This is a genomic window from Paenibacillus hubeiensis, assembly GCF_032334105.1.
Taxonomy (GTDB): Bacteria; Bacillota; Bacilli; order Paenibacillales; family Paenibacillaceae; genus Paenibacillus; species Paenibacillus hubeiensis.
This window is the reverse complement of sequence record NZ_JAVYAE020000002.1, coordinates 519,045-634,387: the sequence shown is the minus strand read 5'-3', so window position 1 is coordinate 634,387 and position 115,343 is coordinate 519,045. Positions and strand designations below refer to the sequence as shown.

Annotated in this window: 93 protein-coding genes and 4 pseudogenes (2 of these 97 cut by a window edge); 22 read left to right on the top strand and 75 right to left on the bottom strand. The window is 47.1% G+C overall.

Annotated features, from left to right (window positions below):
* A protein-coding gene (locus RSX24_RS09395; RefSeq protein WP_343260382.1) for a PIG-L deacetylase family protein crosses the window boundary here: on the top strand, positions 1 to 677 show its 3' portion. The gene continues 172 nt to the left of window position 1, outside the view; the window shows 677 of its 849 coding nt (coding positions 173-849); the start codon falls outside the window, past its left edge; it ends in the stop codon at positions 675 to 677.
* On the opposite strand, the gene RSX24_RS09390 is transcribed toward RSX24_RS09395, so the two are convergent.
* The 18 genes and pseudogenes from RSX24_RS09390 to RSX24_RS09305 all read right to left on the bottom strand — a co-directional run bounded on the left by RSX24_RS09390 (position 649) and on the right by RSX24_RS09305 (position 24,735).
* Complete coding sequence (locus tag RSX24_RS09390; protein WP_236412965.1) at positions 649 to 897, bottom strand: acyl carrier protein; 249 nt, start codon at positions 895 to 897, stop codon at positions 649 to 651. The two genes, RSX24_RS09395 and RSX24_RS09390, sit on opposite strands and share 29 nt — an antisense overlap.
* A gap of 20 nt (positions 898 to 917) precedes the next feature.
* The gene (locus RSX24_RS09385; RefSeq protein ID WP_236412724.1) at positions 918 to 1,958 is read right to left on the bottom strand and encodes a hypothetical protein; all 1,041 of its coding nucleotides are present in this window, start codon (positions 1,956 to 1,958) and stop codon (positions 918 to 920) included.
* Between the two features lie 25 nt (positions 1,959 to 1,983).
* A complete protein-coding gene (locus tag RSX24_RS09380) occupies positions 1,984 to 3,561 on the bottom strand; it encodes a glycoside hydrolase family 32 protein (RefSeq protein WP_236412723.1) in 1,578 nt (525 codons plus the stop codon).
* A 740-nt stretch (positions 3,562 to 4,301) separates the two neighbouring features.
* Positions 4,302 to 4,652 (bottom strand): VOC family protein, encoded by a 351-nt coding sequence (locus RSX24_RS09375; RefSeq protein ID WP_236412722.1) that lies wholly within the window; start codon positions 4,650 to 4,652, stop codon positions 4,302 to 4,304.
* A 623-nt stretch (positions 4,653 to 5,275) separates the two neighbouring features.
* Positions 5,276 to 6,336 (bottom strand): annotated as a pseudogene (locus RSX24_RS09370) (GerAB/ArcD/ProY family transporter).
* A 59-nt stretch (positions 6,337 to 6,395) separates the two neighbouring features.
* Positions 6,396 to 7,619 carry a Ger(x)C family spore germination protein gene (locus tag RSX24_RS09365; RefSeq protein WP_343260381.1) on the bottom strand — a complete coding sequence of 408 codons (1,224 nt, stop codon included), beginning with the start codon at positions 7,617 to 7,619 and terminating at the stop codon, positions 6,396 to 6,398.
* 10 nt (positions 7,620 to 7,629) lie between these two features.
* The gene (locus RSX24_RS09360; RefSeq protein ID WP_343260380.1) at positions 7,630 to 9,249 is read right to left on the bottom strand and encodes a spore germination protein; all 1,620 of its coding nucleotides are present in this window, start codon (positions 9,247 to 9,249) and stop codon (positions 7,630 to 7,632) included.
* Positions 9,250 to 9,892: 643 nt separating this feature from the next.
* Positions 9,893 to 13,147 (bottom strand): hypothetical protein, encoded by a 3,255-nt coding sequence (locus RSX24_RS09355; RefSeq protein ID WP_343260379.1) that lies wholly within the window; start codon positions 13,145 to 13,147, stop codon positions 9,893 to 9,895.
* Positions 13,148 to 13,172: 25 nt separating this feature from the next.
* The gene (locus RSX24_RS09350; RefSeq protein ID WP_343260378.1) at positions 13,173 to 14,180 is read right to left on the bottom strand and encodes a zinc-dependent alcohol dehydrogenase; all 1,008 of its coding nucleotides are present in this window, start codon (positions 14,178 to 14,180) and stop codon (positions 13,173 to 13,175) included.
* Positions 14,181 to 14,206: 26 nt separating this feature from the next.
* Positions 14,207 to 15,070 carry a carbohydrate ABC transporter permease gene (locus tag RSX24_RS09345; protein WP_236412716.1) on the bottom strand — a complete coding sequence of 288 codons (864 nt, stop codon included), beginning with the start codon at positions 15,068 to 15,070 and terminating at the stop codon, positions 14,207 to 14,209.
* The gene (locus RSX24_RS09340; RefSeq protein WP_343260510.1) at positions 15,064 to 16,032 is read right to left on the bottom strand and encodes an ABC transporter permease; all 969 of its coding nucleotides are present in this window, start codon (positions 16,030 to 16,032) and stop codon (positions 15,064 to 15,066) included. The genes RSX24_RS09345 and RSX24_RS09340 overlap by 7 nt, the downstream gene beginning before the upstream one ends.
* A gap of 96 nt (positions 16,033 to 16,128) precedes the next feature.
* On the bottom strand, positions 16,129 to 17,718 hold the full coding sequence (locus RSX24_RS09335) for an extracellular solute-binding protein (protein ID WP_339272332.1): 1,590 nt from the start codon (positions 17,716 to 17,718) through the stop codon (positions 16,129 to 16,131).
* A gap of 69 nt (positions 17,719 to 17,787) precedes the next feature.
* A complete protein-coding gene (locus RSX24_RS09330; RefSeq protein WP_343260377.1) occupies positions 17,788 to 18,660 on the bottom strand; it encodes a Gfo/Idh/MocA family oxidoreductase in 873 nt (290 codons plus the stop codon).
* On the bottom strand, positions 18,657 to 19,754 hold the full coding sequence (locus RSX24_RS09325; protein ID WP_343260376.1) for a dihydrodipicolinate synthase family protein: 1,098 nt from the start codon (positions 19,752 to 19,754) through the stop codon (positions 18,657 to 18,659). Before RSX24_RS09325 ends, RSX24_RS09330 begins: the two co-directional genes overlap by 4 nt.
* Positions 19,754 to 20,770 (bottom strand): NAD-dependent epimerase/dehydratase family protein, encoded by a 1,017-nt coding sequence (locus RSX24_RS09320; protein ID WP_236412710.1) that lies wholly within the window; start codon positions 20,768 to 20,770, stop codon positions 19,754 to 19,756. The genes RSX24_RS09325 and RSX24_RS09320 overlap by 1 nt, the downstream gene beginning before the upstream one ends.
* A 175-nt stretch (positions 20,771 to 20,945) precedes the next feature.
* Positions 20,946 to 22,319, bottom strand: a complete 1,374-nt coding sequence (locus RSX24_RS09315) for an extracellular solute-binding protein (protein WP_343260375.1) — start codon at positions 22,317 to 22,319, stop codon at positions 20,946 to 20,948.
* A gap of 680 nt (positions 22,320 to 22,999) precedes the next feature.
* The gene (locus tag RSX24_RS09310) at positions 23,000 to 23,527 is read right to left on the bottom strand and encodes a GNAT family N-acetyltransferase (protein WP_343260374.1); all 528 of its coding nucleotides are present in this window, start codon (positions 23,525 to 23,527) and stop codon (positions 23,000 to 23,002) included.
* Between the two features lie 422 nt (positions 23,528 to 23,949).
* Entirely contained in the window at positions 23,950 to 24,735 is a 786-nt protein-coding gene (locus tag RSX24_RS09305; RefSeq protein WP_343260373.1) for a glucose-1-dehydrogenase, read from the bottom strand.
* Positions 24,736 to 25,043: 308 nt separating this feature from the next.
* Between RSX24_RS09305 and RSX24_RS09300 the strand changes: the two genes are divergently transcribed.
* Positions 25,044 to 25,583, top strand: coding sequence for a hypothetical protein (locus RSX24_RS09300; RefSeq protein ID WP_343260372.1), 540 nt, complete (start codon positions 25,044 to 25,046; stop codon positions 25,581 to 25,583).
* Between the two features lie 92 nt (positions 25,584 to 25,675).
* On the opposite strand, the gene RSX24_RS09295 is transcribed toward RSX24_RS09300, so the two are convergent.
* The 3 genes from RSX24_RS09295 to RSX24_RS09285 all read right to left on the bottom strand — a co-directional run bounded on the left by RSX24_RS09295 (position 25,676) and on the right by RSX24_RS09285 (position 28,544).
* On the bottom strand, positions 25,676 to 26,662 hold the full coding sequence (locus tag RSX24_RS09295) for a BtrH N-terminal domain-containing protein (protein WP_343260371.1): 987 nt from the start codon (positions 26,660 to 26,662) through the stop codon (positions 25,676 to 25,678).
* Complete coding sequence (locus RSX24_RS09290; RefSeq protein WP_343260370.1) at positions 26,655 to 27,218, bottom strand: PadR family transcriptional regulator; 564 nt, start codon at positions 27,216 to 27,218, stop codon at positions 26,655 to 26,657. Before RSX24_RS09290 ends, RSX24_RS09295 begins: the two co-directional genes overlap by 8 nt.
* A 405-nt stretch (positions 27,219 to 27,623) precedes the next feature.
* Complete coding sequence (locus RSX24_RS09285) at positions 27,624 to 28,544, bottom strand: ketopantoate reductase family protein (RefSeq protein ID WP_343260369.1); 921 nt, start codon at positions 28,542 to 28,544, stop codon at positions 27,624 to 27,626.
* A gap of 148 nt (positions 28,545 to 28,692) precedes the next feature.
* Here RSX24_RS09285 and RSX24_RS09280 point away from each other — a divergent pair, with 148 nt between their 5' ends.
* Positions 28,693 to 29,244, top strand: coding sequence for a TetR/AcrR family transcriptional regulator (locus RSX24_RS09280; RefSeq protein ID WP_343260368.1), 552 nt, complete (start codon positions 28,693 to 28,695; stop codon positions 29,242 to 29,244).
* 293 nt (positions 29,245 to 29,537) lie between these two features.
* Here RSX24_RS09280 and RSX24_RS09275 read toward each other — a convergent pair.
* The 8 genes and pseudogenes from RSX24_RS09275 to RSX24_RS09235 all read right to left on the bottom strand — a co-directional run.
* A pseudogene (locus RSX24_RS09275) lies at positions 29,538 to 30,086 on the bottom strand (MFS transporter); the annotation flags it as partial.
* Positions 30,031 to 30,861, bottom strand: a complete 831-nt coding sequence (locus tag RSX24_RS09270) for an amidohydrolase family protein (protein WP_343260367.1) — start codon at positions 30,859 to 30,861, stop codon at positions 30,031 to 30,033. The pseudogene RSX24_RS09275 and the gene RSX24_RS09270, both read right to left, overlap by 56 nt.
* Before the next feature lie 145 nt (positions 30,862 to 31,006).
* Positions 31,007 to 33,248: pseudogene (locus RSX24_RS09260) on the bottom strand (glycoside hydrolase family 95 protein).
* 98 nt (positions 33,249 to 33,346) lie between these two features.
* Positions 33,347 to 34,057: a response regulator transcription factor gene (locus RSX24_RS09255; protein WP_236412693.1), complete on the bottom strand. Its 711-nt coding sequence runs from the start codon at positions 34,055 to 34,057 to the stop codon at positions 33,347 to 33,349.
* 108 nt (positions 34,058 to 34,165) lie between these two features.
* Positions 34,166 to 35,740, bottom strand: coding sequence for an extracellular solute-binding protein (locus tag RSX24_RS09250; protein ID WP_343260364.1), 1,575 nt, complete (start codon positions 35,738 to 35,740; stop codon positions 34,166 to 34,168).
* Positions 35,741 to 35,971: 231 nt separating this feature from the next.
* Positions 35,972 to 37,720: a sensor histidine kinase gene (locus RSX24_RS09245; protein ID WP_343260363.1), complete on the bottom strand. Its 1,749-nt coding sequence runs from the start codon at positions 37,718 to 37,720 to the stop codon at positions 35,972 to 35,974.
* Between the two features lie 76 nt (positions 37,721 to 37,796).
* Positions 37,797 to 38,678, bottom strand: a complete 882-nt coding sequence (locus RSX24_RS09240) for a carbohydrate ABC transporter permease (RefSeq protein ID WP_236412690.1) — start codon at positions 38,676 to 38,678, stop codon at positions 37,797 to 37,799.
* Positions 38,679 to 38,693: 15 nt separating this feature from the next.
* Complete coding sequence (locus RSX24_RS09235) at positions 38,694 to 39,680, bottom strand: ABC transporter permease (protein ID WP_236412964.1); 987 nt, start codon at positions 39,678 to 39,680, stop codon at positions 38,694 to 38,696.
* Between the two features lie 215 nt (positions 39,681 to 39,895).
* Between RSX24_RS09235 and RSX24_RS09230 the strand changes: the two genes are divergently transcribed.
* Both RSX24_RS09230 and RSX24_RS09225 read left to right on the top strand, forming a co-directional pair.
* Positions 39,896 to 41,059, top strand: coding sequence for a glycoside hydrolase family 27 protein (locus RSX24_RS09230; protein ID WP_343260362.1), 1,164 nt, complete (start codon positions 39,896 to 39,898; stop codon positions 41,057 to 41,059).
* On the top strand, positions 41,060 to 41,263 hold the full coding sequence (locus tag RSX24_RS09225) for a hypothetical protein (RefSeq protein ID WP_236412685.1): 204 nt from the start codon (positions 41,060 to 41,062) through the stop codon (positions 41,261 to 41,263). It begins immediately after the preceding gene.
* A gap of 78 nt (positions 41,264 to 41,341) precedes the next feature.
* On the opposite strand, the gene RSX24_RS09220 is transcribed toward RSX24_RS09225, so the two are convergent.
* Positions 41,342 to 42,148, bottom strand: coding sequence for an AraC family transcriptional regulator (locus RSX24_RS09220; protein ID WP_290371412.1), 807 nt, complete (start codon positions 42,146 to 42,148; stop codon positions 41,342 to 41,344).
* 203 nt (positions 42,149 to 42,351) lie between these two features.
* Here RSX24_RS09220 and RSX24_RS09215 point away from each other — a divergent pair, with 203 nt between their 5' ends.
* On the top strand, positions 42,352 to 43,887 hold the full coding sequence (locus RSX24_RS09215; RefSeq protein WP_343260361.1) for a carboxylesterase/lipase family protein: 1,536 nt from the start codon (positions 42,352 to 42,354) through the stop codon (positions 43,885 to 43,887).
* Positions 43,888 to 44,034: 147 nt separating this feature from the next.
* On the opposite strand, the gene RSX24_RS09210 is transcribed toward RSX24_RS09215, so the two are convergent.
* From RSX24_RS09210 to RSX24_RS09185, 6 genes are all read right to left on the bottom strand, one after another.
* Positions 44,035 to 45,621, bottom strand: coding sequence for a helix-turn-helix domain-containing protein (locus RSX24_RS09210; RefSeq protein ID WP_236412679.1), 1,587 nt, complete (start codon positions 45,619 to 45,621; stop codon positions 44,035 to 44,037).
* Complete coding sequence (locus RSX24_RS09205; protein ID WP_236412677.1) at positions 45,618 to 47,375, bottom strand: cache domain-containing sensor histidine kinase; 1,758 nt, start codon at positions 47,373 to 47,375, stop codon at positions 45,618 to 45,620. The genes RSX24_RS09210 and RSX24_RS09205 overlap by 4 nt, the downstream gene beginning before the upstream one ends.
* A gap of 24 nt (positions 47,376 to 47,399) precedes the next feature.
* Positions 47,400 to 48,254 carry a carbohydrate ABC transporter permease gene (locus RSX24_RS09200; RefSeq protein WP_236412962.1) on the bottom strand — a complete coding sequence of 285 codons (855 nt, stop codon included), beginning with the start codon at positions 48,252 to 48,254 and terminating at the stop codon, positions 47,400 to 47,402.
* Between the two features lie 39 nt (positions 48,255 to 48,293).
* Positions 48,294 to 49,172 (bottom strand): carbohydrate ABC transporter permease, encoded by an 879-nt coding sequence (locus RSX24_RS09195; protein ID WP_236412675.1) that lies wholly within the window; start codon positions 49,170 to 49,172, stop codon positions 48,294 to 48,296.
* 208 nt (positions 49,173 to 49,380) lie between these two features.
* Complete coding sequence (locus RSX24_RS09190; RefSeq protein WP_236412674.1) at positions 49,381 to 50,694, bottom strand: extracellular solute-binding protein; 1,314 nt, start codon at positions 50,692 to 50,694, stop codon at positions 49,381 to 49,383.
* 346 nt (positions 50,695 to 51,040) lie between these two features.
* Entirely contained in the window at positions 51,041 to 51,463 is a 423-nt protein-coding gene (locus RSX24_RS09185) for a hypothetical protein (RefSeq protein ID WP_236412672.1), read from the bottom strand.
* Positions 51,464 to 51,897: 434 nt separating this feature from the next.
* On the opposite strand from RSX24_RS09185, the gene RSX24_RS09180 reads away from it, so the two are divergent.
* Both RSX24_RS09180 and RSX24_RS09175 read left to right on the top strand, forming a co-directional pair.
* Positions 51,898 to 52,032: a hypothetical protein gene (locus tag RSX24_RS09180; protein WP_290371408.1), complete on the top strand. Its 135-nt coding sequence runs from the start codon at positions 51,898 to 51,900 to the stop codon at positions 52,030 to 52,032.
* Positions 52,033 to 52,212: 180 nt separating this feature from the next.
* Positions 52,213 to 52,494 carry an alpha/beta hydrolase family protein gene (locus RSX24_RS09175; protein ID WP_236412670.1) on the top strand — a complete coding sequence of 94 codons (282 nt, stop codon included), beginning with the start codon at positions 52,213 to 52,215 and terminating at the stop codon, positions 52,492 to 52,494.
* A gap of 157 nt (positions 52,495 to 52,651) precedes the next feature.
* On the opposite strand, the gene RSX24_RS09170 is transcribed toward RSX24_RS09175, so the two are convergent.
* The 21 genes from RSX24_RS09170 to RSX24_RS09060 form a co-directional block, all read right to left on the bottom strand.
* Positions 52,652 to 53,584 carry a glycoside hydrolase family 5 protein gene (locus tag RSX24_RS09170; protein ID WP_438286797.1) on the bottom strand — a complete coding sequence of 311 codons (933 nt, stop codon included), beginning with the start codon at positions 53,582 to 53,584 and terminating at the stop codon, positions 52,652 to 52,654.
* 624 nt (positions 53,585 to 54,208) lie between these two features.
* On the bottom strand, positions 54,209 to 54,751 hold the full coding sequence (locus RSX24_RS09165) for a DUF6609 family protein (protein WP_343260360.1): 543 nt from the start codon (positions 54,749 to 54,751) through the stop codon (positions 54,209 to 54,211).
* 213 nt (positions 54,752 to 54,964) lie between these two features.
* The gene (locus RSX24_RS09160; RefSeq protein ID WP_236412664.1) at positions 54,965 to 55,723 is read right to left on the bottom strand and encodes an SDR family NAD(P)-dependent oxidoreductase; all 759 of its coding nucleotides are present in this window, start codon (positions 55,721 to 55,723) and stop codon (positions 54,965 to 54,967) included.
* A gap of 67 nt (positions 55,724 to 55,790) precedes the next feature.
* Entirely contained in the window at positions 55,791 to 56,753 is a 963-nt protein-coding gene (locus RSX24_RS09155) for a transketolase family protein (protein WP_236412960.1), read from the bottom strand.
* On the bottom strand, positions 56,753 to 57,586 hold the full coding sequence (locus tag RSX24_RS09150; RefSeq protein WP_236412662.1) for a transketolase: 834 nt from the start codon (positions 57,584 to 57,586) through the stop codon (positions 56,753 to 56,755). The genes RSX24_RS09155 and RSX24_RS09150 overlap by 1 nt, the downstream gene beginning before the upstream one ends.
* Positions 57,587 to 57,703: 117 nt before the next feature.
* Positions 57,704 to 59,050 (bottom strand): MFS transporter, encoded by a 1,347-nt coding sequence (locus RSX24_RS09145; RefSeq protein ID WP_236412660.1) that lies wholly within the window; start codon positions 59,048 to 59,050, stop codon positions 57,704 to 57,706.
* A 275-nt stretch (positions 59,051 to 59,325) separates the two neighbouring features.
* Positions 59,326 to 60,036, bottom strand: a complete 711-nt coding sequence (locus RSX24_RS09140) for a FadR/GntR family transcriptional regulator (RefSeq protein ID WP_236412658.1) — start codon at positions 60,034 to 60,036, stop codon at positions 59,326 to 59,328.
* A 193-nt stretch (positions 60,037 to 60,229) separates the two neighbouring features.
* A complete protein-coding gene (locus RSX24_RS09135; RefSeq protein ID WP_438286796.1) occupies positions 60,230 to 61,516 on the bottom strand; it encodes a carbohydrate-binding protein in 1,287 nt (428 codons plus the stop codon).
* 431 nt (positions 61,517 to 61,947) lie between these two features.
* Positions 61,948 to 62,868 (bottom strand): carbohydrate ABC transporter permease, encoded by a 921-nt coding sequence (locus tag RSX24_RS09120; RefSeq protein ID WP_343260359.1) that lies wholly within the window; start codon positions 62,866 to 62,868, stop codon positions 61,948 to 61,950.
* Positions 62,869 to 62,883: 15 nt separating this feature from the next.
* A complete protein-coding gene (locus RSX24_RS09115) occupies positions 62,884 to 63,825 on the bottom strand; it encodes an ABC transporter permease (protein ID WP_236412959.1) in 942 nt (313 codons plus the stop codon).
* A gap of 137 nt (positions 63,826 to 63,962) precedes the next feature.
* The gene (locus RSX24_RS09110) at positions 63,963 to 65,639 is read right to left on the bottom strand and encodes an ABC transporter substrate-binding protein (RefSeq protein ID WP_343260358.1); all 1,677 of its coding nucleotides are present in this window, start codon (positions 65,637 to 65,639) and stop codon (positions 63,963 to 63,965) included.
* Positions 65,640 to 65,679: 40 nt separating this feature from the next.
* On the bottom strand, positions 65,680 to 67,341 hold the full coding sequence (locus tag RSX24_RS09105) for an ABC transporter substrate-binding protein (protein WP_343260357.1): 1,662 nt from the start codon (positions 67,339 to 67,341) through the stop codon (positions 65,680 to 65,682).
* A 119-nt stretch (positions 67,342 to 67,460) separates the two neighbouring features.
* Positions 67,461 to 69,200, bottom strand: a complete 1,740-nt coding sequence (locus RSX24_RS09100; RefSeq protein WP_343260356.1) for a sensor histidine kinase — start codon at positions 69,198 to 69,200, stop codon at positions 67,461 to 67,463.
* A complete protein-coding gene (locus RSX24_RS09095) occupies positions 69,197 to 70,765 on the bottom strand; it encodes a response regulator (protein ID WP_343260355.1) in 1,569 nt (522 codons plus the stop codon). Before RSX24_RS09095 ends, RSX24_RS09100 begins: the two co-directional genes overlap by 4 nt.
* Before the next feature lie 503 nt (positions 70,766 to 71,268).
* Complete coding sequence (locus tag RSX24_RS09090) at positions 71,269 to 71,664, bottom strand: hypothetical protein (RefSeq protein ID WP_343260354.1); 396 nt, start codon at positions 71,662 to 71,664, stop codon at positions 71,269 to 71,271.
* A 168-nt stretch (positions 71,665 to 71,832) separates the two neighbouring features.
* The gene (locus tag RSX24_RS09085; RefSeq protein WP_339272405.1) at positions 71,833 to 72,153 is read right to left on the bottom strand and encodes a hypothetical protein; all 321 of its coding nucleotides are present in this window, start codon (positions 72,151 to 72,153) and stop codon (positions 71,833 to 71,835) included.
* Between the two features lie 290 nt (positions 72,154 to 72,443).
* The gene (locus RSX24_RS09080) at positions 72,444 to 73,286 is read right to left on the bottom strand and encodes a carbohydrate ABC transporter permease (RefSeq protein WP_343260353.1); all 843 of its coding nucleotides are present in this window, start codon (positions 73,284 to 73,286) and stop codon (positions 72,444 to 72,446) included.
* Positions 73,287 to 73,323: 37 nt separating this feature from the next.
* Positions 73,324 to 74,202, bottom strand: coding sequence for a carbohydrate ABC transporter permease (locus RSX24_RS09075; RefSeq protein WP_339272407.1), 879 nt, complete (start codon positions 74,200 to 74,202; stop codon positions 73,324 to 73,326).
* A gap of 69 nt (positions 74,203 to 74,271) precedes the next feature.
* Entirely contained in the window at positions 74,272 to 75,582 is a 1,311-nt protein-coding gene (locus RSX24_RS09070; RefSeq protein WP_343260352.1) for an ABC transporter substrate-binding protein, read from the bottom strand.
* A gap of 264 nt (positions 75,583 to 75,846) precedes the next feature.
* Entirely contained in the window at positions 75,847 to 76,953 is a 1,107-nt protein-coding gene (locus tag RSX24_RS09065; RefSeq protein WP_343260351.1) for a response regulator transcription factor, read from the bottom strand.
* 1 nt (position 76,954) lies between these two features.
* Positions 76,955 to 78,757 carry a sensor histidine kinase gene (locus RSX24_RS09060; RefSeq protein ID WP_343260350.1) on the bottom strand — a complete coding sequence of 601 codons (1,803 nt, stop codon included), beginning with the start codon at positions 78,755 to 78,757 and terminating at the stop codon, positions 76,955 to 76,957.
* 179 nt (positions 78,758 to 78,936) lie between these two features.
* Between RSX24_RS09060 and RSX24_RS09055 the strand changes: the two genes are divergently transcribed.
* On the top strand, positions 78,937 to 79,941 hold the full coding sequence (locus RSX24_RS09055; RefSeq protein WP_343260349.1) for a LacI family DNA-binding transcriptional regulator: 1,005 nt from the start codon (positions 78,937 to 78,939) through the stop codon (positions 79,939 to 79,941).
* A gap of 126 nt (positions 79,942 to 80,067) precedes the next feature.
* Entirely contained in the window at positions 80,068 to 82,311 is a 2,244-nt protein-coding gene (locus tag RSX24_RS09050; protein WP_343260348.1) for an alpha-galactosidase, read from the top strand.
* Between the two features lie 167 nt (positions 82,312 to 82,478).
* On the opposite strand, the gene RSX24_RS09045 is transcribed toward RSX24_RS09050, so the two are convergent.
* The 3 genes from RSX24_RS09045 to RSX24_RS09035 form a co-directional block, all read right to left on the bottom strand.
* On the bottom strand, positions 82,479 to 83,690 hold the full coding sequence (locus tag RSX24_RS09045; protein WP_343260347.1) for a macrolide family glycosyltransferase: 1,212 nt from the start codon (positions 83,688 to 83,690) through the stop codon (positions 82,479 to 82,481).
* 73 nt (positions 83,691 to 83,763) lie between these two features.
* Complete coding sequence (locus RSX24_RS09040; protein ID WP_343260346.1) at positions 83,764 to 83,910, bottom strand: hypothetical protein; 147 nt, start codon at positions 83,908 to 83,910, stop codon at positions 83,764 to 83,766.
* 93 nt (positions 83,911 to 84,003) lie between these two features.
* Complete coding sequence (locus RSX24_RS09035) at positions 84,004 to 84,609, bottom strand: GNAT family N-acetyltransferase (RefSeq protein ID WP_343260345.1); 606 nt, start codon at positions 84,607 to 84,609, stop codon at positions 84,004 to 84,006.
* An 843-nt stretch (positions 84,610 to 85,452) separates the two neighbouring features.
* On the opposite strand from RSX24_RS09035, the gene RSX24_RS09030 reads away from it, so the two are divergent.
* Positions 85,453 to 86,055: an MFS transporter gene (locus RSX24_RS09030; RefSeq protein WP_343260344.1), complete on the top strand. Its 603-nt coding sequence runs from the start codon at positions 85,453 to 85,455 to the stop codon at positions 86,053 to 86,055.
* Positions 86,056 to 86,319: 264 nt separating this feature from the next.
* Here the strand turns inward: RSX24_RS09030 and RSX24_RS09025 are convergent, their stop codons facing one another.
* A complete protein-coding gene (locus tag RSX24_RS09025) occupies positions 86,320 to 88,335 on the bottom strand; it encodes a hypothetical protein (protein WP_343260343.1) in 2,016 nt (671 codons plus the stop codon).
* A gap of 157 nt (positions 88,336 to 88,492) precedes the next feature.
* On the opposite strand from RSX24_RS09025, the gene RSX24_RS09020 reads away from it, so the two are divergent.
* A complete protein-coding gene (locus RSX24_RS09020) occupies positions 88,493 to 89,350 on the top strand; it encodes an AraC family transcriptional regulator (RefSeq protein WP_236412630.1) in 858 nt (285 codons plus the stop codon).
* An 823-nt stretch (positions 89,351 to 90,173) separates the two neighbouring features.
* On the opposite strand, the pseudogene RSX24_RS09015 reads toward RSX24_RS09020, so the two are convergent.
* From RSX24_RS09015 to RSX24_RS09000, 4 genes and pseudogenes are all read right to left on the bottom strand, one after another.
* A pseudogene (locus RSX24_RS09015) lies at positions 90,174 to 90,435 on the bottom strand (tRNA-binding protein); the annotation flags it as partial.
* Positions 90,419 to 91,303 (bottom strand): ergot alkaloid biosynthesis protein, encoded by an 885-nt coding sequence (locus RSX24_RS09010; RefSeq protein WP_343260342.1) that lies wholly within the window; start codon positions 91,301 to 91,303, stop codon positions 90,419 to 90,421. The gene RSX24_RS09010 and the pseudogene RSX24_RS09015, both read right to left, overlap by 17 nt.
* 37 nt (positions 91,304 to 91,340) lie before the next feature.
* On the bottom strand, positions 91,341 to 91,754 hold the full coding sequence (locus RSX24_RS09005) for a nuclear transport factor 2 family protein (protein WP_339272426.1): 414 nt from the start codon (positions 91,752 to 91,754) through the stop codon (positions 91,341 to 91,343).
* A 117-nt stretch (positions 91,755 to 91,871) separates the two neighbouring features.
* Positions 91,872 to 92,456 (bottom strand): TetR/AcrR family transcriptional regulator, encoded by a 585-nt coding sequence (locus RSX24_RS09000; RefSeq protein WP_236412625.1) that lies wholly within the window; start codon positions 92,454 to 92,456, stop codon positions 91,872 to 91,874.
* A 635-nt stretch (positions 92,457 to 93,091) separates the two neighbouring features.
* Between RSX24_RS09000 and RSX24_RS08995 the strand changes: the two genes are divergently transcribed.
* Complete coding sequence (locus RSX24_RS08995) at positions 93,092 to 93,466, top strand: hypothetical protein (RefSeq protein WP_236412624.1); 375 nt, start codon at positions 93,092 to 93,094, stop codon at positions 93,464 to 93,466.
* A gap of 482 nt (positions 93,467 to 93,948) precedes the next feature.
* Here the strand turns inward: RSX24_RS08995 and RSX24_RS08990 are convergent, their stop codons facing one another.
* Positions 93,949 to 94,806, bottom strand: a complete 858-nt coding sequence (locus tag RSX24_RS08990) for a hypothetical protein (RefSeq protein WP_343260341.1) — start codon at positions 94,804 to 94,806, stop codon at positions 93,949 to 93,951.
* 271 nt (positions 94,807 to 95,077) lie between these two features.
* Here RSX24_RS08990 and RSX24_RS08985 point away from each other — a divergent pair, with 271 nt between their 5' ends.
* Positions 95,078 to 95,932 (top strand): cupredoxin domain-containing protein, encoded by an 855-nt coding sequence (locus tag RSX24_RS08985; RefSeq protein WP_343260340.1) that lies wholly within the window; start codon positions 95,078 to 95,080, stop codon positions 95,930 to 95,932.
* Between the two features lie 220 nt (positions 95,933 to 96,152).
* Here RSX24_RS08985 and RSX24_RS08980 read toward each other — a convergent pair whose 3' ends face one another.
* The 3 genes from RSX24_RS08980 to arr form a co-directional block, all read right to left on the bottom strand.
* Positions 96,153 to 97,655, bottom strand: coding sequence for an alpha/beta hydrolase family protein (locus RSX24_RS08980; RefSeq protein WP_343260339.1), 1,503 nt, complete (start codon positions 97,653 to 97,655; stop codon positions 96,153 to 96,155).
* A 93-nt stretch (positions 97,656 to 97,748) separates the two neighbouring features.
* Positions 97,749 to 98,639 (bottom strand): Vgb family protein, encoded by an 891-nt coding sequence (locus tag RSX24_RS08975; RefSeq protein ID WP_343260509.1) that lies wholly within the window; start codon positions 98,637 to 98,639, stop codon positions 97,749 to 97,751.
* Between the two features lie 263 nt (positions 98,640 to 98,902).
* A complete protein-coding gene (gene arr, locus RSX24_RS08970) occupies positions 98,903 to 99,319 on the bottom strand; it encodes an NAD(+)--rifampin ADP-ribosyltransferase (protein WP_236412618.1) in 417 nt (138 codons plus the stop codon).
* 211 nt (positions 99,320 to 99,530) lie between these two features.
* Between arr and RSX24_RS08965 the strand changes: the two genes are divergently transcribed.
* Positions 99,531 to 99,773 (top strand): (4Fe-4S)-binding protein, encoded by a 243-nt coding sequence (locus RSX24_RS08965; RefSeq protein ID WP_290371407.1) that lies wholly within the window; start codon positions 99,531 to 99,533, stop codon positions 99,771 to 99,773.
* Entirely contained in the window at positions 99,770 to 100,057 is a 288-nt protein-coding gene (locus RSX24_RS08960) for a GNAT family N-acetyltransferase (protein ID WP_438286784.1), read from the top strand. Before RSX24_RS08965 ends, RSX24_RS08960 begins: the two co-directional genes overlap by 4 nt.
* Positions 100,058 to 100,534: 477 nt before the next feature.
* Here RSX24_RS08960 and RSX24_RS08955 read toward each other — a convergent pair whose 3' ends face one another.
* A complete protein-coding gene (locus RSX24_RS08955; RefSeq protein ID WP_339272435.1) occupies positions 100,535 to 100,939 on the bottom strand; it encodes a hypothetical protein in 405 nt (134 codons plus the stop codon).
* A gap of 721 nt (positions 100,940 to 101,660) precedes the next feature.
* On the opposite strand from RSX24_RS08955, the gene RSX24_RS08950 reads away from it, so the two are divergent.
* Complete coding sequence (locus tag RSX24_RS08950) at positions 101,661 to 103,136, top strand: sensor histidine kinase (RefSeq protein WP_343260338.1); 1,476 nt, start codon at positions 101,661 to 101,663, stop codon at positions 103,134 to 103,136.
* Here RSX24_RS08950 and RSX24_RS08945 read toward each other — a convergent pair.
* On the bottom strand, positions 103,123 to 103,710 hold the full coding sequence (locus RSX24_RS08945) for a response regulator transcription factor (RefSeq protein WP_343260337.1): 588 nt from the start codon (positions 103,708 to 103,710) through the stop codon (positions 103,123 to 103,125). The genes RSX24_RS08950 and RSX24_RS08945 overlap by 14 nt on opposite strands.
* A 256-nt stretch (positions 103,711 to 103,966) precedes the next feature.
* Here RSX24_RS08945 and RSX24_RS08940 point away from each other — a divergent pair, with 256 nt between their 5' ends.
* The 3 genes from RSX24_RS08940 (at position 103,967) to RSX24_RS08930 (ending at position 107,904) form a co-directional block, all read left to right on the top strand.
* Complete coding sequence (locus RSX24_RS08940; RefSeq protein WP_339272440.1) at positions 103,967 to 106,570, top strand: Ig-like domain-containing protein; 2,604 nt, start codon at positions 103,967 to 103,969, stop codon at positions 106,568 to 106,570.
* 12 nt (positions 106,571 to 106,582) lie between these two features.
* Positions 106,583 to 107,287, top strand: a complete 705-nt coding sequence (locus RSX24_RS08935; protein ID WP_343260336.1) for a hypothetical protein — start codon at positions 106,583 to 106,585, stop codon at positions 107,285 to 107,287.
* 116 nt (positions 107,288 to 107,403) lie between these two features.
* Positions 107,404 to 107,904, top strand: coding sequence for a pyridoxamine 5'-phosphate oxidase family protein (locus tag RSX24_RS08930; RefSeq protein WP_236412611.1), 501 nt, complete (start codon positions 107,404 to 107,406; stop codon positions 107,902 to 107,904).
* Between the two features lie 152 nt (positions 107,905 to 108,056).
* Here RSX24_RS08930 and RSX24_RS08925 read toward each other — a convergent pair whose 3' ends face one another.
* The 3 genes from RSX24_RS08925 to RSX24_RS08915 form a co-directional block, all read right to left on the bottom strand.
* On the bottom strand, positions 108,057 to 108,839 hold the full coding sequence (locus tag RSX24_RS08925; protein ID WP_343260335.1) for a MerR family transcriptional regulator: 783 nt from the start codon (positions 108,837 to 108,839) through the stop codon (positions 108,057 to 108,059).
* A gap of 466 nt (positions 108,840 to 109,305) precedes the next feature.
* Positions 109,306 to 111,003, bottom strand: coding sequence for a cellulase family glycosylhydrolase (locus tag RSX24_RS08920; RefSeq protein WP_343260334.1), 1,698 nt, complete (start codon positions 111,001 to 111,003; stop codon positions 109,306 to 109,308).
* A 235-nt stretch (positions 111,004 to 111,238) separates the two neighbouring features.
* Positions 111,239 to 112,525, bottom strand: a complete 1,287-nt coding sequence (locus RSX24_RS08915; protein WP_438286783.1) for a DUF418 domain-containing protein — start codon at positions 112,523 to 112,525, stop codon at positions 111,239 to 111,241.
* Between the two features lie 143 nt (positions 112,526 to 112,668).
* Here RSX24_RS08915 and RSX24_RS08910 point away from each other — a divergent pair, with 143 nt between their 5' ends.
* Positions 112,669 to 113,397 (top strand): response regulator transcription factor, encoded by a 729-nt coding sequence (locus tag RSX24_RS08910; RefSeq protein ID WP_236412602.1) that lies wholly within the window; start codon positions 112,669 to 112,671, stop codon positions 113,395 to 113,397.
* Positions 113,394 to 115,193, top strand: coding sequence for a sensor histidine kinase (locus tag RSX24_RS08905; RefSeq protein WP_343260333.1), 1,800 nt, complete (start codon positions 113,394 to 113,396; stop codon positions 115,191 to 115,193). The genes RSX24_RS08910 and RSX24_RS08905 overlap by 4 nt, the downstream gene beginning before the upstream one ends.
* A gap of 101 nt (positions 115,194 to 115,294) precedes the next feature.
* Here the strand turns inward: RSX24_RS08905 and RSX24_RS08900 are convergent, their stop codons facing one another.
* Positions 115,295 to 115,343 carry the end of a response regulator transcription factor gene (locus RSX24_RS08900; protein WP_343260332.1) on the bottom strand. It continues 719 nt past the right edge of the window, so the window shows 49 of its 768 coding nt (coding positions 720-768); its start codon lies off the right edge, out of view; the stop codon is at positions 115,295 to 115,297.

The window sequence follows — 115,343 nt, the reverse complement described above, 5'->3', positions numbered from 1 at the left end:
GGCTCAGCTCCGACGTGATGAAAGTACGCCGGGAAGAGGACGTTAGTGCATGCGACCTACTCGGTGTAGACACGATTCATTTGGACCTGCAGGAATGTATCTATCGCAAGGATACCAGCGGAGCCCCCTCATATAAAAAGCTGGACGATTTGTTCCATAGTGACTACGAGACTGAGCAGGACGTGATTTCTGAGGCAACAAAGGTGCTTTCAACGCGCCTCTGTCTTACAGACTACGACCATATTTATATTCCGCTTGCAATCGGAAGACATGTGGATCACGGCATCGTGCGGATTGCGGCCGAACAAGCTGTACGACGTATTAGTGATTCGGAAGTCTCTGCCCGTTTGATTTACTACGAAGATCTGCCGTATTTAAACTATGGTCAAGATATGCAATGGGAAATTGATTTAGCGCAGAACTTACATCCGGTCTACATTTCGCTCCCCAAATGCAGTTTGAAGCAGAAGACGGCCGCTATTCTGGCATACCGCTCCCAGATCCGTCTATTATGGCACTCCCGGCGGGGGATGCTTAAACAAGTGATTCAACATGCCCGTTCGTGCCGCCCGCCAGGGCTTCAGCTCGATCCAAACACATACTGCTTCCGTCTGCATGCTATGAGTGTACCTGACCAAGTACCGCTTGCTACACGCGTTCCTGGGAACTTTGTATAAGCTCAGCCAGATCGCCAACTGTTAGATGACTGTCTGTCATGTTCCCTACCAGTTCGTCCGGCAGCTCGAGCCCGAATTCGGTTTCGAGCTCCACGACGAATGTAATCAACTGCATAGAATCCATTTGGATCCATACCTCTTTAAGTAGCGTATTATCGTTTATTCGTTGTTTGTCGTAGTCAGATAGTTTCTGATGAATAAGGTTTTGGATGCGTTCCACACATGGTTGATTTTCCAATTTCAGACCACCCCCTCTTTGCCCGTTGGATTCATGTTTGACACGAGGCTCAAGTTGCGGATCATAAGTTCCATTGCCTCACGCTCACAGGCTTGAATACGCCTAATTAGCACTTCCACTTTCATGAGGTTATCCTTGTTTTTCGTTAGAGAATATTTGATGATCAAGTTTCGCGCCATAAGAGCATCGTCGGCAATCGACTGATAGCAAACCTTGAGCTGCTTACCTTCCTCTAGAAGACCAGCTTGATCCATGAAGTCAATTCGCTCCAACATCAAGATTTTGTGATCATAGATGACCTGAAACGGGCGTCTATCTTCCGCATTTTGTCCAGTGCGTATGCGGTTCGTCTCCAAAATCAGCTCCTCATAAACATTAATCCCCCACACACATGGATTTGTCATATAACCCAACTCCCTGTATTTGTCGGAGGGACTTCCACCATTCAAAAAGTCCTCAAGTTGCTCGATAACATAGTTTAGATTAAAGTCATACGCAGCTCGGTCGTTGTACTGTAACAGAGAAAGACCTCCCTTCCCCGCATACAGCCAATCTCCATCGTTATCGATTCCCTCGTAGGCGCGCTTCATTTGCTCAAATGTGATTTCTGCAAACGAGTATTTACTATTAAACGTAAAGTCGGCGATATGAAATATCCCCCGCTCCTCGTCATAACCAAAAATAAATGAATCATGTGAGAAAAAATCTTTAGTATCCAAAAACTGTGATTGATCTAGAAGCACATAAATATAGTTATTCATGTCAATACAGTCCATCAAAAAAGTGCATATATCCTTGTTGAAGTGCCGGATCAACTGACGACTTAAATGTTGGCGAAGAAACCAAGGACAAAATTCAAAGGAGGGAGTGCGGTAGAAGTCCACGTAAGTGCTTCCCTTATTCAAGGTGAGTTGGAGCGGAATGAAATGTGTCATAATCCATGGTTTAGCCTGTGAGTAATTGGCTAAGACGGCAAACATATTTGCCTGCCACTGCCACGAGGTTATAGCCGGATACTTCATCGGTAATATATTGGATCGCAATTAGGCACCCCCTTGGGTAAAGAATTTAATTTTCCCAAATGCTTGCCAGATCATTGATTTGAAGTGACACGACCTTTAGTTCTCCGCCAAGAGCATAGAGTTCTAGCCCCCTACTTTCCAAGTCGGGGAAAATCATGTCTGAAACGATTGTTTTTCCTTTATTGCCGAAGACCTCTACACTAGACCAATCCACGTAAATGCTCAACTGTATCTGTTCATGCTCTGACTTCATAAAGGCCTTGTGTTTTGCAGCAAAATCGGGATGAAAATCAATAGCGTTCGACTTCGTCCGATCGACAAACAACTCCTCATTCAAGACATTATATCCAATGATCGTCTCCTGATTGGAAGACTTTCGCACCTTGAACCCAAATTCTACGGCAGTACCGATTTCAAATTCCGCAATAATTTCTGCCTTTACAGCAGAAATATCTGACAAGACGTTGCTGCCTGGCTTAATCGTCAAGTCTTTCAGTGATAAAATCGGTTTCCTTAGTTGGCTTAACTCACTTATAGGTGCTTGAATTAAACGGAGCCCCTCCGAACAACTCTTAAGTTGTATCTCCCGGGGAATGGACATGTTGCCACGCCATTCCTTTGAAGGAAGAGTGGAAGCATACCGCCAATTGTTCATCCATCCAATCCATATCTTTCGTCCGTCCTCGTTCGGAATGCCATCCCAGGTCACGGCCGCGTAAAAGTCAGATCCGTAATCGATCCATCTGATAGCATCCAAAGATTCCAATGTTTCATCTGGTGTGAATGACTTACCGTCAAAGCTCCCTATGAAATACATCATGCCAGAACCGCCAGCCGGTGGCTCTGGATCCTTTGGATTCACACCATTTCGATCCCCGACACTTAGCGTCAGAATCCACTTCGTAATACTGGGATCCTCAGCTACTTGGATTCGAAATACATCGGGACACTCAAATACCCCACGGTGAATACCCGGAATATCGGAACCGAACTCGCTTGCAAAAGACCATTCCTTAAGATTTGAGGACGTGTAAAATTCGACACGGTCTCTTACAGCAAGAACCATTATCCACATTGAGGATTCATCATGCCAGAATACCTTCGGATCACGAAAATCTAGCGTTTTCATTGGGAATAAAACCGGGTTGCCTTCATATTTTGTCCAGGTTCGACCTTTATCCCTGCTGTAAGCGATGCTTTGTACCTGCGGTTTTCCTGGCTGAGCACTGTTGCCATCATTAGTATAGATAGCAACTAATCCTGATCCATCCTTGTTGAAAAATCCACTTGTATTGTTTTTGTCCACCACCGCACTCCCCGAGAAGATCGCTCCATCTTCTTCAGGAAAAATAGCCGGTGGAAGTTCCTCCCAATGCACTAAATCCTTGCTTACCGCATGCCCCCAATGCATTTTGCCAAAGTCAGGCTGGGTATCATGAGGTGTATGTTGGTAGAAAAGGTGATATTCTCCTTCATAGTAAACCATGCCGTTAGGATCGTTCATCCAATTTTCCTTCGGCGAATAATGTAATTGGGGCCTGTATTTATTTTCGCAAAAACTATTCTCTGGTTCTTTTCTGCCACTCATCTCACCCGATAAATGAATTTTCTTAATGTTATTCACTCTCCTTTTAGGTTATTTAGGATCTTATTGGAATGCGTGCTGGTAACTTCTTAGTGTACCTGAAATATGCATCCCTTATTAACAAAATAATCCATCTTCGTGCATTTGTCAAAATATTTTTTTACTTAAATATATATATTTTTGGTTATATGATTCATTTTATTTTTACATTTGCACAAAATTCTATCAATCCACTCGAAAATGACCAGTTTTATTTAAGATGAGCTAATTACCCTTCTTTATTTTGTAAACCAAATGTTCATCCCAGATGTTCATTAAAGCGCTGTCAAATTACATTTTTTATTGAATTTTATTTGATTCATCAAATTATGTTGTTAAAATTATTATTTCTAAGCTATTAGCATACCGTTTGGAGTGGTTATATAAATTCAGGCGGAGTCTATCCAACGTTTTATTGAACCAAAACGAGACATTTCATTCAGAGGCTTTAACTTCACCGGTTTTTATTTAGATCCCCACCTAATCGGCAATCAGACTATGTTCTTGTTCTTTCCGGCAATAGAACTTGTACCGATAACATAAATAAGCCGCTAAAATAGCGACTTTAATGGGAATATGTTCTTGTACCTCGACATCTTTGGTCGAGATACCTGCTAATCTCATTTCAATAGTCTGCATCTACACTTCTACCGGGTAGTCAGTTCCCAGCAGCTTTCAATGGGCAATCTTTTTGTCATCCGACACGTTTATATCATGCAACTATTTTCTCAATTTATTATTTAAAGATGGATAAGAATATTGATAAGTTTCCCGAATGGGTCTCTAACAAAAAAACGCCGAACTCCCCATGGCTCCTCAGTTGGTCCATACTCAATTGGAATTCCTGCTTCTTTTATACGACTTAACGCATCATCAAGATCATCAACCTCAATTGACAGATCAGGCACAGGTGTTCCAGAGCCTCCTTCTAATAGAAAACTAACCTGAGTGTCCATTTTCTCGTTCGAACCGTATGTTGTAATAAATCCCATATCCATTAATTGATGAAGTCCAAGGATTTCCCCGTAAAAATACGAGGCTTTGGAAATGTCTTGCGCTTCAACATTTGCAACAATTCGTTTGACCTTCATTTTTCATCCTCCTAAAGTTTTGATATCTAATCATAAAGGCGATTGAAAAACTGAAATATATACGTAACACCAACTGGGGACAATTTCAGTTTGGGGCGAGCTAAGCGGTAATGTTTAAATTTAAACATATTCTGCAGCAACAGTCCAAGAAAGCGGCATAGGGATTATCGGCAAGTTCAAAAGGTAGCAAACACCGCTGACAACATGCCTTTTAAAAGGTTCATTATTGGGCCCGAACGGGCCATATTTTTGAGTGGATTTAAATAAGACCTACATTTTGTTGTTATTATGTAAAATACAATGGGTTCATAGATTGATTTTTCACAAAAAAGCTAGCCAATGTATATCATCGGCCAGCCTCTCTTTCATTGAACCATTAATATTATGAGACACAGGTACACTGTAACCCGAACCTCTTTTTCCTTTTACGATAATGGTATATGTTCCCGATAGATTTGTCTTTACACTAAGGCAGCTGAATTCAATCCGATGCCAACTCGTTTCCCGGCTGAATAATTCAGTCGTTTACCGCTCGCGTTATGGAGCTTCCTGATCGCTCTCTAAAAGACAACGTATAACGTAAACTCCGGACACCTAATTCATTGTGGAGTACATTGACCGCATTAGCCGGAAGTCTTTTTCTTGTTCTTGCGGAGCAGCATCGTCAAGAACAGGAGGAGCGGAAGCGCAACCTGGAAGATCGGCCAGATTCTATTCAAGGCCACATGGAGACCGAACCATACAAATTCGGTAAATCGGGGTGAAATAAACGTCAGACCGTATATGATAATGCTCAGGAAAAGGAGGGCAGGCTTGTATCTGAAAGGGGTGACCGTTTGCATGCCGATGACGGCACCGAACAAAAACCCCGCCGTTTTGATCCCGATTCCAATAAACAATATCATGGTAAACAGGACGTCTGCCCGTTCAAACACCTTGGGCACCTGTATAAGCTGCGTTACCTCGAATAACGGATAGGTGCTGGATGCAGCCAACTCCGGGCCCAGCACAAGGATGGAAAGCTCATTAACGACTATAAGGAAAATGGCCGTAATCCAGTATACGATAACGATCCACCGCTTCAGCTTACGTTTATCCGCAATAAGTTTAAACAGAGTTAAGAAAAGTACCGTCTGCCCGAAGGGAAAGGACATAATTTCGGGTATGGCTGCCTTCACTACGGGCATGAAGCCGTTCTCCAACACGGGAAAAAAAATTCAAAATGCAAAAGCCCCGTAAAAGGAATCAGCAGCATAATACTGCCATAACCCAAAACCATGAGCAGCACCCATATATGGCAAAGAAGAAACCAGACTCTTGGACCGAACCGCACCACATCGGCGCAGACGATTAACGCAATTAAAGTAACGATCCCGGTTGGGGTTCTGTTCAGCAATGTCAAGGTTCCGAGCTCCCCCATATCCCTGATCGTTCGGGATGACTCATATGTAAAGTAACCGATGAACCCGAGTCCCGCCAGACTTCCCATCCATCTTCCCCAATAATGGCGGAACATCTCGAATAAATCCAGCTCCGGTTCAAGGCGGTGAATGGTCAGGTACATCAGCAGCAGAATGAAGCCGGCGATGGCCCCGATCATCATGGCCAGCCACGCATCCTGCTTTGCATCGCCTCCCAATAGGAATAGTGTTGTACTGCCAACCTGAAACAAAGAGAAGGCCATGACCAATCCGGATACACGGGTAACGGTTTTACTCATCCTTTTTCGCTCCTCCAACAAGGTTAGGATTTGCTCCCGATATGCTTCTGCAGAAGCCCCGGGCGCCGAATTTGCGCATCCACCCGAACATCCAATTCCATCTTTTTAAATTCCCGCCCCCACTCGCTTTTCACTGTTTTCCACTCCTTCGGGTATTTGCGATGAATCCGGTCAGCGAATCCCGCTGCGTCCACGCCAAGCTCTTGAAGCCTGGTCCAGCCTTCTTGAATCGTCCGTTCAACTTCTTTTTCGATCTCCGTTTCCATCTCATGGATGGTCTTCATTTTGGAGATATCTTTGTCGCATGTGGTTTCGATCAGTCCCCCGGTAAGTTTGACCGCAATCTCCATCGTGTAATGGAATCCGGTTTTGCGGGGGGTTAATTTGACTTTGGCGTTGTCTGCCCTGAACGACGTGTACATCTCGGACTGGTCGCCGCAAGGGAAACTAATTTGGGTATTCTTCACCTTTTGCGCCAAATAAGATAAGCCCAAACTTTCATCCCTGTTCAGGAATCCTTTGAGTTTTCCTTCATGAAACAACGCCAATTTGGTTAGAGTCAGCCTGAGCGGAGTTGAGGTCTTTTTGAAGACATCCATATTTTCGGCTTCCTCTTCGTTTTTGCGGGTTACCTCCCCGGTCAATTCGGCAACCGGCACTCCAATGGACTTGGAATCGGAATTCATGCTTAAAGCGAAATCATAAATCCTTGTTTTAGGAAAGACGGACAGGATATCGCTTTCCTTATCGATCAAATCAGCCATCCCGGCACCAGGGAGCTTTTCGGGCGGCATGAGTTTTTTCAAAGTATCTGAAGCAGACCCCTCCGTCACGACCAAAGCTACCATTTCCCTAGCCTCGGTATTGCGCAGGTAAAAATCGATCAGACGGTCCATGCCTGCCTCCGCCGCTCTTTTTCCAACATACACCACGCGATTATGCGAAATGTAGATCCGTCGCGATGTCTCCAGATTGCTGTTCGACAAAGCCTGATTATAGGTTTTTCCTTTTACCGAAATGACATGTGATGCGAGTTGGGAAGGTCCTCCAGATCCTCCTCCGGTTCCGCTTGCAATGGCCGACGGGATAATGACCTGATAGGATACCATCCACGAGCCATCCTCCATCATATCAAGTCCCGTTGCTGAAGTTACCCACAGCTCGTTGAGCTCGATCCGGTTCCAACAGCCCGTTAAACCGAACAAGGCAGCCAGGACCATAATAAACCTGCCGAATTGATGCAACATCCGTTCCTCCTTATGCCATTGGGTCCCGACCGTGTTCCCCCGCCTGTTCCGCATAGGATTCCTGTTCCGTGGCCTGCCTTACCGGATTGACGTCGCCAATCATCACCGGCCGTTTTTTCATCTTCCACCAAGGCGCTCGTACAAACAGGTCTTTCATGTTGCTCCTATTGAACGGTGCGAGCGGCATCATGTAAGGAACGCCGAACGACTCCAACGCTACCAAACGAACGAGAATAGGTACAAGCCCTGCCAATACGCCATATAATCCAAAAGAGCCGGCCAACAGCATCAGCACAAATCGGAGCAAGCGGATGGAGCCGGCCATGTTGATGGCAGGCAGCACAAAGTTCGAGATGGCGGTGAATGATACCACGATAACCATGGCAGCGGACACCAGCCCTGCCTGGACAGCGGCTTGTCCAAGCACCAACGCCCCAACGATGGAGATGGCCGGCCCGATCGCCCGCGGCATTCGGACTCCGGCTTCGCGGATGACCTCGAAAGTCAGCTCCATAATGATGGCTTCGAACAGTGTCGGCAGAGGCGTGGCCTCGCGCTGCGCGGCCAAACTGATCAGCAGCGTGGTCGGCAGCATCTCCTGGTGAAACGTCGTGGTTGCAATGTAAACCGAAGGCAGCAGCAAGGCCAGGAAAAAGGCAGCCATCCGAATCACTCGAAGAAAGCTTGCGAGATCGTACCGCTGGTAATAGTCCTCGCTTGATACGATAAATCGAAAAAAGGTAATAGGGGCTATGAGCACAAATGGAGTCCCGTCAACCATTATGGCGACCTGGCCTTCAAGCAAGCCGCCCGCTACGGCATCGGGACGTTCGGTGTTATTCAGGGTGGGAAACGGTGTCCACACCCCATCCTGGATGAACTCCTCGATATATCCACTCTCAAGGATGCTGTCGGTATCGATGGAATCCAATCGTTTGGAAATTTCCTGAACCACATCCGGATCCGCGATTCCCTGAATATATACGACCGATACCCTTGTCTGCGTATAGGCACCCAAGCTGCGGGATTCAATACGGAGCTCGGTCGATTTGATCTTTCTTCGAAGGAGCGCGATATTGGTAGAAATATCTTCGGTAAATCCCTCTTTGGGTCCCCTCAGCACCGTCTGGGACGTCGGCTCCTCGACCGACCTTTTAGATCCTCCGCTGATCGAGACGGCAAAAGCCCTGGAGCTTCCTTCGATGATGAAGGCCACCTCTCCGTTCAGAATGGCATCAATCAAGCCTTGATCGTTGTTGATGCAGGTTACACTCCCTATGGTGATATGATCCTTCAGCCACGTTACGTCATGCAGGTCGGAGATGGCTTCATTTCGGATATCATTAGCGAGATCTTCCACTATTCTCGTAAGAAGCTGCTGATCGATCAGGCCTTCGATGTAACCTACGGCCAAGGACGGGTTGCCATGGCGGTTATTCCAGCTGCGAAGAACAAAATCAGAGCTATGTCCCATTCGCTGATTCAGCATGGTCATATTGTCTTTAAGTGCACAGCTTAGCGGCTTCGATACGTCCGGCGTTTGCCGTCGATCGTTCGAACCACGCTTTCCACCACTGCTATGGGGGCGTTCCGGCTGTTTAAACAGCCATTTTTTCAACTTCTGAATCACGGAATACGCCTCCTTCTGGCTGGCGGTTAGGATGTAGTATGCAAAAATGTACATCTTTGTATACAAAGTACATGCAGAACAATCTCTTTCAGCATTGCTGAAGATGCGCCAAAGGCAGCAAAAGCCAAAAAGCCACCCTGAGGGCGGCTTTGATCCATGCTGCTTAAATAATCGGTTGCATAACGGAATCCAATGTCATCTCGACAACCTTTTGGATTGCAGGAGACTGAGGAGTAGGAGCGTAGCCATTCTGCATGAGCTGCATGTCCTGCTGTGAAAGCTGCGGCACTTGATAGGAGACTTTTTGTTTTGGTAGAGGATGATCGGGTCAAGAGCATCATGTTTTGTGACATGGACTTGGTCCATTCCAAAGAAGCTGCAAGCGGATCGCTCCTTGTCCGAGGTTATTATTCATCCGGGAAGCCCAAGCTCGGCCCATGAGGTGTCATAGGTGATTATAAATTTACAGATATCGGACTTGTTCAAAAAGACACTACAAAAAATCAGATTTTGGTGGAGGTCCAAGGTGAATTAGCAAGAGAAACAGCAATTGATTCTGCTGCACTCACCTATTATTTTGCTTCGGATCCTGATGGGAATTGGTCTTTGGTTGCAATTGATTAATCTTTTCATTCAATTCGAGTTAAATTTGAGACCCCAACTGTACCAAGAGCTCAGCGTGCTCTTGAGCTAATCCCTTACCACTTTTGGCTTGCACTTGATGGATAAATCCGTTCAATGCGCCATTTTTTGCTCCCGCATTACCCGATTCATCGGCTCGTTGCACTTTGATCCATTGTTCTTTCAGTCTCTCAGCCAGCCCTTGATCATCAGGGAGGAACTCGTCAATAAGTCCTGCCATGCCTTGATAGGTAAGGATCACTTCATAAGAAAAAGAGGACTTTGCAGCATTCCCAGCGATATCATACACGGATGCATCGACCAGATGCGCTCCAATACCCGTCAAATAAGCGGGGCGATCTGCAAGCACAGCATCGCAATCACTTTTGGCTATACCTGATAATGCATCCTGAGCGGAGCATTCGATCCGGATGACATCATCGACTTCATAGACGGGTTTTCCGGAAAATTCAATGATAGGGGCCGTTTTGTCGATCTTGACCTCGGTAGTAGAGGGCACCCCGAACACGCCATAAGCCGATTCTGCCCAATACGTTACTGACGTTACGCCTTCTGCGCTTACTGTAAACTCTGTGGTACTACCTGGGGTCTCACGCTGCTCGATTCTCTCAGCCCCTGTAGTTTCGTAGAAGAGGGAAGCTGCTCCTTCCGAGTTCAACGTTATGGAAACATCTTCATGGTGCCAGCCCTGCTCATTTGCCTGCGGATTAAAGGCAACCTCAGTCAAGGGAGCCGTATGATCCTTAACCGTTACGGCAAAATCGTCGTAGTAAGCTGTTGAGATATTATAACGGCTGGTTACTGCGATCAATCTGCCATAAGCCGTTCCTTCCGGTGCCGTACCGCGTAGGGTTGCTTTTTGCCATTGGTGAAGTCGAGATTCATCCAGATGCGTTTCAAGCGTGGACAAACTCTGCCCTTCCGCATTATAAAATCGGAACATGAACCCCGGCTGGCCTGATTCAATATAAATTTGAGTGCTTGCGGTATACTCTCTCCCAGGCACTAATGCGATTGGATCGCTTTGCACCGCGACGGAGGCTGTACGGACAAGATCCGTTGTTTTCAGGCTGTAATCACCCGCATAACTCTTGTCGCCGCTTCGCTTAAAATGTGCATCCCCGCTGGTCGCAAACATTGAAGTCCAGCCCGGCAGCTTTCCGTTCTCTTCCGGCTGCTCCAGTCCGGCATTGTTCACCGGCAAAGGTGGTCCCGGCGGTTCGGGTACAATCTCTCCATCGATTTTGATTCTATACAGAACCGTATTCGTTGCGAGATCGGTGAAATACAGGTTCCCATCCATCCCGAGATCAAATCTCGAAGCATCCGCTAATGTTCTGAAATCCAGCGTTTCCGGATCAATGACCGTCAGCTTGTTGTTAAACAGAACATACAATAGTCCGTCTTCCGACCAACGCATCGGATGATGGTGCCACTGGGTGTAATAAAGCTTCGGATATATTTTTTTATATTTAACAAGTTTGTACGTGTCCGGATCGATCGCAAAAATATATTCATAGGATGCTCCCCAGATGAGTCCATCCGGCCCGAGAGACAGGTCCCCAATGAAAACAGGATCGATAAGTTCGGGAATATCCAGGGTAAACTCCGTCATTTTTTGCTCATTCTGAACATCCCATACAAAAATTTTGGCCTCCTGCTCGCTTGGCGTGGAGCCCAGTCCTCCCCTAATGGTCGTTGATCCAAAAATCTTTCCGTCTACATAGGCAGTACTAAGCACACTCTGATTCTGGACCACGTTGCGATGGACTTTGGTTTCACCTGTCGCTGTATCATGGACCGTCAGCGATCCTCCCAACGTCCCGTATCCGGAAATGGTCGAAATAAACAGTTTACCGTCCCCTTCAGACATATGCACAAGCCGTTCCTGATCGTTCCCGAGTACAGCGAGACGCTGCGGATTCGTGCTTCCCGGTTCTTGATTCAGATCATAAACGTACAAGCCACCTTCCGGGTAGACTCCCATATAGACTTTGTTTCCAATCGGGTATACACTGTCCGCTTGACCGATGCTGAAAGGTTGTGCCGTCATGGTCTCTAAATCAACCAACGAAGATCTCGCTTGTGAACCTGTTGTTATCAGCTGTGTCTCTGATACGCTTTGAAGACGATTGACGACTCCCGGCAAACCCGGAATAATCGGCGGTTTTACGATGACTTTTTGGGTATCGATATTTAGCATGGCTACCCCGCCGTCATATCGGACCGTAACGAGTGTTTTTCCCGGCAGCTCGGGATTGTTCTGAAACTCTACCCAATCTGCGCCTCTGAATCCACTCTCATAAGTCATGCCGGTTTCCGCCACCTGATGCGTCTTCAGGTCAAAGGTTTTCAGTTTTTTCTCTGACATATAATACAGCTTTCCATCGACCGAGTCGGTCGCATGAAGACCGGTTACCTGCTGGAGCTCCGCATCAAGCCATGATCCTGTTGTTGTATCGTAGATGTAACCCTCACCCGGTATACCACTTCCATCCGTATAACGGGCGAACAAATAACGATTATCGATCGTACTCAAATCGTATACTGTATCGTTTTTGACGGTAAGCGAAGATGCAATATTTGTTTTTTCACCTGTAGCCAAATCCACTCTCACGATCTGTTCATGGGCCGTACCGGCATAAATATATCCTCCCTGGTAAGCAATGGAACGGACATACTCCTGATCAAGCGCGCCAATAACGCGGCCGTAATCCCTTACTTGCTTGGTAGCAGGGTCATACTGCCAAACCTTGCCGCCCGGATAAGTCCCGACGTACACTCTCCCCTGTTCATCCGTCGTGATGCTGTTGGAGACAGACTGTCCTTCAAATTGGGCTACTTGAACGGCCTCATGGGTGACAGGCGAATACTCCCATAACCGTGCACCCGATCCTTCGGCCGCCACATATAGCGTACCGTTCGGCGCAACGGTATGCGCCCAGGAGCTTTCCGACGGCGCAAGAGAAACGGTCCGAAGCAGTTTGTACTCTTCGAGATCGATCACATTCAGGAAGCCTGGCTTTCCTTTGCTTGTGGCATACATCACGGGTTTTCCATCCTCGTAGCCTACGGTTCCGTTAAAGACAGCTACCGTGTAGTTGTTGGGAACAAGCAATTCTTCGGGTTCGCTGAAGTTTTTTTGATTAAGTCTGGATTCCTCTGCTCGGACAGGAGCAGGCTGCACGGGAAACATCACAACAACAAGCAAACAACTCATGAACATGGTGATCAGGTTGAAAAAAGGCTTTTTCATCACGTATCTCCCCTTCTTCATGTCATCAAAAATACTTGATCAACGTGGCCAGAGCCCCTTGAGCCGAGTCGGATTGATAATTTCCATAGGCTTGAAACGCTTCGTCCAACGCAAACATATGCGTGATAGCAGGACTTACCGTAATTCGCTGATCAGCAAGCAGCCTGACGTACTCGTCCATATTTCTTCCTTCCGTCCAACGCACGAAACCGATCGGATAATCCTGATTGTCCATCTCGTACTGCATATCGTACCTTCCCGGCCCGCCCGCTCTCGAGATCAGGATCTGGGCTTCTTTGCGAAACATCAAATCTCTTGAAAACTCCATGGACAAATCACCGACGATCACGACTTTTCCCCGATCACGAAGCCACTCAAGTGACTTGTTGATCAGCATTTCTCCAGGTCCGCCAGCACATAAGAGGATGGAATCAAATCCGTGTCCCCCCGTTTCGTTCACTACAAAACGTTCCACTTCCTCTTCGCTTGAAAAGCTCGCTTGAATTCCCATCTGCTCCTGAAGCAGCTGAACCCGTGCTTCGCTCAGATCGTATGCAGCAGTGTGACATGCACCAGCAGCGGCAATTTGGGCCACAAGATTTCCGAGAATACCCAATCCAACGACAAGCACCTTGTCCCCGAACCTCACATCGGCTGTACGCAGTGCATGTATGGCAATGGCCCCGAGCCCTGTAAATGCGGCCTCCTCAGGTTTGACATGTTGAGGCACTTTGGTTACCAGATTGGTCGGTACCGAAATCACTTCTGCATGTCTTACGTAAGGCACACCGTAACAAGCCACTCGATCTCCCGGCAGAATATCCCTGACTTCACTCCCCGTTTTTTCCACAATCCCGACGGCACTATAGCCAAGATATACGGGAGATTCGCCTGATTTCTTAATCGCGCTCATCTCCGTACCGGGACTAATGCCCGAATATTCGGTTCTCACTTGCACATGTCGTTTGTTCAATTCGGGGATATTCGCTTGCAGTATCGTAACTTTTCCTTCCTTCGCAGCAACGATTTTCATTAGACAGAGCTCCTCCTTATGTCTGTTTAGCCCTTTTCCGAACCGAGCATCACACCTTTAGCGAAATACTTCTGGGCAAACGGATAGATCAGCAGAACGGGGATCATGGAAAGCACGATGGTTGCATTTTTGATCGACTGAGGGGCAAGAGCCGAACGATCCACAAGTCCTGCGTCGTTTTCCGCGCTGTAGATTAGCATATCCCGCAGCACGACCTGCAAAGGATATTTATCCGGATCGTTCAAGTAAATCAGCGGCAGGAAAAAGCTGTTCCAATGACCCATGAAATAAAAAAGACCGATGGAAGCAAGCGCAGGCTTGGATAAGGGAATGACAATGTTGAACAGAATCCGGTATTCGGAAGCTCCGTCGATCAGGGCCGCTTCGCGTATTTGGGAAGACATGTTTTCGTAAAAGCTTTTTAAAATAATCAGTTCCATGGTCCAGATGGCATTGGGAAGTACGAGTGCCCAAACCGAATCCGTTAACCCCAGCTGCTGCACGACCACATAAGTGGGAATAATGCCGGGATTCAGGAACATGGTTAGAACAATGGCCATCATAAAAAACCTGCGTCCGAAAAATCCTTTTTGGGACAAGGGATACGCGGCAACCGCCGTAAAAAGTAAATTCACAAACGTGCCGAATGCCGTATAAAAGATAGAATTCAGATAGGCTCTGGGAATCGTATCATTTTTAAGCACCTCGACATAAGCCTCAAGGTTCAAACCTTTCGGGAAAAGAAACACCTTGCCTTGAACGACTGCTGCTGTATCGCTCAAAGAAACGGCTGTAATGTACACGATGGGATAGAGTGTCGCTACAGCAACAAGACAGAGTATCAGCGTGTTTATGACACCAAAAACAGAAATTTTGCGCTCTCCTACCATAAGCCGTTTCCTCCCAGCCTTTTGCTGATCGCATTGGCGGACAGCAGCATCACCATGGCCACAAGCGCTTCGAATAGCCCAACTGCCGCTGCATAACTGTAATTCGATTCAAGCAGTCCTTTACGGTATACATACGTTGAAAAAACGTCGGCAACGTCATAAGTCATCGGATTGTAGAGCAGCAGTACTTTTTCATAACCGACGCGGATCATGGATCCGGTTTTCAATATAAACATGATGAGCATCGTGGGAAATAATCCGGGAAGCGTAACATGGCGGATCATATGGAAACGACTGGCACCGTCCACTTTAGCCGCTTCATAGAGCGTAGGACTGATTCCCGCGATCGCCGCCAGATAAATGATCGATTCGTATCCTGCGTTCGCCCATATTTCCGAAATGACATAGATCGGACGGAACCAACCCGGGTCAACGAGAAAATATTTTTTCTCGAAACCGAATGCAGCCAGCATTTGATTCAAAATACCATGGTTCGGAGAGAGGAAATCGATAATCATGCTGCTGATAATGACCACGGACAAAAATGCCGGCAAATAACTGAAGGTTTGAACGGATTTTTTAAACCATTTGGTTCTGACTTCGTTCAGCAAAAGGGCCAGCAAGATCGGAAAAGGAAAGCCAAAAATGAGTGTATACAATCCAAGGAGGAGTGTGTTCCGGAACAGCAGCCAGAAGTCTTGGTTCGTAAAAAACGTGATGAAATGCTCGAATCCCACCCATTCGCTGCCAAGCACTCCTGTAAATACGCTGTAGTCTTTGAAGGCAATAATCAGTCCATATAGCGGCCCGTAACGAAAAATGACGTAGAATAGGATGCAAGGAAGAAACAGCAGAAGCAGCTGCCTGTCGCGCTTGATATGATTCCATGTTTTTCCAAGTCGGCTTCTGAAGCTCTTCTTTGGCACTCCTTTATGGTAAACTGCCGAATGTTCCGTGCCCATGTCTGCCATAAGATTTTCGCCTCCAATCCTTTTTCCCACAAGGAGGGAAACGTTCCATCCATCGTCCCTCCAGTGGAATCACGGCCTTAAGGCCGTTTATTTGGACTCATCGTATCTTTTTTGAGCTTCATTATAGATCGTCATCAGTTCCTCCACGCCGCCTTTGCTGATTTGGCCTTTGAAATTCTCCCACTCGGCATCTCCGTAGCTGGCGTCAAGGATATATTTCGCGTTAAATTCTTCAGCCGATTTTTGCAGCGATGTCTGCAGCTCGGCGATCTTGGAGGTTTCTTCGTCCGTAAAATTAAGAATCGGATCAAGTGGTTCGAAACGATCCTCGTTCACGATTTTATCCTGCGCCTCCTGCTCTTTCTCCGAGAAACGATAGTAGATGCTTCGATGGTCCGGTCTTAGGTAAGCTCCTTCCAGCCACATGGCATAACGATCCTCCAGCACGGTGATATCGACAAGTGGAAGCTCCTTCAGTTCCGGGTATACCGGATATCCGTCCTCGCCCCATTCGAAGTTAACCCCTTCCACTCCGATGGTCATCAGTTCACTTCCGGATGGGCTGGTCAGATAGTCGAGCAGCTTGAGCGAGGTTTCTGTATTTTTGTTCTTGGCTACGGCAACGCTGAAATCCGAAACTTCTGGCAGTGTTCTGACATTGCCGGTCGGTCCCACGGGATTGGCATATCTGAGGTCATAGTCCGGATTTTGCCCTTTGATCTGGTTGTAAAAGAGATCAAGGCGTCCAATCCAGTCAAACGTAACAAACGATTTGTCCGTCGTCATCTTGGTCGTCCAGGAATCCTGCGTGTCCGTCAAAAATTCCGGATCAAGCAGCTTTTCGTTGTACAGCTTCTTCATGAAATCGAGCATGTCCCTATGCTCTTGCTGGATTGCGGCGTACTTCCAGGTGCCATCTTTCTCATCGTAATAGGCGGGGTACTGATCCGTATTGCCGAGCCCCCAGCCGAAGGCCCAATCTCTGAAGATATTGGCCAAGCTTTTCGATGCATATGGGTAAGAATCAGGATAAGCTTCTTTTACTTTTTTCAAAGCCTCGTAAAACTCGTTCGTGTTCGTCCATTCCTTAATGCCAAGCTCATCAAAGATATCTTTCCTGTACATGAATCCGTGATTTACTTTGCGATTGAGGTTATAAATAGGCCAGGTATATACATTGCCGGCTTCATCGCCGAAGGATTTGATGACCCAGTCGTTTTCTTCCATATATAGCTTTTTGAAATTAGGGAGCTGATCGGCGTATTCATTGATGGCAGCTACACCGTTTTGTTTGCCGATTTTTTTGAGTTCGGCCGGTTTTAGCCCTGTAAAGATGTCCGGCAGCTTTCCGGATGCCACAATGACTTTTAATTTATCCTGGTAGGTTTGTGGGGAATAGGTTTGGAAGTTCACTTTAATACCGGTCCGTTTTTCAAGCTCCTGGACAACCAGTTTGCTCGGACCGAGATCTTTCGCGTTGCTTGGCAGCATGTACGTGATGGTGGTCGGTTCATCTACAAGAGGCAAAGTGAGGCCGCCTGTATCACCGTACTGTCCGGGCTCCTGGGGCGGCAAAGCGGCAGAACCGCCTTTGTCCGTACCGCTGCTGCAGGCGGCGAGGATTGAGGTGAACAGAGTCATCGCAAGTAACATGGAAATCCTCTTTTTCAGCTTCATCAAACATTCCTCCTTCAGATAGGTGGATCTGATTCACTAGAGCAAGGGGGCATTCCGTATAAGGCTTGATCACATTTCCATGAGGACGGTGCGTTTTTGTAGACGGCTTTGCTCTGCGCACTCCAAAAATCGGATGACTTCCAGCGTTTCAGAGGGATGCACCGTGCACACGCCGTTTTTGAACCAATTCATGACAGACTTTAAAAGCTCTTTGTAGCTCGGTTCAAGCGGGACATGCCGGGTAGCGTTTCTGGTGTGCAGGCTTATTCCAAAAGTCTCTGGGCCACTTCGGATTCCGCGGATCGTTCCCATTCTCCCCTCTTTCCAGATTCCAGTAATGAAATCATCGTGGTCAGTGGAAAAGGCGGTCACTTCCCTGCACCCTGGGCCCATGATTCGAAACAACAGTTCTGCCGTATGGATGCCGTACCAAAAATAATGCCCCTGCGTCGATTCGATGTGCATCGGGCCATACACGTCCGCACCCAAGATGTCTTCTCTTGTACATTCAGGCAGGGCTTCGGCATAACGTAAGCTTGAAGCACTCATTAAAGGGAGTTGAAACTCTTCTGCGAGTCTGATGATTTCACTAGCGTCTGCTGTAGACAAAGCAAAAGGTTTATCGATAAATACGGGCTTCCGGTAAGGGCAGATCACCTTGAACTGATTCAGATGTATCCTTCCGTCGGCACTCAAGATAAGGATGGCATCGGTGCTTTCTGCAACCTGCTGCATCGTGGGCATCAACCTCACCCCGTATTCTTTCGTCATCCGGCCGGCAAACGTGTGTACACGGCTGATGCTGAGCGGAAAATCCGGAGATCCGCCCGCATATGCGGCCGTCACGGTCACATCTGAAAAAAGAGTCTCCCGGCTTTCGTGAAGAATACGGGTGAATGCCAGGGCATGCGAGCTGTCAAGCCCGATGATTCCAATATTCATGACTGGGAAGGAGAAGCAAGCCTAAGCCACTCATCCAGATGCTGCTTCACAAAATCGTCATCATTCAGGTGAGGATACTGGCGGTATACACGATCGATTTCCTCTTTTTGCCCTTCGGATAAGGTCTCCTGCGGATTCAAGCACCAAATCCCTCTCATGAGACCCTGCCTTCGAAGAACCTCGTGTATCCCCGGTATACAGCCGGCAAACTGATGGGCGGGATCAAAAAAAGCGGCGTTGGCATCTGTAATCTCCACGCTGCGCGTGAGCCAATCCGGTGACAACGGCGATCCCTCTTGCTTGCGGAGGCGTTTCACTTCTTCCAGCAGCTGGACCGCTTTATGTGTCCAGACAGCGAAGTGACCCAGCAGCCCACCAACGATTTCTTTCTCCACGGTGCCTTTTTCTGTTTCGAACCGGAAGGTTGTGAGCAGATCGATCAGGATGTTGTCATCGTTGCCTGTGTACAGTGCAATTTCATCCCGCCGGCTTGAACAGCAAACCGCTCGGACAACATCGATGGTTTGATATCGGTTGAAAGGAGCTATTTTAATGGCGATGACCTGATCGATTTCGGCAAAAGCCTGCCAAAAACCGAAGCTCAGCATACGGCCCCCGACGGAAGGTTGAAGATAAAATCCGATGACCGGCATGATTTCGGCTATCCTTTCCGTATGCCGAAGCAGGTCTTTCTCGCTCCATCCATCAAGTCCACCCATACTCAGCAGCACCGCATCATATCCGAGGGCTTTACTAATCCGGGCTTCTTCCGTCGCCTGTTCAGTATCCCCGCAAACGCCCGCCACTTTGATGAAGGGCCGCTGCAGGCGGGCTTGCTCCGTTTCCTCTGCGGCCAAGCGGAGCACCCGTTCATAGAGGTTAACCTTGGGATCCCGAATCTCGAATTGGGTCGAATGCACACCAACCGCAATTCCGCCCGCTCCTGAAGCGATGTAGTATTTGGTCAGCACCCGCTGATAGACTTCATCCAGCTCTCTGCGTTCATTCAAGGCAAGCGGATGAGCAGGAATGACCAGGCCTTCATGGAATGCGGCTGCCTGTTCCGGCGTAAGTGATGCTTGTTTTTGGTGCATCAGAACCTCCCCTTCCTTTCTGAAAAATGGGTTGGTTTGTTCCACGTATGTCCGCCGGATGCAACCCACTCTGCAATGAGATCAATCATTTCCAGCAAGCCTACTCTCGGATAACCGAATTCGCGAAAAGCCTTAGCTGCATTGCTGAGCAGAGCCGTTTCGGATTCGCTTCCCTCAAACGATGCAGCAAGACCGAACCTTTGGGCAAACTGCTGCGCTGCCCAGCGAACTGACATGGTTTCAGGTCCGGTCACATTCAAAATTTCGGGAGGGCTTTGGCACTTGAGCAGACTCCTTAAGGCAATCTCATTGGCATCTCCCTGCCAGATCACGTTGGCATGCCCCATCGCAAGCGGCACCGATTTGCCTTCGTGGACTTTTCTGGCAATTTCAAGCAGCACCCCATAGCGCAAATCAATGGCATAGTTCAAGCGGTACAGCAGCATCGGCGTGCCATACTTGTGAGAGAAGTATTCGAATATCCGCTCTCTGCCCAGTGTGGATTGTGCATATTCACCGAGAGGCTCAGGGGTTACCGATTCATCGACTCCTCCGAGACCTACCGGGGAAAAGGGATACACGTTACCGGAAGAAAAAACGACGATACGCGAATCTTTATACTTTGTTGCCACTCTTCCGGGCAAGTAAGCATTCATTGCCCATGTATAATGCTCCCTGCCCGTTGTGCCAAACTTGTTGCCTGCCATGTATATGACGTTATCCGCTGAAGGCAGCTGCATGAGCTCTTGATCGTCTAAAAGATCGCAGGAAATCGTCTTTACTCCAGCGCTTTCAAGATCGTTCTTCACCTCCTGATCCTGAAATCGGGATACAGCAGTCACCTTCTTGTTCATTCCTCCCGCCTTGATGGCTTGAGCGGCTAATTTCGCAAGACTTGGACCCATCTTCCCGCCTGCGCCTAATATCAGAAGATCCCCGTCCACTTTATGTAAGTCGCTGATTAGCCGGTCTGATGCCTCCGAAAGCTTTGCTTCCAATTCAGCCACGGTCTTCATCCGAATAAGGTCCCCTCTCCTTGTTAAGCCCTTGTAATTGGATCATATGTGGTACTTATTTTCAATAAGAAATTAGCATATGCCATGTTGTCTGTCAACTGGTTCTTTTGTAGTTCATATAAAATCAAAAAAGCACTTGCTCATGGCAGTGCTTTTTTAGGCTTCTTTTCGTTTTTTAAAGATTGAGACTTTCTGACGGAAGCAGCACTTCAGCGAGTCCCTCTTCATCGATTAAATAAGACATGTACTGCTTCAAGCTTTCTCCGAAACGAATCTGGGTTTGCATGGAAATCGACAGATCGCGATACGTCATGTATTTCGAACTATAGTCTCGATGAAGCTCCAACCTGGACGGTTTGTTTTGAAGCTCTACTGAAACCGATTCTGTAATATATCTGCTTGCAGGTAAACTGTATGTGTACTGCCTGATATAGGTCTGTGCCTCATCTGAAGTGAGATAATTCACAAAGCAGGCTGCCGTGTCCTTTCGGCTCGATTCTGCACTGAGAGCAATGGCTGTAGAGAGAAGGAGTGTCCGATCATTCTTAAAATGTGGTAGCGGAGCGATATCAAAGGAAAAATCCGCATTCTTTAGCTCATTCAGCATGTAATATGTGGTTAACATGACGGAGATCTTCTGCTCCTTAAACAATTTCTCGGCTTCGAATTCACCCTGTGCCAAGGCAAGCGGAAATATGCCTTCCTCTGTCACAAGCTCCCTGAGCCATCGTAATCCTTCTGTGGGAAAGCCAGTTCCGTTCTGAGTTGGACTGGAATCGATCGAAGATGGATCGTCTTCATTTTGCATCCAGAAAATGGGCCACCGATTCATGGAAAATAACTGAAAAGCGATGCTGTAACGATGAGGCGCCTTGAGCTCCCTGAGCAGTGCTGCCAGTTCATTCCAGCTCCAGCTGCTGTTTGGTTCACCCAGCCTTTTCTCCCTCAGATGCTCCTTGTTGTAACACAAAATAACAGGTGAGTAAACGAAAGGCTGTGCTGCCAGAACACCCGATTCTTTCTCAAAATAAGGTGTAAGAAAAGGGTATATCGTATCGTCTCGATCCTGGTCGACAAACAAATCAAGATAATTTCTCTCTTGGAATTGGTACATATCCTGCAAGTTGATGGTTAACGCATCGATAATTCCTAGCTTGATCAGATTGGCGATATTGTCTGAATTCATATAAGGAAGCTCAATCGTTTCCACATGAATATGCGGATGTTTCTCGTGGAATCGCTTAATCAGCTCCTCCATCCCCGCTTCTTTATACAATGAGGGATAGACGCCAAAACGAATGGTTTCCTTGGAAGCAGGCTTTGTCACCTGCGTGCCCACCCTGGGAATTTTAATGATCAATCCCTCTTGTACAAGCTCATCCAGAACGTATCTCACCGAGTTTTTGCTTAGTTTGTACTGTTCTGTCAGCGCCAACTCGGAAGGCAGAAATTCTCCCGGACTGTATGCTCCGGAGTTAATTTTTTGCTTCAGATCGGCAGACATATGTCTGGTTCTGGTCTGAAAAGTATGACGATCTATTTTCGCCATTGGCCGTTCCACCTATCCTCTTCATCTTTTTATGTTCTATATAAACCGCACTAAACAATCACACAAGGCACTGCGAGTGCAGTACCATCTTCCGATCGCTGTTATCCCCCAGATTTTTTCAAATCCCTTTTTCAAAGGGAAAATCCGGTGATAAGCCTATGCTTCCGACGCAGCTTTCTTTCAGAAAGCTTTAAGACCGGTTCGCTTCTCCAGATTGGTTCTGCCTCTCCGTTAACGTGTGTATCTTTTTTGCGGTTTATATACCTATATTTCATTGTACTTCCTGATTATTATTTATTATACCAGATATGAACCAGTTGCACACGCTGTGAGTAAATTATTTCACCTGAAATAAAGATTGAAATTGTTCATGCCTCTTTGGATGTAGTGGATGTTAACACGGGGGTTCTGAACCATTTATCCCTTTTAGAATTTATCGGATTCAAAAAACCGCCACAGGATAAGTACCTTTGACGGTTTAAGAAGGTGATCAAACCTGCTGAAGCAGCTTAATCTATCCAGATCGCATCATCCTTCGTGTATCCCTGCCGATCATCAGTATCAAGGCAAGACAATGATCGCGTACAGTGATAAGGGGCGACTTAAGCGTTTATTGGTTAATATTTTGCATGAAACTGTATTAAAGATGAACAGTCCTCCCTACTTGGGCTCACGAAGATTCAGCTCTTTAGTCTCTCATTGAATCGAGCATCGTAGACATATAGATAGGTTAGGACATTATGATTTCTAGTATTCTTAAACTCTTTTTCCAATTTCATTCCGAGACGGATCGCCACCTTTTTCGAATCGAGATGACTAACCGGCATGTTGGCGCAAATTCTCTTCAGATCCAGCTTGTCCACTCCATACTTCAGAACCGCTGCAGCCCCTTCCACTCCGTAACCATGTCCCCAATATTTTGCTTGAATAATGTAACCTAGATCATTTTCTTTCTTACTGTCGATATCTGAAACCCGAAGACCGGCATCACCGATAAGCGAACCATCGCTCTTAAGGAACACGCCGAGTCGTCCAAATCCAACCGCATACATTTCCATACTTTGCCTCATCCATTGCTGACTTTGATCGAGCGTAAAAGGTGCTGGCCAAAACTTCATGGTTACCGGATCAGATAAAATGGCATGCAGCTGATCTAAATCCCCCCAGTCATACGCCCGTAAGAATAATCTTTCTGTTTCTAATAACATAGGTTACGTACCTCCAGTGGAATCAATTCCATTATAAATATGTGTATACAATACGACTAATTATGTTAGAATCCCTGCGTTTCCATTAATTCAAATAGAAATAAAAAACGGCTAAATTAGCGACTTCCATGGGAACGTCTTCTTACCCCTCGACACCCTTCATCTAAAGGAATAATAAATCGTTTCTTTCTAATGGTCATTTCATTCTCACGGATATTCTTTTTTGGGATTGTAGCCTTGCTTTTTCCGCTCTTAATTTAATGACAAAATCAAAAAACATCATCTCCTCTTAAGAATTACGTCAGTATTAAGGCAAAAAAGACGAAAGGAGCCCGCTGTGTGCAGGCTCCTCCAATTTAAGTACTGATGTAAATTTAATACAAATTTTTAAGATGCATAGAAATATGAATTCCTGCCGTATATTACCCACGTCCGCCCTGAAAGGACGGATATTTTGTCATCCCTCCATCTGCAAATAAGGTAATACCTGTGACATAACTCGATTCCGATGAAGAGAGCCATGCGGCCACCGCCGCAATTTCTTCAGGCTTACCGATGTATCCGAGCGGTACCAGATCCTCAACCGATGCTCGTAACGTGGGATTGGCAAATTTGGCTGCGTTAATGGGAGTATTGATCGCGCCCGGAGCGATGCTGTTTACGCGAATTCCCTTCGGGGCAAATTCCAGAGCCAGCGTCTCGGTCATCATCTTGACTCCACCCTTGCTCGCAGCGTAATGAAGGAAATGCGGCCATGGGATAACTTCATGCACGCTGGAAATATTAATGATGCGGCCTTTGATGTTATGCTCCAGCATATAATCCACGGCCTCCCGGCAACCGAGAAATGCCCCGGTTAAATTCACATCAATGACTCGCTTCCAGTCTGCCAAACTCAGCTTTTCTGACGGAACCTCGTTCTCTAAACCAGCATTGTTGATCATGATATCCAGGGAACCGAAATGCTCATGCGCCGCCTGAACCAACTTCTGCACGTCCGCTTCTTTGGAGACATCACCCTGTACCCCAATGGCCTGTCCACCATGTAATTTGATGTCATCAATGATGGGCTGTACGTTCTGATTATTACTGTAGTAATTAATCACAACGTTTGCTTGTTCCTGACCAAAACGTCGTGCCATAGCCTCTCCCAAGCCGGTGGCAGCACCAGTAATGACAACGGTCTGTCCTTGAAGATCCTGATACATCTGCGTACCTCCTGTATCCATGACTGATATGTTCTAAATTACATTAACCGATCCCTTCCTCCATAAACATGATTTGATCCAATCAGCGGGGGCAGAAGGGCAGATCGACCAAGATATCATGTTGTTACTAATATGTTTATTATTTAGAGCGAGTATGCAGATGCAGCAAAATCTTGAATGGAGTAATGCTATTCAAGCATTATTCAATTTTTTTGGTATACCCTTAGCAGACTGTCGGAAATTAAATAGTAACCTTCCCCATCATTGTGGCGTCTTTATCTACATGAATCATCTAAAGGTGGGATATCATGCTAAAATCGTTCGCATTAACAATGCTGTTAACTTCATTTATTGTCCTTACGGCGTGTGGTGATACAACCTCACCAACTGATAAATCAACGAATACGACCAATACAACTCAGAATTCAGTACCTGATACATCTAAACATTCTGAAAATGAAACGGAGTCTTCAACTCATTTTAAACCTGGTATTAATATTGATTTTAAAGAGGCTGAATCATCCCTGACGGAAGAGGAATCCCCTCTTCTAGATGTACTTAAATTGAACTTAAAAGGACTTGTTGAGCATGACCATCATCTGTACCGATCCGGATTCGTCACCGAGAAATTGGCTGATGCTATGGAGGGGTATTATAATGAGGATTTCCAGTATAAGTTTTCAACAATTGAAAGCATTGAAAAATTTGTATCAACCTATAAACAAGTGCATGTTTTTGTTCTTGGGGAACGTTTAGATTCCAGTACAGATACGATTGAAGCAGTTAAAATGATGTACGCCATCCGGAAAAATAATGAAGGTGTGTGGTCCATCTACACCATTGATTGATTTGATTCATTGATTGATGAATTCCGCTAAACGAGCAGCGCTCTTCCAGGCCGCTGAGGGAACGAAATCCAGAAAAACAACGATATAGGAGCTCAGTCTTTTAATAGAAATCCCATGGCTATGCGTTCTTTATCTGCAATCTCGAGCAAAAGCTCGGAAACCTGATTCAACTCCTGGTAGTTTCCCGTTCTTCCCGCAAGATCGATCATAGAAGAAACGTGAACCCACATTGGAGCGATTGCAGTAAACAACAAATATGCCTGTTCAACTTTGGGGTCACCCGACAGCTCCACGCATTCTTTTAAAAAATCCCGATACAGATTGCGAAACAAAGCGCCGCCGGTTCCCGCTCTTTCCATTAGTAAAGCAGTCAAGCATAGATCGTGCTCCACATTTTTACTGCGGGAAGGCCACTTCAGGATTTCCTTGCTCATTTTTACAATGCCTTTATTCCCCATATTGCTAATGGGCGGGTTCAAGTAGTCATGTGCATTTTGGGCTAAAGATAATCGTATAGCGGGCATAAGCGGCGGACGGGTGTCGAGCGGTTCGATCGTAAAGGAACGATTCCTGGAGCTCATGGGCCCCTTAGCGTTTCTGGCCATAGCCAAATGGTCCAAACTTGTCTTCACAAGTCCTCCCTGTTGTCTGGTATCCGCCATGTAGGCGTATTCTTCATCCATGCCGTATATTACAGCATAATGGGCGGCAAAGTGTACTTTGTTCGTGAAATAATCCAAGTAATAGGAGTCTAATTTAAGCCCCACCGGAATTCCATGTTCGATGAAGCTCTGTACGTTCTGCCACGCTTTTTTAACGGACGAAGTTTCCTGCGCCTTAATGGTGAAGTTGAGCCGGGATGCGATGCGAGCAGTCAATTCATCCGGCTTAACCCTTCCCCCAATAAAAGGGAAATCCATCCCCTTTGAATCCCAATAGATGAATCCCAGCCCTTGCCCAAGTCCGAATAACATCGGCTCGGATATGCGGACGCCCGCAAATTGAAGTAAATTGCCCATGGTTGTCGTCTCGCAATGTTCCCCTTCAAAAGGAATGAACTCCTCAATTATTTTAGACATGTCCCTTCGCCTCCTCCATCAATTCACTGATTATTTTCGAAACGAATACCTGCTCACTCTCGATAAGATGGATCGGATGAAGGAAAAGCACTCTTACGTGCAGCGGCAACCGAGTGGAGCCTTGCGATTTGTACTTCTTTTTTATTTTTTTTAAAGCCTCTTCGAGATAATCAAGCCGCTTCCGCAAAGCTTCAATGGCTGCTTCTTTGTCGATAAAAGGCAAAGCGGCGAGCCCCAGATCAAACCGGTTATCGCGCTCTCGCGAAGAAGACAGGACGACGATGATTTCATCCCTAAGTGCAGTCATACCGACTTCTGTTATGGAAAATCGGGTCGGTGCAGGTCCTTTGCCCGACTTCTCACCTGAAACCTCGGACTCGATGAGTCCCTTATTGTTCAATTTCTTCAGTCCAGCGTAAATCGAAGTCGTGCCGATATTCGCCCACTCCCGATAGCCGCGTTGGTCGATTAACTTGTTAATATCGTAACCTGACGCTGGATTGCTTTCGGCGATAATTTGTAACAGCATAAATTCTACGTTCGAAAGCTGCTTCATGGGAACCCCCTCACATCTAATATTACATGAGTGTAATATAACACTAGTGTAATAATAGGTCAATCAAAGCTCTTCATGACTACTCCGAGAGTGAAATTTAAAAATTGTTTTTTTGAGAAACAATCAATATCACCGTTAATACCATTGCGCCGGGTGCAATCGAAATCGATTTTTTAGGCGGCGCTGTACGTGACATGCCAGCTTACACTGATACGTTTGCTACTTCTTATGATCCTGTGCTTTTGTCACGCTTTATGATTTCCACCACTCAACTGTTTAGATAATAATCTAATTGAAAATGACACAATGTTCTTATTCCTCTATATTTGGAGGACAAAACATAAACAGCCGATCACAATGATCGGCTGCTTTCTTCGTTTCACAACGCTAACGTTTCCCGTTAGTTTAGGCAAGGATTTCCGATTTGACATCATTTTGACTTAAAAATTCCATTAAATCATTACTCAGCTGCATAATCTCATTGTTAGCATGATTCGCATAATCCGGCAACATCATATCCCTAACCATTTTAGTTCGAAGCCATGTCATAAAGAAAAGATCCAAGAATACGTTTGGACATTGAAGCACCATTTTAAGTATTGGTGGATCAATTGAAACGCCAGCTTTTTGTATTGCCCTTAGATACGCTTTTAAAGCGACTGTTATTTTGCGTGCCGTCTTTCTGGTTCTGGCTGTTTTTTTGTCAATGATCTTATTCTCAGAATACAAAGTGCCCATCATGGCAATGTCTGATACGGAATGTGTGATTAGATACGCTTGCATATCCTTTTTAATAACGTAGGGAAGCTTTGCTGTTTCAAAACATTTTGCGAGGTTTTTTATGCGTTCTGTCACTACCCCATTCATTTCTCCAAATGCAGTTGCCACTATAATCCTTGGTAGAAATCGAGCATGCAATACTCCATCTTTAATCTGTCCGCCGAAGCCGGGAAAAGCTGGTAAAAGTCTATCCCCTACGATGTCCAGCCACGAAGAGAATCCAATTGAATTATTAGTCATCGTAACTATATTTTTGCTTTGATTATCTTTTAGCGCTAACAACGCTGATTCGGCCCGATCATAACGAACGGTAACGAAAATAAAATCGTATACATCGTCGTTTTCGAGCGTATCAATGACATTCACTTGGATCGATTTAACCGTCCCTTTTTCCTTATATTGCAGGCCATTTTCTCTTAATGATTTAAATCTATTAGAACGTGCAAACAGGGTAACGTCAAACCCTGCTTCAATGAGCTTAATTGCGTACATGCTCCCGATAACACCTGCACCAAAAATTAAAATTCGATCTTGTTTTGCTGACATTAAAACCACCCCTACTTATGAACATTTCCTTTTGATTATCAGACAACATGTTGTATGATGTGATTGTAAGACGTTATGATTTCTTGATCAACCATCAGTTTTTTATGATTTGTCGGATGATATTCTTATTCGCTAGTAGGAGGGAAACATGAATAAGCAACCCCAAATAACGGAGAAAACAAGACAAAAGTTTATAGAAGTTTTTTGTGAGTTATATAGCCAAAAGCCGATTGAGAAAATTTCGGTTCAGGAAATTGCGAATAAGTCCGGATATAACCGCAGCACCTTTTATCAATACTTTACTGACATTTACGAATTGTTAGACTCTGTTGAGAATGAGTTATTGAATGACATTAAAAAAGAATTGGCGAATAAAGAGATATCGATGCATACGGTTCAAGATACGCTCTATTGTCTGGATAAAAGAGAACATCTCCTGGTTCTTAATGCCCTCTTAGGTGATTATGGAAGTGCCCGTTTTTTAAAACGCTTAAAAAAAGAAATCACTTTGGATCAATTAGAATTAAACGTTCCGCAAAACCATTCCTTAACGCCTTACTTCATTGAGTTTTACCTGACAACTTCCCTTTCTTTATTTCGTCTTTGGCTCCAGCGTCAAAAGGATTTATCGTCAGAAGAATTTTTCAAGTTAGTGGAGAACCTATATTCAAAAGGGATTACGCCCTATTTTAAAGAATGAGTCTGTCCTTCAAACCAAATCCATATGTGGTATAACCATAAAAAAGCGCGCATCAGCTTGTTTACACAGATACCCCATAAAGACAGTAGCACCTGGTGATTCTGCGCCGGCGCTTTCAGAAAGAGCTAGCCGCAAGCGAACGCGAGTTCTTCCTCATAAAAACACACCACCTCCCTCTTGAGAATTAACTTCATTATTAAGGCAAAAAAAGACGAAAAGAGCCCGCTATGTGCAGGCTCCTCCATTTAAAACCATTTTCAGTTTATCCATTTAAGTGCTGATGTGAATTAATGTGGCGCCACAATGGCGCCCATTACCCCGACCAATGCGAACAGAGCGACCTCCTTCTGAGTGAAATGGAACGGCGGACTTGTCAATACCAACGGAACTGTAGCCCAAAACATACTCCGCCACCAAGCTTGAAACGGGACGCGCGAGCATAATCCCCAGAAGCAGCCCGCTCATAACGTTGCCCACATTGCGACCACGCACGGCTTCAGGCGAGAGATGAGCCGCATACGGCATAAGTATTTGTGCTGCTACGGAACCTACTCCGATCACGAGTGAAGCGGTAGGAACAGGGTGGCGCTTTTGATTACAGCGGCCATTGCCAAAACGGCGGCTGTAAGAAGCAACGATGAAAGGATCAACTTACGATTTTCCAGGATGTCTCCAAGCGGTACGATAAATAACAAGCCGATCCCCCGGTTTCCATCTTGGGAGAATGATATGCATGAAGCTGCTGAATTTGCTTCAAAACCCGAATCCGTGCTTAATTCAGCAGCTTCATAGCTTGTAAAACTCCTGTGCATTGGCGCCAAATAAACGCTCGATTTGAGGATTGCCCCACTCCTCGGGAATTGAGCATTTCAGGAGATCAACAACTTCCGAATAATCCGCGGCAAGCAGGCATACCGGCCAGTCGCTGCCAAACATGACCCGTTCAGGTCCAAACAGTTCTATAGCCGTTCGGATATAGGGGGTAAAATCATCCGGGCTCCAAGCCGCATGATCGCCTTCCGTTACCAGTCCGGATAATTTGCAATACATTCCGGGATATTGGGCAAATTCACTCATATACGATTTCCAGGGCTCGAATGTCTTCTGTTTAATCTGAGGTTTGGCAAGATGGTCAATGACCCCCCGCAAATTCGGGATTTCCCTGAGCAGCTCCGCCACAAAAGCCATTTGTTCTGATACGAGCAGCAAGTCCACCGGTACTTCCTCATCGGCATAGCTGCGGAGCGCTTTGACAAAGGCCGGTTCCAGAATGCGGGAGGCATCCGGCATGTCCTGGATCATAATCCGGAAGCCCTTAAATTTGGGGCTGCGCCGAAATTGATCATAATGCTGCCTGTGATCCGCATCCAAGAGATCGAGCCAGCCTACCACACCGGCAACCGATGGCGTCTGGTCGGCAATAGTGAGAAGGAAACGGGTCTCCTCGATTGTGGGAGCCGCCTGGACAAGGATGCTTGCATCCAGTTCATGTTTCACCAAATATGGTTCCAAATCGGCCGGCATAAAATCGCGATACAGTTCAGGCAGCCCGGGGGTAATCCAGCCGTAGTCATTCCGATCGATCTTCCAGTAATGCTGATGAGCGTCAACACGCATCCAGCTGCACCTCCTTTGCATCATCGTTTCAAAATTCATCTTTCGGTTTCTTGAACATTGTATACGAAGCGATTCTGAATCGTTTAAACCGTGCAGAACGAGCTGAATAAGATCTTTACCGGTTAGTGCTTCAGGATCAATGCTGCTATTGCTCTTCTTGGCGAGTAAAGGTGTAGGATTGCCCTGCGGTTCCTTCAAAGGTCACGGGTCGTAAACCGGGGGCTTCCAAACGGCAAGGACCGGAAACGGTGCACTTCACCACAGCGGTTGATATTTGACCTGAATCCCACATAAAATCAAGCGTAAAACCTCCCCGGGCTCTCAGTCCTTTAACGGTTCCATGACTCCACTCCTCAGGCAAAGCCGGCAGCAGCCGGAGGATTCCGCCGTGGCTTTGCAATAACATTTCGGTTATGCCCGCCGTTCCGCCAAAATTGCCGTCAATTTGGAAGGGCGGATGATTATCAAACAGATTAGGCAGTGTCGACTGTGCCAAAAGTGCTTTTACGTTATCGTAAGCTTGTGTCCCGTCCTGAAGTCTGGCCCAGAAATTGATAATCCAGGCCCGGCTCCATCCGGTATGTCCGCCGCCGTTCGACAATCTGCGCTCCAACGTGATCCGGGCCGCTTTAACCAGTTCGGGCGTACGTTCCACGCTGAAGGGCAAACAAATGCGAGATGTGACGATGACCCGGTTCTAACTCCTCATAATCGTTCATCCACTCCTGGATTTGGCCATAACGGCCAATTTGCGGCTGTGGAAGGCGTTCCAGAGCCGCTGCCAGTTCCTTCCGGAATGCCGCATCCATCCCGATGATTTCCGAGCTTGCGATGCAGGCCTTAAACAAAGCATCGATAATCTGAAAATCCATGGACGCCCCCGCACATAATACTCCTGTCTCACCGTTAGCGAGCATGTAGCTATTCTCAGGGGAAACAGACGGACAGGTAACAAGGCGTCCCTCTTCATCTTCAATCAAGTAATCCAGCAGAAATAATGCCGCCTCTTTCATCGTCTCATAAGCTCGGGCAAGAAAGTGCCGGTCCTGAGTATACTCGTAATGCTCCCACAAATGCAGGCAAAGCCAAGCCGCGCCCATCGGCCAGAAAGAAGCCGGCAGGTAGGTATCCTGGGGTGCTGTATCCCCCCAGATATCGGTATTATGATGAGCGGTGAATCCCCTGCAGCCATACATTACCTTCGCCGTTGTCCGTCCGGGCTCGCGCATGCGTTCTATTAAATCAAACAGCGGTTCATGGCATTCGGATAGATTACCATTTTCTGCAAGCCAGTAGTTCATTTGCGCATTGATATTAATGGTGTATTTACTATCCCAAGCCGGAAGAAAACTATCGTTCCAGATCCCCTGCAGATTTGCCGGCAAGGAACCCGGCCTGCTGGAGGAGATGAGCAGGTATCGGCCATATTGGAAATAAGTTGAGATTAAACCGTGGTCGTCCTCCCCTTCACGTATCCTGGCAAGCCGCTCGTCGGTCGGAAGCAAACTTAAATCAGCCCGCTCCGGAAGGGTCAGCTCCACCCTTGCATACAAGGCACGGTAATCGGCGGTATGCCGTTCCAGCAAATCGGAATAAGTCATTTTACTAAGCGATTCCAGCCTCCGTTTGGCCTCCAGCTCCGGATCAGGATGCCGGAAAGTCGTTCCGGCGGCAAGCATCAACGTTACCGAGTCGGCATCATTCACCAGCAAATATTCACCCACGGTCCGGCACTTGCCTTCCTCCGTGACAGCTTTTAGTACAGCATTAAACGTGCTGCCTCCTTTCCCACCGCATTCTCCGCGCATAACGAGTCCGCTCTGCTCCCATTTCTCGTTCTTTTCCAGGTAACGCCAGTTGTTTCTGTTAAACCGGGCTTTCAAGGAGATGGCATTCTTGTGATCTGCAGAGATTCGCATTATGATTGCCTGATCCGGGTAGCTAGCAAATATCTCTCTCGTATAACGGATATCCCCGATTTTATATCGGATCCGGGATACTCCATTGTCGAGGTCAAGCTCCCTCATATAGTCCTCCGCCGGCAAATCATGATTAGCGAACGACAGCAGCAGGTCGCCAAGCGGCAGATAATGCCGCTGGGATTCGGGAAGTCCGGCCATCGCCATTCCCGCAAGCTCTTCCGCCTCACGAAGTTTTCCATCCAGAATCAGCTTTCGTATCTGAGGCAAGTGGACCAGCGCATCTTCATTGTTGCGGTCACGAGGCCCTCCGTACCATATAGAGTCCTCATTCAGTGACAATTTCTCCTCAGCTGTTCTTCCGAAGATCATGGCTCCCAATCTTCCGTTACCAACCGGGAGCGCTTCGTTCCATACGACTGCCGGCTCACGATACCATAATCGCCGGCCCGAATCTAAGCTCGCCATGTTTTCCCTCCCCCTTAATAAGTTCATTAATATAGAAACTGCATTTCAACTGTACCCATGAATCTACCTTGAATTTTTTCGCAGACCACAGAGATTCTTTATATTTCATTATTCCGGTAGGCCCCTGGAGTAGTGCCCGTGTATTTCTTGAATACCTTCGAGAAATAATGTTTGCTGTCGTATCCGACCTGCTGGCCAATCGCGCTGACAGAAAGCTCGCTGTTGGACAGCAGCAGCTCCTGGGCCGCCTGGATTCGTAACATATTGAGGTAATTGATGAAGGTATGCCCGGTTTCTTTCTTAAACAAACTGCTGATATAGTTGGGATGAAGATTCATTCGCTCGGCAAGGTCGTCCAATGAAAGATCTTTGCGGAAATGAATTTGGATATACGTGAGGATCCGCTTGGCACGACAGGAATAATCCGCATCGGATTCGTTTGGCAGTTCTTCTCTTATACGCCCAAGCAGACCGGCGATTTCGCCTTTGTCTATCGGCTTTAGCAGATAGTCCACCACGCCAGTTCGAAGCGCTCTGCGCACATATTCAAATTCATCATAACCTGTCAGAATAATGAAACGGTCGCACCATCCGCCGAGTTTGATTTCCTCAATCAGCTCAAAGCCGTTTTTCTCCGGCATATTCAGATCTGTAATGGTTACATCGGGCATATAGTCCTTCATCAGGTCAAGCGCATCATAAGCATTTGTTGCCTTACGGACCTCGGTTCCCAAGGGAGCGACTTCCTGCACAATTTTAACCAGCCCGCTTAAGATTAGCGGCTCATCGTCAACTGTCAATACCTTCATCCCGGCTCCCCTCCCCTTTCGTTATGCTAAAACTACGGCTTCAACCTTTGATCCTGTATATGAATAAAGTTCGATAGGGACGCTGATATCCCTATCGAACTTCTTCATTTATTTAACAAACAAATCCTTCTTCTTCTGATAAACCTCGTTTGCCCAATCCACAAGACGCTGCAGACCCATGTTCTCGGCATTGTTGATCATGGCTTCATAATTGGCTACGGCTTCTTCTTCCGATTGGGCCAGATATATTTTTACTTTTTCATTTTTAATCATTTCGTCGATTTTTGTTTTCATCGTCTTCTCCTCGGAATCAGGCTGCGTTTGAATCAATCCTATTTCCGGTTTATAGACGGTTACAGCCTTTCTCTCCATCAAAGCCTGCGTCTTCTGGGTTCCCGGAACATAACCCTGCAGCCCTTCCATGACTCCGTCGTTGTACAAATACCACCACTTAATCCCGTTGTTGTTAATGAAATCGGCATCGGAAGGAGAGTATTTCAAATCCGGATATCCCTTGTCATTCCATGTCCAATGCTCGCCTTCGACGCCAAACATGGTTAGTTTTTTGCCTTCGTCGCTGGCCAGGTATTGGAGGAACTTAATCGATGCCTCCGGATCCTTGTTTTTTTTCGTAATAAACGTACCCGCAAAGCCTAGTCCGGTGCTTACGATCTTGGTATTTTCGGACAAGGCGCTCGGCAGCATTTTGAACGTGTAAGGTTTTCCGTCGCTTTTGGCTTTAATGTTATCCGTGTCTGCCACAGCGACAGTATGACTGTGAGCAAATGCTTTACCGCTTAATGCGTACTGATCGTCAATCTGATCGTTGGTGTAAGCATAGTTTTCGCCCAGAATATATCCGCTGCGATAAAGGCTGTTCATAAACTTGAAGTACTCCAGCATCTCAGGCTGTCTAATGGCATAATCGATTTTTCCGTCACGTTCGTACCAGCCATCGATGAGCGCCTCTAAACCGAACTGCTGCATAAAATACTGCTCGATCCAGTCTTTATCCATGATCAAAGGAATCATATCCGGGTATTTCTCTTTAACCCTGCCCAATACCTTGACGAAATCATCGACCGATTGAATGGGCGGATTGCCTAATTCCTTCAGGATATCCTCCCTTACGGCTATACCGGGATTTCCATCGCTGCCGATCGCGTATTTATTTTTACTCATTTCCTCCTGGGTCGCAAAAGAGTTCCGGACGGTATAGAAATTGCCGTCATCCATCGTATGGATCGCTTTTCTCGTATCGTCTATTTTAAAGTCAGGCGCATACTTCTCGATCAGCTCGTTCCAAGGATAAGACAGCTGGGAATCGGACATGCGGTCAATATTGGCATAGGTGAACACCAGATCCGGCAGGTCACCGGAAGAAATCATTAAGGGAAGCTGTTTATCGTCCGTAGCCACTGTTACTTTGAGCTTCACGCCCGTTTTTTCCGTAATCTTCTCGGCGACCGTCCCTTTCCATTCTTTAACCGGATACCAGGAGGCGTCGATGAATAAGGAGAGTTCCTTGACTTCCCCGTTATCCGCCGAGGACTGACTCTCAGTCCCCGCACCTGCGCTCTGGCCAGGATTGTTATTGCCGCTGCCGCAGGCAGACAATAACACGGTTAGCATAACTATGCTAAGTGACAAAAGCAGTGCTTTCTTCCCCTTATTCTTTTTCATAAAACCCCTCCAGCATCGATTTTTTGATATTAAAGCAGTGCTTTAATATTAGGTTGGTGATGAACAGGCCCATATTAAATCGCTTACAAGAACAAAGTGACGATTCCGCCGTTTAGCATGTCTTTGAGCGGCCGGTTCTGTTATGTCTTAAGTTTAATCTGCGGTGAAGGAGTCCGGTAAGCCAACATCCTTAAGAAAGCGTTGTCATTTTTTAAGGAGTTTCAATTGGAATTACGATTCTCCCCGCTTTTTAGGTACAACAAGGGTAAGACAGGTTCCGCTGCCCTGAACGCTATCCAGGATCAAGTCAGAGCCCTCTCCATAAAAAGACTTTATCCTTTCACTGACGTTGTATAGGCCTACGCCTCCTTCCATCTCATCGATCTGATGCAAAGATTCGCTCGCACCGGATAATCTTGAACGAAGGGCCTGCAGTTTGTCTTCGGGTATTCCCATTCCGCTGTCTGAAATACGGATGCGCATTTCTTCTGCATCCTCCGTTGCCTGCAGTTTGATATGAACCGGCCTCAAGGTCGAGGAAGCCCCGTGGACGATACTGTTTTCGACCAAAGGCTGAAGGATAAAGCGCGGACAAGGAACATGCTCCGTATCCATATGAATGTCAATTTCAATGGAAAGCCTGTCCTGCAGCCGCATCTTATGAATATTGAGATAGAAGATCACGGTTTCGATTTCGCGGGCAAGAACGGTATGATCCTCTTTGGATGACAGGCTGTAACGCATCAGCTTCCCGAACCAATAAGAAATGTCGGCCACTTCTTTATCATGGTTTGATTCGGCAAGCATTCGGATTGTCTCCAGCGTGTTATAGAGAAAATGCGGTTTAATTTGTGCCTGCAGCACTTTATACGCAGCCTCTTTATTCCTCAGTTCGGCACGGTGTACGTTGTTGATCAATTCGTCCATACGCTGAATCATAGCATTATAAGTGCTGGTCAAAAAACCGATTTCATCCTGCCGGCCCAGTTTATCATGTTTGCTGATGTACTGCTTCATGTTGTTATCATTCAAATGGCGCATATGCCGGGCCAGCCGGAGAATACGTTTTGCCAGTGTTGAGGCAAGAGCATAGTAGGCAAAGGACATGGACAGCAAAAGGATAACGATCGTTGAAATCATAATGATTCCTTTTCGTTTAACCGAATGAAACACCTCATCCACGCTGCCGATAACGACGATCCGTGCGCCGAGCTCCTCGACGTCCAGCTGGTTTACAATCGTGTTACGGTTAATGAAATAGGTTTTCTCCTCTTGGTCACTCAGCTGTTTCCTTGTAACTTCATCCACCTGGATACCGGTCTCTTTAATAGCATCCCGCACTCCCTGCTTCGGCAGCAGAAGGGCATTCCAGTTATCACCGCTCCCCGTCGCCTTGTAAAATCTGCTTATAAGACCACTATTGATCCGGAGCTCAAGAAGGCCGATAATTTCGGTGAAATCCGTGTTGTAAAGATTCTGATAGAACACGAGGGGCGGCGGAGACGCTCCATAATCGGACATAATCCACACTCCATGGCCCGGCTTCAGCCCGCTTGCCATCTTTTTTACCTCCGGCGAGAGGGTTGAAATATCCAGAAAGCGGTCGGAGATCGGCAAAGTCTGCGGTTTCGTTTTATAGATTTTAAACGACTCGATTTCATTATTGTTAAACAGCGAATGGGAGATAATCGGACTAATGTAACGGTTGTAGGCATAAATGCTTTCCGAATCCGAAGTGTATAGCCCTCCCAAATAATCCGTTACATAAGGGTTATATTGCAGATAACGTTGGATCGAACTGATCCGGACAAGATCCGCCTTCATGTTTGAGTAGGCTTGTTCCAGGATTTTCTGCCGACTTTCGACTAACTGCTGGGTAAGATTCCCATAGATTTGCACGTAGTAGTAATAGCCGAACGTCACGACCGGTATAAAAATTAAAATGACGTATCCCCAAATGATTTTTCTGACGATGCTCATGGTTCGAGACCCCCTGCGCCGCATAGTTCTCTTTAAAATACCATAAGCCAAGAGGGTTCAATACTCGTTTTCGGAATCAGCCTTTAACGGAACCGAGCATGATGCCATGCACAAAATACTTCTGCAGGAAAGGATACACGCAAATAATCGGCACAATGGAAACGACCATCGAGGTAACCTGCAGCGAAAAGCTTGTGACCCCCGAAGCGGGACGATTGGCGACAGCGAGTGAATCCATCGGCGCATTGCTCTGGTTGATGACTTCCATCATGCGAAAAGTAAGTGTGCGAAGGCTGTCTGACTGTACGAAATAAGCGGAATCCAGCCAGGAGTTCCATTGTCCCACACCCATAAACAGGGCCATCGTAGCCAACAGCGGCGTTGAAACCGGCAAAATGATCTTGAAAAAGATGACAAGTTCACCTGCCCCGTCCATGTGAGCGGACTCTTTGAGTTCGCTCGGTATTTCGCGAAAAAAGGAAATGGCAATCAGCAGAAAAAAGGTGTTAAGCATAGAAGGAACAATATAAACGGCAAACGAATTCAGCAAGCCGATCGAACGAAGAACGACGTAATAGGGAATCAGGCCGCCGGAAAAGTACATGGCAAAAATGATGATGGTAAAATACGTTTTGCTGAACATAAGGCCCCGGTGCGAAAGCGCGTAAGCGACCAGGCTTGTCAACAGGAGACCAAGCAGGGTTCCCAATACGGTCCGTGCGACCGTTACCAGGAAAGCGCTTAGCCACTTCGTATCTCCGAGGAACATTTTATAGTTCTCCAATGTGACGCTTCTCGGCCAAAGGTAAACGCCTCCCAGCAGCGTGTCGGTGCCTTTGTTGAAAGAGGCAATCAGAACATAATAGAACGGATATAACATGGTAAGCATGATGATAAATAAGGCAGCATAAATGAAACTGTCAAAGAGTATATCTTTTTGCTTCTGAGTCTTTAGCATGCCTGCGCCCCCTTTCTAGAATAAACCTGAACCCGACACCCGTTTGGCGATGTAATTGCTGCTAAATATCAGGATTACGGAGATCACGGACTGAATGAAATCAATAGCCGCCGCATAAGAGAAACGTCCGTCACTTAAGCCGACTTTAAAAGCATAGGTTTGAACGATCTCCGAGGTGGGGTTGTTGATGCTGTTCCCGAACAAATAGGCCTGCTCAAAATTGGAACCGACCAGCCCACCGCCAAGTATGCTTCCGATCGTCAGAACGAGGACAACAACAATTGTCCCTTTCATTCCCGGTAAGGTGATGTGGCGGATCCTTGCCAGCCTCCCCGCCCCATCTATCTCGGCAGCCTCATAAAGCGACGGGTTGATCCCGGTAATGGCCGCCAGGAAAATGATGGTCCACCAGCCCATCTCCTTCCAGATGGCACTGCCCACGGCAAATCCCCAGAAGTAGTTGGGACTCGTTAAAATATTTAACGGCTTGTCGATTAGGCCGGATTCCATCAAAGCTCTGTTGACCATGCCTACATCTGCTGACAGGAAAGCGTAAGAGACACCCACCACCACAACCCATGAAATAAAATGAGGCAGGTAACTGATCGTCTGAACGAAACGTTTGAAGCCCATGTTTTTCACTTCGTTCAGCATGATTGCAAAAAGGATCGGCGCCGGAAAAGCAAAAATGACCTTCAAGAAGCTTAATACCAGCGTATTTCGAACAATATTCCCAAACTGATAATCATGAATAAATTCATTGAAGTATTTGAAACCGACCCACTCGCTTGTGAAAATCCCTTTGATCCCGTCCGAAATTCTGTAATCCTTAAAAGCCATCAGGATACCAAACATCGGCGTGTAGGAGAATATCAGCAGGAATATCATGCCGAGTCCGACAAAAAGATGCAGCACCTTTTGTTTTTTGAAACGCTTCCATAAAGAAGTACGCCTTCCTGCTTTAGAAGCGGAAAGGGTTGGGAATTGTGTATTTATCTCCATATGCGCTCCTCCTTTTAATTCTAGTCTATCCCGGAGGATGCAGCTGAAGTAAGTCCACATTCTTAAGAAAGCGTTATTAAAAATTAAGAAAGGCTGCTCCTTCTTAGACAACATCTGTCCATGTTCAAGCAACGTCAAGCTATGGCTGAATACGCTTTTATCGTTTAAGTTCATTGTAGCTATTTTGAAAACAGGATTAGAAAGGAAGCGAGATAATGAGCAACCGTTCGTTAACGGGATTCGCCCCTGCGCTGGGCTGGAATTCATGGAATACCTTCACATGGGATATCAATGAGCAATTAATCCGGGACGTCGCTGACGTATTTGTGTCGGAGGGTTACCTGGCAGCAGGTTACGAATACATCGTCATCGACGATTGTTGGAGCTTGAAGGAGCGGGATGCTGACGGCAGCTTGGTCGCTGATCCCGAGAAATTCCCGAGTGGAATGAAGGCGCTTGCAGATTATATCCATGATAAAGGACTGAAGTTCGGCATGTATTCCTGTGTCGGTACACATACTTGTGCGGGTTATCCAGGCAGCTTCGAGCATGAATTTCAGGATGCAGCGCTGTTTGCCGAGTGGGGTGTGGATTACTTAAAATATGACTACTGTTTCAAGCCGCGTCATATCTCTGGCGAACTGTTGTACAAGCGTATGAGCCTTGCGCTCAAAAACTGCGGACGGGATATCCTGTTCTCTGCCTGCAACTGGGGTGAGGACAACGTATATGACTGGATTCGTGAATCAGGGGCTCATATGTATCGCTCCACCGGCGACATTCGCGACAACTGGGAATCGGTCAAGGAGCTGGCTCTTTCTCAGCTCGGCAAACAAAGCTACACCGGCTCCTTCTGCCATAATGACATGGACATGCTCATCGTTGGCATGTACGGAGGAAGCAACAACGACTTTATCGGAACGATTGGCGGCTGTAACGATATTGAATACAAAACCCACTTCTCGCTCTGGTCCATGATGGGTTCGCCGCTCATGATTGGATGCGATGTACGCAAAGCCAATCAGGCCACCAAGGATATATTGTTGAATCCGGACCTGCTTGCCATCAACCAGGACGCGGAGGCACGCGGAGCTTATCGCATCAAACCCGAGCCGCAGTGGTTCCACACAGACGATGTATTCATGCTGGTGAAGGTGCTGACAGACGGAGATCTCGCCATCGGCTTCTTTAACCTGAGCGACAGTCAGCGCGAGCTGTCCCTTCAATTCTGGGATATGGGGCTGCCTTACGCCGCCGGTTATGCCCTGTCACTCTACGATTGCTGGGAGCACAAGGAGCTGGGTATATTCCGCGAGCGTTATGCACCCGTTGTCGGGGCCCATGATTGTCTCGTCGTCCGGGCCAAATTGGTGAAGTAAATGGCTCAAAGCCGCCTATGCACCTCCTGTTCCGTTCCCCTCTCCTCGGACGATGTCGGCATCTATATCAAACTGGTCTCGCGCGCAGCCCAGCAATTTCTCTGCATTGATTGTCTCGGCGTGAAGCTGAACTGTGGACGGGAACCGATCGAGAAGCTGATTCGTTATTTCCGGGAATCGGGGAACTGTGCTCTCTTTCGTTAACGTAAATACGGCTGACCATTATTCTGTGCTATTGATGCACTTTGTGGTATGTGCTTCGGTATTTTGCGCCTTGTTCTATTATCGACAGGTGTCTTTCTGATGCAGCATCATGTATGCTGAGGGCGTATATGATGTTGCTTTCTTGAATACTTTGGAAAAATAAAGCGGGTCATTATAACCGACCGAATAGGCCACGGATTGAACGGTTAAGCCGGATGTTTTCAACAGCTCGCAGGCGCGCCGGATGCGGCATGACATGATGTACGCCGATACCGATTCGCCTGTAGCTTCTTTAAATCGCCGAAACAGGTAACTGCGCTCCAGATTTACGGCCTGCACAATCTCGGCAACAGTCAAGGACGGCTTCCAGTAATTTTGCTCAATATATCTTCTCGCCAGCCATACGTAATCTTGGGGTTCGTCCTGCCGCTCGCTTGGAAAGTATTCCATGTAATAGGACAGCAGCAGGTGCAAGCGTGCATCGGCCCGCAGCACTTCACTTGCCGATGCACCCGCATTCCAGGCCAGATGAAACCAAGGCTCCAGCGTCTCTGGCGCAGCTGATGCAACAGGCTGCGATATCGAAAGTTGGGTCAATTCCAATATCTGTGAGGCGTCCTGCCCGCTGAACTCGACCCACACGTACTCCCACGGATCGTCCGGGTCTGGGTAATAATAGATTTCCTTTTGCGGAAAAATCATAAAACTCTCCCCGGCGCTCAGTCGAAAACGTCGGCCCCCTGTCTCCAGTGTTCCTTGCCCCCGAATAATATAATGCAGCGCATAAACGTCACGCACCCCCGGTCCCCATTGATGGGTGTTACACGGCTTATGTCCGCCGCTGATAAAGTAAACATGACTGGCCCTGCTTCTGTCTCTCCACAATGAGCCCAACCTGATCCTCTCCCTTGTTCATATGTAGTCATTATTAAATATTACTGTCACCTTTATTTTCACGACTGGAAACAAAGCTTCAAGTTGCTTATCATGGATATAGAGAGCTTTTGCCCAGCATAGATGTAAGCGCACCCACGATTCTTGAGACGACATACGTAATGGATATTCAATCCAGAGAGGAGAATGTTGTGTTGCTTAGAACGGTTACAGTAGAAAATGGTCAAATTCAGGGGCTGCCCGCCGCAGATCCGCGTATAACCAGCTTTAAAGGCATCCCGTTCGCAGCCCCTCCGGTAGGTGAGAATCGGTGGCGCGCTCCGCAGCCTGCGCCCGACTGGGATGGGGTGCTGCAAGCTTTTGATTTTGCGCCGATCTCCATGCAAGCCCCAACGGTCATCGACGATAACAACATATACACCCGGGAATGGGCTGTTGATCCGGACCTGCCGATGAATGAGGACTGCCTGTATCTGAACGTCTGGACACCCGCCAAACGGACCGATGAGAAGCTGCCTGTGTTTGTCTGGTATTTTGGCGGAGGACTTCAAGTTGGTCACACCGCCGAAATGGAGTTTGACGGTGAACGTATTGCCCGCAGAGGCATTGTTGTGGTTACCGTCAACTACAGGCTTAATGCGTTTGGCTTCCTGTGCCATCCCGAAATCAGTGCCGAATCCCCGGAAGCTCCGGCCAACTTCGGACATCTGGATCAACAGGCAGGCACGCAGTGGGTGAAACGCAACATTGCCGCCTTTGGCGGGGATCCGGATCAGATCACGATTGGCGGACAGTCGGCGGGAGGCGGCAGTGTACTCAGCCAGATGACCTCCCCGCAAAATAAAGGGTTATTCCATCGGGCTGTCATTATGAGCGGCATGGCGACCGAGCTGTACCCGAATGTACGTGTACCCGCAGTTCGCGGCACACTGCGTGATGCCGAGCAGGAAGGTGTTGCATTTTTCCGCTTCCTGGGAGTATCCTCGCTGGCTGAAGCAAGGCAGCTGGATGCCGAATACCTGCGTGACAAAACATTGGAATACAAAGGCTTCTGGGGAACCGTTATCGATGAACAGTTCTGTGCAGGCGATCCATTCACCCGCTTCATTCAGCATCAACGCGAACCCGTTCCGGTGATGCTCGGGCACACGTCTTCCGAGTTCTGGACCCGGCCTGCGGTAGGCAGCCTGGACGAACTGAAACAGATGGCTGGCGAAATTTTTGGCGAGGATGCCCCGGCCTTTTTGCAGCGCTGCGAAGTCGACACCGGCGACTTGGAACATGCCCTGCAGATGGCTTCAGTCCGCATGATCGAACATGCCATCCAGCTGGCGATTCGATCGAACAGCGGGCACCCGTCCGAGACACCGCTCTATTATTATAACTTCGACGCGGAGATTCCAGGCTGGGATCAGCCAGGCACCTTCCATTCTGTCGATCTGTGGTTTTTCTTCGAAACACTCGCCAAATGCTGGCGGCCTTTCACTGGTAAACATTATGATCTGTCGCGCCAGATGTGTAACTATCTATCCCATTTCATCGCGACAGGTAACCCGAATGGTCCGGATTCCACCGGCAAACCTCTGCCCTATTGGATTCCGGCCAGCGTACAACAGCCTTATCGCATGGAATTTGATGAACAGGCCCGGTTACAGCGTGCTGAGCCTGAGCCTGTGCTCGAATTGGTCATTGAGCATTATTTCAAAAAGCAAAATGAGCCTGTTTTGTAACGGTTTGCTGCTACTCTAATATTACAATAAAGAGCCGTGCAAATGTGCATGGCTCTTTATTGTCTTGCCTGTTTAACTTCCCCCTTGTTATCAATGCAGTTATACCTAGTCAGCTGTATGATATTCAATGTGGGCGTTAATCGTTGTCTATGATTTCCCCAAAGCCTTGAATGTGCATGACTCCTCTCGAAATTCGCTCGGGGTTTTGCCGGTATGTTTTTTGAACAGCCTGCTAAAGTATTTCACATCTTCATATCCAATGATCGCAGCCACTTCACTGACTTTTGCAGGAGAGACTGCCAACATCTCCATCGCCCGCCGGATACGCATATTCGTCACAAAATCCCCAAACGTGAGGCCTGTTTCTTTCTTAAACAATTCGCTAAGATGTCCCGGATGCAAATGGACCTGACCGGCCACCTGCTGCAGACTGATCTCCTGTGCAAATCCGGATTCAATGTAGGCAATGGCCTTTTGCACATGTGACGCCTGTCCTTGGCCCATTTCGCAATAATAGGTTTGCATCAGACCGTATAAATGCTGAAACAGCAAATCCCGGAGGTCCGCGGCATCTGCATCCGGTTCCGGCTGCCAAGGTTCATATCGCGCAGGTTCTTCTCTTCCTAATGCATGCATGGTACGAACAAGCCAGCGCTGTCCGGCGATGACCGCAGAATGCAAACAGGCATTGAACGATTCCGGCGTCACTTCCGGATCCATGATAAGCTCGCTTACAAGCTCTCGTGTCCATGCGGTCAGCATGACAGGATCATTATCGAGCAGAAGTGTCCCCAGAGCAGTTTCTTCTTCATGCGAAAGCAGTGTTTTCCCGCCTTTGCGATGACGTACATGTTCAATGCCCCATATTTTATCCTCCAACAACCCCAGAAACTGAAATGCCGTGGATGCGGTCATGTAACTTTCGTGGAGGCGTTCCTCACTAGAAACCGGATGTCCTATAGATGCACGCAGTTGACATTTCAGCAATGGTTCCATGTGATTGAACACCGCTCCCAATATGTTCTGCAGTTCCTGCTGCCTGTTCGCTGACTGTATAACGCCAATAACCTGTTTCTTATGAATATGTACGATTGCGCCAGGCAGCATATCCTCCAGCATGTTATGTACTGCAAACCTCAACAGCGCAGCCGAAGAATGACTCCATCCTTTGGCCTGAACAATGAATACCTGTTGATAGCCATGCCCCTCATTCAGAGAATCATCGGCGAATTCGACGGCTCCCCTCTTCAGGAATGCAGGGCAAGAACCCGAATCCACGTCACCATCAATAACCCATCGTTCAAACAAGTGCTGCCTGTTCTCCCGTATTAGTCGTCCTTCTTCGGATTTTTCAGCCCAACGATCCATAATTCTTTGTTTGGCTTGAAGAACCGTTTGAATGATTTCTTCCGGTTTGCTCGTTTTGAGCAGGTAGTCCTTCACTCCCTGGCGGATCGCTTGCTGGGCATAAGGGAAGTCATCATATCCGGACAAAATAATAACCTCCAACTCCGGCAGCAATCGCAGCCCTTCGTCGGCCAGTTCAAGCCCCGTCTTACCCGACATCCGGATATCGGTCATCAGAATGTGAGGGCGTTCTCCTGCCAACCGCGTTATCGCTTCTTCCGCTGAGGCTGCCGGTGTGAGAAGTTCTATCCCTAACTCGTGCCACGCAATTACGCTGGCAAGTCCGGTCCGAATAATTACTTCATCATCGACAATTAGTAGTCTCATGGTCTTTCCTCCAAAAAGGGTATGGAAAATGAGATCCGAGTTCCCCCGCCGATCCTGCTGTCCATTTCTAATTGAGCGTCAGGCCCGTAATGAAGCAGCAGTCGCTCATTCACATTGTGAATCCCGTATCCGCCAACGAACGGTTTCTCATCCGGCTGATTTTCCCTCAGCTGGTCCAGCTTCTCTTGATCCATGCCAACGCCATCGTCCAGCACGAGTACGTTCATTCGTTCCCTCCCTTGATCCTGCCGAATCATGACGGTAATTGTTCCCGTGCCAACCTTGGGCTGAATACCATGGATCATCGCGTTCTCGACGAGCGGCTGGAGCAGCAGCTTCAGCATCATCCTTTGCTCCAATGCGGGATCCACGATATACTGGACTGCAAATTTATCGGGAAAACGGATGGACTGCACACGTACATAATGCTGGATGTGCGCAATTTCCTGTCCTACAGGACAGTATTCTTTACCGTTGTTCAAACTGATCCGCAGGAAATCACTCAGACCTTCTACCATCTCTGCAATTCGAGTCTCTTTCGACATTAAGGCAATCCAGTGAATGGACGAAAGGGTGTTGTACAGAAAATGAGGATTGATTTGTGCCTGAAGCGCCCTGAGATCTGCTTCCTTTTTGCGGGCTTCACCACGTATAACTTCATTCTTCAAACTCTCGATATGCGCCCCAAGCAGATTATAGCTCTCTCCGAGTCTGCCAATTTCATCATCGGTTTCGGTTCCGAACAAAGGAAGTGGACGATGCGGGTCAATACGGGACAAGTGTCTGGTGAGCACACGCAGAGGCCTCGTCACTCGGCGGACGGTAAACCAGACAAGTCCTGCGCAAATGACAGCGGAAGCAACCACAGCGAGCGCCGTAAGAATCAGAATATAACCGTTTTCCGACTTGTATTGATCGTAGGGCACCGTTCCGGTCAACGTCCATCCCGTCAACGGTTGCGGGTAATAGAGGAGCGTGCGTTTATGTTCTCCGCTGCCATACGTTGTCGTGCCGCTCCCCTGCTGCCACATCGTTGTTTGCACATCTGGTTCAACCTGCTCCAGAGATTGCCCAAGTCGGGATTTATCCATGGAAGCCAGTATTTCTCCCGAACGCCCGATCAGCTCCAAGCGGCCTTCGCCTCTGCCAAGTCCCAGCGTAGCCCAGTCTTTGGATATAGCCTTTTCATCCAGACTGATTGCGAGCCACCCAAGATGACGATAGTCATGAATGCTGCGGATGGGACGTACCAGCGTGATCACATTTTGTATCCCTGCATAGTTGTGAACCGGATACACGCTGGTCCATGTTTTGTCTCCATCTCCACTTGGTATTGGCGGATAGGCAATCCCCGGCTCATACCAGGTTGCCGTCGTCAAGGAGGCATTGAACCGATCCGGATAAATCGCAATGTTCGCGATATACTTTTTGGAAGCTGCCAGATTGGTCATTCTGCCGACAATGTCCACGCGGTCCAGCTCGTGATCTTCATTTCGACTCAAGTACTGCTGAATATCCCGCTCCCCGATCAGAAAAATCGATAGATTCTCGGCGTCCTGCAGCATATAGCGGAGGTTGGCTTCCACTTGTTTTAATGTATCCATGCCGGATAGCTTCGTTTTCTGTTCGGTAATGCGGGACGAAATCAAAAACGCGAACAGACCTAGCGCCAGCAGCGGCACAATCATGGAAGCTGTTACGACCACCGAGAGTTTTCTCTGGAGCGAAGAAGTAAGCCAGCGTCCCAATGCCATTTCCTCCTCTGGATGCGATTTCGTTTATCCTTTGACCGCACCAGCCGTCATGCCCTTCATAACCTGTTCCTGAAAAACAAGATATAAAATAATGGTCGGAATCACCGATAAAGTCATGGCGGCCAGCGTTAATCCATAGTCCGTCTGATATCCATCTGCGAAGTTCGCAATCGCCAGCGGCAGCGTTTTCAAACCGGTTTTGTTGATGAACACGAGTGCAAACGAAAAATCATTCCAAGCATGCAAAAAGCTCAAAATCGTAACCGTGGACAAGGCAGGCACCGACATGGGCAGCATAATCCGGGCAAACAGTCCCCACAGCCCTGTTCCATCCATAAAAGCAGCTTCTTCGATGTCACGCGGCACACTTGTGAGGTAAGCTGTGAGCACAAAGATGGCTGTAGGCAATGCAAACGCCGTATAAGGCAGAATCAACGCCCAATATGTATTCAACAAGGACATCTGCTTCATTAGAATAAACAAAGGAACCAGCGTACTATGAATGGGAATCAGCATACCCACAACGAAAAAAGTCATGACCAGTCCCTTCCAACGGAACTGGAACCGCGCCAATATGAAAGAAGCAAGCGCAGCAATAAACAGCGTCAATACCAGCGATCCCAACGATACAATCAAGGAGTTGCCAAATGCCGTTCCCAGTTTCGAGCTTTCCCACGCATGGCTGAAATTGGCCGCGTTCCATTGGGCCGGCAGCCCAAAAGGTCTGCTGTAGAAATCTTCATTCGTTTTAAACGCACTAATGACGAGCCAGTAAAACGGATACAATGTTAAAATACCATACACCGTTAGCAGCGTCCAAATGATTCCACTCCGCAGACGACGAACCGGATGACCTGAAGCTCTTCCTGAGGATGGCATCGTTACAGGTGTTGTACTCATTGAATTCACTCCTCTCCCTCAGTTCTCTTTCCGTTTGCGACTGGTCACCCACTGGCTTGTTCCGATTAGCAGCAAGGAGATCAGCACGATGGTTGTTGAGATGGCACTGCCGAAACCGTAGCGGTATGTCGTAAAGGTTGAATTATACATATAGGTAGCGAGCAGCTCTGTAGCATGTGCCGGCCCCCCCTTGGTCATGATGTACACCAGATCGAAGGATTTCAGACTGCCCGAAATGCACAAGATGATCGCGACCTGTACGGTTCCCCAAATCATGGGCAGAGAAATGGACACCACCTTGCGGATTCCTGATGCTCCGTCCATCTTGGCCGCGTCATGAATCTCACCGGGAATGTTTTGCAGCGCAGAGATGAAAATAATCAGGTACAAACCAACAAAGCTCCAGAGCAGCGGCGGTACAAGAGAAAAGATAGCCATCTTATCATCAGAGAGCCATTGCAGTTTCCAGCTTTCCAGCCCCAAGGCGTCCAACAGAAAGTTCAAAATCCCAATCTGTGGATGATAGATATACTGCCAGATCATGCCGATCACGACGGTAGATAACACCATGGGCAGAAATACGGCAGAACGCAGGAAGCGCTGCAGCGGATTGCTTTTATGCAGCAATACTGCCAGCATCAGCGCTAACGGAATCTGTCCAAAAACGGACGCCAGGACAAAAATCACGTTGTTTTTCAGCGCCCGCCAGAATATGGGATCATGCCAGATCTCCACGTAGTTGTCCAGACCGATGTAGCTGGACTCCCCGATTCCGGACCAGTTAAAGAAACCATAATAGGCTGACCAAACAACGGGGACAAATACGAACAACGCATATATGATCATTGCCGGAGCAAGCCCCAGCAGGATAAAACGCCGATTGCTTAATGCGTTCATTTATTCACTTCCCTTCGTTAATCGCTTTCTACCGACTGCAAAAACATTCACACCAGGCCACTGCGAGTGTAGTACATTTCACCTTTGAAATGAGAGATTCAGACGTAAACCCCCTCCCCTGAGGGGAAGGGGGCGATGGCTGCTCAACAATCATTATTGTGCAGTACTTGCATCGTTTTGCGTCTCACCAATACTCGGATCAGACTTCTTAGTTGCCAATAGCATTGGCTTGTGCAGCCTGAATTTTGGCCGCGATCTCTTCGGCTTTGCCGCCCATCAACAGTTCCTGCAGTCCGTTATTAATAACTTCTACCGTTGCAGACCCCAGCTTGGAATCGTAGACCGGGTTAATCTTCACTTCCTGCATTAAATCATACAGTTCCACGAACAAAGGATGTGCCTTGGATTTATCCAGATCAATGTTGTAGCTGACGAGCGTGCTGCTGTCCAGCGTAGCCTTCTGACCGTCCGGACCAGCCAGTGCGTAGAACAGCTCCATGGCGGCTTCTTTTTGGGCACCGCTCAGCTTCTTGCTTACACCCAGGCCGGTACCTACCACGCCAGAGGTTGTTCTTGCCTCCCCTTGGCCACCGTCCACGGGTGGAAGAATAGTAATATGCGTATTGTCCAATACCTCTGCAGGAGCGTTGTTCACCAGATTTGCCAAAGCCCATCCACCATTCATGACCATGGCTGCTTTCCCCTGAAAGTACAGCTGCATCATCTGTGTCTCGTCTATACTGTTAAAACCATCCTGGAAAGCTTTGTTGTTGCCAAGCTCCTGCATCTTATTTAGCGCTTCGATAAATTGCGGATCCGTAAAACTCGCTCCATCCTGGGCGACTGCCTTCAGAAACCAATCCGTGCCTGTAATCCGGTCAGCGAGTGTACTGAAGATCGTGGATTGTGCAACCCAGTTAGCCTTGTTCCCAAGCGCCATCGGAATTACCTTGTTCTCGTTAAATGTTGCAATAGCTTGCTCCAGCTCGGCCCAAGTCTCAGGAACTTTGACGTTATACTTTTTAAATAGTGCCTCGTTGTAATAAATGAATGAGCTTGGCGCCAGATTCATCGGCACGGAGTAGATCTTCCCGTCAACCGTGTAACCATCCAGTGCGTTCGGGATAAAATTGTCCCTCCACTCTGGCTTCGCGTCCAGCTCCGCATTAATCGGCTGCAGCAGATCGCCTTTTACAAATTCTTTCGTCATTGCATCAGGCCACATGACAAACAAGTCCGGCATTTCATTGGCAGCGGCCACCGTGCGGAGCCTTGTTCTGAGACCATCTGTAGGCAGGCCCTCATCGACCACTTCAATTTCTGGATGGGCCACGCGGAAATCCTCAATGATCTTGCGCATCGCTACCGCTTTTGCATCCTGTCCGGTCCAATTATGCCAGAGCGTAACCGTAACTTTATTGTTGCTGTCCGTTCCTTCCGACTGATCACTGCCACTGCAGGCGGCGAGTATCATTGAAAATAAGGCAATAGCCATACATCCCGAAAGCCATCTTTTTAACATTCCTTAATCCCCCTCGGCATTTTGAATACATTTATTGTAAATGATAACGCTATCATATCGTAAGGTGACGATCCACGGATGCAGGGGTGAAAAATATCGGATGCATGCTTACCAAGCGTTTCAATTAAAAAAGTCGCTAACTTAGCGACTTGGTAGGGTATTATTTACGATAATATGAAAGTGTAGCTGCTATCTCATAAGCCGCATTGACATCTTTTCCACCTATATCACAATGTGGTCCGCAAACCAAAGCAACATTCGTAACAGGTATGCTCAAATCAAATTCATCCAAAATTGTGAAGGTGTATATGTTATTTGCGGTTTATATAGCTTCATCTTCCAGAATTCAAACAATAGTTGCACAGTATCCTGTTTGCTTCCCTTTTTCAACGGCCTTGATATAACCATCAAAGTAATAAGGGATGTCATCTTCTTTTCCATTCTGAATTCTGCCTCTAACTTTATCGAATGCAAATATTGAAATTGAAAATTCAGGCTCACCTGTAACTAAAACGGGCTGCTCTCTTTCTTGTATCCAATAATACTTTCCACCGTAATTCCTTCTTGCCACTTCGAAAATGTAACTTCCAACCATCGAAGAAACAGAATCCAACGTATCATGATCCAATTCATACTCACATAATTCGTCAAGAATAACGTCTACTTCACGTAGACTGAGTACGCTAAAATCAAAGTTCCCTTTATCCGAGAAATTGTTTTTGAAGCTTTCTGCCGTTGAAATAATGTCTTGTTCTAATCTACTTTGCATAAATCTAACCTCCGCTCATACACCATTGCAAATTGAACTTACCTATATTGCCGGCATATCCCAATATATTATTTTCGCTTGTTCGTCCCCTAATCTATTCTCCAAACATTTCCGTTATCCTACCCGTTAGCTTGACTGAGATTTCAAGCAGACATTGTTTATATACATATTCTATCGGTAATTGGTACAGATAGTTTCATCTACAGAAGTACTGCCGCTCTCTTGAGATTCCGCATACCAATCGCCTACCAGTTTATAGAGATATTCCTTGAGAACATCTTCCTTTTTCTTCATAATTCCTGTAAAAAAAACGCGGCTTACCTGTCAATGATACATTTGTAACACCATAAAAGATACGTCTGTTGCATGAAGCTTGAAAAATGGATGCTTTATCAACTGCCTGGCACGAACAAAATGGAACGGAGATTAAGCAAATGACACTTATACAAAAACGCATCGTCATTCTGATTGTAGTGATGATCGTAGCTGCCATTTTGGGCTGGCTTGCGATGCGGGCATTTTTGAATCTTATGCTCGGCGGTGCACTTTTCGGTGGTAACTTCCTATGAAAAATAAAGAAAAAGCAGGAAAAAAGTATTGTGGGGATTTATTTATGTAGGTGCTTTCATTGTTGCATTTGTGGCTTCTGCAATTATCAAAATGACTTATAGCCCACTGTCAGGAGAAATGCAGGTGAATTGGAATGATTCCGTAGGTCGTGTTTATACGGATACTGGACTACCTACGGTTTGGATCAGAATCCAGAGGCAGGCTTATTCAGCATTATGTCTGGTAACCCTATTACCACAGATATGATAGGAACGGCAAGCTATGATGAAGCCATCAAAGATATTTCACCGTATATGTGGATTGATGAAAATGCTGTACCAACGCTGGCTGCCTATGGAAAATACGATAAGGTAGCTCCTTTTGGAACAGTTAAATATTTGATTAACGCATTGGAGAAAAACAACGTTCCCCATGATTACATTGAGTTTCCCCATTCCGGACACGGCCTGCAAAATATATAGAAAAGATGAATGAGTATCTGGAACGGTATATGGGAAGTGAATTCAAAGAATTTCGTTTTTAATATCTGCAAAAGAAACCGTTAAAAGCAAGGCATGACGTATAAAGTAACGTCATGGCCTTGCTGCATATGATCTATATAGGTTGGAGACTGGTTTCTTAAAAGATCCCTGCTTTTTCAGAGGTATTCTTGATGCCATACGTATCATTCACTACAGTGTTACCAAAACTGGTTAAACTTCCGTTAGGACCAGTAGCCATGTCCAGATATTGTAGACCTGAACCGTTTCCATACCAAGACCAGGCGAGCCATCCCACCCCTTTTTCATAACCATACTTCATGATGGCATATTCATCGACATCGCCGTTAGTGTGGTAGCCACCAAACTCTCCTATAATCAATGCCAAACCTTTGTTCAGCACGCTTTCCATATTGGATTTGACCGTTGCTGCATCTTTACCTGCATATTCGTACATGTGAATAGAAAACACCGTATTCTTCTGTGAGTCCGCAGCAAACACGCTTTGGCCGTAGTCTACAATGGATTGCGGATATTGTCCCCAGCCTGCTGCATCAACAATAAGTGTATTTTTAATCCCGGCATTTCTCAGTTTAGGAATTGCTTTTTTATAACCGTCAGCCCAAGAACTTCCGTTCCAAGTGCCATACCACTCATTTGCGATATTAACGATAACCCGGTCTTCCTTGCCAATCAGAGCTTCCTTGATACTGATCCAGTAGTTTACTGCAGCGTCTAACGAATTATAGTCATCCTTGCCTGTTGCATCATGCACTTCAAGAACAGCTATCATTTTGTTAGCGTTTACAACATTGATAATGTTTTTAACAGAATTAAGATCGTCTTTTGTATACTGTGTTCCGTTGGATAAAACAATACGCACCGTATTCGCACCTGTTTTTGCAATGGCAGGAATGGCCGTGTTCAGATCATCCTTAAACCAGGAATGCCCATGGTTAATCCCGCGCATGTAGAACGCCTTGCCTGTAGAGTCGTACAACTTGCCGTCACTTACATAAAAACCACTGGCTGCAGATGCTTTGGGCGCTGCACTTCCCAATATTACAAACATGAGGGAAGCAATTACTGTAAAGATTGTGCACTTTTGCAACTTAACCATTCGTTAGAACCTCCTAGTTTTTTTTATTTCAATTAACTTGCGTCAAAACAACAAGTTAATTAAAACCAACATATAAGTTATACAGAAGTGTATTTCCGCTTAAATAAATGAATATAATTACCTAATCGATTAAGTAATTTATTTTATGTTATTATGAAAACGCTTACCGGTCAATCTTTTTCTTCTTTTTATAAAATACAAATTAAATATTCCCTTTCTTATAGTTAACTGTTTGCACCTCGCCCCTCTTTGATTTAAGCAGAAGAGGCCTGTGGCAATCGGTACAAGTTCTTGTCCTTGGCTCCGGAGACGAACTTGTACAGATAACATAAAAAAGCCGCTAAAATAGCGACTTCAATGGGAAGATGTTCTTGCCCCTCAACATTAGGACATTCGCATTTACTAAGCATGGTTCTTTAATATTCAGATAATAGTACTCAGCAATGCTGACCTCCGTTCTTTCGAATGAAAGGGACCTAGAAAGCGAAGCTCTTGTAATTTTGGAGCAAAGCACTCCTTAATGAACTCACTTTATAGTTAGGCTTTAATTATGCTCCCAGAGATTTGTGCTCCACACTAACCGAAGGCTTGGTAAAACAATAGATATAGTCCAACTCCTAGTTTGGTAGCTCCATCAAGAATTCCGAAATAAAGGAAGGGTACGGGCTGAAGCAGCATCCCAACTATAGCAATTACTGTACAAACCGTTCCAAGGATAATCATGGACTTTCCGTGAACGTAATAAAATATAAAGAAATGAATCCCCGTTGCAAGAAGTGCCCCGAGCCAGATCATCCGCCAATCCAGGCTTGGAAAAAACGGACCTGCGATCAAAAATATGAGAATAAAAAGAGCGATCACCCCAATATTCCCCACCCGATCCTGAAAAGATGCGCTTGGCCCCTGAGATAATCTTCGATGGACACTCGAATTTAAAAATGAAATATAGAAACCAATAAAGTATCCGGTCATAAAAATGAAAGGATTTAAATAGTATTCTCCTCCAAATAACGTTGATACAATGATGACGGTTCCGATGATGGTCAGCCACAAACCACAGACTCGTTTCTGGTTAAATTGCAATGGAACTTCACGATCATATCCTAGTTTTTGAAGCATACCCGCCTCCTGGAAAAGATATAGTGGAGCTGTTTGGAGCATAGGCTCAATTCAAGTTATTCTGCGTGGGTGCTCAACGTTCCTGCCAGTTCCTTGAACAAAAGCAGCCGACCACATCGATCGGCTGCTTTTTTGCTTTTACTGTGCTATTGTTTCCCCTACGTTAAACTTCCTTAAACCATCTTAAAACCTTGTATATCATAAGCCAGTCTTTCAATCCATATGCGAGCCACCGTTAATATCGATTTCCTCTCCTGTAATATAGGACGCCTGACTTGAGGCCAGGAAAGCGATGGCCGACGCAATTTCTTCGGTTTCTCCCGGACGTCCCATTGGAATGCTTGCGATGACTTCTTTCGCCGTATCCTCATCAAGCGATTTCCAAATGTCGGTATTCACAAGCCCTGGTGCGATGCAGTTCACCGTAATGCCGTTCGCAGCCACCTCGCGGGCGAGGTTTTTAGAGAATCCAAGCACCGCTGCCTTCGAAGCCGAGTAATGGGCCCCACCGAAGACGCCGCCACCACGTTTCGCGGATACGGACGACAAGCTGATGATCCGGCCATATCCCTGTTTTTTCATCTGCCCCAGCACCGCCTGGGTGCACAGGAACAAACCGAACATGTTTACGTTGAATACGCGTGTGATGTCTTCCAGCGTCATTTCTTCAACGGTTGTTTTTTGGGAAATTCCCGCATTGTTCACTAGAATGTCAATTCTACCGAAATGCCGGATTACTTGCTCCACCATGGCCCGGTTCGATTCCTCGCTGGTTACATTCAGTTCGATGCCGATGGCTTCCCCGCCTTGGGCACGGATTGCGTCCACCGTCTCCTGAATTCCTTCTTGATTGATATCCGCGATGACCAGCTTCGCGCCTTGCTTGGCCAATGTCAAAGCGATCGTGCGACCGATTCCCCGTTTTGAACCGCTTCCTGTGACGATTGCTACTCTGTTATTCAATTCAAACATGAAACTAACACTCCTTTTAATTTTATGATTCAAACCCGCTGGGTTCGATGGATCCGGCATGGGTCGCTTAACGGTTGTTTTTCACCAGGGATTGCGCCGTATGCACAATGTTCTCCACCGTAATCCCGTTCATTTCAAGAAGCTTCTCATAAGGAGCAGACTCCCCAAACTTATCCTGTACACCGATTCTGCGGACGATGGCGCCTCCTTCCTCGGCGACCACTTCGCTCACGGCGCTGCCTAGCCCGTTTAGAATGTTGTGGTCTTCCACCGTAATAATCCGTCCGGTACGCAAGCAGTCCACCACGGCTTCGCGATCAAGCGGTTTAATTGTATGCATGTCAAGCAATTTTACGGACACGCCGGATTGTTCGAGAATTTCCGATGCTTCCAAAGCCAAATGGACCGTATCGCCGTTTGCAATGATGGCGATATCATTTCCGTCTTTCAGTCTTTTTGCTTTTCCGATCTCGAATTCATCGTCCTCGCCGTAGATGACCGGAATGGTATCACGCGTAAAACGGAGGTAAACCGGTCCATAGTGTTCCGCGGCCTTAGCAACCAACTTGCGGGTGGAAGCATAGTCCGCGCCCATAATAACCGTCATGTTCGGTATGGTGCGAAGGACGCCCATGTCCTCAATCGCTTGATGGCTTCCTCCGTCGTTGGCTGGGGTCAAACCGCCATGGGAGCAGGCGATTTTTACATTCAAGTGTGGATAGCATACCTCTTGTCGAATCTGTTCCGCCATGCGCAGCGAACCAAACACCGCATACGTACTAATAAAAGGAATTTTTCCGGTGGTCGCCAGCCCGGCTGCAAGGCCTGCCGCATTTTGCTCGGCAATCCCAACGTTAATATGCTGATTCGGAAGTTGGTTGGCAAACTCCGTCGTTTTGCACGATTTGCCGATGTCGATGTCCACAACGTAAATATTTTTGTTTTGTTTGCCAAGTTCCAAAATTTCATGTCCAAATGCGTCACGAGTCGCAATTTTCTTAACGGTTGCTTCACTTTTTGGTGTACTCATCATTTTAGCCCTCCCGCAAGTTCTTCCATGGCTTGCTTATACTCGGCTTCCTTCGGGGCGGCGCCATGCCAGCCGCATACGTCCTCCATGAACGAAACGCCTCTTCCTTTGACCGTGTTGCAGACGATGCAAATCGGTTTCCCATGCTTGAGATCCCTTATTTCGTCCAACGTATCTACGATCAGTCCCATGTCATGTCCGTCGATTCTTCTCGTATCGAAACCAAATGCTTTAAATTTTTGCTCCAGGTCCAAATTCGGCATAATCTCGTCGCAAGTTCCGTCGATTTGAAGATTGTTGTCGTCCACAAAAACGATCAGGTTATCCAACTGATATTTGTTCGCCGTTTGCGCCGCTTCCCAGATCTGCCCTTCCTGACACTCCCCGTCGCCGAGCATCGCGAACACCCGGTATGATTTGCCGTCCCTTTTGCCCGCGATCGCCATGCCTACCGCGCAGGAGAGGCCTTGACCTAAAGAACCTGTCGAAATATCAATTCCTGGACATTTTTTCATATCGGGATGTCCCTGGAACGGCGATCCATACTTACGAAGCGTATGCACGTTTTCGAAGGGAACGAACCCTCGATGAAGCAAGGCAGCATACTGGATTGGACACACATGCCCTTTCGATAATACAAAACGATCACGGTCCTCCCATTTCGGATTCAGTGGGTCAATATTCATTTCGTTGAAATACAGCGCGGTTACGATATCCGCAGCAGACAACGATCCGCCCGGATGCCCGGATTGAGCCTCGTAAATCATCGTAAGTGCAGTTTGTCTCAGTTCGATTGCTTTTTGTTTAAGCTCGTCGACCTTAAATTTTGTCATTGTGCTCACCTCATTTTATGATTATATACCGATTTGTCATGTTGTCTACTTGTATCCTAAGTTATTGTAAAAAAAACGAGTATTTAGATCCTTTCTTATACTCATTTTTTAAAAACATTAGCCGACCTTACTCGAGCTTGCACGATCCAACGATGTTCCTGAATGGATTTTATGGCTTTTGCCCGTTTGCTTCACCAAGAAGATGATAATTGCAGCGCTTACAATCATGCTGATTCCCAGCACAGTCAAACCGAGATTATGACTGCCTGTCATGTCATTCACAAATCCAACGAAGTATGGCCCGAAAAACCCGCCAAGGTTTCCGATACTGTTGATCAAAGCGATCGCTCCGCCAGCGGCTGCTCCCGTTAGGAAAGATGGCGGGATTGCCCAGAACGGAGAGTATGCGCCGAATGCTCCGCAAAGGCTAACCGTTAGAAGTGCAAACGAACCGACTAGGCTGAATTCCGACACGTACAAGCTGGCTATCATTGCAATGGCACTTATCGTCAGGCAGCCGGCAACGTGAAACTTTCGCTCATTCTTTTTGTCCGAGCTTTTTCCCACCAAATACATGACAACCATGGCACAAAGATACATGCAGCCTAGCAACCAGCCGATGCTTTGCAGACTCCATCCGGTCGTTTCGGTTAGTCCTCTTGAAATGGTTGGCAGGAACATATTAATGCCGTAATATCCGAACATCCAGAAGAAGTAGCCGATCGCCAAAACAAGAACATCTTTGTCCCGCAACACTTCAAGAAACGTCGGTTTTTTCACTTTTTGCTTCTCCAGCGCCTCTTTGCGGGTCACATCCAGCAGCCAAGTTTTCTCATCACCGGTCAGCCACTTGGCGTCTTCAATGCGATCCGTCAGGTAGTAATAACAAATGATGCCCAGAATCACTGCCGGAACCGCTTCCAAAATAAATAGCCACTGCCAACCGGAAAGTCCAAACCATTCAATCTGCAAAAGAAACGTCGATAACGGGGAACCGATTGCGTTTGCGGCCGGAATGGCGATCATGAAACCGGCAATGGCTTTCGCGTGATGTTTGGATTGATAGAATCCACTAAGATAATGAACCATACACGGATAAAAGCTGGCTTCAGCAACGCCGAGCAAGAAGCGAACGATATAAAACTGGATCGGGGTCTGAATGAACGCCATGACGACCGCCATGATTCCCCATGTAATCATGATCCGGCTGATCCAGCGCCTTGCACCAATCTTGGACATCATCGCGCTGCCTGGAACCTCCAACAAGAAGTACCCCAGAAAGAAAATTCCTGCACCGAAACCGTACACCGCCTCGGAAAAACCGAGTTCTTCATTCATTCGCAAGGCAGCAAAGCCGATGTTTACCCGGTCCAGAATCGAAATTGCGAAACATAAAAACAAAAAAGGGATCAATCGCATCGTTACTTTACGAACTGTAGATTTCTCAAGCTGAAGTAGATCCATAAGAAAATCCTCCCATTAATTAATACGAATCCATTTTTGATTTAAACGCTTACAATTTGGTTCGAAAATGGATACCATATCTTCCATTGCAGAGTTTCCAATAGTTAATTTGCTTCACCTCCAATTGATTTGTAATCTTGTAAACTTGTATCCTAAGTTAACTTGTCTAGAATATAACAAGTTCATTTTTAATTGTCAATAACTGATTATAAAATTTTTAAAGAATAAGCATAACAAAAATCCCTATGCCTTTACCTTATGCATAGGGATTTTTGTTAATCTTTCCAATAACGATCATAAAGATTTTGCATATGCTCCGTCATCAGCCTGGCAGCGGTATCCTCTTCTTTTTGCTCAATAGCATTAATGATTTCCTGGTGCTCTTTAAAATTAGTGTCTCTATAGTCCGGACGGGTTACTGTCCGATCCCGAATAAATCTCCACATTTCCTGCTGTTTCATTGCTTGGGTAATCACAGTCATAAACTGAATATATAGATCATTGTGCGAAGCTCGAGCAATTTCCATATGCAATCGTTCATCGGTTTCAGGCACATAGTGTCCTTTCGAAGTTTCGGACTCCATCTGTTTGATCGTTTCTCGAAGAAGAAGGATTTCTTCTTTGGTAGCCCTTTGAGCCGCCATTCTGGCAATGAGCGGTTCAATGCTCATTCTCGCTTCGACAATGTCCTCTGGAGACACCGAGTTTATTAACGATTCGTCGGTAAGCGACTCATCCTGTGCGACAATGCTTTTGACGTAGACACCTTCACCTTGTCTGGAATAAATGTACCCTTTCATCTCCAATGCACTCAGTGCTTGTCTTATAGGAGCACGGCTTACTCCAAATTGCGCACACAATTCACGTTCCGTTGGAAGCTTGTCTCCGATTTGAAACGTACCGGATTGTATCTCGGAAAGAATCTGATCATAAATCTGAATGTACAGTTTGTTGCTGGATACGCGATTGAATTGTATTGTAATCATCTCCCTCTTTCAGCTCTACTTGCATCATATCCATAAATATTATATAAATTAGAGTCTTGTTAGACAACATAATGTAAGACAAATGTGCAGAATAACATATCGTATCGTGAAGCCCTGAGTACTCGCTATACCATAAAAGCCAAACAAGCTGCCTGTAGGCAGCTTGTTCAAGTGCATTCACTCCATATGATTATTAAGGCTGAATGACAAATGTCGTTACGCTCTGGGCTGGAAGGTTTGCCGTAAATCCATTGCCGGATATCTGGAGTGAGGAGCCTGCCGCCAGATTGCGCGTGCTATCCGTGATCCAGGAGGATACGGCGGATCCCTTTACATTTTTCACCTTGAATCGCTGATTCACGTCCGATGTATTTTTGTTAATAGCGACAATGACGATCTTGTTGTTGTCTCCCTTGTACGCCGAGACATACACGCCGTTCGCCGGATTTTTGGTTGCATCTACCCTGACGTCTCCAGGACGGATGAATTTGGAGTAATGAGCCATACTGTAGCCGCGTTTGCTAATGGTTCCGTCTTCCTTGATCGGACCATAATGTCTGCGAATGTACCACCATACATAAGCCTGGAAGTTCCCTTCAACCATGGCGTTATACATGTGCTCCGCAACACCCAGCGCCTCCGGCCAGCGATCTGCCGAGTCGGTTTCGCTGTTTGGATAGTAGACTTCGGTCATCCATAGCTCCTTGCCTGCACCCTTTTGCTCGTACAATGGATATGGAAAATCACTGTATTGTGTGCCATACGTATGTGCTCCGAGAATATCGAGATTGGCGAGCGCTTGTGGATCATTTAAAATCGGATCCGACATTTGTTTCACATAGGAGAAGGACTCCGGCGCAATGACCCTGTTGTTGATCGAGCCTGCATTTTCTTTCATGAATCGCAGCATCTCCTCCGGAGACCACCAGGTCCAGTCATGGGCGTAATCCGGCTCGTTCTGGACGGAAATGGCATACAGGTTCACGCCGTTATTTTTCATAAACGTATCGAACTCATTCAAATACTGTGCGTAGGCATCATACTTGTCGTATTTGAGCCGTTTGGCCTGTGTGTCCTGAACATAAGCCGTCACATTGATATTGTCGATGTTCGGTCCTCCTGTTCCCGTGGACACCAGCTTTAAGGTACTCGTTCCATTGACCATCGGAACCTGAATCGATTTTTCCTTCCACGTATCCCCGCTGCCCGTGGCTTCAAAAGGAACATTGCTAAGTTCTAATGTACCGTTCACATATACATCCAGATTACTCGTCCCTGACGGAAGCGAATAACGGATCTTTACGTTTTTGGTGCCTGTGCTGCCAATCAGGATCGTATTCCACAGAACAGCCGAGCCGCTCGCATTTTGAAAATGAACATATCCCGTTCCCATATAACCTGAAAATGAATTCGCTACCGCTGCCCCGGTCAACGTTGTCGTTGACTCGGCTTCATACGTCGAACCGTTGCCCGAAGTCATGCCAAGCGTGAAGGTTTCCGTCATGTCACTCGGCGGATTCCATGGAGAGGCGAATACAATCGCCCCGTGTTCAATCGCTTTTTTGGCCGTTTCCACTTCCCGCTGCCAATTGTTTTTGTTTTCGTCGATCGGGATACGCAGCACAGAGAAGCCCAGCTGATTCGCACCATTGCCAAAAGCCGTTTCTCTTTCTGCTGCGGTCAGATCACCAATCCAGCCCGAATGTGTCATTCCGCCAAAACCACGAATAACCTGTTTTTGCGAAGAGACATTAATGACGACATCGTTAGCTGCCATCACTTTGGAAGCCGCGGGCACAAAAAACAAGGGCAAAGCTGTCGCCACAGCCAGTACGGTACAGAACGATTTTTTCATGAAAGTATTCACGCATTCTCATCTCCCGACGTTCATGATTTGTACGAATTCAATGCTTACCCCTTCACACCTCCAATCGTCATCCCCTGTACGAAGTATTTCTGGAGGAACGGGTACACCATCAGAATCGGAACACTGGCTATGATGGTCATGGTGGCCCGAATGGAAGTCGGCGTAACAGCAACCCCGCTGTTCTCGGCCGACTGGTATGCATCACTTGCCGATGAGGTTGCCGCAGTCGTCGATGTCTGCAAAATCTTCATTAATTCATATTGCAGGGTGCTGAGTTCCTTGTTGGATGAATTGTACAGAAATACGTCGAACCAGGAATTCCACTGACCTACAGCCACAAAGAGTGATACCGTTGCCATTGCCGGAATGGTTAAGGGAAGGACAACACGGATGAATGTCGTAAACTCCCCTGCCCCGTCAATGCGGGCTGACTCGAGAATGCCCTCAGGCAACCCTTCGATAAACGAGCGGATCACGATCATGTTGAACACTCCAATCACCCCGGGAATGATATAGACCCAGAAGGAGCCAATCAGCCCGAGATCACGAATCAACAGATACCCTGGAATCAGCCCTCCGCTGAAGTACATCGTAAATACAAAGAACATGGTCACAAACTTGCGAAGCACAAATTCCTGCCGACTGAGCGTATAGGCAAGCATGGCGGTACAGAAAACGGACACGGTCGTCCCGATGATCGTACGAAGCGCCGAGATCAGCGTGGCATGGTAGATGTCGGATTCCCCAAAGATATATTTGTAATTATCCAGTGTCCACACACGGGGCCACAGATAGATCCCCCCGCGAATGGCGTCGTTGGCGTCATTGAGGGAAACGGCTATCATATTGAGAAAAGGGTAGATCGTGACAATCATCAAACAGACCATAAATATGATATTAAATACATCAAACGCCCGGTCCCCGGCGCTGCTGTTCCGCAAGCGGGATGATTTTGCTTTTGGCATGACCTAGGCCTCCTCTTAGAATAATCTGCTTTCTCCCATTTTTTTCGCAATGTAGTTGGCGGTGAAGAGGAAGATGAAGCTGACCACGGTCTTGAAAATACCTGCCGCTGTACCCAAGGAGAAGTTCCCCATTCCGAGACCATACTTCAGTACAAAGATATCCAGGTTTTCTGAATAATCCATATTCATTCCGTTGCCCAGCAAGTATTGAGGTTCAAATCCGGATTCCAGGATGCTGCCCATATTCATAATGAGCAAAATAACGATAACTGGCTTCAAGCCTGGCAGCGTAATATACAGCATGCGTTTGAAACGGCTGGCTCCGTCAATCTCCGCAGCCTCATACTGGGCAGGATCAATCGCCGTGATTGCCGCCAGATAGATGATGGTGTTCCAGCCAACGTCTTTCCACACCTCGGTAGCGCCCAGTATGCCCCAGAAATACTCCCCTTTCCCCATCCACAACACCGGACTGTCGATCAGGTGAAGCTTCATGAGCAGCAGATTGATAATGCCGTCTGGTGACAATACGGTCAGGACGATGCTCGAAGCGACAACCCAGGAAATAAAGTGAGGCAGATAGCTGACCGTTTGCACAAAACGTTTAAAAATGATATTCTTCAGCTCATTTAACAAAAGCGCCAGTGTAATTGCGGTAACAAACCCAAGCACCAGTTTGATCGAACTCATGACAAGCGTATTTCGCAGCACCCGATAGAAGGTATGATCCTCAAAGAGGGTCTGAAAATGTTTCCATCCCACCCACTGCTGATCCGCAAAGGCTCTGGCCGGCTTGAAGTTCTGGAAAGCCATCGTCCAGCCCCATAATGGCAAATACTTGAAGACAAACGCCCAGACGACAAAAGGAATACACATCCAGGCCAGCGTTCGTTGCTGCACAAGTCGTTTCCAAAAAGAGGTTGCTATGGTTCCCTTCGGGCCGGAAGCCGGCGGCATAGCTTGAAGAGATGCATTCGGTTTCTCCACGATGCAGATGCTCCTTTCCCATGCTGTTATTCATGCGCGGAAAAGCCTGGTTAACAGGTAGTCAACGTCTTCTCCAGCGCACGTAACAGTTTGTTTTGACCATCAATTTACCATTTGCCTGCAATCCGGTTTTTGACAATCTCGGTGATGGTTTTCTCGTAGCCTGCTTTGTCCAGCTTGTTCAATTCGGTCATGTAGGCATTCCACAGATTGTCGAAGTTCGCTGGTGTACCCAGGATCATCTCCGGCAAATATTTACGCTGCAAATCATCCGATTTCGTTGTAAAAATCTGTTCCGGTGAGCCCTGCTCCAGTGCAATGGACCATGCCGGGAACCACGGACGCTCTTCCGGCTTGTTGAATAGTTCACTAAAGGTCTGGATGCCGTAGGCTTCTAGGAATTTCTTATCTCCTTCGGTGTATGTTGCCGCGACTACTTCAGGCTGATTCCCCGGACTGTATGCGTTTCCATCAGAGAGGGTGGATTCTCCTCCATAGCGCGGCCAGTCTGTACCGAAATACGTAAAGCCGAATTTGCGGCTCAGCTCCAGATCATCATGCATTTTCCGTTGATCATCGTTCGCATAATAGTAGCGGCCTTTTTCATCCACGCTGTAGGTTTCATCCTTGATGCCCCACTGTACCAAAATCTGATTCTCTTCTTTCAGCAAATTGTCAAAATACTTGATGATACGTACCGGGTCTTTGGCATTAACCGAAATTCCGGTTGCATAGTTGTTTACAAAGCCGGGAGGATCAATGTACTGATCCTTGATGCTCTTGTCAAAGACAATCGGAAGAGGTGCATAACGCTTCTCATCAATGCCCGCTGCAAGCAGGTTTTTGGAGGCATCCCCGATCTGCCAGCCATAGTTAAAGTATCCGAGAACACGACCCGAAGTCAGTTTGGCCAGATATTGGTCCTTGTTCATCGTGAAGGACTCCGGATCAAGCATGCCTTTGGCGTTAATTTCGTTCAGCTTCTTGATCCACCGTTTCTGCTCATCGGTTCCGGCAACCACCTTGGCTTCATGGGTCTTCATATCGACCATAACGCTGCCGTCATTCGGATATCCAGCGAGGTGCATGGCCGGATTTTGCAGGGTGAAAAAGTTGTTGGCTACGCCCGCAAGGGATACAAAACCGATCGTTTCCGCTCCGTCAACCGTAGGATGTTTCTCCTTGTAGTCCTCGATCAGGTCGAAGTATTCGTCCAGCGTAGTTATCTTCGGATAGTCAAACTCCTTAAGCACAGAACGCTGAATCCAGAAAGCTCCCCCGCCTATATTGGGGCTGCCCGAGTATTCTCCCTGATTGGCTGTATACGGCAGCGCGTAGATTTTTCCGTCTTCCGCGTTTCTCATTTTGTCAAAGTACGGTCCATACACCTTCTTGATATTCGGTCCGTACTCCTCAATCAGATCATCCAGCGGAATGTAAGCTCCGGCATCCAGCAGCTTCGACATCTCTCCGCTGGAGCTGATGACATCCGGGTAGTCTCCGCTCGCAATCATGACGCCGGCCTTGGTCGCGCTGTCCCCAACCAGGTATTCCATTTTCCAGTCCACGCCCGTCTGTTCCTGCAAGGCCTTGCCAATCGTTGTTTCACTTGCCAAGGTGTCCTTCTTGCCCGAAGAGAACAGGTAATAGGAGAATGTAACCGGACTGTTATCCTCTTCACCTGCAGCTGCAGGCGCTGGGGTTGAATGGTTCGAGCTGCATCCTGCCAGCAGGGCGATCAGCGCTGCAGCCAAGCATGCCTTTTTCAAAGTCGGTTTCAACATGAATCAATCCCTCCAATGGTATAATCTCAATCGATATGCATTACCACTTTCCTGCTACCCGGTCCTTTACAGCCTGTGTAATTGTAGCCTCGTACGTTTTCTTGTCCAATTGATTCAACTGGCCCATGTAATCATTCCAAGTATTTTCAAACGCCGTAGGCGATTCCATGATCATTTTGGGCAGGAATTTTTTCTGAAGATCATCTGCCTTCGTAATGAAAATCTGTTCAGGTGAACCCTGCTCCAACGCAATGGACCATGCAGGGGACCAAGGGCGTTCATCCGGTGTGCTGAACAGCTCGGCAAACGTCTCTACGCCATACTTTTCCAGCAGCAGCTTGTCGCCGTCCGTGTAGCTGAAGGTAGCCACTTCGGGCTGATTGCCTGGGCCATAAGCATTCCCGTCCTTCAGCAAGGAGTTATTGCCGTATCGCGGCCAACTGTAGTTGAAATAGTCGAATCCAAACTTCTGGCTAAGTTCCGGATCTTCATGGTATTTGCGCTGCTCGTCATTTTCATAATAAAAGCGCCCTTCTTCATTCACGCTATACGTTTGATCCTGAATGCCCCACTGTACCAGAATCTGATTTTCTTCCTTGAGCAAATTGTCAAAATACTTGATGATTCGTACTGGGTCCTTGGCCTTGACGGTTATGCCTACACCATAGTTGTTCACAAAGCCCGGCGGATCGATATACTGGTCTTTGACAGTCTCATCGAACACGATCGGCAGCGCCACGTAACGCTTGTCATCGATTCCAGCCTTTTTGAGATTGCTTGTTGCGTCACCCACCTGCCAGGAATAACTGAAATATCCAAGCACCCGCCCGGAAGTCAGTTTGGCCAGATACTGATCCCGGTTCATCGTAAAGGATTCCGGATCGAACATGCCTTGTGCGTTCACCTCGTTCAACTTCTGAATCCATTGTTTCTGATAATCAGACCCGGCTACGAGTTTCGCTTCATGGCTCTGCATATCTACCATCACACTGCCATCATTCGGGTAACCTGCCAGATGCATGGCCGGATTTTGCAGGGTGAAGAAGCTGCTTGGTTCACCTGCAAGTGTGGCGAAGCCAATCGTGTCCTTGCCGTCAATCTGCGGATACTTCTGCTTGTAACGCTCAATCAAGTCGAAATATTCGTCCAGAGTGCGGATTTGGGGATAATCGAATTCTTTCAACACCGCACGCTGAATGTAAAATCCCGTCTGAAAATTGGGTTCTGATACATATCCGATGTTGGCTGTGTACGGGAAGAAGTAAATCTGACCATCTTCCTGCCTAAACTTGTCCATGTAGGGACCATATACACGCTTGATATTCGGTCCGTATTGCTCAATCAGCTCATCCAGTGGAATAAATGCACCTGCATCCATCAGCTTCGCCATCTCTCCACTGGAATCAATAATGTCCGGATAATCACCACTGGCAATCATGACACCTGCCTTGGTTGCACTGTCACCTACCAGGTACTCCATCTTCCAATCCACACCCGTTTGTTCCTGAAGCTTCTGGCCGATCGTGGTGCTGCTTGCCAGAATGTCCTTCTTTCCCCCGCCAAATGTAAAATACTTGAACGTAACCGGCGTATTGTCCTCGCTGTCTGGAGACGTTGCCTCCGGACTGGCTTTGTTGCAGCCAGCGAGCGTTAATGCGAGCAAGATAACCAGACCTGTGAACAAAGATTTCTTTCTAAACATGTGGTAGATGCCCCCCTTTGACGACCTTCGTATCGTGAAGCATCCTCAATATATCAAGATAGCGCTTACAATGTTACCCATGAAAGTGTACCTTCTGCTTAGAAAAGTATATTGTCCCCTCAGTCACCACGCATGCACCTTTCATTCAGCGGCAGCTTGATCCGGATCTGTGTCCCTTCACCTTCCCGACTGTGAATGGAGAACGTGAAGCAGTCACCGTAACACAGTCTCAAGCGGCTATATGCATTCTTCATGCCGACATGTTCCCCCATATCCGTGTTCTGATCCAGATACTTTAGCAGCTCTTCCAGCCTGGATGAAGACATGCCGATCCCGTTATCTTCGAGGCATATGTGAAGATGATCATCTTCTGCGGATACGGAGAGTTGAATCAGACCTTGACCCGGCGTGGACTCAATCCCGTGAATGCTCGCATTTTCTACAAACGGAAGAATAACCATCTTTGGAATTTGAACCATAATCACCTCAGGGGCTGCCTCAATCCGGTACTGAAGCTTTTCGCCAAAACGATACTGCTGAATCTGCAAAAAGCTGTCGATCAGTTCCAGCTCTTCCTTCACCGTCACATGCTGCTGGTTCCAGCTGATCGATTTCCTGAACATTTTAGCCATATGATGTACGATTTTGGCTGTTTCCTTCTCACCTTTGATCAGGCTCCGCATCCGCACGGATTCGAGCGTATTGAACAGAAAATGAGGATTAATCTGACTGTGAAGGGCATGAAGCTTTGCCTGCTGCTGTTTAAGTTCCAGATCTTTCTTCTGAATGTCCGCCAGGTATACCTCATCGATCAAGCTGCGAATCGTCTCGGTCATCCGGTTGAATTCCGTCGTAAGCTGACCAATCTCGTCTCTCGCATTCTCAGGAGGGATGGTCTGAAAATTCTGCGTTTTTACTTTTTTCATATGTTTCAGAATGCGTACCAGTCTGACATGAATGGATCTGGACATCGCTGCAATGATGATCGAAGGCAATACAAAATTAATACAGGCCAGCCAGACAACAGAAGAACGGGATTTTCGAACCTCCCGCAGGACAATCTCTTCATCCATAACGCCTTGCAGCGACCAGCCTTCCAGGTAGTTAATACCGGAATAGATGCTTTCAAACCGAATCGTCTGGTTCGGAAAATGAATCTTGCTGTACAGCTCCCCAATCCGGTTTCCCTGCGTGTCAGGGTCATTGGAAAAGCGGATATGCCCTTCCGGATCTACCAGGTACACGCTTCCGTCAAAACCACTGTTGCGAAAATGTTCCTTGATGACATCCATATTGAAGTCTATTTTCAACAATTGCTCGATACCTCCCGTATCCAGATTATCGAGTCGCTGAACAAGGCTGAGTGTCTGGTCCGTGGCAATCAATGCCGGATAAGGGGCAGAGTATGCCCGAAATTGCTCATACCAGTTCGTTTTGCGCACAGCCGCCGTCAGCCGTTCAATGTACCCTGAGGATAAGATGGTTGGATTATCGGTGTATACCTGGTACCAGCGAATTCCCTGGCTGAGCTGTCCTGAAAATTCCCCTTTCAAATATGTATTGTAGGCCTGAATATATTCAAAATGACTGCCAAACGACCGGGACAATGTATCGTTAAACACAGGATCGGCATAGAACGAATACGATAAGGCCACTGCCTGATCAACCGTAACGCGCAGGTCATTCCTCAGATTGTTCATGGCGACACCAGCGTCACGCGTTTTCTGACTGCGGATATTCGCCGTGGTTACTTGATAGAAAACTACATTGGTAACCACGATGGGAATAAAAACAGACAGCACATACATGAGCAGCAGCTTGTCCCGAAGTTTCATGTAATTCAGATTCCACCGGATCATTGGACACCTCGCTGTCCATTTTCCTTCAGCAGATTACGGTAGGCTGTGGGTGACATCTTGACGATCTTCTCGAACTGGGTCACAAAATAATCGGCGTTCTGGAACCCTACGCGGGCGGCGACCTCATACATTCTCAGATCCGTTTGGCGAAGCAGCTTTTTCGCCTCCTGGATGCGCAGGTTCAGCAAATATTCATTGAAATATTGATCGTAGCTTTTGCGAAACAGACGGCCCAAGTAGACCGGATTCATATAAAACAGGGCCGCAATGCTTTTGAGACTGATGTTCTCGGTATAATGGGCATCAATGTATCGCTTAATCCTGCTGATATCCCCTTTGGATTGCTCCATCCGCAGCTGTGCGATGTACCCCTCTGCCTCATTCAGGGCTGCCAGAAAAGCTTCCTTCAGCAGTTGCAAGCTCCAACCCTCATGACTTTGTTCTGCCAATGTCTTTAACCGCTGAAGCCCCGCGTCGGTTCCACCCATCTCATGAACGACCGCCAATATTCCCGTAATACAGCGCAGCAGAGAGCCGGTTACCGCTTGAGGGGAAAAGCGACGAGCATGAAAAAGCTCAAACATGTCATTTACAATCGCAAGGCACGCAGAGCGGTTCCGTTCCTCCAGACTCAGGATTAAGGGGTCAACATCTTCCTGATTCACATTAAACACATAAAGAGACTTGTCCCTGATATCCGTATACCGCACAAAACCTCCTTGTTCTGCATATTTGTGCTTGGCCGCCTCTGCCGCTTCCTCATAAGACCTCGGAATTTCGCATATTTCATGTACAAGCGTGCCTGCATAGAAACCCGAATCTGCATGTAAATGTTCGCTCAGTTCCTTGTGGATGGCATGCAGTTTGTCTTCCACATGACGTTTCGAAATTTGTCCCTTCCATAACAGCATCAGACCAAATCTGCCGCGCTGCTCCTCCATGACGAAGATACTGAAACCATCCTCCTCCAATGGATGAAGACATTCGCGAAGTTGTTGAAGAGTCACTGTTCTCACTTCCAAACCCTGCTGCGGTTCAATCAGCGCAATCATCAAACTAGCCTGATGACCTATTCCAAGCATCTCGGCATATCGATGCTCTTCCGCCTTATGCACCTGGCCTTTGATCATGTTCTCCAGCATCAGGCTGCTGGCCTGCTCCTCTGGCAAAAAAACATGTTTGCGTTTCGTACGGATCATGTTCGCCGCTTTTTGCAGCGTTGCTGTCATTTCTTCCTCATCGATCGGTTTCAGAATATAATCCTGAACCCCGTACCGAATAGCCTGCTGCGCATACTTGAAGTCGTGATAACCGCTAATAATGATGAATACGGGTTCCAGGTTCGGTGACTTCACCACGGAGCGAATCAGTTCCAACCCATCCAGAACAGGCATACGAATATCGGTAATAATTACATCCGGCTGCAGACACTCTGCCCTGTCCAGTGCTTCGAGACCGTTCTCCGCTTCTCCGGCGATCTCCATGCCGAGTCCATGCCAGTCAATCAGTTCATGCATTCCTTTTCGAACAAACATCTCATCATCCACCAGCAATACCTTCAACATTCAATCGTCCCCTTCCCTAACCAAAAAATAAACCGAAGGCATCGTTATTACCTCTGCCGAATCCGACACAGCTCCTGCATTGCAAAGTTTGGAATTTGGTTCAGAAACGCCTTATCGGAAAGCGTTTGCATTCTCTGATTCAATGTGCCAGCTGGTTTACAGTTTATAGATTGTTGCCTGTAAATTCATTGCACGAATCGTCCTATTGATTGCGCGAAATGACAACCGATTCACGCCCAAAAGCAAGTATAACGTGTCTCAGATTCGTTACATTTTCAAATAGGCGAAATTGCACCAAATAGCTTCACCTCAGTTCGTTAGCATAAATCAGTGAATGATGAGATACGACAAAAAGACAAAGCAAAAGGGACGAAGCAGAATATCCATCTGTTTCGTCCCCTCTTTGCTTCATCATGGCAGCAGTCATAGACCTTTCATCTGCCGACTTATAAGTAGACTGCTGTTGATCATGATTCTCCTTACCAAAGCATTCTTTGTTTCAATCATTTTTCGTTTTGTTCCTTTACTTCCATTCCTCTTGTCAAAAAAACGATACCAATAGCAGCAAAAGTTACATAATTACTTATTCTTGCTATGACGTCTTCATCATTCTCGTAATTAATCCAAAACAAGAGGGCGAATGGCGAAATGATCATTAATACCTTCATAACCAACATAAATACATATTGGACTTTTTGCTTTCGTAAATTCCCTTTTGTTGAGGTTATTCTAAGGCTGACCTTCGAAGAGTCATAGATGGTTATTAGTAGTGCGATAATACTTGTGTATGCCGTTATTTTCGAGCTCATTTGAATCCATGGAATAAATGCTACTACGGCAATTCCTAGATAAATTCCTGCAGCTAGGTAAAAAAGGTTGCTTTTGATTTTTCTTTGCAAACTCTCTCGCTCCTCACTTTTATATATCTGTTTTACCATGATTATACAACAACAAGTTTTTGTAAACCTTGTATTATGAAATATCTCTGATTGGTGAACAACAAAAAGACCGCCGAGCTAAGCTCTGCCGTCCTTTGTTGCAATTATTCGCTTGTATAATGGTAAGAACTACATTTGCAGTTTATTCAATCCCTTTAATAGAATGGTTGTTTGCTGAATATCTCCGCCGCGATCAATATACGCAGACCACTTGGGAAAAACCTCTTTGAAGAATTCATTTCCTAAATCGGTTAAATCTGAGCTTCGCAGCACCAAATCGTCTTTGAGCGAGCCATCCTCATGGAAAGGTTCTATAACTATTAACTTGTGCTCTGCCAAAAAATTCATTAGTACCGTTGTCATTGAAGTAACTTGCTGTCGATAAGACAAGCTTTTGCTTCTTTTTAACATCGTGGGATAACTGTATCTTAATATACTCACGCTGATCACCTCAAATTCCACCTACTGGTTATGACTACTCTAACCTATACATAAATTACCAGTCAAATGAGGAGGATTCATGCCTATTATATATTCCCTACCTTAATCTCCCACTCTCTTTGCGATGTCGTCATAAAAGCTGAACCTTGGGAGACAAAGGGACCATTGCGGGGCCAAACAAACCTTCTTAATTCCAGGTTCAAGTGGCACTACATCATCCAAATTCCGGTACAAATACTCCGCTATCGAGCCGTAAGTAGCACCAAAGGTCGGTCATCAGATCAGAGGATCGTCTCTATTTAGCCCTTCACTGCCGAGCCTACTGTCATCGCACGCTCGACCTGCTCACTCAAGAAGAGATAGACGAGCACCATCGGCAGAGATGCAATGGTCATGACAGCTCCCATGGCTCCCCAATCTGTACTGTAAGAACCCTGAAAGAATAACAGACCAAGCGGCAGCGTCTTCATATTCTCATCCGAGATCAGAATGTAGGCAAGCGTGAACTCATTCCAGTTATTTAGGAATTGAAAAATAGCCACGGTCGCAATCGCTGGAAGTGCCAACGGTACAATGATACTGAGAAATAGACGATAAATGGTGGCTCCGTCCATACAAGCCGCTTCTTCAATCTCCTTCGGAATCGCCATCAGGAAGCCATAGAACACCATCGTAGAGAATGGGAGTCCTATAGCTACATAAGGCAGAATCAAGGCTCCATAGGTATTGGTCAGGTGAAAATCACGTACCAGCAGCGCAAGGGGAATCATGATGACCTGCAGCGGCATGAACATGCCGATAATCATGTACGTCCGCGCCAGCGAGTTGAAGCGCCATTTCATACGGGCCACGGCAAAAGCAAACATCAGAGCCAGCAGCATAATCAGTAAGGTGGAGATCGTCGATACCACGAAGCTGTTCATGAAATACCGCGGGATATTGAATTGCTGCCAGGCGTTGATATAGTTCTCAAATCGAAAGGTGGTGGGCAATCCAAACGGATTGGTCACAAATATCTCATCATTGTTCTTCAGTGAATAGGAAATCATCCAGAATAGCGGGTAGATTGATACGATCAGGTACAGCCACAGCGGTAGCTGCAGGAAAGCTTGTCCGATTTTGCGCAGAGCCGTTGTACTCATTTCGTTCTCCTTTACATGTCTAGTTGCATTCATGCGATTAGGCTTGTTGTCCACGGTCAAATACCTTGTTGATGATTACGGTAGCGAGCAGCGAGAGCAGCACCAGCACCACGGATACAGCGCATGCATAGCCATAATTACTCTCCATGAAGGCATAGCGATAGATCATGAAGGTGAGGGTATAGTTAACGGTACCTGGACCTCCATTGGTCATGATCAACATCTGTACGAACGCACCGATCCCTGAAGTAATAGCAATGATGAAGCAGAACTTGTAGGTCTCTCTCATCAAAGGCAGGGTGACGTAAAGATGTGCCTTCCATTTGCTGCAGCCGTCGATTGTGGCCGCCTCGAAGTAATCCTCCGGAATGGATTTCACCCCTGCATACAGAAGCGCGAATTGGTAGCCCATGAACTGCCAGGCATTGACGAAGGCAATCGCAATAATGGATTCCGTCGGAGAATTGAGCCAGTTCTGCTGATACGGAATATGCAGCAAAGTGAACAGGCGATTAATGAGTCCGTTGGTCGGATCGTACATCGCGATCCATAGCTGGCATACAACCGTAACCGACAGCACAACGGGAATAAAGTAGGCGGTCTTCAACAATTTTCGACCACGAGTACGGGGATCGGCGCAGATCAGAGCAAGGATCGTACCGAGCCCAATCTGGAAGACAACGAGCACAAGGGCGAAAATGCCCCCGTTCTTCAGCGAGGTCATAAGCAGCGGATCATTGAACAGCTCGATATAGTTGCTGAGTCCCGAGAACTCGGGTGTGCTCAGTCCGTCCCAATCATAAAAGCTGCGAACTACGGTCTGAAGTACGGGATAGATTATAACAATACTGTATATCAGCAGTGCTGGCAGCAAAAACAGAGTCAGTGCTGTCTTGTTACCCAAATATTTATTCATGTTTTTCTTCCACCCCTTCTGTCTATCAGAGCACCCCTTGATGAAAAATCACCAAGGGCTGCCGGGTTCCTAGTTCTCTTTATCCAGCACACGGTTCAGACTTTCGATGAATTCCTCTGGCGTGTAGCTATCCACCAGTAGAAACTGTGTGCCGTCATTGATGGCATTTGTAATTGCCGTATTACTTAACAGCTGTGCGTAATTCTCTGCATTTGGCAGAAGCTCGGTTGCTACACGCTGCATCATGGCAGGAACATCCGAAGCGATCGGCAGGTCAACCTTAGGCGAAACGATCGGGCTGCCCAGCTGCGTGTAACGGTATTCGGCAGACTTAGCCGCCAAGAAAGCTGCGACTTCGACTGCTGTATCCTTGTTCTTGCTGCCTGGATATACGGCATACCCTTGCGGAGCTCCCGCCCCGTTGATGAAATACTTGGATTTCTCATAGGCAGCCTCGTCCTTGGCCGGCCAATACATCCAGTCCACCTGATCTCCCAGCTTCTCCTGCGAACTGTAAATCTCCCATTGGCCATTTACGAACATGGCGGCTTTGCCTTGATAGAACAAAGAGGACGCCTGATCATAGTTGGTATTCGTTGCATTCGCATCGAATAATCCCGCTTGCTGCAGCTTCTTCATCTGCTGAGCGGCAGTCACGAAAGCCTCAGGCAGCTGCTTCACGCCCTCTTCACCCAACGCTCCAAAGCCTTGCGGCTGCTCGCGGGTCACCAGACCGTTATAGAAGGCGGTCGTAATCCACTTTTCCTTCGCAAATATGGACATCGGCACATAGCCGGCAGCCTTCAGCTTCTGCGCAGCCTCGGCCATCTGATCAATGGTCTTGATCGGTGTCTGGATGCCAACCTGTTCGAAGATCGATTTGTTGTAATAGAGGATCTGGAACTCGATTCCCGTATCGGGATAAGCGTATACATGATTGTCCGGCGCTACCAGACGGGATTCTACGCCCGGATTCAGATTCTGCTTGAATTTCGTGGTAGCTTCATAGTCATCCAGCAGCTCGACATTTTTGGATTTTGCCATCGTCTGCAGCGTCGACCAGTCTGTAAAATAGATATCAGGCATATTGCCCGTTGCCGCATAAGTCTTCAGCTTCTGATAGCCATCCTGGACCGCGGCCTCCAGCTCAATTTCTACATTCGGCATTTCCTCTTTGAGCTTTTCCACCGCATAATCGAACGGCTTGGACGTGTCATCATCAAAATGCTGGGCATACACCTTCAGTTTGATTGTCCCATCGCCGGATGGATTCGATGCTTCCGGAGAAGAGGATTCCGTGCTCCCGCAAGCAGCCAAAACCAATGACATTGTAAGCGTTAGCAATGCAGCCTTCAAACGTTTGTGATTCCGTACTTTCATTTCATGGCCTCCCTGTGCAGCTCTCTATTGACTGCGTTTTCATTGATGTAGCTATAGTATAATCAACACGGACATGGTTCTTTAAGGAACAAAACGGGCACTATCTGTAAAAAACGGGACAAATCCCGGCAGGTCGTTCATGAAATGCCTTGAAAGGAAGAGCAGCCATCCTTCAATAACGAAGAATAGCTGCTCTCTATGATCGTAATTTATGGCATACTTTTATAAATACTATTATAAAAAGTACAGACGATTATTTTGCAGCTATCTCTTCTTGATCTGCTCATATTCGGTCGGCGTCATGCCAAAGCATTTTTTAAAGGACTTGCTGAAATAATTCGGGTCGCTATAGCCGACGCTCTCCGCGATTTCGTACAGCTTGCGGTTGCCCTCCAGCATTAGCTCCTTAGCCTTCTTCATCCGAATATGTGTAATATGATCCACGATCGAGAAGCCGGATTCCTTGCGGAAGACGCGCCGCAGATAGCTGGGGTCGACGAATACTCCGGCGGATACCTGCTCTGCAGACAGGTCTGGGTCTGAATAGTGCTCCTGGATATAATGAATGGCCGCAGCGAACAGGCTCGAGGCCTTCGTCGGGCGGATTTGCTCCATCAACCGAATCAGGCGATGGTATAGCGATACCAGCCACTCCTCGGCGGCCTCCCAGCTTCCAAGCCCTCGCAAATGATCATAAGGAGAGATCACATCCCGGTGATCCCATAGCCGATCATAGCCCATGCCCCGTTCACTCGCAAAGGTCAGAGCCAGGGACAAAATCCCCATCAATGTCGCATCCGCATACTCGTCTCCCCATTCATGCATTCGGAGCTGTCGCACAGCTCTGCGGACCTCCTCCAGGCACTCGCTGTCCTTCATGAGCAGTCCCAGGACGACCGCATCGCGCAGGCTTCCAAGATCGGGCGCTACAGCCCGGACGCCACCAGTACTTTCCATAGACTCCCCAGATTCACCGCGCTTCTCTGCAATCGGCAGCTTCGGCAGATCCGGCCCAATCCGTGTCAGCATCGCGCTCATCTCTTCTGCATTAAAGGGCTTAAGCAAATAATCCTGAACGCCTGTGCGCACCGCTTTTTGCAAATATTCGAACTCGTTATGCCCGGAAATGAATACAATCGCCATCCGCTCGAACCGAACCTTGAGCCGCTGCGCCAGTTCAATCCCGTCCATGAACGGCATATTAATATCGATCAGTGCCAGGTGCGGCTTGTGTTTCTCTGCTTCCTGGAGCGCCTCTTGTCCATTTCTCGCCTCACAGCAGACCTGGAAGCCATGACGTTCCCAGTCCATTTTCAGACGCAGAAAATCACGAAATAACGGCTCGTCATCAACAATCATCACTTTATACACGCTATGCCTCACTTCCCTTTTTCAGCATCGGCAAAGACAGCTCGACCCTTGTCCCCTCTCCGGGGATGCTATGCACCATAATTCCGTATTCCTCTCCAAAATACAAATTCAACCGTTGCTGAACACTATACGTACCGATCGAACGCGCAACCGACTCGGATGAATCCCGTGACATAATAGCTTCTACCTGTGCGGCCTCCATCCCTACCCCGTTATCCTCTACCCGGATGATGACCTTGCCGTTCTGACTGAAGGCGGATATACGGATGAAGCCCTTGATGCCTTTGGCCTTCAACCCATGATAAATCGCATTCTCCACCAGAGGCTGAAGCGACAGCTTCGGAATCGGGGTGCCCGCCAGCTCAGGCGGAATGTCAATCTCGTAACGGAATACATCGGGATAGCGGATCTGCAGAATCGTCAGATAGTCGTCCGTCAGCTCCGTCTCCTTCTCCAGAAGGATGAGCTCTCGTCCTTTATTCAAGGCCGTCCGGTAAAAATCAGCCAACGCCTTGGTCGTATCTCTCGCTTCATCATGACGGTCCAGCTCATTCAGCGCATAGATGGTATCCAGCGTGTTGTATAGAAAATGGGGCTTGATCTGTGCGCTCATCAAGGCGAGCTCAAATTCACGCTTGCGATTCTGCTCCTGCCTGACTGTGTCGAGCAGCTCCCGCACCCGTCTAACCATATAGTTAAAGGCCTCGGCAATCGTACCGATCTCATCCTCGGAACGTACATGCGCTACGGTATGTATATCCCCGTTCACTACCTTTCGCATCGCCCCAGTCAGCTGCTCCAGCGGACTGACGACCATTCGGGACAGAAAGCTCGCACCAAGCCAGGAAAATACCAGGCAGAACACGCCAATCGCTGCGGTTAATCCGACATTCTTGCGTACATCTGCCATAAGCAAATTCAGGGACACAACATTCACGAGCTTCCAGTTCATCCGGTCATAATTGACTACTGTAATCAGATTACCGTTCTCCTGGAACGAGCACGCTGCAGCGGAAGAGTGACCGGCGCAAGACTGCATGGACAGCACCAGCTCGGAGCTAATCGGTTGCATCAGCTGCGCATGATCTTCAGCTACGACCACCTGGTTGCCCCTATCGAGAAAATAGTAGGCTTTCGGCGTGGATGCATCACTGGATTTCAGATATGCAGATAACCGCTCCTCCTTCACCAGCAGGAACAAGGTCCCGTATACTTCCCCATTGTCGATGTGAATGACCGTCTTGCGGAGCGTCAGAATCGGAGAGGCCGGGTCCGGTGTCAGCATGTCTCTGCGTTCCATGTCGATCCAGCTCGCACGCCCATAGCTGTCCATCTCCTGACCGCTAACCACCAGCTTGCGGATACGCTCGGCATCCCCTTTCTCGTCATAGGAGGAGTATATGTTCCCGCTGCGATCCACGAATACAGCTCCGTCTACCTCCTTGAAGATCGATACATCTATGGACAGGCGGCTCTGCATCAGATTCGCAAAACGCGTCTTCTCGACCGTGGATTCCGGAGACCCGCCATTCGATTCATACAAACGGTTAATATTCGTGACCATAATATTCGCGGCGGTCTCTACACTGCTGAAAATGTAATCGGTTCTAGACAAAATCAGTTGAGATTCGTCCATCACATTGCTGGTTGTCCGCTCAATCAAGGAGCGGCTGAAGATTTGGCTCGATCCGGCACCAAGAATAACCAATGATAACATGATTAAGGGAAGAAACAGGGCAATGACCTTGCTCTTGAAGCGCAGCCGCCCGAACCATTGATGTGCCAAAGACAAGTACTTGTACATGATTCGCCCCCGCAATTCGAAGAATACTCATCATGTTAACACAACTCCTCCACAGAGGAGTAGATAGAAAATGCTAGAAAGCCGGGGAAGATGTAAGCGGTTATTGAAATCGCTTGTAGAGTGTGATAGGCTCAAGATATTGTTTTAGTAAAATTATTAACTAAAAGGTGTGAGCGCAGTTGGCAACGATCAAGGACATTGCCCGGCAAGCCGGCGTATCCGCCGCAACCGTATCCAGAGTTCTCAATAATGACCTGTCTCTGTCCGTGAGCGAGGATACCAGAAGCAATATATTCGCCATTGCGGAACAGCTCCAATATAAGCCCAAACGGCTCGGACAGCTCAAGCGGAACATGCAGCGTGCCGGCAAAACGGTCTCGCTGCTGCTCTGGTGCTCCATTGAGGAGGAGCGTGATGATCCTTACTATGCTTCCATCCGGCGCGGAATCGAGATGCGCTGCGAGGAGCTTGGGCTAGCACTGGGCCAGACCTTGCGAGGACGCCTCTCCATAGCCCAGCTGCAGCCTGCCGACGGACTCATCGTAGTCGGTGGCGTCAACCCGGAAGAAATCACATCGGTCCCGATCAACAAGGAGGCTATCGTCCTGGTCGATCAGTATCAGGAACTAATGGACTATGATACGGTGCGGGTACATTTTCGCCAAGCGGTCGATCAGGCGCTAAGCCATCTACTGGAGCTTGGACATCAACGCATCGCCTTCATCGGCGGCGAGAGCACTGGAGAACGACGGGCACACTATTTCAAGAAGTTCATGGAGGAGCGAGGACTCTTCAATCCTGAACTTGTTCGTGTAGGAGCTTGGAGCAGTGCTGACGGATACCGCATGATGAATGAGCTGCTGGCAGAGTCGGAGCGGCCTACGGCTGTATTCGCCGCCAGCGATCCGCTCGCCGTCGGCGTGCTGCGCGCGCTTCACGGGCACGGGCTGCAGGTACCGCAGGATATGGCTGTCGTCGGGTTCGATGACATTGAGATGGCTGCTTATCTGCAGCCCGCGCTCACTACCATCCGAGCCTATCCCGAGCAAATGGGCCGCGCCGCCGTACAGCTGCTCTCCGAGCGACTTGAAGGGCGGGAAGCCCCGGCGCATAGTGTGATCGGAACCAAGCTTATTGTAAGAGAAAGTTCTCGCCCTGGGACGCTTGAAGCGAATCCCGGGTGATCCGCACGGCACGATGACATTATTATTGCTTCAGGAGAATAATGGTCACGCATATTTGAACTTCAAGTACCGACGGCTATAAGCCTGATCGGGCAACAAATCATTTTGAACCCGGGAGTGAATCTGATGAATATCCATGTAGACGAGACACTAGGCCTGTTTCATTTGCAGTCCAAAGACAGCAGCTATCTGTTCCAAATCATTGAAGGCTATCCTGCCCATCTGTATTGGGGTGCGCAACTGAACCACGATGCCAGTCTGGGGCACATTCTGGAGCTGCGGGAGCGCTGCTCGTTCTCTCCGAATCCGATACCTGCGAATCGTACGATCTCACTGGACACGCTGCCTCAGGAATATCCGCAATTCGGCACCAGTGACTTCCGTCAGCCCGCTTACCAAGTGAAGCTGGAGGATGGCAGCAGAATTACCGAGCTGAAATACAGCGGCTACCGCATCGTCCCTGGAAAGCCCAAGCTGACAGGACTTCCTGCTGTCTATGCAGAAACGGATGAGGAAGCTACGACGCTCCACCTGTATCTTAAGGATGATTATTCAGGCCTTAAGGCAACTTTGCTGTACACCGTTTTTGCCAATCATAGTGCGATTGCACGCTCCACTTTATTTGAACATGAGGGCAAGGCTGCACTTCACCTCGAAGAAGCCATGAGTGCATCCGTAGATTTCAGCGACTCCGAGTACGAGGCTCTCTATCTGTCGGGTGCCTGGGTACGCGAGCGCCATATTCAGCGGAAAGAGCTCGGTCCTGGCGCCTTGCGTCTGGACAGCCGCCGCGGCTCCAGCAGCCACCAGATGAACCCATTCCTCGCCCTGCTCCGTCCGGACGCCACTGAGGATCTTGGCGATGTATACGGCTTCAGCCTGGTGTACAGCGGCAATTTTGTCGCACAAGCCGAAGTTGAACAATTCGGACAGACCCGGGTCAGCATCGGAATCAATCCGTTTGATTTTTCGTGGCAGCTTGCGCCCGGAGAGTCGTTCCAAACGCCTGAAGTCGTGATGGTGTATTCCGGTCAAGGGCTGGGAGGCATGTCTCGTACCTATCACCGCCTGTACCGGACTCGTCTATGCCGCGGCAACTTTAGGGACGAGGTGCGTCCGATTCTAATCAATAACTGGGAGGCGACCTACTTCAATTTCGATGCTGACAAGATCGAAGCGATCGCGAAGGAAGCCAGTCCGCTCGGCATTGAGCTCTTCGTCCTTGACGACGGGTGGTTTGGCAAGCGTGATAATGATGACAGCTCTCTTGGGGACTGGTTCGAGGATCGACGCAAGCTGCCGGGCGGTCTAGCTGATCTGGCCAAGCGCGTCAATGATAAAGGCATGCAGTTCGGCCTGTGGGTCGAGCCGGAGATGATCTCGCCAGAAAGTGAGCTGTACCGCAAGCATCCGGACTGGTGCCTGCATGCGGAGGGCCGCCGTCGTACGGAAGCCCGTTCCCAGCTTGTGCTTGATCTGTCGCGCAAGGAAGTATGCGATTATCTGTTCGACACGCTAAGCGCCGTATTCTCCTCGGCCCCGATCACTTACGTGAAGTGGGATATGAATCGGAACATGACGGAGGTAGCCTCGGCGTCTGCTTCCCGTGAGCGGCAGCAGGAGACGGCTCATCGGTATATCCTTGGGCTGTATGATCTGCTGGAACGCCTGATCACCAGCTTCCCGCACATTCTGTTCGAAAGCTGCTCCGGCGGTGGCGGCCGCTTTGATCCAGGCATGCTGCACTATATGCCGCAAACCTGGACCAGCGATGATACGGACGCTATCGAGCGATTGGCGATCCAATACGGTACGAGCATCGTCTACCCGGTCAGTACGATGGGTGCGCATGTATCGAATGTACCGAACCATCAAGTACACCGTACCACCTCCCTTACCATGCGCGGCGACGTGGCCATGAGCGGAAATTTCGGCTATGAGCTTGATCTGACCGCACTATCCGCGGAGGATAAGGCTCTGGCAGCAAGACAGGTCGCCCAATACAAGGAGATCCGTTCTCTGGTACAGCAGGGGGATATGCACAGACTGCTCAGCCCGTTCGAGGGACGCGGCAATACGGCCTGGATGTTCGTGAACGAGGATCAGTCGGAGGCATTCGTGGCCTTCTTCCGTGTGCTGGCCGAGGCCAATGGACCGATTCGGCGTCTGAAGCTCAAAGGACTCGACCCGAACAAGAAATATCGACTCGAATCCGGCACTGATGCTGCTGGCAATGAAACATCCCCATTCCGACAAGCCTTTGGCGGACAGAGCTTCGGTGGCGATCAGCTGATGCGGATCGGTCTCGTCATCTCAGATCTCCAAGGCGATTTCGCCAGCCAGACCTTCCGTCTGCGGACTGTGGAGTAACAGAATACGCTATGATTTGAGCTAATGTTCATTAGAGAAATAAAGTAAAGCAGCTAGCCGGCAGGGTAACAAAGAAACAATATAAGTGCGCCAGCTTCATCGCATATGTATATGCAAGCAGCCAGTTAAAGAGGGTCCCCCTCGATAACTGGCTGCTTTTTTCGTCGTTATACTTTAGCAAAATGGCTTTTGATTATCTCGGCGGCCCGCTTGAAACCGCCGGCATGCCGTAAAGATTCGCCGATAAGATAAGCCTGCTGTTTGTAGCGCGGATTGCTCAAAACCTCTGTTAATGCCGCTCTCAAATCTGTTGCGCTTAGAGCATGTTTGTTTAAAGTGATGCCCCCTCCCAACTCCTGTACCCGTTTGGCGACAAGAGGCTGGTCCGAAGTTAATGGAATCATCACCAATGGCACGTTGTAATAAAGGGCTTCACTCGCACTGTTCATCCCCGCATGTGTAATAAAAACATCCGTATGCTGCAGCATATCGAGCTGTGCAATGTATGGTTTGACGATAAAATTGTCAGGAATCCGATCAGCCAGCGGCTCCATATCCGTGTATTTTCCTGAGGACAGAACAACATTCACCGGCAAATCTCCCAAGGCTTCAAAACAAAGCCGATAGAAATCCAGATCCTTATTTAAAATGGTGCCCATGGAAATGTACACCGTTTGCGGATAACGTTCACGAAGCAGCTTGAACGAGAAGGTCGGTGCATCTTGGCGCGGTATGATCGAAGGACCCGTAAAAATAAAACTATCGTCCAGCTTATCTGCATGCGGCTGAAAATAACGGCTTGTATATACGAGCTTTAACCGACCTGCATGTGACGGAATCTCTTCCAGCGCTGGAACCTTCACTTGAAACTCTTGAGCTAACTCACGAATTATCTTCCTCGTGGCCTCATACAGTCCCCCGCTATCCGTCTCCTTGTCATTCGATCCTTGGCCAGCCCCTAGAGGTTCTACAAAAGCAAAGGAGGCGATCGAACACACCGCAGGAATTCCCAGCTTTTCTGCAAGAATAGTCCCTCCCCAGCCTATCAGGGAATCAAAGATCATATAATCGAACTTTTGATGTTCAATCACTCGAAGTACCTCAGGGACGATTTTTCGAATGATGCCGCCTGCCATCATATAAATGAACCGATAAGGATGTTTGTACTCCTGAGGTTTCAATACCGGGTCATGAGAGAAGGCATCTTGAGGAAATGGATAGGTAAGTAATTGGGCTCCGGTTTGTTCAATTCGGGAACGGTACTCCTCAGAACACACATAGACAACTTCCTCGCCATGGTCAATCAACTGAGTAACTAATCCTAATGACGGATTCACATGGCCTTCAGCCGGAGTAATGACAACTAACACACGTGCCATCTGGTTTACCTCCCTATAAAATAATAATTTCCCCCGTTCTTCGTGATGGATTTTAACGACGAACCGTTATTTGTTATATGGGAAGATTCTCCTTCGCGTGGCTTATCGGATGATGTTCTTGATGAACGATCAGCGCACCGCCTGTACCGATGCTCAATGCCACATAGAAGGAATCTACGAATTGGAGATGGCGGACATTTTCCTCTCTTTCTTTCGGCACGTTACAAGCTCTTGTCCTTGACTCAGGTCAAGAACTTGTAACGTTCATACCAAAAAGTCGCTAATTTAGCGACATCAGTGGGCATTTTGGAAGTTATGAGTATTTCTTTGATAATAAAAAAAGAAGTTTTTCTTTTACATCCACCCAATCGGTGTCTATTATGCTGTAAAAAACATTATCATGAATGGATCCGTCGGCCTTTACTCTATGCTTACGGAAAACTCCTTCCTTTACAGCTCCAATTCGTTCGATTGACCGTTGTGATCGAATATTTTGTCCACTCACGGAGAATTGCACGCGTATTAGATTCAATTCTTCAAAGCAATGCTGCAGCAGAAGGAATTTGCACTCCGTATTGACACCTGTCCTCCAATAGTCCGGTGAGAGCCATGTCCATCCAATCTCAGCATTTCTATTAATCATATCCAGTTCGCCTATTCGAGTGGTTCCAATGATCTCTCCTGAAGCTTGGTCAAAAATGGTGAAGGGGAGCTGTGTTCCTTTGTTTTTGTTCGCCAATGCATCTGTCAGCACTTGATCCAGTTCTTCCGTTGTATTCATCGTTCGCCAGGTGTATTCCCATACATTTGGAGACATCAAGACTCTGATTAATTCCGCCTTGTGGCTATCTTCCATCGGAACGAGTGTAACTATGTTCCCTTCTAGAACGAAATTCGTATTTTCTTGCAGGATAACCACTCTCCTCCGTCTACTTATATATAATATAGATACAAAGTAACGAAGTGAGAAGGGACAATCCGTAAAAATTTTTTTTGGTCCTCTATATTCATTTATAATAAACGTTCGAAATACTCGCTGGTTTGCTGTTTCATTAAACTTATCTGCCCATTCGTTGAACAAAAACAGTCAATCGCAATGATCAACTCATTTATTTCATTTTCCTTTTGTAGAAGACTCTTGACCAAAAGAAAATTGCATTTCCGATCAGCAAAATAGTAAACTCCCAGCCCGTTTTACCTTTCGAGATTAAATTGATTAATGACCAAACCAACAACGCCAAAGTAAAAAAATACGCCGGCAGCTGTTGTGTTGCTGAGCTATAAGTCTCCCTTTCGTTGAAAAAATGGAGTTTTTCAACCTCTTCTTTCGACACCTAATAAACTATTTAATGATGTGACTTGATTTGAATCTCCATTGCTCCCTGAAAAGAAAATAAGTACTTCGCAAACTATATTGAATCATCAGGTAGACAAACGATGCCGTCAATCGTTCAAATTATTTACTTTTTATTTGCAAAAGTAAAATGCTACAATGATGAAATCTTTTTAATTTTGATCGGGGGCAGACCGTTGAAAAATCTCATTCCTTTTCCTGAATATAACTGAATATAGGGAAGGATGAGTTCAATGCTAACCAAATCATTTCATAGACTCTGGCTTAGTCAAGCTCTATCTATTTTAGGAGCTATTAGGTGGTGCTTGCTTATCCTCCTGCATGATCAGCAAAGTCAGCAGCAACACACACCAAACTCCAGCCGGTTCTTGGAGACGCTCACTTCAAGATGGATGGCGAAATTATTTTATGTTACCGAAGTTACGTGTCTTGTTATGGATGGATCTTTGGGAAGGCTTATTTAGAGGTGTATTCGCTGGGGCGCTATTGCTCGTGTTCGTAGGCGAACGACTACATGTTGGCGATGTATGGTGGGGTTGGATAAACGGCGCTAATTTAGGTGGTTTCGTTCTTATTAGCATTCTTATGAGCCGTTTGTCGAACGAAATGTGGAATCTTGGGCTCATGCTAGCTGTGGGCAGCGGATGCGTTGCTGCACTAACACTCGGCTTCAGCTTTTCTACTAGCCCGCTGGCGACACTATTTATCATGTTTGCAATTGGGGCTTCCCAAGCCATAAAAGATTTAGCGGAACGTACTTCTTACCAAACAAGCGTTCCAGCTTCAGAGCTACCACCGTTATTTGCCGCCCAATCGTCACTTACCTCAATTTTATATGGAGTATCTTTATTATTATCCGGCTGGCTAGCGGATACCGTAGGTATTCAAATGCTATATATCTATGCATCGGTTGATTTTCCCTCTCTTTCGTGGGTGCTCTTATGTACCGAAAGAATGTACTGCAAAAAAATAGATACAACGATACGGAAGACATGCCCATTAAGGAGTTAATGAAGTCAGACTTATAATAATTAATTTGTCAGCTTGAACATTTTTATGTATATGGTACTTCATAAACTTTAAATGCATGTGATCAATGTTTAGATATACCATCTAATTGGTAATTAATCGGACTATGTTCTTGTCCATTCCGGCAATCGGTACAAGTTCTTGTTCTTAGCTTGGGACAAGAATTTGTACCAATAAAATAAAAAAGCCGCTGATTCACTTAGAATCAACGACTTGTACATACGGCCTTTTCTGGGCTCAATAAATTCACTCATGCTCTACGTCTGCATGAGATGTATGCTTGACCCCGTTGTCTGCATAATGCCAGTAGTCGCCAGCAAGTCCTTCGATGATCGATCCGCTGGCCCAGGGCATCAGGCAAAACCAGGTGCTGGCTGGTGAGCCATCCGCATACTTTTCGGTGACCAACCCTTCCGAGTGACAGAACCGTTCGGACATCCATCCTTTTTTGCCATATCCGAATTCCTGATCATAGCGATTGTAGGTCTGGCAGCCCCAACCGATCGTATCCATCATCCGCTGACGTACATAGGAATCTTCCCGCAGCTGCACATAGTATAATAACTCGTCCACCAGGTTACTGGACATGGGGTGAATGTGCGGATTAGCTACGGAAGTAACACTTCCTCCGGAACTGGACCAATTTAATGTACTGAGCGGCGGAATCTTGACAGGTGAGTTGTAACAAAATTTGAAACTGAACTCATAGCTGATTGCATCTCTCATGTGGTCGAGAAGCAGATCGTCCCCAGTCAGCGCGTGTAGAAACCGAACAGCCTTGATGTAAGCCAGAATGCCTTCCGAATCAACCGCCTTATCCGCATCAAGCGGAGCACCGTAACATTCCATATGTTTGACATAGGTTTCATAGTAATGGGCTTCACTTCGTCTCAGTTCATCCAGTGAGGTTAAATCTTGGGTTAGCCAACTGTAATATGCCATGGCAGCAAGACACCAGGCTCCACTAAAGGCATCATATTCAAGACCTGCTCCTGTTCGCTCTGACAAAATAGTAGGATATTCTCCATCCGTATTTTTCGTACACTCCAGTCGTTCAAGCACCTGCTTGACATAACCAAGCCAATCATCGTGCCTGTGATTACGAATGCGCTTCTCATAATCGTAACACTTGAGAATATAGAACATCGCCTGCGCGACCAGGTAGGAAGAATGCCCCGGCGTACGCATCCCGTCGAACCACCATCCTTTAATGCTCCATTTGCCGTCCTGATAGGCATCGTAAGGAAGACCGGATTTAGGATTCATGGCATTTTCGATAATATTCGTAATGCAGGACAATGCCTGCTGCCGCATGGGCTCATTATTCAGACGAAGTGCAGCCATCAGCATCGGTGCAGCTATAGTCATGCCATTGGTCCAACTGATCGAGATAATTTTGTTGAAACGGTAATTTCCGGTGGCAGCGTCTTCATATACAAAAGTGGAGTAATGACGATCCTCTGGAAGCCAGGCATATTCGTGGATGGCATTGGATAGATCCGATACCGTTGTCTGAATGTTGCTTCCTTCTCTTGGCTGCTCATGATAGCGCTCATAGATCGACTCTATCGCTGGATTGATACCAAGCTCCGATGCTGACTCATAGTGATACAGCTCAAGGGCGAATACAACCGACTCCCCTGCCTCCAGTTCGAAGCAATTCTCCCCGAGGGAAGCTCGCTCATGAACTAGTCTTGATTTGATAAACAGCAATGGAGCATTCTCATATCCCAACGTGTATCCGACCGTCCCTTTTTCAACGGAACAAGTGAATCCACCGTATTGTACAAACGTTCCCTTCATCCCTGGATACCACTGCTGCTTCTGCCCTCCTGTGTTAATCCAATAAGGACTTGCGCTTAGGCCAAATATCTGTCCTGTATCATAGACCAGTGCGGTCGGGTGAGACAGGCGATCGCTTCGGACCATCCACCATGGTGATGAAGGACGGGACGGATTTCCCTCCCTGATTCTCGGAAACTCATTAGGAACATTTTGCGGGGCTTCACCCCGATTACGCCCATACATAAAAGCAGGCAAAAAGAACCTCGGATTCTGCTTGTCAAACGGCAGCTCTACATGAATAACTCCGGCCCAATGGGTGTCCCCTTCATTGCAGATACGTATACGGACTTGCCAAGGGTCCTCTGCCCTTCCCGTCCCGCCTTCTATTTGTACGTCAGCCTTCAGATCATGCTCGGTCAATGACGTATACTCTACGTTCTCCTGTACTCGGTTTCGTGCCGTGAAAATCAGTTCCATTATTTCCTCCAATCGCGTTGTAAGATGCTCATTTCGAAAACGCTTGCAAATTTTAATTCCAAATGCTAATATGGTTACATTTTAAAGGTTCAGGTGTGCAATTTCATTGCATAAATCATTATAATTATTGCGCGAAATAACAAGGAGGTCACATTATATGGATGAATCTTTGGAATATCTGTTCGATCCCATTCAGACTGATCTGTTGTATCTTCATCGTATTACCACCTACAATATGGGCACATTCTATCATCGTCATAATGCGTATGAGCTTTATTTGTTCCTTCGGGGACATGTGAATTTCTATATTGAGAATCGCTGTTACCATTTGCAGCCTGGCGATCTGCTTGTTCTCAGCCCGCAAGAGATGCACCGTTCCTTTGCGCTGGACAAAAATGAATACGAGCGAATTACGATTAATTTGAAAAAGTCATATATAAATCGCCTGTCCACCCCAACGACCAACTTGTCAGCATGTTTTGACTATCGTCCTAAGGGCAAGGGCAATATCGTGCATCTGGAGGAGGAACAACTGCAACAAGTGCTGCAATTAACGAGTGAACTTGAGTCTATTCTCTCTTCAAGCGATTATGGCGCAGATATCATGAGAAACAGTGTGATCGCTCAACTACTGGTCATAACGAATCTTGCTTTTCAACATACGGAGTTCGTCCCAACGGACATTATGCCCGAACTGGTTCGGAAAACGATGGATTATATTGAATGCAATTTGGCGGGGGAACTGACGCTTGAGCATTTGTCAGAGGTGTTATACACGAACAGCAGCAAAATTAGTCGACAATTCAAGAAACATACCGGACTCACGATTCGATCATACATTCTGAATCGGCGCATCGAGCTGTCTAAACACTATTTGACTGAGGGCATGAGTATAACGGAGGCGTGTTATCAGTCGGGTTTTGGAGACTATGCCAATTTCATTCGCAGCTTCACCAAGCAGGTGGGGACTTCTCCTGGCAAGTTTGCCAAAAACGGAATTCATGCTGAACTTTAATCAAGCACATCTTAAATTGAGGTGAATATATTGCCCGGCGTCCTGCATCAGCTGATCTAAACAATCCATGATGGCATTCGCATCGCCGCCCGCCAGCAAGCAATCAGATTCTCCTCCTGTTCAGCCTTAAGTACCGGGACGGAGATTTGATAAATACGCTTGTGTCCATACTCCACCATATGGTTCCAGTCCGTATAGATAAAGTTGCCTGCAATTCCTCGGCTTCACGGGAAGCCTTCTCCCACTCGCTCGGTCCTGCAACTCTGGAGCTGATCAGTATGCCCGTATCTTCATAGCGCTTCAGCAGCAGGCTCGGTACTTCAATCTCGTCCTCTAGAATAAGATGCAGTCACTGCTCCGTGTCAACGAACAATCACCTCTCAGCAATGACGCCCGGATAGGGAACCCCCTCCAGCCAAGCATGAATATCCGTCTGCCCCATATTTCCAGGTCCATCAGCATAATAATCCATCTCCAGCCTGTGCAATCCCGCGCACTTGGCCTGAACTGTTTCAGCCAGGCGGATGGAAACTGCAGTTTAAGTATCCAGACTTCAGGCTGTGGCGCTTCCAGTAGCCCGGAACCGCCACGTTGCTCGGAAAGCTGCCCGTAAAAGGTATCATACAGCCGCTCCAGGCAGTGTTCGACCTCGCCGAAAGCAGTTGATGATCGGAACGAAGGATGATCGGAAGGCTCATGCTATTCTTTCAAACTCCGGGTATGCGGTACATTCGACTTCGAATAATGGCTTTGCGCTACCGGATGATCATGCCGTTAAGCATCCCGAATATATTGCGAGATTGCTGGCTCATCATGAAGTACCGCCGCCTAGAACCAAAACTTCCGACTTGAATCCCGCGATCCGGCACGGTGGAACATTGACGACACCCACGTTCTGTTTTCCAACGACATCTTCAGCTGTATATCTTTTTGTAATTTGTGCGCTGGAAGACCTGATGCCAATTTCTGCGCCAAAGTCAATTTCCGGTTTGATCGCCGGGACTTTGGCTTTGCAAAAAATTCAGCACTAATAACTGTGCCTACACGAAGATGCAGTGTTTTAGAAAATCATCCAATGCTGCCATACGCAATTTCTCCCCGCATCCAGACTTCTGCGTGTCTCTCTGCAAATTGTTGGAAGGAAACAGGCGCATTCCCAGTCACTCTCATTACAGTATCCGTAATTCGATCTTCCGCTCCTTCCTCGCGAATTTTACGGTCGAGTTCGGTCATGATCTCAGCATACTCCTTACTTAACCCTGCCGCTAGCCAGCTGCGGATCAATTCATCGTCGGATATTGACCGGTGTGTAATCTTTCTACCCGTTACTTCACTAATCATTCGACTAACGTCATCATATGAAAGAGAATCGGGTCCCGTAATGATATGCTCCGTATTATGTGCATCCTCATCAGTAAGTGCTCTATAAGCGACTTCTGCGATATCTTCGGCTGCCACAAAACCAATCTTGCCTTCCCCTGCTGCGCTAATGATCAAATCCTGCTGCGAGATGGTTGTTGCATGCTGACCTTCGGTAAAATTTTGCATGAAATAGGAAGGCCTGAGTACGGTCCATTCCGGAACCGATTGCTTCAGTAATCGATGAACAGGGCCAAATACCGAACCTTCCTCCGGGATGGATGCACTGCTAAGAAATACAAACCGGCTTACTCCCTGCTCCAACGCCGTCTGAATAAATGGCTTCATAACTTTAATGGGTTCCGGATCGCCCACGGGTGCTACCAAATAAACGCGTTCAACATGATACAGGGCAGGAAGAAACGTCGAACTGTCGTACCAGTCGAAATGGACTTGTTTCTCCGGATCTGTAATGGCTTCTGCATTTCTCATGGCAATGGTAAAGGAATGCCCCTGTTGATCCAGCCTTTCCGCAATTCTTTTTCCCGTCTTTCCTGTGCCGCCTGTAATAAGTATTTTTCCATGATTCATCATTTTGATTTTATCTCCTTTTACATGTCGATTTAAAAACTTAATCTTGTGCTGCTTCAAGTAAAACTGCCGGATTCCAATAATCCTTAAAAAGCGTTATCTTCCCATCCTTTAAGTGGAACACGGAAATATACGACTGCCGATACGGTCTTTCTGTTTCTGTCATTACTGCATTGCATGTATACTCGGCAACGATTTTATCTTTGGTTACAAGCAGGTCTGGAGATGAGAAAGAGAGAATCCTCATTCGCTTGAACAGTTCATAAATATAGTTACGAATCTCTTCAATACCAACCAGCCTTTGAGTATAACCCGCGGGAGCATAAGGAAACTCAACGACGGCATCTTCACTAAATAGCGTGAACCATTTTTCGAAATCCTCCGTTACTAAGCTGCTTTGAAACACCTTTAGCATTTCGGTTGCCTGGGCATGCAGAACATTTTCGCTTGTCATATTCATCCCTCCTGTTTTTAATAGACCATTTAGTCCGAAATGAGCAAAAAAATAATTGAATCGGACTGTTTAGTCTAGAATTCCGAAAAATAATAATGAAGCAATGAGTTGGCTTCATTATTGATCTAAGGCAGATAAACTTACTGTGACGTAATCATCCATAACCTTGGGGTCACTCGTCATTTTGGCCAATTGGATCAAGGAGTATCTTGCAAAATTCAAGTAACGAGCCAAAGCTCGAAGGTCTCGGTCACTCGCAATTTCTCCATTCTCCTGTCCCCGAACCAAAGCTGCATAAAAGGCTTCTTCCAGCGTATTCAAATCCTCCAATAAAAATGATCTGATCTCCATATCATGAGGCATCTGATCAATGGCTGAAAAAATAATAAAGCATTCCTTTTGCCGGTTCTTATCCTTTAATACCTTTGCTGCTTCATGAAATACATAAGCTATCCCCTGCTTTGCAGATTCAGAGGTCGCTAAATACTTCATGGCTGCGCTGCTCTTTTCATTTACGTAATGCTTCAAAGCAAGGATGAACAAGTCTCTTTTCGTACCATAAGTGTCATACAAGCTTTGCCGGGCAATACCGAGTCCTTTCAGCAGCTGAGGCAATGAGGTTCCCTCATAGCCGTAATGTCCGAAAACCTCCATAGCTTTACGAAGTACTTCCAACGTATCAAACTCTTTGTTTCTTCCCAATTTCACCCTCCTTTGATCGTCATTATATATTTTTCAGACTAAACAGTCAAGAAAAAAAGCGACATATCTACACAGATTTAGGTGAGAAACCTCCTTCCCCAACCTCTAATCGAATCGATGATACATTGCAGCGTTTTTGATGATCATGGCAGCCTGCCCTATGCGCAGAAACCTTTCCTGATCTCTAAATCAAATATGACGCCTCTTATGATTTTCCCTTCTTTGAAACAATTTTAATCAACGGAAATGAACATCTACTTCATATAACTCCAAAACATTTGCTTTTCGTATCCATATTTGGTACGGTTGCATGCCATGGACAAGGCAACGGATGTGTTGCTTATCTATCAATTCACTTCGATATAAATCTTCTACTACGTGGATCTCCCTGCAAATTCTCGGCTCTGTTCGGCATCCTCACCAATGATAGGTACTTCGAAAACTCTGCCCCTTCCGTAATGTGTACACCGACCACAAGAAAGTGGCAAACACTGCGTCTTCTTAACATGGAATAGTCCCCTGTTCTTGTCCTCCGACAATCGACAGAAGACTATTTCATTTTGTTTTCCTATTAACCCAATCCATGTGAAGCCAAAAGAATAATATATCTTATCACTTTGAGGAGGTTGATCTCTATGACATTGGTAAGATACTCTACTGGTCCAGTTGAAAATGCTATTAATTTGTCGACACTTCCGGGAGAATCCAGAACTTTTTTCGCAAAGGCAGTTAATAACGGAAGTAGCACTGCTAAGGTGCGTATCCGTTTATTCCGTTTGAATGGTGAAAAAACTTTGGTTAGATCCGTTATTTTCACTCTTGCACCAGGCGCTTCCAGCTTCCGAGTTCTGAACGTGGCTAATTTGGTTCAATTTGAAGTGGAGTATACTACAAACAGCAAACATGTCCTTGTGTCAGGATGGGGTAAAAACGCATCTGGCCGACTCGTTGCAGCTCATCGCTTCTCACCTACTGAATTGGCGAAGAAGCGTATTAAAAAGCATAGATAATAATTAATAGCTTGGAGATCCACCTGCTTCCGCAGAGGTGGGTCTTTTTTTGTATGTATCTCTAATCGGTATATGCTCCTCTGCCGCACTTCCTCCATACCAAATCTGTCTGCTTCCCATCCTGTCGTAGAATAATAGGAGGTCTCAAATCGTGGCCCGCACCGTCCAAAGGCCACATGGCATGTTTATGAGCAAATCCCTTATCCTTCAGCCTGTTCATGATTACTCATTCATCCTTGCGAAAAGCCATACCCCATCGTCTGTTCCCGAAGTGAAAGTAAGCCCGCTATTGTCTCATCCAATAAGGATCTGGCGTATCTAGAAATAGCCCTTCGGTTTACCGGATGCGCCTGCCAAAACAAAAACACCTCCAAGGATGTTTCCATATCTCAGGATATGGTTGCATTCTCTTGAAGGTGTTTTGTTTTCGTATGCCGTCGGTCCATGATAACACATGGGCGAGTTGTTATAGGAATTCCGTATTACAGGTATTGCACGGCGATGGAGTAGAACATACCGTCCGAATTGAAGTTACCTACAATCGTAGGGGCTCCTTTTTTCTCAAAAACAACGCGGTCAGATGGGAAAGCTTCCTTCGTTGCTTTGTATCCGGTCAGATCAACACCAAACCAATTTTTAGCCTGCTCCGTAGCTTGTGCTAGCAGCTGCTTTTCGGTGAGTGCTTTGATACTTTTTTCATATTTATCAATAACATCCTGATCCTTGCCATACAGATCATCTGCCAATGCTCTAGCGTTCACACTTTGGACATCAAGCGTTTTTTTGTCGATCTCTATCCACGTCCCGAAATCACCATCCACGAACATGAACTCATACACTTGTTTAGTCCCTTTTTTAATAAGAGAGACACCGGCCAGCTCTCCCTGTTCCACACCTTCCAGTTTGTCGAAAACAGCTTCCGCAGCATCTTGTACAGAAGAGTCTACCGCATCCAGTTGAATTGACTCGGAAGTGTGGCTCAGCTTGTCATCATTAATGTAGTAGGTCAGATTGTCAGTACTGATGTTAGCATTACTAATTTTTCCTTTTGCATCAAAAATAACATTGCTGTAAGGGGATTTTTTAATGGAATAGGACCATTCCTTCGCGCCGAAGGACTCACCTTTGTCAAGTTTATAAGCAGTGCCCGTTATTTTCTTTAATGTTTGCTCCACTTTCTTGACTGCCGCAGCAGGTGCAGTTGTTGCGTTTTTTTCAGCTGCAGTAACCGTTGATCCGACACTGGCTGCACTAGCCTGTGTTTGAGAATAGGCCATAGAAGTGGCACCAATGATTCCTGCCAGTGCTACAGAGCTGAGTACTTTGTACATCTTTTTCATAATGGTTCCTCCATATTGTGTAATTTGTTTTACACCTATATAACGCTCAAGAACCTAGCGATTGTGACATAAAATATTTTTTATCCTAAAATTATGATTTTCAAGAAATGAAAATACTTCAAAAGGCCGTTTGCGTCGTTTGCTTAAATGCAAATCATTTTATGAACAATTACTGAATGTTTTGAATTTAAACTATATTCGATGTATCGAATGCACTACAATGTGTAGTAAGTGATTATATCAATTTATATATATCGGAGGGCTTCTTATAATGGTACTTACATTATTAAGCATATTAATGATTGTGTTATTGTCCGGATACATGGTTCTGAACACCCATAAACAAAAAAGCAGAATCACGGGCATGCCTGGAATGATGATTGCCATGAGCATTGGAATGATGTCTAGTCTTGCCCTTGGTTTTCAACTGGGCATTGTGTTTGATCATGATTTGGCAGTTCCTTCAATTATCGCTATTTTATTCGGTTTGGGGACCGGTTACTTTACAGGAAAGCCTGTGAGCATACTGGCATCGTTGGATGGTATGTTGGCTGGAATCATGGGTGGAATGATGGGGGCCATGCTCGGGTCAATGCTTGGTTTTACCTATATCATGGCATTGTTTATTGATATCTTGTTTATCCTTATCTTTTGTGTTGTTCTTCAATTAACAAGTTCAAATTCAGTGGAAACCCATAAAACCAAACGTAGCGGGATCAGCGTGCCCTTTATTGCAGGTATCATAACGGTTGCCTTTGGAACGGTTTCGGTCGGTTTACTGCTTTTTAATCAGTATCAAGATCATCGAGCCTCAGCAGTTTCTTCCCAAAATAAGCAACAGAGTTCTGCTCAAGAAAATGCAGGCTATAAGGTGATTTCAGTGGATGTAAAATCTAATGGTTTTAGCCAAGACAATATTGTAGTCCAAGCAGGTGTTCCTACAAAATTAAATTTTATAAAACAAACAGGCTATACTTGTATAAAAAGTGTGGAGTCCGCGGATCTGGGCATTGATGTGTACCTTGAAAAGGGAGATAACTTCATTACGTTAAATGATTTGAAACCTGGAACATATCATTTCAATTGTGGCATGTATATGTACTATGGAACGATCACTGTTGTATAACGTGAAATTTTTCCGCCCAACTCCATGTTGGTGAACGCCGAAGTGTAGTTTCCTGAGAGGATATTCTATCTTCATTCTCTTCATTCAATGCGTGGTTTTCACACAAAAGTTAACCGCCCAATGAAAGGCGGTTAACTTAATCCAATGGCTATTCATCTATAGATGCTATTTTTGTCTCCTTTCAGCCCAAAATTTAATCCAGCGTTTTCTTTGACAAGTGTTATAGCGAGTTTACGAACTTTACCTCCGGAAAGTGGCTATCCGGTCCCTTCATTAATATTCCGCCTTTATTTTTCAAATACATATCAAAAAAGTCCAGCATATAGGCATTGATTATGGAGCTCGCTCTCTCAGGCGCAATCTTTCCTGTAATGCCAAGCATGTTGAAAATCGGAGAAATGAACTGGACGTCGGTAAAATTCAAATGCTCTGTATTTTCGATATAGAGAACTTGTCCCCCTTCGTCGACCGTTTCGCGCATCCGTTCAAGCTCCAATTTTTTATCTTCCGTTACTTGATCTTCCCACTCTCTTGTCGAGCCCATACGGTTAAGCTCTGCATCGGTGTAGACCCGGCCATCCATCACCCTTTTTAGTTTTTCGAAATAGCTCTCCGAGTTGATGAACAAAAACGGCTTTCGCAGACCCTCTCGGTCACGCAGTCGATAAAGCCCTCCATCAAGGTCGACTCCAGCCGTGATGCGCGGATCGTAAGAAGCATCATAGGCCGTCGCTCCGCCGATGGAATGGCCGAACACCCCGACATGACCGAGATCCATCCTCCCTTTGAGATGACTTGGAATCTGCCCTGATTGGATGAGCTCGAATTGGTCCAGCACGAACGCCACATCGTCGGTTAGAACTTTTCCTAACTCGTCGCGAACTCTTCTACTCGTCCGGTAATCCTGGTCGGGCGAAAATAAGTCGTTCGTTGTGTCCGTCGTGATTCGTCCGTCCGGAAATTCGGTTGCAATTGTATTGTAGGTGTGGTCGACCACGGCCACGATATATCCGTGACTCGCGAGATTTTCGGCTTGCGACGTGTGAAGGAACCTTGAGGAACCATTGCCTGGATTCGCCAGGATTAGCGGGTATCGAGTCTGTGCCGAAGAAACTTCGGCCCCCGAATAAGCATGACTGGATACGTACTTTAGGTGTTGAAAAGTAAACCCGGGAAGACCATAGCTCTCCGCCATATAAGATAAGATTCCGGTATCGGGGATAAAGGGCGTGTACTTTCCGGTGTCAGCTTGAGCCGGATACCATACCTGAACCATCAACTCCCTCTTGCCTGTCGCGGAATTTCCAAATGTCTCCTCCCGGTTTGAATCGACGAAATGAAAAACTTGCGTGCCAACCTTCAACTTGCCAGTTGGCGCTGGAAAGTCGAATACGGGAAACACATAGAGGAAGCACCCCGTTGTGATTAACCCAATCACGATAAAAAGTCGGCCCAGCACCCTACGGATTCGCGAAGCAGTCCGAACGACTTTCGGCATTATGAAAACGTCTTTAAGCGAAAGCATAAGCATCAGGATCGTAAATCCGTATAAAAATAAAAGCTGAACCCTGTATCCTTCGACAAGCAAATGTGTCACTAAAAAAATGGAGCCTGCTCCGCTTGTCAGAAGCAAAGCTGATCTTCGAATACGTGGATTGAAAATGAACAGGAATGCCAACAAACAAGCACTTGAAAAGAAAAGCAGCATTTCAAAAAACCTCACACCAACTCCCCCTTAAAAATAATCCTATCAATGGATTAGTATAGGGGGACAGCTAGGTTGATGCCATTGATCTAGATGACAATTGCCTTACACTCATGTAAGGTTGACCAGACGCCCAATTTGATTACACTCTTCAGCAAACCAAATATCCCCGTCACTACCTAGCGCAATACCATGCGGTTCTGCATTTTTCATAGGAATCGGATATTCCGTAATCATTCCATCGATCGTTATTCGACCGATCTTGTTGCCGCCCCATTCCGTAAACCAAAGATCCCCGTTCCTTCCAGAGACTATAGCGTGGGGACGAGCGTTCGGCGTAGGAATCGAAAATTCCTTTATTTCGCCTGAAGGCGTAATTCTACCGATGTTATTTGCATTAATTTGCACAAACCAAACAGCCCCATCCGGTCCGCAAGCAATACCGACAGGCCCGGAATTCGGTGTAGGGATTTGATACTCCATCATTTTCCCATCCGTGGTTATCCTTCCGATCGTATTGTTTTGATTCTGTGTAAACCATAACGCCTTATCAGGACCCGTAATAATAAAAGAGGGGAACGTATCCTGGGCAGGCAAATCAAACTCCGTCATTTCCCCTCTCATTGTTATACTTCCGATCTTTCCGCTCTTCATCTGGGTAAACCAAATCCCACCGTCAGGACCTTCTGTAATCCCGAATGGCGCAGAGCCCGAAGTCGGCACATCATATTCTTTGAATTGACCGTTTAACGACATTCTGCCAATCTTATTTGCGTTATATTCTGTGAACCACAGGTCGCCCGCCTGATCCGAAATGATAGACATCGCTCCAGCGTTTTCTGTCGGAATCGAGAATGATGTGATCTTGCCTTTGGCGTCTATTCGCCCGATATGATTGCCCTTTTGTTCCGTAAACCAAATGGCTCCGTCTTTCCCGGCAGTGATTCCGTACGGCCCTGATTCATGATTGCCGACTGCATATTCAATAATCGTGTGTCTCATACGCTTCCCCTCCAGCAAATTACGCAATGTATCTAAATCCCCGTATACCATTGCTTCAATGTATGGATTGATGCTTTCGATATCATTGTCCCAATTCAGAGAAAACTGCGAACTTAAAACAATCGATTTCACTTTTAGATTTGCAGAACATCGAGCAATTCTAGTGCAGCTCGTTATGTTTCCTCCCCAAAAAACAAAGAGGACCTTAAAAGAGCCCCCGATTCGAAATAGGATATTTTTGAACATTGATCTATATGCGGAAATTAATCGTAGATCACATTTTTTCCTTCTTCACTTAATTTTTTTAAAGATGCAAGCATATGATTGATCTCTTCATCGGAGTGTCTTTCCCATGAAGCTAATTCAGCGACTATCTTTAGAGGTGATTTAGATCTATATGAGCGTGTCGGGTTTCCAGGAAATCTTTTATCCGTTAAGTTAGGATCATTTTCAAAATCTCCTAATGGTTCTACAATATAGATCCTTTCTTTTGAATTAGATCTTGCTAATTCCGCTCCCCATTTGGCAGCATTCAATGTTGCAGTAAAGTATATATGGTTAGATTTTTTTTCTTGGTAATTGGATAAGTATTGCGGTTCCAATAAATCACCAATTTTCAGTTCTGCTTTAGTACCATGAAAAAAAGGACCTTGATCTAAGACATCTTTTTTGGCTTCCATACGGATGCACCTCTTTTATTTTTTGATTTGTCTTTAGCAGTATAGTGTAGGAATTACGAAAAAAACAGTCTATAAAAAAAATATTAAAAACGGTATAATTTAAGTAGAGAGAATGATATTGAACAGAAATTGCCTATATAGCAGGTGTATGAAGGATTACCTTCTCCCATGTCAATAAACAAAACTCAACAGGGAAAGATGTGAAGGAATCGTGATAAAGCAAAAGGTATATTACGGAAAAGATATCGAGGTCATGTTTAATCCAGAGGTATGCATTCATTCCGGTATTTGCGTAAAGGGCCTCCCTGGTGTTTTTGATTTAAGCAAACGTCCTTGGGTTAATCCCGATGCCGACACTACGGAGGCCATTGCCCGACATATTGATACCTGTCCAAGCGGAGCACTGACGTATAGACGTCTGGACGATGAAAATTCAACGGAGAAAGAGGAATGAACTTGCATATTGTAGAACATGAAACCGCTAATAAAAGATTCCTTATTCGAGATAACGGCGGCATTGCTGCCGTGATGACATATGTCATTTCAAATCCGGAGCTTTATATTATCGATCACACGTTGGTCGAAAATGCTTACCGGGGACAAGGGCTTGGCGATCAGCTTGTCGAAGCTATGGTGGAATACGCACGGGAAAACGGTATCAAGATTTTGCCCTTATGCCCGTTTGCCAAGGGACGATTCGAACGTTTCTCCGAATACGCGGATGTTCTTCATAAGTAATCACGAATAATATAGTTATGATTATAATAAGATCAAAGAGCCTGAGGGTACGAAATTTCTTCGTTCCTCTCAGGCTCTTCTCCTTTCATCAGTGCTCATTCGTGCATACATCATAAAATCATCCTTCTAACTCATCGCTGTTAACAACACCGCATTCGCATTAAACACACCGTGAACGATCATGCCTGGCAAGAATGTCCACTGATCCATCTTCTTCCACATTTCTGAGCTAGTCATCCTACGGGTTCGGATCTGGTCCATAACGTACAACCGGGCGTTAACCACACTCTTGTTCCGAGGAAACACTTACCTACATATTATATTATGGTTTAAAAATGCCAACCCTCTAAAGAGAATTGGCATTGAGAGATGGGAATGATGTTTAAGTCTGATATGTATTATTTCTATTGAATTACCTCACCTGATCCTGCTTAGAAACGTCCTTGTTTTGTGTCGGCCCAAAGTCTAGGTATACTGCTAGGTTGTTTTTGTATTGGAAAATTGTCTTCGAAGATATTTTTGACTGGGACGATGGAGAAGAATTGTAACAACCGCAAAAATATAAATTAGAATGGACAAGACCTCTTTCGAAGAGAACACCTGAAGAAGACCAAGGATAACAATAATCAGAGATGTTTTATACATTTTACAGCTAATAAAAATGACGGCTAATAACGCAGGGATTAACGCAATGTAGATACTAGCTTCAGCAGCTCCAAAAGCATAATATAAGCTTTCCGAATTGGCATCTAGATACATAAACTTGGCATCCGCTTCTCGAATTTTAATTTGCAGCTGCACCATCGAATATACCAAAATGACTAATTTCAAACTTAGTAAAGCGCGGACCACATGCAACATTACAGGCATCTTCATCTTCATGCAATTAGCTTTCTCCAATCTCTATGTATATTATTTTCCTTAATTATACTTTTCAACAAACCAATAACACATTAGACTTAAGTATGGTTTTTTATTGATCCAAATTCGTAAATGTGTATTCGTTTCTTGACTCCACATTTTCAATTTAAGCGTGATGTTTGAAAGACTTGGAGATAGAAAGAGCATAACGAAATTTAAATCGGATTCAGCATCGGCAAAAAAATAGAAAGAGCAGCCTTCTCACAGGCTGCTCTTGAACACAGAACCTGGACTTATTTAACCAGAAATGAACCGAGGCAGATATATGTTATTCTTTTTTAAACCATGTTTTGGCCTCTTGAGAACTCAATCTCCAGATCACGAACACAGGAAGAATAACCCCAATGATAAATCCTGCATTATGCCAGACCGCGAATTCAGTCAAGCGCAGCACAATCATAATGACTGATAATACCTATTTTTGATATCAGCTGCGATCTTGCTTAGAATGCTCACACTCCTTGCTGTCTCTATATCTACCAATCCGTCATTTGTATAGAAATGCTTGTTGTCAATCCATTTATTTCACCAAAAATGGTTCCTTGATGTTGTACCGAATTGGCGTATAAAATATCTTCTTTGAAGTCAACGGAAAATGATAATGGATAAATTTAGACGATATGATAAAATGAGGTGTGTTCCTTGATGTTGCAAAGAGTCGAGTTTAATGGAGGGCATCTTCTTGAAATGGTTATATGTCGTCATGTTCGCATCCCTATGGCTGCTGGGTATCCTGATGCTGTCACAGCATTTTCGTAAAAACTTTTGGATCGGTCTTTCTCTGCTCTGCGGGGGTATGGCGAGCTTCACCTTTTCCATCCATTTAACAATCGTTCCTTATCTATCTAGCAGGGGCTTGCTCAATCCGCTCTTAAGCAACCTTCTTTATACGTCCAGCATTGCGGCCATAACCGTTTATTTTTACTTGTTTGCGTTTGTTTTTTGCATAAGCGGGGTATGGTTCGGGGTGATCCGTAAGAGCAAAAACGCTATTCTGATCACTATTGCTTTATTCATACCCGCAGCTTGTCTACTTGGCAACCATCTGCTGAACGAGCCTCCAAACATCTTTATCATCAACAGCTTTCGCTGGTGGGACGGATTCTACTTCATCTTGGGCTGCTGTCTTTATTTCGCCTCCTATCTATTGGAAAAGGAAGCTGAAGCAAGACGGTCAAAGCGGCGAATAGCTTTCCTATTCTCGGCAGCGATCCTTTGGGCCTTTTCAACGGATTTCCTAGGCTTTAAAACACTTCGTTTGGAAGAATGGCAGTTTCAATTGGAGAGCAACAATGCGTGGAAGAACAACGTGTTCGTTGTTCTTGGCCTAGTCGTGACCATCGTATATTTTACGCTTAAATACGGGTTTCTCGGCATTAAATTGCGGATCGAACGAGAACGTCTGAATTCCTCAATGCGCGCTCTGACACTGGGGGTGTCTATTCTCAATCATTCCATCAAAAACGAAATTCAAAAGATCAGCTACCTGGCTGAAAAAACAGGAGACTACATACACTCCGGCCAGTCTGCTAAATCACAGCAAACGCTTGAGCAGGTACAGACCGTGGCTAATCATTTGCTCAATATGGTTAGCCGCATTAAAGATAAAGCCGATGATATCGAACTTGAAGAGAGGGAATTGGATATTAACGAACTGATCTCTTCCGTTACGTCCCCTTTAAAACCGCAGCTTGAAGGACGCGGTATCGTCCTTCAAGAGCTGATCGAATCGAAAGGTAGATTAAGATGCGATCCCACTCATCTCAAGGAAACGCTGTCAAACCTGCTCCAAAATGCCCTCGACGTAATGCCTGAGCGAAACGGCACGCTAAGCATTCACGTTTATACAGGGAATAAACACTTGTTGATAAACGTTGCCGACAATGGATGCGGTATCCCGAAGGAGCAGCATAGCAAAATTTTTGAGCCCTTTTATACAACAAAGAAAAATACGCTAAGCTTCGGTTTAGGACTCTCCTATTGTGCTTCGGTGATGCAAAAGCATAATGGAAGCATACGTATACTTGAATCCGAGCCTGGCAAAGGCACCGTAATCGGCTTATCCTTTCCGTTGAACCGATTCACCACTGCTTCCAAGGCCAATCGCTACTTTGATTGGAATCCTTTCTCTACAGCCCGCCGAATTAACCGTTTCTAAAAGGGTTGAGCTTGTTTTTTATGCTTTTCAACTGTGATTTGATCGTATTGGTGGATTTGTATAGTTTTTCAGAAATTTGCTGTTTGCTGAGCCCCTGCTTACGTAGCTCGAATACTTCTCGTTCCGTGGGCGTAAGCGGCATTAGCTGAACCTCGTTTCGCATAATACTTGCGGCATCCGCATGAATAGCGGACCGGTTGGCATATGCTTCTCTTACTGCACGAACGATGTCTTTGTAGCTTTGCTTCGTAATGTAATTCATGGCACCCAGCTGAAACGATTTGATAATAATGTCTTTGTCCGAAAGCGAGGTCAGCATAATAATTTTTACGTTACGATGTGTCAGCAGTGTTGAAATTTCATGGGCGGCCTCCAGGCCGTCCAAATTGTTTTTAGTCAAATTAATATCCATAAGTACGACATCGATCTCTGTTTCAAGTGCAGTTCGAACCGCCTCTTCTCCCGTACCCACTACTGCAACAACATCTATATCCGTTTCCTCCGCCAAATCACTGCTTATATTCTGCTGCCAGAAAGAATCGTCCTCAACGAGCATTACGCGTATACGCTCCATGTAAGCACCCTGCCTTCCGCGGTATTCTTTCTATGGAAACCGGAAGCACTACAGCTTCGAATGTAGTATATCAAAGATGGTTATCGCCTGATAGGATGAAAATTTTTCACCCTTTCAGTATCGCTGCAGGGTGAGAAAAGTTCATCCTCCCCAGCCTATTCTCGAACGCTCTATAATGCGAATTGTGAATGACGGCAACAGCGCCCGAAAGCGCCCATGTCGCAACGATTCCCATTTAAAAAGGAGTAGATTCAGAATGTCCACAAATAAAAAGCAAGACGCCTCCCTTCGCTTAGCCGGAGAAACCAGTGCACCCATCATCAGTTACAACGTACCTGAACCGACATCCTACACCGGTCGTACCTACATTGAACTGACATTTCCCGACGATAGTTTTCTTCCGTCAGCAGCCGGTAATAACTCAATCGTTTCACGAGCAGCATCCGCCAAAAACGAATCTCCGGTTGAGGCGTTACGTAAAGCGAAGCGATCGGGAGAACGGATGACTGAAAAGCTTAAAAAGCTCACCGAAGAGGAGGTCGAGCAAGCAGCCCTTGAAGGCAAGCAGCTGTCAATTTGCCGGACAATGACTGGTGCATTGGCCCACCGGTTCAAAGGTGATTCTACCGCTTCTATAAATGCGGTGAACGCAGCTTCCCTTCGCCCGCCTCTGCCTACGACCGACGACGGCGGATACCCTCCTTCCGTTCCCACGGATCCGGGCGGCGGTGGTGACGGCAGCTTTCCTGACCCGGTAGATCCGAAAATCAGCGTGTCGATTACTTCGCCGGCCCCAAACACCAGGATTACCGGACCACATACCGGAGCTCCAGTGACCATCACGGGTAAAGCCTTGGTAACCGTAGGCGGAGGCACGATTTCACATGTCAGAGTTAAAATAGGAGATGGAGACTACAATGAAGCCACGCTTTTAACCAATGGTTCCTGGACGTTCAATACAATAATTGCGACAGAAGGAAGCCTGGCCATTAAAGCACAGGCAGAGCACAGTTTCGGTTCGGTTACGAACGTATCGACGGTAACGGTAAACGTAGATCTCGAGGATCCGGACACGGTTCCACCAACCGTAGCAATTACCTCCCCTGTTCCGGGACAGCATTACAGCGCTGCCGGGAGAGACTCCATTTCCGTCATGATTGAGGGTACCGCGTCGGATATGCATGGTGTTTCCAAAGTCGAACTTATTGTTGATGGCGGAGCCTCGGTGTTGGTCGATACGTCTGACCGATACGCAAACTGGAAAAAAGCGCTGACGTTAGGAGCAGGAAACCATTCAATTGTAGCTCGCGCTACAGACAGCTTTGGATTAACTGGAGAAACGAGCCTCACGGTATTGATCGATGCCACTCCACCCACCATTTCTATTACTTCGCCCGCAGCAGACGGAAATGTGGCCGGGACGCATACGAAAGGAGCAATCCTGGAGGTGACGGGAACTGCCCTAGACGATCATGGCATACGAGTCGTAGAGGTGACTGTTGATAATAATCCCGTTTATACACGTGCAGCCGAAGTCGAGCCTAATAATTGGTCAAAGTGGAAAGCCGCCGTTCAAATTGACCAATCTGGCCCTCATTTTATAACTGCTAGAGCAACGGATCTTGCAGGCAATACGGTGGAGACAATGATAAAGGTGAATGTCACCATCGTTCCGGAGATTACCTCCCGCACTAACCGCATCATTTTGATTGAGTCCTACCGCCTTTCTTCTTTCTGCGGACAATACGGGATTGGCCGCATGCTGAACACGTTCTCTCTTCTGCCGGGCGAAAAGAGCAAAATAACGATTCGGTCCTATACGCAAAGTGAAGAAAGCTTAAAGGATGCGTCCAGCATTCTTGATTCCGTAACGGACGATATCGCATTGGAATTCGAAAAATCAATCGGGGACGAATCGTCCAATAAAACAGTATATGAGGAAAGCGATGCCTACAAACTTGAAGCAAGCATGGGTATCAGCTGGGGCGGATGCCTGAGCGCATCGGCAAGTGCATCAACTAGTGGCACGACGAATGCCGCGCGCGAGCAACTGACCAAAAACATTGTAAATGCGGCCGAAAAACATGTGTCCAAAGCCTCGGCACGCCGTGACTTGAAAGTGGAAACCACTTACGAAATCAAAACGACCAAATCGGAAGAAAACGTCATTATCCGAGAGATCGAAAATGTGAATATGAGCCGTACTCTTAATTTCGTGTTCCGTCAAATGAATCAGGAATTTATAACGCTGCTACACCTGGTAGACTTGCGGATCGGCTATTTCTGTGCAGATAACGACTACTACAGGGAAGTGACGCTTCCGGAGCTTGATGGCCTTTTGGCTGAGGTGATCGTGGAAGAAAAACGGGCTGAAATCCGAAATGCAATTTTGAATCAAATGACAAACATTTTCGATTACAAGGATCGCCACCATGTCTTCGTTGAGGAAGAACAGTTTACTGATTCTGATGGAAATGTCGTGCCACTCTCCAGTTATTTGAGAGTTAAGAAAGACTACACTACAGAATACTATGACGAAGCCACTGGAACAAAAATTAGTGTCCCCGGCATTATTATGGCAGCCAACCGGCATGTTCTTCGTACTGATGGCATTGCCGTCGAAGCGGTGCTCGGACAGGGCGAAGCGCTGGATGCTTACTCCCGCAATCTGCAGGAACAAGCCGTTCGAGAGAAGGAGCTCCGCAACGATATGCTGGAGGCAGAGATCAAAATGAAACAGCTTGCCCTGTCGATTCTAAAAGAACGCGATGAGGCGGCGGCTCAAATTTACAGTTTGCTGAACCCTGCACCGATTGCAGAGGAAGAATCCACCCCGGCTGCTGCTGTTACTCTTAGATAAGGGGGGGCATACATGGGAACCTCAGGGAACGACAAACATCAAAATCCTGTTCTTCATGAAAGAGCCTTAGAAAAGATCAGCAAATTCATGGTCGACCACGATGTTTTGTTCAAGCTATACAAAAAAGCGGCCGATCAGCTGAAAAAGGCGCTGGAGAAAGGAAAAGCAGGTTATGTACTGGATTTTCATAAAGTCCATATGCAATACCTGATTATGGTCTATACCGCAGTTGTGAAGATCGAGGAAACGGCGGAGGCCGTTTCTCAGTTGGAAAAAAACTTGGATGCTTATGTAGCATCGGCAGAAAAAGAACTGCAATTTTCAGCGACGATCTCACCCGATCCGTTGCAGAGAATGACGACAAACGAGCTGTATTATAACTCTTCGGATCCTATATTTAAACGGCTATACAACGATACTGTTCTAACACAGCGCCAGTTGACCAAGGCTGTTCTGGACTCCCTTGTTGAACACGGTGACCAGGGACGTCTAATCAAGGAGGACACGAAGATAAAACTCGGAGAGCTCAAAGAAAAGCTGGAAGCGATGGTTCCGAAGTCGTCAGCGGAACAATTGATCATTAACCGCAACAAGCAAAACCTTGATATGGTTTCCCTTAAACTGGCGAAGCTGGAGGTCATAATTGGACGTATTGTTCAAGCGATAGCTGAAGCCCAACGAAACGAAGAAACGGCTAATCACTATCCGATGATGTAAATTCCTGCTTTTCTCGCCGCCTTCAACAACCGCGAAGACGTTGCTCCTGCTGAGGGGTTTGACGAGCTTAGCGTTGGAGATAATGAGATATATACATCAAAAGGAGGAATCCAAAGATGAATCCAACCTCCGTCAACCTGGAAGCGGTCGAGAAGGTACAGGAACTGATCAAAGACATCGAGATTGCAATGCTTACAACGATATCCGATAGAGGGCTCGTTTCCCGACCCATGAAGACCCAGGACGTTGAGTTCGACAGCAACCTGTGGTTCTTGACGAAGAAAGATACTAGCAAGTTTCATGAATTGCTTCACAACCAGCAAGTCAACGTGGCATACGTAGGAAAGTCTTTCGTCTCCATCCGCGGTGAAGCCGAACTCGTGGACAGTTCGGAGAAGGTGAAAGATTTCTGGAACCCGGCCTACGAAAAAATACTTGAAACGACGTTTGACGATCCAAACCTCGTTCTCATCAAGATCAAAGCCGAAACTGCAGAGTATTGGGATTCCGGTAACAAGTTCAAGATGGTTCAATTTATGTTCCGTAGGCTGCTGGGTCAAAATACGGAAGGAACCGATATCAATCAGACCGTGGAATTGAATTCGTTTAATGATTGATGAAGAAATGCCCATCATGCTATAGGTGATGGGCATTTGCTTTTTGTACTCTACGTGAAGAGAGCGAACCGAACCTAAATCCTGTTTCAATAAGGTACATCTTCATCAAAAGCAGCTGCACGCTTCCCATTTTGAACCTTAACGCCGCCTGATTAATAATCCTTTTCTGCCTGGGTCATGCGACGCCTCACGGCTTCTTCCATCGCCCGATTCAGCCACTGCTCTTCTTCGGGCGTAAACGGAGAGCCGCCGACGGTCAGAGGCTCAAGTCCGGTGATGTCAAACTCTTCCGGATTGCCGATCATGGCAATCGTCTCTTCCCCGACCAGCGCCATCTGGGCCTCCATGTACTGCTCAATGAGGCGCTGAACCTCCGGTGTGTGCACGGGGCCTCCGCTTCTTTGCTTCACTTCCCGGACAAATTCCAGATATAGACGGTCCATGTCCTGCTGCACCTGCCCCATATGGTCAAAAATGGCGGCAGCAGCCTGTTTCCCCCTGGCCTGTTCCAGCCATTCCCGCTGCTCCGGCTCGGTCTGAACCCCGCGAATGATTGCCATCAACGTGCTCATCTGCTCGTGCCCGTTCAGTTCCGATAGAGCGCGAAGCCGTGCAAGTGCTGCTAGAGCGCGTTCAAGCTCCTCTTTCTTTATCCGCATCCCGATCTCCAGCTGACTCAGCATCCCGTCCCATTCTTCCGCAGCCGTATCGGATTCCAAAATGTCCCGGATCTGCTTAAGGGGAAAACCTAAAAATTTCAGTGCCGTGATTTGCTGCAGCCGTTCCATCTGCTCCAGCCCGTATACCCGATGCTCGCCCGTCCCCTGCCGCTCAGGGGATAATAGTCCCTGCTCCTCGTAGTAGTGCAGCGTCCGGATCGATACACCCGCCTGCTCCGAAAGCTGTCCCACCGTCAGCCACGTCTGTCCATTCATTTCTGCAAAAAACCTCCTCCATGAACTGTCTTCTCTATGCATGAGATGATTTCATTCTACTCCCTCACGCAGCGTCAGGGGCAAGCAGAAATTAAAATATAGTCGGACTTCCATACTTTATGATACATGCCTAATCAGTAATCATATAAGTTGTTGTCCTTGTATAGGGTCAAGAACTTGTACTGATATAATAAAAAAGCCGCTATAATAGCGACTTTGAATATAACAATGTTCTTGTCCTTCAACAACAAGCTTCCCCAGCTGAGCGTTACACGTGGTTCACACTAACACCATGCCAGAGCCGGAGCATTCCATTCTAAAAAGTATACCAGCCTTCGTCAATATACACCTCTAACAAGGGGAACACCTTACAGCAGCACAAACTCCCCTACTTGCAGATCATCCGACTATGAAAAATCCGCTTGCAGCCGTCGACAGTCCCCCTGGTCTTCGATGCATGGCAGAGCTAGGGCTCGATTCCCCAGACGAGCTTTCCTTTCCGGTACAGCGTAACTTTGTTCCAGTCGCTGAACGACGTCTTCGTCCCGTCGAACGAGTAGTCGTCCGACGGGTTGAAATCCGACCAGTCGCTCTTGGCGATACGCACCTGGATGTCGCCGGATTGGCCGCCTGCCGGAATCGATCCGGCCATCGCCGCGAACCGGATTTCCAGATACCCATCCGTTCCTGTTCGCGCCGGTTCGATCGGTGCAAACGTTCCGCTAACGGTGTTTGTCCCGACCTGGGCCCAATCACACCAGAATTGGAGCTCTTTGCTGCCGTCTTTCGTGAAATAATAACGAATCTTCACTTCACTCAGCGGGATGTCTGTCTTACCGTTATTGGTGATGTTAAACGCAGCATGGATCATATTGTCCTCTGCCGCGCTGCTGTTGCTCGTTTTGTACTGGACGGCGAGTCCCTCGGCAGCGTTCGTTCCGCCGCTCGCAGGCGCCGTCGCTTCTGCTGCCTTTTTCGATGGCGCCGGGTCTGCTGCCTGTTTCGGAGCGGCTGGCTGTCCGCCGTTCACGGGCTTCATGATCCTGGCAAGCATCTTTTGCTTCGGCTTGTTCCATGTCTGCCAGTCGTCTAACAGCAGCCCGCCGGTATCTCCGCTGTTCGGGTTGAGGCTCCAATATGTCCAATACAGATCATTCCGGCTGATGTAGTCGACAAGCGCGTTTTGCCACTTGCCTTCCTTCGAGGCCCTATCGACGCTGCGTCCGCCGAACTCCCCCAGCAGGATCGGCGCGATTTTTTCCTTATGGATGTAACCCCAGTTCGCATCCCATACACCGGACAGGTTGGCGGGAAATTTCCTGTCAGCAAACCACGGCTGCGACGAAACACCCGGGCCGTAATCGTGCGGCGAATAAACGATCCGGTTTGGCACCTTCAGCCGGACCGGATATTTGCGGACCCCTTTCAGATTGCCGCCCCACCAATAGGAGCCGCTCTGTCCCTTTACTTTCGCGTCCACCCCTTCCACAACGATCAGCCAATCCGGGTTAACGGCGAGAATCGCATTGCCCGCCCGTTCGGCAGCCAACCGCCAGTCGGTGGCCGAATCGCCGCATCCCCAGCAAACGGAACCGTGCGGCTCGTTATGCAAATCGGCGCCGATCACCGTGTCGTTGCCCAGGTAACGCTTTGCAAGCATCTTCCAGTCTTTGATCCATGTCTTTTCCGGAACCGATGGCGTATACCATCGCTCCGTTTGCCCCGAGGCCGTTGGACGATGACGGTCAAGAATGATTTTCATCCCGCGTTCTCCCGCTTTTTGCACGAGCTTGTCCAGCAGTTGCAGCGGCGTCAGCCCCTTCAGGTCAGGATTTTTCGCATAGTCGATTCCGCTTGGCGTTTTGCCTGGCAACAGCATTTCGTTCGTATATGGAATGCGCAGCAAGTTGTAACCTTCCTTGGCAAGCTGGTCCAGCACGCTGTCCATCGACCTTGTCCACAAGCCATGGGGAGCAAAGTTGTCCGTTTCAAATCCGAACCAGTTCACTCCGTTGAAGTTGGCCGGTTTGCCCTGCGCATCGACGATACGGTTGCCTGACGTGTGGTAGTAGCCCAAAGAAGACAAGGAATTGGCTGATGCTGCAGCCCCGATACCCGAGACGAGCATGGCCACCAGCAGCAGACAGGTTCCTATTTTTTTCATCCGATCCTCCCTTTCTATGATCCAGATTAACCTTAGGAAAGCAGTGTATAACCTCGCAGGTACATCGCGCCTGCAATGACATGCTCCTTAGAATATATCGGTTAATCAAGGCAGTTGTTGTAGATATATTTCGTGTGACAGGGAGAATACGAGCTTCGTTTGGACTTATACCATTCGCTTCGCGAAAAAATATGGACTGATCCCTTTGCAATACCGCAACCGGGGTTTACCTTTTTTAGCGGTTTGCGGCAGCGCCATCAGGCTCAAGTGAGTTTGCCTCGCTTTTCAATGGAATCCGTTGTTTTCGTTTCTTCTTTCTCGGTTGTCCTCTCCAAGACAGGTACGTCCAGATGCGCAAAACGTATTCGACGGGCCCACTGCTGAACTTCTTCAAGTAAACGGGACTAAGCCACAACTGAATGCAATAAACGGCAAGCGCGATGAGCGCCCCGACGAAAACACCGGCACGGCCAAACAGTCCGAGTCCATATCCGTAGAAAATCGTCGTACAGATTACGCTTTGCATCAGGTAATTCGTAAGCGAGAGACGGCCTACCGCTTCAAATCTTGCCATCAGGGCAGCACGGCCGCTTCCCGTATACAGCAGTGCAAAGGCGTAAATGTAGCCAAGCGCAAGCAGCATACCTCCGAGCGTTGTTCCAATTCCGGTGCCTGGCCAACTTTCCACGCCAAGCTGCGGGGCTAATACGCCGTATGCTTTCAGTAACAGTCCAACAGGAATCAGAAATGCGGCGCGGTGAGAATATGTACGTCTCATGGCTGGCGGATCGTCAAACGTTCCGATTCTGGCGGAACGCATGCCGAGCAGAAACATCGGCAGCGTGATAACCGGGGCCAGCACGAGAGCAAGCAAGATGAAGTTCTTATCCATCTCCCCGAAAGGGTCGGCATTGTTGCGAAAATCCTTGATCTCCGTATAGCTGCCGTTGCCGTATACATCCTGGCTTTGCACAATGTAATTGATCATCTCCTGAGACGGAGCAGCCAGTGGGTCCGACGGATCTGAAGCAGGGAGACCAAGCAGACCCGCACCCGTTAGTAATATTATCGCCCAGATGAATAATGTTTTTGGTTTCCGGTTCAGAAACAGAAGCAGAAGGAAACCGGTGATGCCATAAAACGTCAAGATATCCCCTTCCCACAGAAATGTCGAGTGCAGCAGCCCGATAAGGAATAGAAGCAGAAAACGGCGGGCCAGGTGACACTTCGGTCGTAGTTCCCGTGTTTTCAGGCTTTCCGATAGCTTGATCATTCCGAACCCGAACATAAATGCGAAGATTGGCATGAAGCTGCCCACCACCGTAACCTCCAGGAATGAATGAAAAGCCATGTCCGCCCCCTTAATCCCAAACAGATGCAGTGCGCTTTCGCCGAACAGGCCGTACTGGAAAATCAACATATTGGCCAGCACAATGCCCACCAGGCTGAATCCGCGCAGCCCATCGATTAATTGAACGCGCTTTTTATATGTACTCAATTCGATCACCTCGGTATTCAGCATAACGTCCCGTCCTAAATGAGCGTTAAAGCCTTCCTTAACATTTCCTTAACGCGGCATTGGAAACAGGCCTCTCCCTTTAAGCAGCGTTAAGGTTTCTCTGGTACAATGACTAATGCAATATGTAGACAAGGAGAGATTTCCCAATGAATTCTGCAAAAATTCTAATTGTGGACGACGAAAAAGCGATCGTGCAAATGCTCGAGTTCGTGCTGCGCAAGGAAGGCTTCGAGCATATCTATACAGCAGACAACGCGGAAGACGGCATGCAGCTTCTGCTCGAATACGGCGCCGATATTATTTTGCTCGACGTCATGCTGCCCGACCGTACGGGCTTTGAGCTCGGACCGCAGATTCGGGCGCAGTCCGACGCACATCTGATCTATTTGACGGCACGCACGACGGACTTGGATCGACTGACGGGCTTTGCCGTAGGTGGAGACGATTATGTGACCAAGCCGTTCAATCCGCTGGAAATCGCAGCCCGAATTAAAGCGCGTCTGAGGCGAGGAATAGCCGAAACAGCGGTCCAATCCGCCGTCACGCCTAACGCGGACCCTCGTCAGCGATATGACTTCGGGGGATTTGTCCTTGATGAACGGGCCGGTGAGCTGCTTGTCGGCGGCCGGAACGTGCCCTGCCCTGCCCAAGCCTACCAGCTGCTGCTGTTCCTGTGCCGAAATCCAAACATCGTCTTCTCCAAAGCCCAACTGTACGAATCCGTCTGGGGCTTTGACGGACTCGGCGATGACAATACGGTCATGGTTCATGTCCGCAAAATACGTGAACGCATTGAGTCAGACCCAAGCTCGCCACGTTATCTCCTGACCGTTCGCGGACTCGGGTATAAGCTCGTGAAGGGTGAAAACGTATGAAAAAGCAGGCAAAAATGAAACGGAGCCGTATCGCGAGGCGGTTGGGATTCCATTTTACCCTCCAGTTCTTCACCCTTTGGCTGCTGGTGCTGGCCATTGTATTAATTTCATTATTTACAATGATGTATTACATCGGTAACGAACAGTTGAAGACCGACTTACCTTCAGAAGTGCTGGATTCGCTGTCGATGGAAGCGATCATCGAGGGCGACAGCGTAGAGCTCCCGTCTTTCTGGCAGGATCAGCTGGAACAAAAGGGATATTGGCTCCAGATCGTCAACGAAAACGGACGGGAAGTTTATGATCTGAACGTACCTGAAGGCGTGCCGAAGCAATACGCTGCTTCTGATCTGCTGCGAATCAGTGATACGGGAAGGCTGAGCGAATACAATGTCACCACGTTATACGAAGAGATTTTCGGCTCCCGAAATCTTTATCTGCTGGGGCGGAAAGATGCCGACGGATCAAGGCTTGAAGCATGGTACGAGCTGTACTCCGAAAATGGACGTGTACCAGACTCCGCCGCCGCAACATTAGACGATAAAGTGAAATCGATCGGAGCTTCGCTTGTAATACTGGACGAAGCCGGCCGCGTCGCACAGAACTTTGGGCTTCCGTCAAACTATGCGACGTACGGGGCGCTGGCCCTGATTGAGATGCGTCAGCAACCGGCCAAATCGAAGATGGAAGTCTCCTATCATTACGATCCTGCTTCCGAATATACATGGCTGATTGAACGGCCGCGAGCGAGTGAACAACCAACGAACCAGCCGATATTGCGTACGCTGCTGATTATTCTGGTTATCGTCGGCATAGCGATTTTACTGCTTTCCCTTGCTCTCGCAGTGTGGCACGGCTACCGATACGGCGGTCCCCTGCTGCTGTTCATGAGAGGCTTCGAACGAATGGGCAGAGGCGAATATGAACAGGTCTTTACCGAGAAGGAACGCCGGAAGATTTTTGGCAAAAACGGCCGCTTCCGCGCCCGGTATAAGCTGTACCACGAGGTCATCGCAGGCTTCTCCGAAATGGCAGATAAACTAGCTCGTGCGCGTAATGAACGCCTCCGTTTGGAGCAATCCCGGGAAGAATGGATGACTGGCATCTCGCACGATCTGCGTACACCGCTCACAACCGTCCAAGGTTACGGCCATCTGCTGGAAAGTGGGCAGTTCAGCTGGAGCGAGAAGGAGCTGAGAGAGGTTGGAGGCACAATCCGCGAAAAAAGTACATATATGTTAGAACTGTTACAGGACTTTTCGCTGACGTTCGAACTGAAAAATCATACGCCAGGTGAAAAGCTGGAACCGCTGGAACTCAATGAATTCGTTCGCCGTGCCGTTCTTCGTTATGTTAACGACGTAACGTTGCAAAACGTCGTTTTCGATTTCGAAGAAAGTCCGGCTTCCCTACGTATTCTAGCCAATCCAAAGTGGTTCCAACGTTTGCTCGACAATTTAATTTCCAACGCTGTCAAGCATAACCCGCCTGGGACGGAAATCGTACTGAGCGTTATGCATGAAGGAGAGTTTGCCTTCATCACCGTCCGTGATAACGGTGTAGGCATGGACGCGGAGACACAATCCCGCCTCTTTGACCGTTATTACCGAGGGACGAACACGGATGAGGGGATGGATGGAGCGGGACTCGGTATGAGTATCGCTTACGCTGTCGTGGCCGCGCATAAAGGCACGATTACGGTGGAGTCCGGCGTTGGCGAAGGCACAATGATCAAACTGACGTTCCCCGCGCTGCCATCTCCGGCTTCCGAACGAGAAACCGGAAGTTACCTGTAGTCGTGAATCAGACGTAGTTAAAAAAATGAGCAGTCTGTTTACATTACAGACTGCTCATTCCTCATTAAACCAACGTTTCCTTTCCAACTCTCCCTCCTTCTCTACCCTTTTGACTTATTTTCGGGCTTTGCATAGTTAAACTCGTGGAAC

What these genes read in the sequence shown, in the direction of transcription:
- RSX24_RS09310 (WP_343260374.1), bottom strand. Translation starts at nt 23,527, where the DNA reads ATGTTATTAGAAACAGAAAGATTATTCTTACGGGCGTATGACTGGGGG.
- RSX24_RS09120 (WP_343260359.1), bottom strand. Translation starts at nt 62,868, where the DNA reads ATGCCAAAAGCAAAATCATCCCGCTTGCGGAACAGCAGCGCCGGGGAC.
- RSX24_RS09315 (WP_343260375.1), bottom strand. Translation starts at nt 22,319, where the DNA reads ATGGCGAAAATAGATCGTCATACTTTTCAGACCAGAACCAGACATATG.
- RSX24_RS09115 (WP_236412959.1), bottom strand. Translation starts at nt 63,825, where the DNA reads ATGCCGCCGGCTTCCGGCCCGAAGGGAACCATAGCAACCTCTTTTTGG.
- RSX24_RS08990 (WP_343260341.1), bottom strand. Translation starts at nt 94,806, where the DNA reads ATGAAAAAGATGTACAAAGTACTCAGCTCTGTAGCACTGGCAGGAATC.
- RSX24_RS09205 (WP_236412677.1), bottom strand. Translation starts at nt 47,375, where the DNA reads ATGGCATTGGGACGCTGGCTTACTTCTTCGCTCCAGAGAAAACTCTCG.
- RSX24_RS09290 (WP_343260370.1), bottom strand. Translation starts at nt 27,218, where the DNA reads ATGAAGCAGCTTTCGAACGTAGAATTTATGCTGTTACAAATTATCGCC.
- RSX24_RS09340 (WP_343260510.1), bottom strand. Translation starts at nt 16,032, where the DNA reads ATGGGCACGGAACATTCGGCAGTTTACCATAAAGGAGTGCCAAAGAAG.
- RSX24_RS09295 (WP_343260371.1), bottom strand. Translation starts at nt 26,662, where the DNA reads ATGTCTAAAATAATTGAGGAGTTCATTCCTTTTGAAGGGGAACATTGC.
- RSX24_RS09165 (WP_343260360.1), bottom strand. Translation starts at nt 54,751, where the DNA reads ATGCTTCAAAAACTAGGATATGATCGTGAAGTTCCATTGCAATTTAAC.
- RSX24_RS08955 (WP_339272435.1), bottom strand. Translation starts at nt 100,939, where the DNA reads ATGAAGATGAAGATGCCTGTAATGTTGCATGTGGTCCGCGCTTTACTA.
- RSX24_RS09100 (WP_343260356.1), bottom strand. Translation starts at nt 69,200, where the DNA reads ATGATCCGGTGGAATCTGAATTACATGAAACTTCGGGACAAGCTGCTG.
- RSX24_RS09330 (WP_343260377.1), bottom strand. Translation starts at nt 18,660, where the DNA reads ATGAATATTGGAATCATCGGGCTTGACAGCTCGCATGCCCTGGCATTC.
- RSX24_RS09320 (WP_236412710.1), bottom strand. Translation starts at nt 20,770, where the DNA reads ATGAAGACCGTGGCTGAATTGGAAGCAAAGCTTTCGGAGGCATCAGAC.
- RSX24_RS08925 (WP_343260335.1), bottom strand. Translation starts at nt 108,839, where the DNA reads ATGAATGGACAGACGTGGCTGACGGTGGGACAGCTTTCGGAGCAGGCG.
- RSX24_RS09095 (WP_343260355.1), bottom strand. Translation starts at nt 70,765, where the DNA reads ATGTTGAAGGTATTGCTGGTGGATGATGAGATGTTTGTTCGAAAAGGA.
- RSX24_RS08910 (WP_236412602.1), top strand. Translation starts at nt 112,669, where the DNA reads ATGAATTCTGCAAAAATTCTAATTGTGGACGACGAAAAAGCGATCGTG.
- RSX24_RS09190 (WP_236412674.1), bottom strand. Translation starts at nt 50,694, where the DNA reads ATGTTAAAAAGATGGCTTTCGGGATGTATGGCTATTGCCTTATTTTCA.
- arr (WP_236412618.1), bottom strand. Translation starts at nt 99,319, where the DNA reads ATGGAAGCCAAAAAAGATGTCTTAGATCAAGGTCCTTTTTTTCATGGT.
- RSX24_RS09285 (WP_343260369.1), bottom strand. Translation starts at nt 28,544, where the DNA reads ATGTCAGCAAAACAAGATCGAATTTTAATTTTTGGTGCAGGTGTTATC.
- RSX24_RS09030 (WP_343260344.1), top strand. Translation starts at nt 85,453, where the DNA reads ATGTTACCGAAGTTACGTGTCTTGTTATGGATGGATCTTTGGGAAGGC.
- RSX24_RS09135 (WP_438286796.1), bottom strand. Translation starts at nt 61,516, where the DNA reads ATGACTTCGGGCAACGGTTCGACGTATGAAGCCGAGTCAACGACAACG.
- RSX24_RS09300 (WP_343260372.1), top strand. Translation starts at nt 25,044, where the DNA reads ATGCTAAAATCGTTCGCATTAACAATGCTGTTAACTTCATTTATTGTC.
- RSX24_RS09050 (WP_343260348.1), top strand. Translation starts at nt 80,068, where the DNA reads ATGAATATCCATGTAGACGAGACACTAGGCCTGTTTCATTTGCAGTCC.
- RSX24_RS09010 (WP_343260342.1), bottom strand. Translation starts at nt 91,303, where the DNA reads ATGATGAATCATGGAAAAATACTTATTACAGGCGGCACAGGAAAGACG.
- RSX24_RS09335 (WP_339272332.1), bottom strand. Translation starts at nt 17,718, where the DNA reads ATGAAGCTGAAAAAGAGGATTTCCATGTTACTTGCGATGACTCTGTTC.
- RSX24_RS09075 (WP_339272407.1), bottom strand. Translation starts at nt 74,202, where the DNA reads ATGAATAAATATTTGGGTAACAAGACAGCACTGACTCTGTTTTTGCTG.
- RSX24_RS08940 (WP_339272440.1), top strand. Translation starts at nt 103,967, where the DNA reads ATGTCCACAAATAAAAAGCAAGACGCCTCCCTTCGCTTAGCCGGAGAA.
- RSX24_RS08995 (WP_236412624.1), top strand. Translation starts at nt 93,092, where the DNA reads ATGACATTGGTAAGATACTCTACTGGTCCAGTTGAAAATGCTATTAAT.
- RSX24_RS09325 (WP_343260376.1), bottom strand. Translation starts at nt 19,754, where the DNA reads ATGCACCAAAAACAAGCATCACTTACGCCGGAACAGGCAGCCGCATTC.
- RSX24_RS08915 (WP_438286783.1), bottom strand. Translation starts at nt 112,525, where the DNA reads ATGCTGAATACCGAGGTGATCGAATTGAGTACATATAAAAAGCGCGTT.
- RSX24_RS09355 (WP_343260379.1), bottom strand. Translation starts at nt 13,147, where the DNA reads ATGAAAAAGCCTTTTTTCAACCTGATCACCATGTTCATGAGTTGTTTG.
- RSX24_RS09145 (WP_236412660.1), bottom strand. Translation starts at nt 59,050, where the DNA reads ATGGATCTACTTCAGCTTGAGAAATCTACAGTTCGTAAAGTAACGATG.
- RSX24_RS09245 (WP_343260363.1), bottom strand. Translation starts at nt 37,720, where the DNA reads ATGAGCATCGTCAGAAAAATCATTTGGGGATACGTCATTTTAATTTTT.
- RSX24_RS09200 (WP_236412962.1), bottom strand. Translation starts at nt 48,254, where the DNA reads ATGCCATCCTCAGGAAGAGCTTCAGGTCATCCGGTTCGTCGTCTGCGG.
- RSX24_RS09025 (WP_343260343.1), bottom strand. Translation starts at nt 88,335, where the DNA reads ATGGAACTGATTTTCACGGCACGAAACCGAGTACAGGAGAACGTAGAG.
- RSX24_RS09070 (WP_343260352.1), bottom strand. Translation starts at nt 75,582, where the DNA reads ATGAAAGTACGGAATCACAAACGTTTGAAGGCTGCATTGCTAACGCTT.
- RSX24_RS09210 (WP_236412679.1), bottom strand. Translation starts at nt 45,621, where the DNA reads ATGAGACTACTAATTGTCGATGATGAAGTAATTATTCGGACCGGACTT.
- RSX24_RS09060 (WP_343260350.1), bottom strand. Translation starts at nt 78,757, where the DNA reads ATGTACAAGTACTTGTCTTTGGCACATCAATGGTTCGGGCGGCTGCGC.
- RSX24_RS09255 (WP_236412693.1), bottom strand. Translation starts at nt 34,057, where the DNA reads ATGAAGGTATTGACAGTTGACGATGAGCCGCTAATCTTAAGCGGGCTG.
- RSX24_RS09080 (WP_343260353.1), bottom strand. Translation starts at nt 73,286, where the DNA reads ATGAGTACAACGGCTCTGCGCAAAATCGGACAAGCTTTCCTGCAGCTA.
- RSX24_RS09235 (WP_236412964.1), bottom strand. Translation starts at nt 39,680, where the DNA reads ATGGAGATAAATACACAATTCCCAACCCTTTCCGCTTCTAAAGCAGGA.
- RSX24_RS09280 (WP_343260368.1), top strand. Translation starts at nt 28,693, where the DNA reads ATGAATAAGCAACCCCAAATAACGGAGAAAACAAGACAAAAGTTTATA.
- RSX24_RS09005 (WP_339272426.1), bottom strand. Translation starts at nt 91,754, where the DNA reads ATGACAAGCGAAAATGTTCTGCATGCCCAGGCAACCGAAATGCTAAAG.
- RSX24_RS09020 (WP_236412630.1), top strand. Translation starts at nt 88,493, where the DNA reads ATGGATGAATCTTTGGAATATCTGTTCGATCCCATTCAGACTGATCTG.
- RSX24_RS09230 (WP_343260362.1), top strand. Translation starts at nt 39,896, where the DNA reads ATGAGCAACCGTTCGTTAACGGGATTCGCCCCTGCGCTGGGCTGGAAT.
- RSX24_RS09305 (WP_343260373.1), bottom strand. Translation starts at nt 24,735, where the DNA reads ATGTATCAGGATCTTCAAGGACAGACCGTTGTCATTACTGGTGCTGCC.
- RSX24_RS09240 (WP_236412690.1), bottom strand. Translation starts at nt 38,678, where the DNA reads ATGCTAAAGACTCAGAAGCAAAAAGATATACTCTTTGACAGTTTCATT.
- RSX24_RS08930 (WP_236412611.1), top strand. Translation starts at nt 107,404, where the DNA reads ATGAATCCAACCTCCGTCAACCTGGAAGCGGTCGAGAAGGTACAGGAA.
- RSX24_RS08960 (WP_438286784.1), top strand. Translation starts at nt 99,770, where the DNA reads ATGAACTTGCATATTGTAGAACATGAAACCGCTAATAAAAGATTCCTT.
- RSX24_RS09225 (WP_236412685.1), top strand. Translation starts at nt 41,060, where the DNA reads ATGGCTCAAAGCCGCCTATGCACCTCCTGTTCCGTTCCCCTCTCCTCG.
- RSX24_RS09250 (WP_343260364.1), bottom strand. Translation starts at nt 35,740, where the DNA reads ATGAAAAAGAATAAGGGGAAGAAAGCACTGCTTTTGTCACTTAGCATA.
- RSX24_RS09140 (WP_236412658.1), bottom strand. Translation starts at nt 60,036, where the DNA reads ATGATTACAATACAATTCAATCGCGTATCCAGCAACAAACTGTACATT.
- RSX24_RS09045 (WP_343260347.1), bottom strand. Translation starts at nt 83,690, where the DNA reads ATGGCACGTGTGTTAGTTGTCATTACTCCGGCTGAAGGCCATGTGAAT.
- RSX24_RS09150 (WP_236412662.1), bottom strand. Translation starts at nt 57,586, where the DNA reads ATGACAAAATTTAAGGTCGACGAGCTTAAACAAAAAGCAATCGAACTG.
- RSX24_RS09270 (WP_343260367.1), bottom strand. Translation starts at nt 30,861, where the DNA reads ATGCGTGTTGACGCTCATCAGCATTACTGGAAGATCGATCGGAATGAC.
- RSX24_RS09195 (WP_236412675.1), bottom strand. Translation starts at nt 49,172, where the DNA reads ATGAACGCATTAAGCAATCGGCGTTTTATCCTGCTGGGGCTTGCTCCG.
- RSX24_RS09365 (WP_343260381.1), bottom strand. Translation starts at nt 7,619, where the DNA reads ATGTTGCATCAATTCGGCAGGTTTATTATGGTCCTGGCTGCCTTGTTC.
- RSX24_RS09180 (WP_290371408.1), top strand. Translation starts at nt 51,898, where the DNA reads ATGACACTTATACAAAAACGCATCGTCATTCTGATTGTAGTGATGATC.
- RSX24_RS08905 (WP_343260333.1), top strand. Translation starts at nt 113,394, where the DNA reads ATGAAAAAGCAGGCAAAAATGAAACGGAGCCGTATCGCGAGGCGGTTG.
- RSX24_RS08985 (WP_343260340.1), top strand. Translation starts at nt 95,078, where the DNA reads ATGGTACTTACATTATTAAGCATATTAATGATTGTGTTATTGTCCGGA.
- RSX24_RS09185 (WP_236412672.1), bottom strand. Translation starts at nt 51,463, where the DNA reads ATGCAAAGTAGATTAGAACAAGACATTATTTCAACGGCAGAAAGCTTC.
- RSX24_RS09110 (WP_343260358.1), bottom strand. Translation starts at nt 65,639, where the DNA reads ATGTTGAAACCGACTTTGAAAAAGGCATGCTTGGCTGCAGCGCTGATC.
- RSX24_RS08935 (WP_343260336.1), top strand. Translation starts at nt 106,583, where the DNA reads ATGGGAACCTCAGGGAACGACAAACATCAAAATCCTGTTCTTCATGAA.
- RSX24_RS09155 (WP_236412960.1), bottom strand. Translation starts at nt 56,753, where the DNA reads ATGAGTACACCAAAAAGTGAAGCAACCGTTAAGAAAATTGCGACTCGT.
- RSX24_RS09345 (WP_236412716.1), bottom strand. Translation starts at nt 15,070, where the DNA reads ATGGTAGGAGAGCGCAAAATTTCTGTTTTTGGTGTCATAAACACGCTG.
- RSX24_RS08975 (WP_343260509.1), bottom strand. Translation starts at nt 98,639, where the DNA reads ATGAGACACACGATTATTGAATATGCAGTCGGCAATCATGAATCAGGG.
- RSX24_RS09375 (WP_236412722.1), bottom strand. Translation starts at nt 4,652, where the DNA reads ATGAAGGTCAAACGAATTGTTGCAAATGTTGAAGCGCAAGACATTTCC.
- RSX24_RS09170 (WP_438286797.1), bottom strand. Translation starts at nt 53,584, where the DNA reads ATGTTTGTAATATTGGGAAGTGCAGCGCCCAAAGCATCTGCAGCCAGT.
- RSX24_RS08945 (WP_343260337.1), bottom strand. Translation starts at nt 103,710, where the DNA reads ATGGAGCGTATACGCGTAATGCTCGTTGAGGACGATTCTTTCTGGCAG.
- RSX24_RS08920 (WP_343260334.1), bottom strand. Translation starts at nt 111,003, where the DNA reads ATGAAAAAAATAGGAACCTGTCTGCTGCTGGTGGCCATGCTCGTCTCG.
- RSX24_RS09105 (WP_343260357.1), bottom strand. Translation starts at nt 67,341, where the DNA reads ATGTTTAGAAAGAAATCTTTGTTCACAGGTCTGGTTATCTTGCTCGCA.
- RSX24_RS09160 (WP_236412664.1), bottom strand. Translation starts at nt 55,723, where the DNA reads ATGTTTGAATTGAATAACAGAGTAGCAATCGTCACAGGAAGCGGTTCA.
- RSX24_RS09350 (WP_343260378.1), bottom strand. Translation starts at nt 14,180, where the DNA reads ATGAAAATCGTTGCTGCGAAGGAAGGAAAAGTTACGATACTGCAAGCG.